We start from the raw sequence: 115343 nt of genomic DNA, 5'->3' as shown, positions 1-115343 counted from the left end.
CGCATTCTGATCCGTATAACGTCAATCATCGGCGCTCAAAAGACAAGACCGTCCAGTCAAACAGAACAAGAAGGACATGTCTTCGCACCGGTCGCACGGATCAAGTCGTGACGGCTGGCGAAGACGCAAGTCGATGCGACGAGCCAAGGGTGCTTTCCATCTCAGGTGCTTTCACACAAATTAGGGGTCCATCTTGCAAGCTCGAGTTCTGTTAGTCAGCTCGGAGGCCGTGCCGCTCGTCAAGACCGGTGGGCTGGCCGACGTGATCACCGCGCTGGCGGTATCGCTGCGCAAAGCTGGCATCGACGCCAGCATCCTCCTGCCCGCTTATCCGGAAGCAGTCCGCCACCTCGGCCATACCGAGCAGATCGCCCTGAAGCACGGCCTGCCCGGCGGCGCCGGTCGCCTGTTGCGCGGTATCATCCCCGGCACCGATGTGCCGGCCCTGCTGCTGGACACGGCGCGCTTCCGCCAGCGCGGCGCCAATCCCTACCTCGATACCGATGGTGTCGAATTCAGCGACAACGCCGTCTGCTTCGCCGATCTCTCGCACGCCGCCGTGGCCATCTGCGCGGGCGAAACCAGCCTGCCGGCGCCGCATGTGGTGCATGCCAACGACTGGCATGCCGGCCTGATTCCCTGCCTGTTGAAGCTGCGCGGGCTGGACCATATCGGCACCATGCTGACCATCCACAACCTGGCCTTCCAGGGCAACTTTGCGCTGGAGTCGGCCGAACAGATCGGCATCCCCCAGCATCTGCTGACCGGCGACGGCGTCGAATACTGGGGCAAGCTGTCCTTCCTGAAAGCCGGCATCCGCTTCTCCGACTGCGTCTCCACCGTGAGCCGCAACTATGCCCACGAGATCATGACCCCGCGTTTCGGTTGCGGCATGGACGGCATCCTTTCCTTCCGCAAGCTGGACCTGCGCGCCATTCCCAACGCCATCGACGCCGAGCTGTGGAATCCTGCCGATGATCCCCTGATCGCGCGCAACTTCAGCGTCGGCAACATGAAGGGCAAGGCCGCCTGCAAGCGCGACCTGCAAAAGCTCTTCGGCCTGCCGGTCGATCCCTTCGCGCCCGTCATGGGCATGGGCAGCCGCCTGTCGCACCAGAAGATGGCCGATGTAGTCATCGAGGCGCTGCCGGGCATCATGGAACGCCATCCCCGCATGCAGATGGTGGTGCTGGGCTGCGGCGACCACGACTACGAAAAATCCTTGCAGGCGCTGGCGCAGCGCTATGCCGGCCGCATCGCCGTACACATCGGTTACGACGAACGCCGCGCCCATGCGCTGCACGCCGGCAGCGACATGCTGCTGCACCCGACCCGCTTCGAGCCGTTCGGCCTCACGCCCCTGTATGCGATGCGTTACGGCGCCATCCCCATCGGCTCGCGCGTGGGCGGCCTGGTCGATACGGTCTGCGACGCTGATCTGGATGCCGAACGCGCCACCGGCGTGCTCTTCGACGGCGACCGCGCAAGCGACATGGAAGCTGCTGTCGAGCGCGCCTTCGCCTTGTATGCAGACAACGAGCGCTGGCAATCCATGCAACGCAATGCCATGAGCATCGACTGCGACTGGGCCGGTCCGACACGCGCCTATATCGACGCCTATGCCCATGTGGCCGACATGGCCGTGCGGCCCTTGTTTGCTCCGCGTCCGCAGCCGCTCGAACGTCCCGCCGTGCAGCATGAACGCATGGTGCGCCCGGCAGCGGCCATTGCCGCAGCGCTGGCCAGCGTGGTGGGGGTTCCTGCCGCCGTCGTCGCCGCCTGATCCCATGCGCCCGACACCACGGGCGCTTTTCGTATTGCCCCCTCCTGCGCCGCCGATGGCGCAGCAGGGCAGCTATTGGCCGGCGCATTCTCACGCGGTGCGCCGGTGCGTGATTCTCGATGCTTCGATCAACAGTGATAACAACAACAGGAGTGTGCATGTCCGGCATGTCTGTCATGGCGTATAGGGCTTCCGTGGATTCCCTGGAGGCTCCCTCCGACGCCAGCTTTGCGCCCCCCTCGTCTGCCTCGCCGGCGGACTCCGTCCACCCCCTCGAAACCACCGCGCTGTCCCTCTCCTTTGAAGAGCAGGGCATGCTGGAAGCCTTGCTGGCCGGCCGGCTGGCCCAGCCATTCGATCTGCTCGGCCCACGTTATGCCAGCGCCAAGGGCGATAGCGCTGCGGTGCGCTGCTTCCATCCCGGCGCCGAAGCGGTGCGCGTGCGCTGCCGCCACAGCGACGTGCTGCTGGCCGAACTGCAGCAGTACCCGGTCCATGGCCAGCCCAGCGGTTTCTTCAGCGCTCTCGTGCCCGGCCTCGAGCAGCGCCGCCACGAGGTCCCCTATGTGCTGGAAGTGGACTGGCGCATCCCCGATGGCAGCCGCAGTGTGCAGTCCACCGAAGATCCTTATGCCTTCGGCCTGCTGCTGGGCGAGCTCGACCTGCATCTGCTGCAGGAGGGGCGACACCGCCAGTTGGCCGATTGCCTGGGCGCGCGTCCGATGGAGATCGACGGCGTCCCCGGCACCCGCTTTGCGGTCTGGGCGCCCAATGCCGAGCGCGTCTCGGTGGTGGGCGACTTCAACCAGTGGGATGGCCGTCGCCATGTGATGCGCCTGCGCCATGAACCGGGCGTGTGGGAATTGTTCATTCCGCGCATCGGTCCCGGCGACGTCTACAAGTACGAGATTCGTGGCCGCGACGGTGTGTTGCTGCCACTGAAGGCCGATCCGGTGGCGCGCGCCACCGAGCCGCCGCCCGCCACCGCGTCGGTGGTGGCCGATGCCCGTCCCTACGTCTGGCAAGACCAGCAATGGATGGCCGAGCGCGCCCGGCGCCAGTCGCTGTCGGCTCCCATGTCCATCTACGAAGTCCATCCCGCCTCCTGGCGGCGCGTGCCCGAGCAGGACCATCGCAACCTGACCTGGGATGAACTGGCCGACCAGTTGATCCCCTATGTGGTCGGCATGGGCTTCACCCATATCGAACTGATGCCGGTGATGGAGCATCCCTTCGGCGGTTCCTGGGGCTACCAGCCCATCAGCATGTTTGCGCCCAGCGCGCGCTTCGGCAAGCCCGAGCGCTTTGCCGCCTTCGTCGATCGCTGCCACCAGGCGGGCATCGGCGTGCTGCTGGACTGGGTACCGGCGCATTTCCCCAGCGACCAGCACGGCCTGGCGCAGTTCGACGGTACCGCCCTCTACGAGCATGCCGATCCGCGCGAAGGCTTCCACCAGGACTGGAACACGCTCATCTTCAATCTCGGCCGCAATGAAGTGCGCGGCTTCCTGATCGCCAGCGCCCTGGAATGGCTGGAGCATTTCCACGTCGATGGGCTGCGCGTGGATGCCGTGGCCTCCATGCTCTACCGCGACTACAGCCGCAAGGAAGGCGAGTGGGTCCCCAATATCCATGGCGGGCGCGAGAACCTGGAGGCCGTGGCCTTCCTGCGCGAACTCAATACCGTGGTGGCGCAGCGCTGCCCGGGCGCCCTCATGATTGCCGAGGAATCCACTTCCTGGCCCGGTGTGACGGCGCCGGTCAAGGAGGAGGGCGATCATCACGGCCTGGGCTTCAACTACAAGTGGAACATGGGCTGGATGAACGACACCCTGCGCTACATGCAGCATGACCCGCTGTTCCGCCGTTATCACCATCACGACATGACTTTCGGTCTCTTGTATGGATTCTCCGAAAACTTCATCTTGCCGATATCGCACGATGAGGTGGTCCACGGCAAGCGGGCGCTGCTCAACAAGATGCCGGGCGACCAATGGCGGCGCTTTGCCAATGTGCGCGCCTACTTCGGTTTCATGTGGACCCATCCGGGCAAGAAGCTCCTGTTCATGGGTAGCGAGTTCGGCCAGCCCGATGAGTTCGACCACGACAAGTCGCCTTACTGGCATCTGCTGGACGAGCACGCTGGCCATCCGGCCGAACACCGCCAGTTGCGCCAACTGGTCGGCGACCTGAACCGCCTGTACTGCAGCGAACCCGCGCTGCACCAGCGCGATTGCCGCGCCGATGGCTTCTCCTGGGCCGTGGGCGATGACAGCGTCAACAGCGTGCTGGCCTATTTCCGCTATGCCGATGAAGGACCGCCGGTGCTGGTGGTGGTCAATCTCACCCCGGTGCCGCGCGTCAACTACCGCATCGGCGTGCCGTCCATCGCGCCCGGACACCACGGCGTCTGGCGCGAAGTCCTCAATACCGACGCCGGCCTCTATGGCGGCAGCAACCACGGCAACCTGGGCGCAGTCCAGGTGCAGGAGCTGGCCTGGCACGGCCATGCGGCCTCCATCGAGCTGACCTTGCCGCCCCTGTCCACCCTGATCCTGCGTAGAGAGTCCTGAGATGAGTGTTGCCTTTCCCGATCGCCTGATGCCTGGCTTGCCCTATCCACTGGGCGCCAGCTCCGATGGCCTGGGCGTCAATTTCGCCGTGTTTTCCGCCCATGCCACCCGCATGGATCTGTGCCTGTTCGATCCCTCCGGCAAGCGCGAGCTCAAGCGCATCGCCTTGCCGGAATGTACCGACGAGGTGTGGCATGGCTACCTGCCCGGCGCTGCGCCGGGGCTGGTCTATGGCTTCCGCGCCCACGGGCCCTATGAGCCCAACAAGGGCCATCGCTTCAACCCCAACAAGCTCTTGCTCGACCCCTATGCCAAGCGCCTGGTGGGCCAGGTACGCTGGACCGACGCCTTGTATGGATACCGCCTGCATTCGCCCCGTGCCGACCTGTCCTTCGACCGCCGCGACAGCGCCGCGGCCATGCCCAAGGCCATGGTCACCGAAGACGCCTTCGTCTGGGAGCACGACCGCCTGCCGCAGGTGCCGTGGAACAAGACTGTGATCTACGAGGCCCACGTCAAGGGCATCTCGCGCCTGCGCGAAGACCTGCTGCCGCACGAACGCGGCACCTTTGCCGCCCTGGCCGATCCGGGCTTCATCGACCACCTGCTGCGCCTGGGCGTGACCACGCTGGAACTCATGCCGGTGCATGCCTTCCTGCAGGATAGCTTCCTGGTCGAGCGCGGCCTGCACAACTACTGGGGCTATAGCACGCTGTCCTATTTCGCCCCGGAACCGGGCTATCTCTCCATGGGCGACCCCAACGAGCTGCGCATGGCCGTACGCCGCCTGCACAGCGCCGGTATCGAAGTCATCCTGGACGTGGTCTACAACCACACCAGCTGCGGCAGCGAGCTGGGCCCCACGCTATCCTTCCGAGGCCTGGACAACGCCAGCTACTTCCGCCTGCTGCCCGGCCAGGAGCGTTACCACATCAACGACACCGGCTGCGGCAACACCCTGAACCTGTCGCATCCGCGCGTGCTGCAGATGGTGATGGATTCGCTGCGCTACTGGGCGCAATCCTTCCATATCGATGGCTTCCGCTTCGACCTGGGCTCGACGCTGGGGCGCGAGCCGCATGGTTTCGATCCGGGCTCGGGCTTTTTCGATGCGCTGCTGCAAGACCCAGTGCTGTCGCGCCTGAAACTCATCTCCGAACCCTGGGACATCGGCCCCGGCGGCTATCAGCTGGGCAATCATCCGGCCCGCTTTGGCGAATGGAATGACAAGTTCCGCGACGACATGCGCAAGTTCTGGAAGGGTGACGAAGCCATGCGCGGCGCCTTCGCCCAACGCATGATGGGCTCGGCCGAACTGTTCGAGCATCATCGCCGCAAACCCTGGGCCAGCGTCAACTTCATCGCCTCCCACGATGGCTTTACGCTGCGCGACCTGGTCAGCTACAACGGCAAGCACAACGAAGCCAACGGCGAGAACAACAACGACGGCCACAATGACAATGCCAGCTATAACTGGGGCGAGGAGGGGCCGACCGAAGACGCCGCCATCCTTGCCACCCGGGCCTGCGTGCAGCGCGCCATGCTGGCCTCGACACTGCTGGCGCAGGGCACGCCGATGCTGCTGGCCGGGGACGAATTCCACCGCAGCCAGGGCGGCAACAACAATGCCTATTGCCAGGACAACGAGATTTCCTGGGTCAACTGGGATCAGGCTCGCTCGCCCGCAGGCGCGGCCCTGAGCGCCTTCGTGGGCCGGGTCACGGCCATCCGGCGCGACTTTGAGGTGCTGCGCGCCAGTTACTTCCTGCACGGCAGCCAGATGGTGGCCGACGGGCTGCCGGATGTGGCCTGGTTCGACGAAGCGGCGCGCCCGGTCTCCAGCGAAGACTGGAACAACCCGGTGGCCCGCGCCATCACGCTGCAACTGGCTGGCAATCCCCAGGAATCGCACAAGCAGCTCAGTTCGCGCCTGCACGACGCTAGCCAGAGCGAGAGCCCCGCCGAAGCGGCCGAGGCTACGCCCGATGTGCTGATGATCTTCGTCAATGCCGGCCACGAAGCCATCGACTTCCATTTCCCCCGCACCGAGGGGGACTACCACCTGCTGCTCGATACCGCCCAGGACACCGGCATCCCGACCGGCGAGGACGTGCGTCTGATCCTGCCCGGCAGCGCCACCGTGCCGGTGCCCGCGCACAGCCTGCAGGTCTTTGCCAACCGGCCCTTGCACCTGGCCTCGGCCATCTATCCGCTGGCGGCCAACGAATGGATTGCCCGTAACGAATGGGGAGAACGCCCATGAGCGCCCGCTTTTCCTGGAACCTGCCCTTTGGCGCGCAGGTGACCGAACCTGGCCGTGTACGGTTCCGCGTCTGGGCGCCTGGCGCGCACAGCGTCGCCGTCGACATCACCGGACGTGGCCGCCTGCCCATGGAAGCCGAGCCGCAAGGCTGGTTCGTGCTGGAGACCGCCGGCGATCCTGGCACGGCGTATCGCTATGTGTTCGATACCATCAGCCAGGGCGAGCTCATCGCCCCCGACCCCGCCTCGCGCGGGCAGGCCGGCGATGTCTTCGACCCCAGCCTGGTGGTCGATGCGCAGGCCTACGTCTGGCAATACCCGCAGTGGCGCGGGCGGCCCTGGGAAGAGACGGTGCTCTACGAGCTCCATCCCGGCGCGCTGGGCGGTTTCGCGGGGATCCGGCAACGCCTGGCCGAGCTGTCCGAACTGGGCATCACGGCTATCGAGTTGATGCCGGTGGCCGAATTCCCGGGGTCCCACAACTGGGGCTATGACGGTGTGCTGCCCTTTGCCCCCGACGCCAGCTACGGTACGCCCGAGCAATTGAAGTCCCTGATCGATACGGCCCATGGGCTGGGCATGATGGTCTTCCTCGATGTGGTCTATAACCACTTCGGGCCGGATGGCAATTACCTCCATAGCTACGCCCCGCAATTCTTCCGTGAGGACATGCAGACGCTATGGGGCGCGACCATCGATTTCCGCCGCCCGGAAGTGGATGACTTCTTCACCCAGAATGCGCTGTACTGGTTGCAGGAATATCGCTTCGACGGCCTGCGCCTGGACGCCGTGCACGCCATCTGCGAGCCGGCCTGGCTGGAAAGGCTGGGCCAGCGCATCCGCACCGAAATCGGCGGGCAGCGCCACGTCCACCTGGTGCTGGAACATGACGGCAACGCCGCCCATCTGCTGGGCCACGGCCATCCCCCCGAGGACGGCCGCAGCAGCCATGTCTATGACGCCCAGTGGAACGACGATGCCCACCACGTCCTGCATGTGCTGCTGACCGGCGAAGACAGCGGCTACTACGCCGCCTACGCCGAGGAGCCTGCGGCCAAGCTGGCGCGCTGCCTGCAGCAGGGTTTCGTCTACCAGGGCGAGGTCTCGCCGTATTTGGGGGAGCCGCGCGGCGAGCCCAGCGCCGACTTGCCGCCCACGGCCTTTGTCAACTTCCTGCAGAACCACGACCAGATCGGCAACCGCGCCTTCGGCGAGCGCCTCACCGTGCTGGCCCATCCGCTGGCCCTGCATGCGGCGCAGGCGCTGATCCTCTTGGCGCCACAGGTGCCGATGCTGTTCATGGGCGAGGAATTCTGCGCCGTGCAACCCTTCCTGTACTTCACCAGCCATCGTGACGAGGCGCTGGTCAAGGCGGTGAGGGAAGGGCGGCGACGCGAGTTCGCCCGCTTCCCGCAGTTCGCCGACCCGGCGCTGCTGGAGCAGATTCCCGATCCCAACAGCTTCGCCACCTTTGTCTCATCCATCCCCGAACCCGGCCCCGCGCCGGGCTCGGCGGCCTGCCTGCGCCGCGTGGCCGAGCTGCTGCACATCCGCAAGCTGCACATCGCCCCCTACCTGCGCGGTGCACGGGCGCTGGAAGCCCGCGCCATCGGCCCCAAGGCCGTGCATGCGCGCTGGCGGCTGTCCAACGGCAGCGTACTCAACATCACCGTCAACCTGGCCGAGCAGGCCCTGGAAGAATCGCTGGACCAACTGGCCCAGAGCGCCGGGGCCGACGTCCTCTTCGACAGCGGCGGCGCGCTCGAGGCACTGGCTGAAGGTCGCTTCCCCGGTCACGCCATCCTGGCCTTGCGCGAACCTGCCGGCGCGGGGAGGGCAGCATGAGCAGCGCCGCCCTGCAAGCCGACCCGGTCAAGGCGCCCAGGTCCTCCAATGGCGCCAATGCTCCGGCAGGCGAGGACGACCTGACCCGCCTGGCTCGCCATGCCGGCATTGCCATCCACTGGACCGACGCTTACGACCAGCCGCAAGTCGTTGGCGAGGACGCCTTGCGCGCCATCCTGGCGGCCCTGGGCCTGCCGTGCGCGACGCCGGGCGATTGCCGCGACAGCCTGGCGCAGCTGGAGCAGGAACAGGCAGTGGGCTACCTGCCGCCGCTGCTGACTGGAGTGCAGCACCAGCCGGTGTCCTTGCCCATGCATTCGCATCTGCACGGGCAATCCTGCCGGCTGGAGCTGGAGAACGGCGCCAGGCTGATGCTGCTGATCTCTTCCGACCTGAACGCACCGCCGACCTTGCCGCCCATCGCGGTACCGGGCTATCACCGCCTGCTGGTGGCCGGCCACATCCTCACCCTGGCCATCGCACCGGCGCGCTGCTACACCATTGCCGATGCGCTGGGCGAGCAAGCGGATGCTCGCGGCTGGGCGCTGGCCGCGCAGGTCTATGGCCTGCGCAGCGACAGCCTCAGGCCGGCTCGCAAGGTCTATGGCGATGGCGGTATCGGCCACTTCGGCGCACTCGCCGCGCTGGCCCCACTGGCCAGCCAATATGGCGCCGCCGCGCTGGCCATGTCGCCGGTGCATGCCATGTTCACCGCCGATCCGGGCCGCAGCAGCCCGTATTCTCCTTCCAGCCGCCTGTTTCTCAATCCCTTGCTGATCGACCCCGCCGCCATCCTGGGCGAAGCGGCCCAGGCGCAAGTGCTGGCCGAAGGCGGCTCCGAGATGATCGCCGCGCACGAACGCTTGCAGGGCGCGCCGTTGGTGGACTGGGCGCGCGCCGGGGCGCACCGCCTGGCGCTGTTGCGCCGCCTGCATGCGCTGTTTCGCACCGAGCACGGTGCCGACCCCACCCAGACCGCCGCCTTTGCCGCCTTCCAGTCCCAAGGCGGCGCGGCCTTGCGCGCGCATGCGCTCTACGAGGCCTACAGCAACTGGCTCGGGCAGCAGGGCGCGCCCGGCTATTGCGACTGGCGGCAGTGGGGCGCGGCGGCCCAGCATCCCGATACCCCGGAGATGAACAACTTCGCCGCCGACCATGCCGGCGAGATCGAATTCCACCTGTTCCTGCAATGGCAGGCCACGCGCCAGCTGGCGCATGCCCAGCAATGCGCGCGCGAGAGCGGCATGCCCATCGGCCTCATCGCCGACCTAGCCGTGGGCGCGGACAATGGCGGCAGCCAGGCATGGAGCCACCAGGGCGAGATCGCCGCCGGGCTGACCGTGGGCGCACCGCCTGACCGGCTGGCGCCGCTGGGCCAGAACTGGGGACTGGGCGCGTTTTCGCCGCTGGCGCTGCGGCGCACCGGCTACCAGGCCTATCTGGCGATGCTGCGGGCCTGCATGGCCCAGGGTGGTGGCGTGCGCATCGATCACGTGCTGGGCCTGAACCGCCTATGGCTGGTGCCGCAAGGGCTGGGCGCGCAGGCAGGCGCTTACGTGGCCTATCCGCAGCAGGACATGTTGCGTCTGATCGCGCTGGAGTCCTGGCGGCACCGCGCCGTGGTCATCGGCGAAGACCTGGGGACCGTGCCGCCAGGCTTTGACCGGGATCTGGCGGAGTCCGGCGTGGCCGGCATCCGTGTGCTCTGGTTCCAGCGCGACAAAGAGGGCTTCCTGCCGCCTGCGGACTGGTCCGCCCAGGCCATCGGCGTGACCACCACGCATGACCTTCCCACCGTGGCAGGCTGGTGGACCGGCGCCGACATCGCCTGGCGGCATCGCCTGGGCCAGCTCGAAGAAGGACGCGCCGCCGCCGAAGGCCAGCGCGCCAAGGAGCGTGATCAGCTCTGGCAGGCCTTGGTGGAGCAGGGATGGGCCAGTGGCCCGGTCCCGCAGATCACCGCTGCAGAGGCGGAAGACCTGGCCCAGCAGGCCTTGCCGCCTGTACCCGAAGAATGCGCCATCGCCGTCGATGCCGCCCTGGAATTCGTCGCCGCCACGCCCGCGCCGCTGGCGGTGGTGCCGGTGGAAGACATCCTGGGCCTGGTGCAGCAGCCCAACCTGCCGGGCCTGACGGACCCCCATCCCAACTGGCGTCGCCGCCTGCCCGACGATACCCCGCAACTGTTTGCCTCCTATGCCGCCCGGGCGCGGCTGGAGCGGCTGCGCCGCGTGCGCGGCTACACCCCCAAGGAAACCTGATGCCTCACCAGCCCGACCCCGAGCAAGCCGCTCCCCCTGTCTCCAGTGCCGCGCCGCTGATCCGCGCCACGGCGCGCTTGCAGTTGCATCGAGATTTCAATTTCGCGCAGGCCGCCGAGGTAGTGGACTACTACCAGCGCCTGGGGGTGAGCCATCTGTATGTCTCGCCCATCCTGACCGCCCGGCCAGGCTCCACGCACGGCTACGACGTGGCCGACGCCAGCCGTATCAATCCCGAACTGGGCGGCGAGCCCGGCCTGCGCCAGCTGGTGCAGCGCCTGCGTGCGGCTGGCATGGGGCTGCTGGTCGATATCGTGCCCAATCACATGGCGGTGGGCCGTCACAATCCCTGGTGGCAGGACGTGCTGCGCTGGGGCCGGGAGAGCCCGCACGCGCTCTGGTTCGACATCGACTGGGACAGCGCCGATGACGCCTTGAAGGGCAAGGTCTTGCTGCCTTTCCTGGGCCAGCCCTATGCCGAGGCGCTGGAGGCGGGTGAACTGGTGCTGTGCCTGGACGCCGATTCTGGTGAACTGTATGTGGAGCACTACGAACACCGCTTCCCCCTGGCCGCGCCGGATCACGCCCTGGTGCTGGAGACCGCCGGCAGCGAGCGACTGGCCGAGGTGATCGCCGCCTTCCGCAAAACGATGCCGCAGACCTGCAGCGCCGCCTACGGGCTCTTGCGTGACCTGGCGCGGGATCCAGAGGCCCTGGCCGATATCGATGCGGCGCTGGCCGGCTTCAGCGCCGCCCAGCCGCATGGCCGCAGCGCCTTGCATCAGTTGCTGGAGCGCCAGCACTACCGGCTGGCCTGCTGGCGCAATGCCGCCGATGAAATCAACTGGCGGCGTTTCTTCGAAGTCAGTGAACTGGTGGGCATGCGGGTAGAACGGGAAGACGTCTTCGAAGCCATGCACGCCGAACTCTTCCGCCTCTATGCCGAGGGCCTCATCGACGGCCTGCGCCTGGATCATATCGACGGTCTCACCGATCCGGCGGCTTACTGCCTGCGCCTGCGACAGCGCTTGCGCAGCCTGCGCCCCGGCCATGAACCCTATATCGTGGCCGAGAAGATCCTGGCCGGTGACGAAGCACTGCCTGCCGCCTGGCAGCTCGACGGCAGCACCGGCTACGAATTCATGGAACAGTGCGCCGCCGTGTTGCACGACGGCGATGGCGAACCGGTACTGGACGACCTGTGGCGCGATATCGTGGCCGAGCTTGGCTCCGGCTTCAGCGCCAGCCAGGACTGCATGCAAGTGCATGGTCCGGCCGAGCTGTGTCATTTCCCGGCCATGGTGCAGCAGGCGCGGCGCAGCTTCCTGACACGCAATTTTGCCGCCGAATTCAACGCCCTGACGCACTGCCTGCACCAGCTCGCCCGCAGCGCCGTCACCACCCGCGACCTCTCGCTGATGTCCGTGCGGCGCTGCGTGGCTGAGCTGCTGGTGCACTTTCCGGTGTACCGCACCTATGCCACCGAAGAGGGCATGCCCGCGCTGGAACGCGAACTGCTGGCGCGCACCGCCCAGGTCGCCGCCGCCAGGCTGCATCCCGCAGATCATCCCACCCTGCATGTGGTGGAAGGCTGGCTGGGCGGCGATCTCCTGCTGCCCGCCGGCCAGGAGCCGCGTCGCGCCCTGCAACTGCGCGCCATCGCGCGCTTCCAGCAACTGACCCCGCCGCTGACGGCCAAGTCGATGGAAGACACCGCCTTCTACCGCTATGGACGCCTGCTCTCGCGCAACGAGGTCGGCGCGGAGCCAGCGCAACTGGCGCTATCGATCGCCCATTTCCACCAGCTGGCGGCGCGCCGCGCAGCCCAGACGCCGGCCAGTCTGCTGGCCACCGGCACCCATGACCACAAGCGTGGCGAAGATGCTCGTATGCGCCTGGCTGCGCTCTCGGAAATCCCCGAGGAATGGGCCACGGTAGTGCGTCACTGGCGCACGCTGAACGCGCCCATTGTGGCCGCCACCGCAGGTGCCGAAGGCGGCATCGACGCCGCCGATGAGTACATGCTCTACCAGAGCCTGGTGGGTGTGTGGCCCGACGGCATGCGCGCCGGCGACGATGACCTCAGCGCACTGGACGACCTGGCGGCGCGCGTGATCGCCTGGCAGCGCAAGGCCTTGCGCGAAGCCAAGCGCCGCAGCGACTGGATCGCCCCGCAAGAGTCCTACGAAGCCGCCTGCGAGCGCTTCACCCGGGCATTGCTGTGCGATCCTGGCCTGGATGCGCGCCATCATCCCTTCCTCACCGGGCTGGAAGAATTCGTGCGCCGCCTGGCCCCGCTGGGCGCCATCAACAGCCTCTCCCAGACCATGCTCAAGCTGACCATGCCGGGCGTGCCCGACTTCTACCAGGGCAGCGAGCTGTGGGACCTGAGCATGGTCGATCCCGATAACCGTCGTCCGGTGGATTTCGACTTGCGCCAGCGCCGCCTGGCCGACGCCATGAGCCGCCCGGTGTCACTGCGCCAGTGGCAGAGCGGCGGCGCCAAGCAGCAACTGATCCATGCGGTCTTGCAGCACCGGCGCGCGCATGCGCAGCTCTATGCGCAGGGCCAATACATCCCCCTGTCCACGCACGGCAAGCTGGCGCGACACGTGATCGCCTTTGCGCGGCTGTTGCCGGCCTCGGACGGTGCGCAAGGGCAGGGCTGGCAGGCCACCGTGGTGGTCTGTACCCGCCTGGCCGCGCATCTGCTGGCCTTTGACGGCGCGCGTGACGAAGCGCTGCCGCTGGTCTCCGCCGAAGTCTGGGGCGACACCCGCATCGTGCTGCCGGCGCAGCTCTCGCATGCGCAGGGAGAGGGGCTGCGGCAATGGCGCAGCGTCCTGACCAGCGGCGCCGGGCCGCTGGAAGAATGCGCCATGCCGGACGGCGAGCGAGGCGGCAGCATGACCGTGAGCGAGATATTGGGCAGCTTGCCGGTGGAGTTGCTGGAGTTGCGGATCAGTTGAGCGGAATGTTGCGTAATGCGCGCACGCTCTCACGTTCCGACGCGAGAGCGTCGTCAGCGGGCAGCGCCAGCCGATGGGTCGAGGGAAGCCCGAATTGCGCGCGTCCAACGATGAGTGCTTCTCCCTGCCATTGTTGTTCGAGCTCATACAATGGCATGCGAACCTGTCCTCGCGCGGAATCGGCCAGCAGCGCCCGACCTTGGGTGATTCCCTTGAGCACGACGAAATGCCTGAGATCTTCCCGCTGCAGCAAGAGGATGACTGGACCTTGCAGCAGCCTGGCTTCTGCGACTGTCAGACGTAGCCCTTCGGCGGTGTAGCCCAGCCGCTGTGCTACACGTTTCAGATCCAATAAGGAAAATCCTTCCTTGATGCGTTCGGCCAGCTCTTCGCGTGACAGGCGGGCGATGATGTCGGCGAGCACGTCCTCTTCGTCAATGGCTTGGTCAAAATATCCGCGCAACAGGATCGCCAGGGCCGCCGCCCCGCACGAATAATCGAGGGTCTGCCGTTCGATGTCCTGCATTTGCATTGCCCGCATTCCTGTCAAGCCAGGCGGTCCGGCTGCCTGCACGGGCCAAGCCAGAAACAGCATTGCCCAGGCCGCGGCTCTCATTGGAAACGCCGGTTCATGCGTAGGCTTAGATAGGCCGGCCCCGCCTCTTCATTGAGACCGAAAGTCACCTGCGGCGAGAGCGTCCATCGCTCGAAGAGCCGATAGGACACGGATAGCGACAGGTCTAGCGGGTCCTTGCCCGATCCCGCGACGGCCTGGCCGTCCACTTGCATATTGCGATAATGAGCAAGGGACAGGCGCGAACCCAGCGAGAGCCGTTCGTTGAGGGCAAAGCCCACACCCAGATAAGCTGACAGGCCATCGCCCGGATGAATTCGATAGCCGTCGATGGTGCGTTCACGCGAGAAACGATAGTTGACCCCACCGAACAGCATGCCCGGATCACTGCTGCGCACGAACGCAATGCCGGGAGCAAGACTCCAGTGGCCGGTGCCATTGGAGAGCGGATCAAGCCAGGTATCGTCGGGAGCGTAGTAGTGCTTCTTTCCGGTCGGAGCCGAAAGCGTCAGAGAGAGCGACAGGGCCGGACGCTCGGCATTTTCTTCCAGCCACTGGTATTGGAGACCGGCACTGACGTCGCCCGGCGCCCACTGGCTGGCGTTGCGCACGTATTGGCTGCTGGAGATCTGCTCGATGCCGGTATGGGTGAACGGCAGGGTGAACCAAGCCTCGACATCACCCCACAGCCCGGCGCGCACGGTGGTGGCCAGTTCTAGTTGCCGGGCTTCTTGCGCCGACATCTGGAAGTAGCCGACGTTCATCAGCGAGTGACTGCTGCGCGCATGCTTGTATTGCAGCCCGAATTCGAGCTCCATCTTGCCCGGGGCCAGCAAGACAGTCGAACCGGTCAGAAAATCAATAGGGGCTTTGGAGATACTGTCCTCGCCGAAGCTGGGGCTGCGAGCCTGAGGGGCGTTGACCTCATCCTTGATGCCGCTTTCGAAGATCCGCGTCATGGCCTGGATAGCATCGGCGTGGATGTCTATCGTGCCAAAGCTGATGGTTTGCATGCGGTTTCGCCCATGCGATAGGAATCTTCGGTGACCAATGCCGCCAGTTCTTTTCCTTGCAGTGTGATCGGGGCGCCATAGCGGGTCTTGAACAGGCATAAGCCATCCTGGAAGGTGAGCAACTTGCCGGAGATGATGTCACCTGCCTTGGTGTAAAGCGTGTCTGCCAGCGCGGCCGACGGCATGAGCGCGCAACAGATCACTAACGCGAAAAGGGGGGGGTAGGGTATGACGGTTGGGGTGGTGTATCCGGGTGGCATAGGCCGCTCAGCGTTACCAGGAGAACCTGCTGATCGGGCGGTTCCAGATGGCTTCGCGCAGGCCGAAAGGCAAGAGCCTGTTGTTCTGATCCACCGCTTGGAGGTGATACTCGATGGGACTAGCATTGACGCGTTTCCATTGATACGCAGAGCTGTATTTGTCAGCGAGCCAGATGTCGCCAAAGGTATTGATCCACTCGCCTTGGTATTTCACCGGGTGAGATGCTTGGGGCGAATAGGAAAATCCAACGTAGCGATAAGAGGAATAATCCTCATAGCGGCCGAATCGCTTGTACGTAACGAGATGCTCGCGAATGCCCATCGTGACACTCGGCGCTGGCATGTTGACGATTTTCCGCATTGCGGTGCCCTTGATCGCCGCCAGTTGCTCGTCAGGGATCACGACAGGTGTGGCCCCTTGCTGCACCAAGGCTTCGAGGATAGGGTTGTTTCCCATGCAAATACCTGATGCCAGCAGGCAGACAGACATCGTGCAGAGAGCGCTAGCTTTTGATCCCATAATTTTCTCCTTCGACATGCTCGGCTTGGGTGTGAAAACGGAAACCCATTTTGGTCAGCAGTGCCATCAGTGGCTTGTCAGCCATGAGCCGTCTTTCAAAATCGAGCTGGTATTTATCGCTGCTCTGCTTATTCGAGATCAGCCGTTCGTAGATTTCCGGAGAGTCAGTCAGGCCATTGGCGTCCAGCATGGCGCTGAAGTGCTTCCTAATGCCCGGGTAGTAGAGTGATTCTTCGCTGGGCGACAGAGAGTTGAAGCGCGCATTGAGCGCGTCTATCTGCATGACCGTCAGGCCGAGTTCAAGGGGAAAGTGAGTCGGATAATAGTCGGCATACCACGGTGGAAGCGCCGCGGCCTTGATGTCCGGGTCCACGTTGGCGCCATTGCGCTCGTTGGCCCAGGCTGCGGTCGCTTCGGGTGACAGCACTACGGTGTCGGACTCCGCCCGTGAGAACTGCGGTGGTGCGTACGCGCTGGCCGGCGATGAAGGTCCGGCGGAAAGGGCATTGGCTACCGCGCCCACTGAGATGCCGCTGGGCTGTACTTTCATCGGGGATCTCCTTGGTCAGGCTTGCACAGGTGTAGAGGCTCCAGCTTCATCCGCCTTGCCGCATACGCTTCCAGGTCAGCTCGGCGATGCTGAGGAAGCGATGGACGGTGAAGCCGCCATGGCTGCTGGGCCGGCTCGCTCCGCTCTCGCTGCTCGTGCGCGCCGCTGCCGCCTGTGCGGCGGCGGATATCCGGACCTGGGAGGAGGGCAGCGCCTGCGTGCGGGTCATGAAACGGTCCACGGTCACGCCTCTGGGCGTGGGCCTTGGCGGCGTCTGCAGCGCCGACGCGACGGGCAATGGTCTGATGCTCATGACAGTCTCCCTTCTCGATGTAGGCGTTTCACCGAGACTAGCCCGTCATCGAGGCCGTTGGGCGTCAATTTGCTGACATCCACCCCTTTTGATCCATCCAGCAAAACATGAATGCGGCGCAGCAAAGAAGAGCCGGGTGCGGGTGTTGCAATCACACCGCATAGCGCTTCGGACCACCCGCCCCCTACGATGCAGAATGCGCCGCAGGGCGAAGGATACCTGTCGGGAAAGGCCGACATTGCGGTGCAGCAATTGCCGTTTTTCCTACAGGGAAATGGGCCGCCGTCCTATCCCGGCCGGCGCGCTTGCGCCGCTAACATCCCTGCAGTCCTGCGTGCCGCCCGGCAAGACTGCTGGCCGCGCCGCGCATGTCTTTCGACCCCGGATGGCCGCCTGTGCAAGCAGACATTCCACTGCCTTGCGCTGCGCAGGAAGCGCTGATGCAGCGCATCAGGAATTCATCAGGAATGGCCGGCGCATGTCGCTGCCGCATCCGTTTCCTGATCTTGCCTGCGTCCCCGGCCACCAGCACAAGGAGCTGCCTTCATGACCACGTTGCCCGCCGCCGATCTGCAATTGCCTCTGTTTGTCTATGCCCAGCGCGAGTCGCTGACCGGAAAGAGTGCATGGCGGTCCCTGCAGGAACACTACCGTGACCGTGCCCGCCATTTCCAGCTTTCGCGCCTGTTCGCCGCCGATGACAAGCGCGGCGAGTCGCTCACCGCCGAGGCCGTGGGCATCTATCTCGACTATTCCAAGAACCTGGTCACCTCCGAGACCATGGCCCTGCTGATGCAACTGGCCCGCCAGTGCGGCCTGCCTGATCGCATCGAGGCCATGTTCCGGGGCGATCGCATCAACCTGACCGAGAATCGCTCGGTGCTGCACACCGCTTTGCGCAAGCCGGCCAGCGAACGTCTGGTGGTCGATGACCAGGACGTGGTGGCCGAGGTCCAGCAGGTGCTGCGCCGCATGGAGGGCTTTGCCCGCCAGGTGCGCAGCGGCCAGTGGCTGGGGCATACCGGCCTGCCCATCCGTCATGTGGTCAACATCGGCATCGGCGGCTCCGATCTGGGGCCGATGATGGCCTATGAGGCCCTGCGCCCCTACAGCCACGACGACCTGACGCTGCATTTCGTCTCCGACGTGGATGGCGCCGCCATGCTCGATACGGTCCGTGGTCTGCCCGCCGAGCAGACCCTCTTCATCGTCTGCTCCAAGACCTTCACCACCCTGGAAACCATCACCAACGCCACCGCCGCACGTGCCTGGCTGGTGCAGCAACTGGAAGCCGAAGAAGCGGTGGCGCGCCACTTCGTGGGCGTGACCACCAATATCGAGGAGGCGCAGCGCTTCGGCATCGATGCGGACAACATGTTCGGTTTCTGGGACTGGGTCGGTGGGCGCTATTCGATGACCAGCGCTATCGGCCTCTCCACCATGGTCGCCATCGGGCCGGAACATTTCCGCGCGATGCTGGATGGCTTCCACGCCATGGATGAGCATTTCCGCAGCGCGCCGCTGGAGAGCAACCTGCCGGTCATCCTCGGCATGCTCACGGTCTGGTACACCAACTTCTTCGGCGCGGCCAGCCAGGCGGTGCTGCCCTACAGCCAGCACCTCAAGCGCCTGCCGGCCTATCTGCAGCAACTCACCATGGAAAGCAACGGCAAGCACATCACCGTCAATGGCGAGCCGGTGGACTACCAGACCTCGCCGGTCTACTGGGGCGACAACGGCATCAACGGCCAGCATTCGTTCTACCAGATGCTGCACCAAGGGACGCAACTGGTGCCGTGCGACTTCATCGGTCTATGCCAGCCGCAGCAGGCGCTAGGCCAGCAGCATGAACTGCTCATGGCCAACATGTTCGCGCAATCCGAGGCGCTGGCCTTCGGCAAGGATGCCGATCAGGTGCGCCAGGAGGGCACGCCCGAGGCGCTGGTGCCGCATCGCGTCTTCGAGGGCAATCGTCCCAGCAACAGCATGCTGCTGCAACAGCTCACGCCCTACAGCCTGGGCACGCTGGTGGCGCTGTACGAGCACAGCGTCTTCACCCAGGGTGTGGTCTGGAACATCGATTCCTTCGATCAGTGGGGCGTGGAGCTGGGCAAGCAACTGGCCAAGCGCACCGCGCGTGAATTGATGGACCACCAGCAGCCGCTGCATCACGACAGTTCCACCAATGCGCTGATCCGGCGCTACCGGGCTTGCAGCACGGCAGCGCCGTCGCAGCACCAGCCTGCCTGAGCCCCGCGCGCCTGGATCCAGGCGTCCCAACCAGGAGTCACCCATGAGCACCATCATCGCCGCCCGCTTCGACCTCCAGGAAGACGCCAGTCGCGCCGTAGAGGCGCTGGTGGAGGCGGGCTATCCGCGTGAGGGCATCAGCAGCTTCTTCGTCAATCCGGCCGGCCAGCATGACCGCTTCGCCGTGGGCGGCGACCGCGACAAGTCGCCTGGCGCTGAAGATACCGGTCGGGGCGCTGCTGCGGGCGTGGCTGCTGGCGCGACCGCAGGGGCCGCAGCCGGCTTGGCTGCTGCTCCAGTGACCGGGCCGCTGGGTCCGGCACTCGGCGGACTGGTCGGCGGCCACGTCGGCGGTCTGGTGGGCAGCCTGGGGGCAACCGATGAGCATAGCGTGCCGCGCCGCGCTGCCGGGATGCTGGTGGCCGTGCAGGTGAGCGACCAGCAGGCCGAGCAAAGGGCGGTGGATTGTCTGCGCAGTCTGCATCCGGAAGACATCGAGCGCGCCCAGGGCCAGATACGTGCTGGTGACTGGGACGACTTCGATCCGCTGGCCGCGCCGACTTGGATACAGCCGCCCGTGAGTTAAGCCAACCGCAGGAGAGCTGATGAACTGGCCCGGAGCCTGTGCTACCGGGCCTTGTTGCGTTTACGCCCTGACAATTGCGTATCGGAACATGTCGGAGCATGTTGGCGGATGATTGCGTGGACTGTTTGTGAGTTTATAATCGTACGTAATAATCACTTACCGGATCATTACGCGGGCTAGCCTCACCGTGGGCAAGAAGGCAACAGCCTCACCGCAGGCTAGTGGCGCGGTTCGCACCAGGCAGTAGAGAACAATATCCAAGGGGGCGCTGCGTGAGCAGGGCTGGGCGTCGTAACGACCATCATGAAGCGGGCGTACGCAGATGAGATTGCTGACCAAGGGCTTGCTGATCGTGGCCATTCCTGGCCTGTTTGAAATCGTGTTGCTGGCCGCGCTCTTCAAGTCGCAGGCCGATGCCGCCGACGCCGAGCGCTGGGCGGCGCATTCGGCCGAGGTGATCAACAAGGCGGCCGACGTGCGCGAACCGCTGTTGCTGGAGTCGGCGCGCATTCGCAACGCCATCATCATCGATGATCCCACCCCGATCAGCCGGCCAGAGCTCTGGACCGACCTGGAAATCAAGCTGGGCGATCTGGCCCGGCTGGTGTCCGACAACCCCGAACAGAGTCGCAGCGTGCAGGCCTTGCGGCAGCTGGTCGATCAATTCCGCGTCTGGGCCGACAGCGCCCGCGAGCGCATGCAACGTGGCCAGCGCGATGAACTGGTGCGGCAATTGCGTGACGAGCAGGGGCCGCACCGGCTCTCGGACTTCCTCAATCGCCTGGACGGCTTCCTCAACGAGGAGCGCCATCTGGGCAGCCTGCGCAACCAGGCGCTGCAATCGGCCCGGCAGACCCAGACGGCCTGGCTCATTGCGGCCGTCATCGGTTCCATCCTGACGGCGGCGCTGGCCTCGGTGGCCTTCACGCGCAGCATCAGTGGCCGCATCTCGGTGCTCATCGTCAATGCGCGTCGCCTGGCCGATGGCCTGCCGCTGGCGGCGCGGGTGAAGGGGCATGACGAGATCTCCCTGCTCGACGACGCCTTGCATCGCAGCAGCGAACGTCTGCAGGAAGCCTCGCAGCAGTCGGAGCAGTATCGCAGTCAGTTGGAGCGGCGCGCCCGCGAGCTCACCGACGTCAATGCCGACCTGTTGCAGCAGACCCAGGATAACGAGATGTTCATCTACAGCGTCTCGCACGACCTGCGCTCGCCGCTGGTGAACCTGCAAGGTTTCAGCAAGGAGATCGGCCACGCCACCACGGATTTGCTCAGCGCGGTACAGGCGCTGCCGGTGCCGGAGGCCGACAAGGCCAAGCTGCGCAGCGTAGTGGCTGACGACATCCAGCCGGCGCTGCGCTTCATCCAGAACGCCGTCACCCGCTCGGCAGGCATCATCGACTCCATGCTGCGGCTCTCGCGCGCGGGTCGCGTGGAATACCAGCCGGTGATGCTGGACATGAACGTGATCGCCCAGCGCATCGTCGCGGCCATGAGCGGCAGCATCCGCGACAAGGGCGCGGTGGTGGAGGTGGCCCCCGAGCTGCCGCCGGCCTTTGGCGACCCGACCGCCATCGAGCAGGTGCTGGGCAACCTGGTGGGCAATGCCGTGAACTATCTGGACCCGGCGCGCCCGGGCCGCATCACCATCGACCATCTGCGCGAAGAAGGCGGCGCGGCCACCGGCCCCGAGACCAATGTCTATGTGGTGCGCGACAATGGCCTGGGCATCCCGCCGGCCTACATGCACAAGATGTTCATCGCCTTCCAGCGCCTGCACGGCAATGCCGCGCCGGGCGAGGGGATCGGTCTGGCGCTGGTCAAGCGCGTGGTGGAGCGGCATGGCGGCCGCATCTGGGTGGAGTCCACCGAGGGCCAGGGCAGCAGCTTCTACGTCGCCTTGCCGGCCCGTCCGCCGGCGCCGGTCTGACCCGCATCCCAAGATCCATAGCCAACGAGGAGAATCGCATGGCCACAGAACAGAGCGTCAATATCATCCTGGTGGAAGACGACGACGGTCATGCCGTCCTGGTAGAGAAGAACCTGCGCCGCGCCGGCCTGGTCAACGGCTTCGTGCGCCTGCGCGATGGCCAGGAGGCGCTGGATTACCTGTTCGACCCGCAGCGCTCTCGCACCGAGCTGCAACAGCTGGTGGTGCTGCTGGACGTGAACATGCCGCGCGTGAACGGTGTGGAAGTGCTGCGCCGCCTGAAGGCCGATCCGACCCTCTCGGCCATTCCGGTGATCATGCTCACTACCACCGATGACCCGCGCGAGATCGGGCGCTGCTATGAATACGGTTGCAATGTCTACATCACCAAACCGGTGGAATATGAGGATTTCATCGAGGCCATCCGTCGGCTCGGCTTCTTCCTTCAGGTGGTCAAGCTGCCAGCGCTGGCAGCCGCCCAGAAGGGGCCTGAGCAGCCATGAGCGAAAGGGCTGCCCACATCCTGATCCTCGAAGATGACGAAGGCCTGCTGGCGCTGGCCTCACGCGTACTGACCCGGCGCAGCTACCGCGTCACGGCAGTCGCCGATGCCCAGGCGGCGCGCCTGGCCGTGGATGCGGAGCAGCCGGATGTGCTCATCGTCGATTACAACCTCCAGAGTCCCGATACCGGGCTGGACTTCTTCCGCAGCCTGCGTGCAGCGGGACTGGAGACGCCGGCCATCATGGTCTCGGGCGTGTCGGACGAATTGCGCATCATCGAAGCCCTGCGCGCCGGGGTGGCCGATGTCTTGCCCAAGACCAGCGACTACCTGGACCATTTGCCCGAGGCGGTGGCGCGGGTGCTGGAAGCGCAGCGCGCTGCACGCAGGCAAGCCGACAGTGTGGCGCGGCTCAAGGATGAATTCGTCGCTACGCTCTCCCATGAACTGCGTACGCCGCTCAACGCCATTGTCGGCTGGACCCAGTACCTGCTCAATGATCACTCCGATGCCGACCGGCTGGTCAAGGGGCTGCAGGTCATCGAACGCAATGCCCGCCTGCAGGCGCAGATGGTGGAAGACCTGCTGGACATGAGCCGCATGCTGGCCGGCAAGCTGCGCCTGGAAACGCGGCCGATGGACCTGGCCAGCGTGGCTGAGCAGGCCATTGCCGCGGCGCGTCCGGCGGCCGAGGCGCGACAGATCGAGTTGCATCCTGTGCTGGGCAAGGGCGGGGTGATCCTGGGGGACTCGGCGCGCCTGCAGCAGGTGGTGTGGAACCTGCTGATGAACGCCATCAAGTTCACGCCCCGCCAGGGGCGCGTGAGCCTGTCGCTGCGCCAGCACGATGACACGGTGGAGCTGGAGGTCAGCGACAACGGACGCGGCATCAAGGGTGAATTCCTGGGCAGCGTGTTCGATCGCTTCACCCAGGAAGATGTCAGCACTGGCAGCACCGGCAGCACCGCCAGTGGGCTGGGGCTGGGCCTGGCCATTGCGCGCCACCTGGTGGAGCTGCATGGCGGTCAGATCCGCGCCGCCAGCGCTGGTCCCGGCATGGGAGCGGCCTTTACCGTGACCCTGCCATTGGCCGCCGCCGGGTCCGGCACCGGGTCCGGCGCCAGCATCAGCGAAACGCCGCCGGCCTGAAGGCGGGCCTGACTTGGCCTGGCTCAGTCAGCCAGGATGGGCAGGGTGACGGTAAAGGTGATGATGTTGTTGTCGCAGCTGACCGCGATCTTGCCGCCATGGCCGTGGACGATCTCGCTGACGATGTACAGCCCCAGCCCCAGGCCCCGCGTATTGCGCTGGTTGCCCAGCGATTCCTTCTTGTAGGGCTTGAAGAGATTGCTGCGCACCGCCTCGGGAATGGCCGGACCGTGGTTGGAGACGGCGATGGTGAGCACGTCCTCGCGGCGGAACACGATGAGCGTGGAGGGCTTGCCGATTTCGCCGTGGTGGCGCGTGTTGGAGATCAGGTTGGAGACGACCTGGCTGATGCGGTCACCGTCGAGCGCGATCTCGCCGCAGTCTTCGGCTTCGAGGATGATCTCGTTGTCCGGATAGGCCATGCGGGCTTCATTGACGATTTCGCTGACCATCTTGCGCACGTCTACGGGACGGCGCTGGATGTCGAGTCCCATGCCGCTTTGCAGGCGGCTGATGTCCAGCACCTGCGAGATCAGGCGATGCATGCGGCTGGAAGAGGACGAGATGCGCTTGCTCAGGTTGGAGCTCGAGGGCGAATGCTCGCGCACCTCGATCATGCGCGCGGCCATCATGATCGCCTGCAGCGGATCGCGCAGGTCATGGCCCAGCGTGGCCAGCAGGGTTTCGCGGGCGCGCTTGACCAGGTTCTCATTGGTCAGCGCCACTTCCTGCAGGTCCAGCCGCAACTGGCTGGCCACCTCGGTCTGGGTCTTTTCCCAGGGCAGGCTCTTGCCGCGCACGGTTTCCTTCCAGACGGCGAAGGAGCCGCGCGGCGTGAGGCGCGGACCGAGCGGGCCGATACTGTATTTCTTTTCCGGATTGCCGCCCCAGCGCACGTCTTCCACCTGTTCATTGCGGAACCAGAAGGCATAGCCGTTCTGTTCACGGTAGAAGCGCACCGCCAGCACGCCGCAGATATCGCCCAGCGCCGCCTTCAGATCGGGGACGTCGGCGCCCAGCGAGCTGGTGGAAAAGAGGTCTGCGCTGTGGTGTTCATTGAGCCAGTTGATCAGCGCGTTGACGCCCTCGCGCGAAGGCGCCTTGCCGAAGACCTGGGTCTTGCGGTCCAGCGTGACCGCGCCGCCATGCGCATTCATCAGGTGCAGGAAGCTCTCGGGGGCGCTCGAGAGGGCCAGCACCAGGTCTTCGCGGTCGGTCACCTGGGCCGCGATCTCGCGCCGCAGCGCGGTGCTCTCCTCGAGCGCACGCGCCCGCTCGGCGTTGAGATTGCGCTCCACCAGCGCACTGACGAATTGCGCCAGCAACTGGCAGGACATGCGCACCGCGTGCGGGACCAGGTGCGGGCTCATGTGGTGGCAGGCGATCAGGCCCCAGAGCCGTTCGCCGATGACGATGGACAGGCTCATCGAGGCGCCCACGCCCATGTTGCTCAGGTATTCGATATGCACTGGCGAGACGCTGCGCAGGATGCCATGGCTCAGGTCCAGCGCCCGCCCGGTCAGCGGGTTCAGGTCGGGCTGCAGCGGCACGGTGGGCGCGCCCACGTCGGCGATCAGGCGGATCGGGTTGATCACGTACAGACGCCGCGCCTGGGCCGGGATATCGCTGGCCGGGTAGCGCTGGCCGAGGAAGGATTCGAGGTCCTCGCGGCGATGTTCGGCCACCACTTCGCCGCTGTCGTCATGCAGAAAACGATAGGCCATCACGCGGTCAAAGCCAGTGATGCGGGCGATCTCGTCCACGGCCAGGCTGAGCAGGTCGGCCACCGTCTGCTGGCGCTGGATGCGCTGGATGGCCTGGTGGGCGGCCAGGGCGAAGCTGTCCAGCGCGGCGGCGTCGGTCGGGCGGCGTTCGAATTCGGCGATGAGCACGCCCTCGGACTTGTGCGTGACCAGGTCGAACACGCCTGCGGGCAACACCAGCATGCGTGCGTCGACATAGCCGTAGCGGTCTTCCAGCGCGGCCTGGATGACGGCGCGGGCGCTGGCGTCCAGATGGGCCTCGTCAAGCGCCCGGCCCACTTCGGGCAGCGGACCCAGCAGCGCGCTGGCATTGGCGCTGCCGCTGGCCAGCGTGCCATCCGGCGCAAAGCACAGCAGGGCGCCATGATTCTGGATGGAACCGGGAATGTGGATCGGTTCGCTATCGCAGTTGCTCAGGTCGACAGTGCGGTGGCGGCCTTCATGGTACGGGTTGCTCATGCATTACTTTCTTCCCGATGCCTGCCATTACGGGGCGTCGAATTGTCGCCGCGCAAGAAGCGCCGGCGAGCGTTGGAGGGTGACCAGTGAAGGGGCGGAAGGACAAGTCCGATGGGTCAACGCGATCAGCCGGGGCGCCGGCCAGGTGGTTGATTGTGCCTGTCCTTGTTTAGTAAAGTCCCATTATAGGCGGCGTCTTCGTTTTGTGCTTGATAGTTAACAATTCAATGAGAGTCCCGGGTCTTCGCGGCGGTCCGCACCGTCTCGCCGGCGCTGCTCAAGGCTGCTTAGGGCAGGAAACTTCCCTGTTGTCCTACAAATCAATCCGATGGCGTCCGATAGGACTCATCCATGGTGCGGCCCTAAGATCCTGATACTCGCAGAAACCATCCGCCTGGCAGGTACCAGGAGGAGGCGGCGCGGTGGCGCCGTGCGATGAGAGAACACGCTGTCCATTCATCTGATCGTGTATCCGTTCAGGGGTCGGCTTGCTCCGGCAGGCTCTTCCAGTTTGCCCGGACGTGGCTACAATGAATTGGTCGAATGGCGCAGCAGATCGAATGGACAGGGAGCCAATCAGTATGCCGTCGATGATGCACAGGGAAAGAATCGATCGCAGTGCCGGCCAGACTACGCCGCTGGCGCAGCAGTGGAATTGCCGGCCCCGGCCGGTCAGCACCGCGAACGGACGACAAACCGTCAAGCTGACGTTGCCAGCAGCCCGGCGCACGCATTGCGCGCCGGTTTTTTGAGCAGGGTAGCCTCATGGACAAATCTGATTCCACCCATTCTTCGGGCCTGCACATTGCCATCCCGCAGGGCGACTGGGCAGCCTATCGCGACCACATCGCCAGCCAGGCGGCGGCCGAGCAGGCTCATCCGCATGCTCATGCGCAAGCCGTTGATGAAGCGCAGGCGGTATTGCCGCAGGACACGGCCGGTCAACCCTTGCATGGCGAGGAAGACGTGTTGGCGTACCGGCGCCGTTGCGCGCGCGCCTATATCGGTATGAACGGCCGTCTGGGCGGACGTGCCTACCGTCCCAACGAACCGGTGATCCTGACCCAGGAAGCAGTGCAGGAACTGGCTGAGCTGAACCGTCTGCTGCGCGAGGAACGTGCGCAGAAGAAACGTACGCTCTGAGCATGCGGGCCGGCGCAGGCCCGCACGATGAGAACAAGGCACGAGGCATGCTTGTGCGCCAGATGCTTACCGTATAATCGGGCGCCATTGCGCGCTGTCCGGTGGGTCCGCACCCGCCAGGCAGCACAGGCAGCACAGGCCAATTGCAGGCGCAACCCAGGGGATGCGTCGGTACCGGGCGGCAGCGCCGGTCACCGGCCAATCGCGCACAACAACGATGGGACAGGTGCAGGCAGAACCGGGCCGCTGGCAATTGCGCAGCCTGCCCGGGTGATTGCGCGCCATGCTCAAGGCTAGGCTAAAAGGTAAGTTTCACGACATGGCAGATTTTTCTTGGTTGCGTGGTGCAGGTCCGGCCGCGCAGATCCTCACCGCATCCGACTGGACCGACAGTGCGCTGGGTGCGCCGGCGCAGTGGTCGCCCATGCTGCGCGCCACGCTCAACCAGATCCTGCTCTCGCCCACGCCCAGCCTGCTGGTCTGGGGAGGCGCACGGTCGATGCTCTACAACGACGCCTTCGCCGCCTGTCTGGGTAGCGCCCATCCGGCCGCCTTTGGCGCGCCGCTCACCACCATCGCTGGCTGGCCGGGGACCGACGCCGAGTCCGCCGGGCGTCTGCAGTCGGCTGTGCTGGCCAGCGTTGCCGGAGCGCCGCAGCAGGCCGAGTGCCTGGCCTTGCTGGCGCCGCCGCAGGCCGCCACGGCGCGCTGGGACCTCTCCTGCGTACCGCTGTGGGACCTCGATGAAGCGGCGCAGGCCCAGGCCAGCGGTGTGCTCTGTACTTTCCTGCGCGCCAGCGGCGTGCAGACAGCCCTGCTCCATACCGATCTGCTGAGCGACCTGATGGAGCAATCGCCCAGCTTCAAGGCAGTGGTGCGCGGCCCCGAGCATGTCTTCGAACGTGTCAACAGCGCCTATTTCAAACTCCTCGGCGACCGTCCGGTGATTGGCCAGCCTGCGCGCGCGGCCTTGCCCGAACTGCTGGACGAGAACCTGTTCGCGCTGCTGGACCGGGTCTACCAGACCGGCCAGGCCTATACCGAGCGCGGTGCCCGCCTGTTCCTGCGACGCGGGGTGGACAGCCACTTTGACGGCGCGGTGCTCGACTTCGTCTTCCAGCCCATCAAGAACGCCGAGGGCAAGGTCGATGGCATCTTCATCGAAGGCAATGACGTCACCGAGCGCATGCTTGCCGAAGAGCGGCTGCGCATCGTCGACCGCGCCGGCGAGATCGGCATCTTCGAGTGGTTCCCTGACTCCGGCCGGCTGGCGGTGTCGGATCGCTTCCGCCGCCTGTGGGGGTTGCCCGCCGAAGGTGAGGTCACCGCGGCGCAATTGGTGGGGATGATAGACGAGCAATTCCATCCCAACCTGGGTACCGCGCGCATCAAGGAAGGCGGACCGCGCAATCCGCTCGAATACACCGAATACCATATCACCCGTCCCGATGGCCAGCAGCGCTGGCTGGCCCGCAAGGGCGAGGTGGTGCAGGACGATCCGCGCACCGGCTCCCGCTATGTGGGCGTGAGCTTCGACGTCACTGCGCGCAAGCTCATGGAACAGGCACTGGCCGCTTCCGAAGCCAGCGTGCGCGCCAACAACGCCTTCGTGCGACAGTTGCTCGATTCCACCGACCAGGGTTTCTTCTCCATCGACAGCGCGGGCATCATTACGCTGTGCAATGCGGCCTTCCTGCATCTGCTGGGTTATGCCGCCGAGAAGGATGTGCTGGGACGACCCATCCACGACGTGATCCTGCAGCCCCCCGAGGAGGCGCAGTCCCGCACCGGCTGCGCGGTCTTGCGCGCCGCCCGCGAAGGCGTGAGCGCCCACGTGGACAGCGAGAATTTCCTGCGCGTGGATGGCACCAGCTTCCCGGTGCAGTACCAGACCCACCCGGTCTGGCAGGACGGCCAGTTGCAGGGGGCGCTCTGTACCTTCGTGGACCTGACCGAGCGGCGGCGCGGCCTGCAGGCCTTGTCGTGGAGTGAAAACCGGCTGCGCGCGATCTTCAACCAGGCCTCGGTGTGCTTTTCCGAGATGGACCTGCAGGGCCGCTATCTGCGCGTGAACCAGGCGCTGTGCCGCATGCTCGGACGCAGCGAGGAGCAGATGCTGGGCATGACCCTGGCCGACGTGACTCATCCGGACGATGTGCCGATGAACATGTCGCTGTTCAACCGCTGCATCGAGGATGGCCGCTCCTTCACGCTGGAAAAGCGCTACCTGCGTCCGGATGGCTCGACCTTCTGGGTCTCCAGCGACATCAGCCGCATCGTCGACAGCGAGGGCCGGCCGCAGGCCATGATCGCTGTCTCGACCGATATCACGGAACGCCGTCGTGCCGAGGAGGCGCTGCGCGAACTCAATGACACGCTGGAGCAGCGCGTGGTCGAGGAAATCCTTGAGCGCAGCCGCGCCGAAGCGGCGCTGCGCCAGATGCAGAAGATGGAAGCGGTGGGCCAGCTTACCGGTGGCGTGGCGCATGATTTCAACAATGTGCTGCAGATCATCGGTGGCAACCTGCAATTGCTGCAGTCCGATCCCCGCCTGGACGAGCGCAGCCGCCAGCGCGTGCGCATCGCCATCGGCGCGGTCGATCGTGGCGCCAAGCTGTCCTCGCAGTTGCTGGCCTTTGCGCGCCGACAGCCCTTGCAGCCGCGTAGCATCAACCTCGAACGCGTGGTGCAGAACATGGATGACCTGCTGCGCCGCGCCGTGGGCGAGAACATCGATATCTCTACCCGCGTGGCGCATGACCTGTGGAATACCATGCTCGACCCCAACCAGGTCGAGAACCTCATCATCAACACCGCCATCAACGCCCGCGACGCCATGCCCAGCGGTGGACGGCTGACGGTGCAGATCGACAATGTGCGCCTGGAAGACCCGGGCTTTCTCTCGCAGGCTGACCTGGCCCCGGGCGAATACGTGGAACTGCAGATTTCCGACAACGGTGCGGGCATGTCGCCGGAGGTGCGCGATCGCGCCTTCGAACCCTTCTTCACTACCAAGCTGGAAGGCGAGGGGACCGGCCTGGGCCTGTCCATGGCCTATGGCTTCGTCAAGCAGAGCAAGGGGCATATCAGCATCCACAGCGAGCAGGGCAAGGGCACCACGATCCGGATCTATTTCCCGCGCTGCCTGGAAGAAGAGGTGCGCATCGACGACGCGCGCGACCTCACCGTGCATGGCGGCGACGAGACCATCCTGGTGGTGGAGGATGATCCCAATCTGCAACTGACCGTGATTGATACCCTGTCTTCGCTCGGCTATCGCGTGCTCAAGGCCGACAATGGCGAGCGGGCGCTGGAGATCCTGCAGAGCGGTATGCCCATCGACCTGGTGTTTACCGACGTGGTCATGCCTGGCAGCGTGCCCGTTACCGAACTGGCGCAGCAGGCGCGCCGGCTGGTGCCCAATATCGAGATCCTCTTCACCTCCGGCTACCCGCGCGACACCATCGTCCACGAAGGACGGCTGGACGCCGGCGTGGAGCTGCTCTCCAAGCCTTATCGGATCAACCAGCTGGCCCAGCGCATCCGTCAGATGCTGTCCAACCGGGCGCATCGGGTGGAGCTGGCGCAAGTGACCCGCGAACGTGACCAGGCCGCCGCCTCGGCCACCATCCATGTGCTGCCGCGCGTCGAACGGGAGCCTCTCGCGCAGGCCGATCCGTTCGCGCGTGAAGCCCATGGCGCGGGCGGCGCGAGCGCAGCGCTGCCGCTGCCAGCCGAGCCGCATCCTGAACCCCAGGAGGACGCCAGCGGACTGCGTCTGCTGGTGGTGGAAGACAACATCGATTCACAGCAACTGGTCTGCGAACTGCTGGAAACCCTGGGCCACCAGGCGCGCGGCGTCATCAGTGGCGAAGAGGCGCTACTGGCGCTGGAGGAGCAGGGCTTCGACGTGCTCTTTACGGATGTGAACCTGCCCGGCATGTCCGGGGTGGAACTGGCCAAGGCGGCGCTAGTCCGTTTCCCCAGCCTGGCGGTGATCTTCGCTTCCGGCTACGGAACGATGGTGACGCGCAATGTGGGGTTCGCCGCGCATGCATTGCCCAAGCCTTACGATATCGACCAGTTGCAGGAAATTCTCGACAAGATCGCAGCAGACTGAAGTTTTTTGCTTGGAACAGGGCCGCCAGTCTTCCCGGACTGGCGGCTTTTTTCATGCGGCGGGCGGTAACGTGGGAGGGGAAGCTGAAGCGCGAGGTTTCTTTTTTGCGACATATTCCATAAAATGAATGGGAATTATTATTGTTCCTATTATTTGGTATAAACGTGATGGTTGACAGCAGGCCAACAGGTCAGTTGGCGGCCTCACGCGCCCCGGTATCCACCCTCCAATCAGCCCTTCAGCAACTCGGCACATCGGCCAGGTCCATCTCATGCGCGCTACGCTCGTTCTTCTCCATCGCTGGTTCGGCCTGGCCGCTGCGGTGTTTCTCTTCATTGCCGGCCTGACCGGCGCAGTCATTTCCTGGGATCACGAGCTCGACGCCTGGCTCAATCCCCAGCTCTTCGACGCCCGCAGCGCCACCCAGCCAGGCGCCGGTGCGCCCATGCCCGGGCTGGAACTGGCGCGCCGGGTGGAACAGGCCGAGCCAAAGCTGCGCGTGACCTATGTGCTGACCCAGGCCGAGCCCGGCCACACCATCGGCATGATGGTCGAGCCGCGCATGGACCCGGCCACCGGCAAGCTCTATACGCTGGACTACAACCAGATCGCCGTGGACCCGGTCACCGCCGAGATCCAGGGCCGCCGCATGTGGGGGGCGATCTCGCTGTCGCGGGAGAATCTCTTGCCCTTCCTCTACAAGCTGCACTACACCATGCACCTGCCGGACCTGGGCGGGATGGAGACCGGCATCCTCTTCATGGGCATCATCGGCATCGTGTGGGCGCTGGATTGCCTGATCGCGCTCTACCTGTCCTTTCCCAACTGGCGCAGCTGGCGCAAGTCCTTGGCGTTCCGCTGGCGCGATGGCGGTCACAAGCTCAACTTCGACCTGCATCGCTCCGGCGGCGTGTGGGTCTGGGGCTTGCTGCTGATCCTGGCGGTCACGTCGGTGTCGATGAACCTGGAACGCCAGGTAATGCGGCCGCTGCTGCAGACCCTCTCCACGCTCACGCCCAGCCCCTTCGACACCCGTACCCCGACCGCCCCCGAGAAGGTGGCCGAACCGCGCATCAGCCGCGAGCAGGCGGTGGCGCTGGGTCAGGCGCAGGCACGCAAGATGGGACTGACCGAGCCGGTGGGCGGGGTGTTCTATTCGGGCATGTTCGGCGTCTATGGCGTGGGTTACTTCCAGCCCGGCAACGATCATGGCGATGTCGGCCTGGGCAATGCCTGGCTTTACTTCGACGCCAACAGCGGCGCTTACGAGGGCGGCAAGATCCCGGGGCGGGGCAGCGCCGGGGATATCTTCCTGCAGGCGCAGTTCCCGCTGCATTCGGGACGCATCCTGGGCTTGCCGGGACGCATCCTGATCTCCTTCATGGGAGCGCTGGTGGCCATGCTGTCGGTGACGGGCGTGATCATCTGGGTGCGCAAGCGCAAGGCGCGGCTGCAGCAGCGCGAGCGCACGGCCGCCCAAAAGACACCGGCCCGCGAGGGGCCGGTAGCGGAACTGCAGTAGGGCGCGGCGGCCCTGCTTCAGGGGTCAGTGGGCCATGAGCACGGGCAGGGTCATGGTCTTGAGGATGGTCAGGGTCACGCCGCCCAGCAGCACTTCACGGAAGCGGGTGTGGCCGTAGCCGCCCATGACCAGCAGGTCCGAGCCCTTGTCGGCGGCCAGCGAAAGCAGGGCGTTGCCGATGTCCAGCGGGGTCTGTTCCTGCGCCACTTCCACTGTCACGCCATGGCGCGCCAGGTACAGGGCGATATCGGCGCCGGGCTGTTCGCCATGGGTGCCCAGGCGCTTGTCGGAATTGAAGATCACCACCGTCACGTTGTCCGCCTGGCGCAGCAGCGGCAGGGCGGCGGTGATGGCGCGGGTCGATTCCATGCTGCCGTCCCAGGCGACCAGGGCGTTCTTGCCGACCTGCTTGAATTCACCGGCGCTGGGGATGATCAGCACCGGGCGGGGCGAATTGAGCATCACGTATTCGGGCAGGTCGGTGAGGAAGCTGTCGTCGGCATCGTCCAGATCGGCCTGGCTGACCACCACCAGGTCGGCATAGCGCGCCTGCAGGGCCAGGCCGCCTTCGGCATCGTCATCGACGAAGCGCTTTTCGCAGGAGGGCACGCCCACGCTGTTGGCGATCTTGTCGAAGTTTTCCAGCGCGGCCAGGGCGCGGTCGCGGAAGCCATCCATCTGCGCGGCGATATAGGCCGCGCCTTCCATGGTGATGAAGCTGGAGATGCCACTGACGGCGCTGCCGATCAGGTGCGCCTGCTGGGCGCGCGCCAGTTCGGCGGCGATGCGGATGCGCTGGGCAGCGTGACGTGACTGGTCGACATGGACCAGGATCGACTTGTAGCTCATGGTAGCTCCTCGGGGTGTTGGGATGGAAAGGCGTCCGCGACGGGATGCCATGGCTTCAGACTAGGCCTGCGTGCCGCCCTCGTCCAGCGCAAAACCGGGCGCAATTGACACATGTCAAGCACAGCCGGCTTGCCCGCCGCGCCGCTTGTTCCAGCGCAGCAATGATGCGATCAGGCTGGCTGGGTTATGCTTGTGGGCTTTGATCCCCCGGCCTCGCTGCAACGAGGCAACGAGAACACCATGTCTTCCATCTTCCATCTCGCCTATCACGTGCGCGACCTCGACGCCGCCCGCCGTTTCTATTGCGACCTGCTGGGTTGCCAGGAGGGGCGCAGCACCGATACCTGGGTCGATATCGATTTCTTCGGCCATCAGCTCTCGCTGCATCTGGGCGAACCCTTTGCGGTGAGCAACACCGGCAAGGTCGGTCATCACATGGTACCCATGCCGCACCTGGGCGTGATCCTGCCGATGCCGCAATGGCAGGCCCTGGCCGACCGCCTCAGCGCCAGCGGAGAGGTGCAGTTCGTGCTGGCGCCGCAGATCCGCTTCGCCGGCGAGCCGGGTGAGCAGGCCACCATGTTCTTTTGCGATCCCTCGGGCAATCCCATCGAGGTCAAGGGCTTTGCCGATCTCCAGCAGGTCTACGCCCGATGAGTGCGCTCGCCCCCATTTCCCCCATCGCCTTCGTCAGCCAGGCCGGCGCCAGCGAAGTGCAGCAGTGGATCAGCGCGCTGCAGGCCGCCATGCCGGAAGAACGCATCCTGCCCTTCGAGCAGCTGGACGCCGATCAGCTCGCGCAATGCCGCGTGGCCATCGTCGCCAATCCCGATCCGGCCCAGCTCAAGCGCATGCCGCAATTGCTGTGGGTGCATAGCGTATGGGCCGGGGTCGAGCGTTTGGTCGCCGATCTGGGTCAGAGCGACTTGCAGCTCACGCGCCTGGTCGATCCGCGCCTGGCCGCCACCATGGCCGAAGCAGTGCTGGCCTGGACGCTCTACCTGCATCGCGACATGCCCCTCTATGCGTGCCGCCAGCGCGAACATCACTGGGAGGCGCAGCCCTATGTGCTGCCCGAGCAGCGCCGCGTCAGCCTGCTGGGCCTGGGGGCGCTGGGCGAGGCTGCCGCGGCGGTGCTGCGCCAGGCGCGCTTTGCCGTCAGCGGCTGGAGCCGCAGCCCGCGTGCGGTGGAGTCTGTGCAGACTTTCCATGGGCCGGCGGGCTTGGCGCAGATGCTGGCACAGACCGATATCCTGGTCTGCCTGTTGCCGCTCACGGCCGAGACCCGTGGCCTGATCGATGCCGCTCATCTGGCCATGCTGCCGCCGCAGGCGCAACTGATCAATTTTGCCCGCGGGCCCATCATCGACGATGCCGCGCTGAAGGCGGCGCTGGACGCCGGCCAGCTCCGGCATGCGGTGCTGGACGTGTTTGCCGTGGAGCCCTTGCCGCCCGAGGCCTGGCCGTGGAGCCATCCGGCCGTGACGGTGCTGCCGCATTGCTCCGCCCCCACCGACCGGCAGACGGCCTCGGCCATCGTGGCTGCCAATATCCGGCGTTACCGCCACAGCGGGGAGATTGCCGCCAACGTCGATCTGCGGCGCGGCTACTGAGCTAAGCCTGCCTGCGCGTTATTGGCGGGCGATGGTGAAGCCGATGCTGTTGACACCCTCTTTGCTGGAGGCAAAGGCGCGTCCCCCATGCATGCGCGCCACCGCCTTGACGATGGCCAGGCCCAGCCCGTGGCCATGGCTGCCGTTGATGTCCTGGCGGGCGCTGTCGACCCGGTAGAAACGGTCGAACAGGCGCGGCAGGTGATGTTCGTCGATGGTCTTGCCGGGGTTGCTCACGGCCACCCGCACGGTCTCTTCCTGGCAGGCGATGTCGATGTGCAGCAGCGCGCCTTCGGGCGAATGCTGGATGGCGTTCTGGATCAGGTTGGTCAGGGCGCGCTTGAAGAGGGCCGTCTCCATCATCGCCGTGGCTTCGGTATCGCCGGCGACTTCGATGCGCATGCCGCTGTCGTCGAGCACGAACTCGAAGAAATCCACCGTCTTCTGCACCTCGTCGGCCACCCGCGCCGGCACCCGCGCCGTGGCCGCTTCGCCCTGGTCGGAGCGGGCCAGGAAGAGCATGTCGTTGACGATGGAACGGAGGCGGTCCAGTTCTTCCAGGTTTGATTGCAGCACGTCCTTGAATTCCCCGGCGCTGCGCTCGCGCGCCAGCGCCACCTGGGTTTCGCCGATCAGGTTGGCCAGCGGCGTGCGCAGTTCGTGGGCGACGTCGGCGTTGAAGGCTTCCAGCTGGGTGTAGGCGTCTTCGATGCGATCGAGCGCGCCATTGAAGGCCAGCGCCAGCACCGACAGTTCCTGCGGCATGGCCTCTACCGGCATGCGTGCGGAGAGTCTGCGCGGCGAGAAACTCTGCGCCCGGTCCGACATCTGGCGCAAGGGCGCCAGGCCGGCGCGGGCGATCCAGTAGCTGGAGATCACTGCCAGCACGATGCCCAGGAGGGAAAACACCGAGGTCGCCAGGAGAAAGGTGCGGCGCATCTCGAAATAGGGTTCGCCATCCACCCCGACGGTGACGTCCACGGCGGGCCGCTCCTCGAAGGCGGGCAGGGTGCGCGTCATGATGTGCAGCGGATAACGGCGGCCGGGCAGGTGCAGGCGGCCTACCGAGTTGCCCTCGTCAGCGCGGATGGCCTGCGGCGCCAGGCGGCTCAGATCGCCGTAGGTAAAGCGGGCGTCGCTGCTGGAAATCCAGAACGAGACATGCTGGTCGGCCTGCGACAGCGTGGCCAGCTTGGCTTGCACCCGGCCCCAGCGTTCGGTATTGCCGGCGCGGGCGATCTGGTAGCTGATGTCGTTGAGCGTGGTGACCAGGCCGTCGCGCTCGTGGCGCAGCAGTTCGCCCTTGAGCACGGTGTAGAGCACCATCCCGGTGAGCGCAAAGATCAGCAGCGCCGAGGCCGCCGACATCCACACCAGCCGCGCCGTGATCGATTGCCGCAGCGGCAGCCAGCGCAGGCGCACTGCGTCCTCGCCAGCCTCAGTCATCGCTGCTGTCGGCCGTGGCGCGCGGCTCCAGCACATAGCCCATGCCGCGCACGGTATGCAGCAGCTTCTGCTCGAAGGGCGCATCGATCTTGGCGCGCAGGCGCTTGATGGCGACCTCGACCACATTGGTATTGCTGTCGAAATTCATGTCCCAGACCAGTTCGGCAATGGCGGTCTTGGAAAGGATCTCGCCCTGGCGGCGCGCCATCACGGCCAGCAAGGCAAATTCCTTGGCGGTGAGGTCGATGCGCAGCCCACCGCGGAAGGCCTTGCGCGAGAGCAGGTCGATCTGCAGGTCGCCGATGCGCAGCTGCGCCGGTTCCTGGGCGCGGCCGCGTCGCGTCAGGGCCTGCAGCCGGGCCAGCAGTTCGAGGAAAGAGAAGGGCTTGATCAGGTAGTCATCGGCGCCGTCATGCAGACCCTTGATGCGGTCTTCCACACTGTCGCGCGCGGTCAGCATGATCACCGGCGTCTCCTTGACCTTGCGCAGCGCCCGCAGCACCGAGAAGCCGTCGATGCCGGGCAGCATGACGTCCAGCACGATCACGTCGTAATCATGCTCGATGGCCAGGTGCTGGCCATCCACCCCATTGGCGGCCAGGTCCACGGCGCAGCCCTGCTCGGTGAGGCCTTTGCAGAGGTACTCGGACATCTTTTGCTCGTCTTCGACTATCAGAATCTTCATGCGGTCTCCAGCGGCCCTGCCAGGACTGGTTTGCCCGGCGGTGGCCCATGCGGGATTCTACCTTCCCGCTGCGTTGTGTTGCATGGGCATGTTCACCCCTGCGGATTGGCCAGCCGCGCCGCCTTGCGCGCCAGGCGTGCTTCTTTCTTGCGCATGTACCAGTAGTGGGCGCGGTCCAGGTAGAGATAGACCACCGGGGTGGTAAACAGGGTCAGCGCCTGCGACAGGATCAGGCCGCCCACCATGGCATAGCCCAGCGGGCGGCGCAGCTCGGAGCCGGCGCCGTGGCCCAGCATCAGCGGCAGGCCCGACAGCAGGGCGCACATGGTGGTCATCATGATGGGGCGGAAGCGCAGCAGGCAGGCCTGATAGATCGCTTCTTCCGGCTTCATGCCCTGGCTGCGCTCGGCGGTGAGGGCAAAGTCGATCATCATGATGCCGTTCTTCTTGACGATGCCGATGAGCAGGATGATGCCGATGAGGGCGATGACCGAGAGGTCATAGCCGCCCGCCATCAGGATCAGCAACGCGCCCACGCCCGCCGAGGGCAGGGTGGAGAGGATGGTCAGCGGATGGATGTAGCTCTCGTAGAGCAGGCCCAGCACGATGTAGACCGCAATCAGCGCCGCTGCGATCAGGTAGGGTTGGGACGAGAGCGAGTCGCCGAAGGCCTTGGCCGTGCCCTGGAAGTTGCCCACCAGGGTCTGCGGCACGCCCATCTCGTCCTTGGTCTTCTGGATCACATCGACGGCTTCGCCCAGCGAGACCCCCTTGGCCAGGTTGAAGGAAATCGTCACCGCCGGGAACTGGCTCTGGTGGCTGATGGACAGGTAGGAGGTCTTGCTGGTGTCGATCTTCACGAAGGTCGATAGCGGCACCTGCTGGCCGGTCAGGGGCGAGGTCAGGTAGAGCTTGTCGAACAGCGCCGGGTCTTTCTGCAGGGCCGGTGTCACTTCCAGGATCACGCGGTAGCTGTTGATCTGGGTGAAGTACTGGGCCACCTGGCGCTGGCCGATGGCGTCATAGATGGTGGCGTCGATCAGCGACGGCGAGATGCCGAAGCTGGAGGCGCGTGCGCGGTCGATGGTGATGACCGCCGCGGCGGCCTGGTTCTGCTGGTCGGAGGCCACGTCGGTGAGTTGCGGCAGCTGGCGGAAGCGTTCCAGCATGCGCGGCGCCCAGACGTTGAGTTCATCCAGGTCGGTATCGGTGATGGTGTACTGGTACTGGGTGCGCGAGAGGCGGCCACCGACGTTGATGTCCTGGCTGGCCTGCATGAACAGGTTCACCCCCTCGATCCTCGCCACCTTGGGACGCAGCCGGGCGATGATCTCGTCGGCGTTGGTGGTGCGTCCCTGGTCCTTGGGTTTCAGGGCGATGAAGAACTGGCCGGTGTTGAAGGTGGTCGAGCCCGCGCTCATGGCAAAGCCGATCACGTCCGGGTCCTGGCGCACCACGTCGGCCACCTTCAGCAGGCGCTCGTGCATGGCGGCCGAGGACGTGTCCTGCGCCGATTCGGCAAAGCCGACGATGACGCCATTGTCCTGCTGCGGGAAGAAGCCCTTGGGGATGAAGATGAACAGCACCGCCGTCAGCGCCACAGTGGCGATGAAACTCATCAGGGTGATGAACTGGTGCTTCATCACCACATCCAGGCCGCGCTTGTAGCCGGCCAGCATGGCGTCGAAGCAGCGCTCGAACCATTGATACAGCTTGCCATGGCGCTGGCCATGCTCGTTCTTCAGGAAGCGCGAGCACAGCATGGGCGTGAGGGTCAGCGAGATGATGACCGACACGGCAATGGTCAGCGTCACCGTGACCGCAAACTCACGGAACAGCCGGCCCACGATGCCTCCCATCAACAGCAGCGGGATGAACACCGCCACCAGCGAGACCGAGATCGAGATGATGGTAAAGCCAATCTCGCCCGCACCCTTCAAGGCTGCCTCCAGCGGCGTCATGCCCTCTTCGACGTAGCGATAGATGTTTTCCAGCATGACGATGGCGTCATCGACCACGAAGCCCACGGCAATGGTCAGCGCCATCAGCGAAAGATTGTCCAGGCTATAGCCCACCACATACATCACCCCGGCCGTGCCCATGATGGCCAGCGGCACGGTCACCGAGGGGATCAGCGTGGCGGCCACGTTGCGCAGGAACACGAAGATCACCATCACCACCAGCGCAATGGTCAGCACCAGGGTGAACTCCACGTCTTCCACCGAGGCGCGGATGGTCTGGGTGCGGTCGATGAGCGTATTGACATGGATGGCTGCGGGAATGGCTGCCCGCAGGCGCGGCATGGCGGCCTTGATGCGGCCGACCGTCTCGATCACGTTGGCGCCGGGCTGCTTGGTGATGGCCAGCACGATGGAGCGGCCATTGGTGATGGTGTGGTCGGCGGTGTTGGCCGCGCCGGCGAAGGCCCAGGCGGCGATCTTGTTGTTCTCCGGTCCGTCCACGGCGATGCCGATGTCCTTGACGCGGATCGGCGCGCCATTGCGCCAGGCCAGGACCATGTCATTCCATTGCTCGGCCTTGAGCAACTGGTCGTTGGTATAGACCGTGAAGGCCTGGCGCGCACCGTCAACGGTGCCCTTGGGCTGGTTCACAGTGGTGGTGGCGATGACGCCGCGGATATCTTCCAGGCTCAGTCCCAGGGTGGCCATCTTGGCCGGATCGACCTGGATGCGCACGGCCGGCTTTTGCTGGCCATTGACGTTGACCAGGCCCACGCCCGAGATCTGCGAGATCTGCTGGGCCAGGATGTTGTCGGCATAGTCGTTGACCACCGTCAGCGGCAGCGCCTCGGACTGCACCGACATGATCATGATGGGCGAATCAGCCGGGTTGATCTTGCGGAAGGTCGGCGGATTGGGCAGGTTGGACGGCAATTGCCCGGTGGAGGCATTGATGGCCGCCTGCACATCCAGCGCGGCGGCGTCGATGTTACGGTTCAGGTCGAACTGCAGCGTGATCTGGGTGGTGCCCAGCGTGCTCTGCGAGGTCATCTGCGAAAGTCCGGCGATGAGCGAGAACTGGCGCTCCAGCGGCTGGGCCACGTTGGAGGCCATGGTCTCGGGGCTGCCCCCGGGCAGTTGCGCGGTGACCTGGATGGTGGGGAAGTCCACCTGCGGCAGCGGCGCCACCGGCAGCAGCGGCCACACCGCCACGCCCACCAGCAGGATGGCGATGGCCAGCAGCGTGGTGCCGATGGGGCGCTTGATGAAGGCGGCAGAGACGCTCACTTGGCGTTTCCTTTCGCCTTGGCCTCGGCATTGGCTGCGCTGGCCTTGGCCGGCTGCGGCTTGCTCTCGACGATGCGGCTGCCGGGCTTGAGCTTGTACTGGCCGTCGATGACCACCCGCTGGCCCGCTTGCACCGCGTTGCCGGCGGCCAGCACGGCGATGCCGTCCTGGATGCGTTCGACCTTGACCGGCTGCATCCTGGCCTTGTCTTCCTGGTCGATGGCGTAGACGTAGGTGCCCTGCTGGTTGCGCTGGATGGCGGCCGCCGGCACGGTGAGGGCGTCGCCGTGGCTGCGCATCTGCAGGCGGGCGTTGACGTACTGGCCTGGCCAGAGCTTGTGGTCAGGATTGTCGAAGCGTGCCTTCAACTGCACCGTGCCGTTGGTGGTGTTGATCTGGTTGTCCAGCAGGACCAGCTTGCCGGTGGCCAGCACTTCCTGCGAGTCGCGCGCATAGGCGCTCACCTGGAGCGGCTGCTGGTGAGCGCGCTGGGCGCGGTTGATACCGGCCACGGCTTCTTCGGGCAAGGTGAAGACCAGGGTGATCGGATCGATCTGGTTGATCACCACCAGTCCGTTGGCGTCCGTGGCATGCACGATGTTGCCCGGATCGACCAGGCGCGCGCCGACGCGGCCCGAGATCGGCGCATTGATGGTGGTATAGCTCAATTGCACCTTGGCATAGGCCACCTGGGCCTCGTCGGTCTTGACGGCCGCTTCCAGCTGCGCCACCAGGGCCTTTTGCGTATCGAGCTGCTGCTGGGTGGCGGCATCCTGGCTGCGCAGGGTGGTATAGCGTTGCAGGTCCAGCCGGGCGTTCATCAGCGTGGCGCTATCCTTGGCGCGCTGCGCCTCGGCCTGGGCCAGTTGCGCCTGCAGCGCGCGCGCATCGATCTGGGCCAGCAACTGGCCTTTCTTGACGTCTTCGCCTTCCTGGAAGCCGACCTTTTCCAACTGGCCATCGATGCGTGTCTTGACCACGACGCTGGCATTGGCCGTGACCGTGCCGACGCCCGCCAGGTACTGCGGCAAGTCGCGTTCCTGTACGCTGGCCAGGGTGACGGAGACGGGCGGCGGCGCCTTGGCCTGGGGTTGGTCGGCGGCGCTGGCGCGCTGCAGGTAGGTCCAGCCGCCGATGCCGGCCATCAGCAGCGCTGCGGCCAGTGCGATGGCCAGTTTGGAACGCTGGGCAGTGGTGGGTGAGGTGCTCATGCCTGAAACTCGTCCTGAAATGTTTGCGAGGAAATGCGGATTCGACAACGCCGGCGGCTGGGTTCAGGGCGCATCCCGTCCAGCCTGCCAGCCGCCTCCGGTGGCCTTGATCAGCGCGACGCTGGCCACCAGCTGGCGGCCCAGCAGGGTCACGGCATTGCGCTGGTTGCTCAGCGACGTGGCCTGGGTCGTCACCACCGACAGATAGGTGACGGTGCCGGCTTCGTACTGGCGCATGGCCAGCCGTTCGGCCAGTTGCGCCGACTGCACGGCCTGGGCCTGGACGGCGCTTTCCTGGTCCAGCACGCGCAGGGTGGAGAGCTTGTCTTCTACCTCTTGCAGGCCGCCCAGCACGGTCTGCTTGTATTGCGCCACGGCCGCATCGTAGGCCGCCACGGCGGCATCATTGCGGGCGCTGCGGGCGCCGCCGTCGAAGAGGGTCTCGGCCAGCGCCGATCCCAGCGACCAGACCCGGCTGGGGGTGTTGAACAGGTTGGCAAAGGCCAGGCTGTTGTAGCCGCCGCTGGCCGACAGCGTCAGCGTGGGGAAATAGGCGGCGCGGGCCACGCCGATATTGGCGTTGGCGGCGGCAGCCAGACGTTCGGCATTGGCAATGTCGGGACGGCGCTCCAGCAGTTCCGAGGGCAGGCCCACCGGAATCTGCGGCAGGCTGCCTTGCAGGCGCGCGGCATTGGCGTCGATGGCGCTGTCGCTGGCAGTGGCCGGCTGCAGGGCGGGCAGGCTGAACTGCGCGGGCGCTTTGCCGATCAGCATGGCGATAGCGTGTTCGAGCTGGTTACGGGTGTCGTCGAGGTCGATCAGCTGCGCCTGGGCGGCGCGCAACTGGGTTTCGGCTTGGGCCACGTCCGAGCGCAGGGCGGTGCCGGCCTGGTACTGGTGCGTAGTCAGTTGCAGCGAACGGGTATAGGCGGCCACGGTGCGGCGGTAGAGGTCTTTTTGCAGGTCGGTTACGCGCAATTGCAGGTAGTCCTGCGCCAGCGTGGCCTGGATGGACAGGCGCGCCGCTGCCAGGCTGGCCGCGCTGGCCTGGGCATTGGCATCACCCGCTTCGGCGCCGCGCCGAATGCGGCCCCAGAGGTCGGCTTCCCAGGAGGCGTTCAGGCCGGCGCTGTAGGTGTTGCCCAGCCTTTGCACGCCATTGGTATTGGTCTGCGCACGGGTAGCCCCGGCCTGTGCGCCAATGGTAGGCCAGAGGCTGGCGCGGGCCACTTCGGCGCTGGCCTGGGCCTGGCGGTACTGGGCGGCGGCCTGCTGGATGGTCTGGTTGGCGGCATTGGCCTGGGCCATCAGCGCATTGAGGATCGGGTCGTTATAGGCTTCCCACCAGGGCTGGTGGTCATCGATCTGGCGTGGCGCAGCCGGCTTCCAGGGGCCGGCTTCCTTGTAGGCCTGCGGCAGGTCCAGCGCCGGGCGCGCGTAATCGGGGCCGACGGCGCAACCGCCCAGCAGCGCAGCCAGCACCAGTGCCGTCATTCCCCTCGTGGCGCGGAAGGGGAGATATTGTGTGGAGTGCGTGAAATGACGGGAACTGGGGCTGGCTGCGACGCGGCGGAACGGGACGACCATAAGGCTCACGATGATGGCTTGCGGATGAAAGGCGGACCATCAGGCCACGCCCCCCGGCGCAACGGCATCGGTCCCTGCTGTTGTACGCCATCAATGTAATCGTTGCCGCTCGACGCGAGGCTGACATCCAGATGACAATTCTGTCAGTTAAGGCCAGCATCTCCGTTTTGAATTGAGGGGCGACCTGGTTTAGCATGGGCGTGGATCAGACTTTGAGCGACACACCCACATGAAATCGACCCTCAAGAAGCTGCTGGCGGACAACAAGGGCCTGCTGGCCTTCATCGCCCTGATGGTGATGTTCCGTAGCGCCATTGCCGACTACAACGTCGTGCCCAGCGGCTCCATGCTGCCCACGGTGCAGATCGGCGACCGCATCCTGGTCGACAAGATGGCCTACGACCTGCGCCTGCCGCTGACCCATATCAGCCTCCTGCGCCTGGGCGAGCCGCAGCGCGGCGACATCGTCACCATCGATTCGCGCCAGGCCGGCGAGCTGCTGGTCAAGCGCATCGTCGGCCTGCCGGGCGATGTGGTGGAGCTGCGCGATAACGTCCTGTTCATCAATGGCCAGCCGGCCCACTATCATCCCGCCGCCGAAGCACCGGAAGCGGGCGACGGCAGCGATCAGGCCGCCTATCGCGACGAACGCTACGGCGCCATGGAGCATGCGGTGCGCCTGTCAGAGGCCCATCCCAGCCTGCACAGCAGCTACGGCCCGGTGGTGGTGCCGCCAGGCCATTACATGATGCTGGGTGACAACCGCGACAACAGCATGGATTCGCGCTACTTCGGCTTTTTTGCCCGTGATGAACTGATGGGGCGCACTCGCCGCATCGCCTTTTCCCTCGACGCCGAGCGCGGCTATCGGCCTCGTCTGGAGCGCTTTGGCCAGCTACTGGACGGTACGCCGCCGCGCCAGTGAGAGAACCGCCTGGTTGTTTTGCATAAAGATTCACAATTTTTTTGTCACATATGCTCAAGTTGTCGTAAAGCATGCCGTAACCAGCTTCAGATAACAGGCAATTGCCGTCTGGAGCACATCATTTCTCTCACCTTCATCTCTGATCCGGCCACCGGTCGCCGCAGGAATGCCGTCAGCCATGACGCCATCCTCGATGCCACTTATGTGATGCTCGAGGAGATCGGCTTCGACAAGCTCTCCCTGGAGGGCGTGGCTGCACGCGCGGGCGTTGGCAAGGCCACCATCTATCGCTGGTGGCCCAACAAGAGCGCACTGGCCATGGAAGCCCTGCTGCGGGCCGTGGAACCGATGCCCCCCATCGGCGACAGCGGTTGCTCCCGCACCGATATCGAACTGCACATGCTGCAACTGTCCCAACTGTTGCGCGGCAAGTCGGGCCGAGTGGTGCGCGAGATGATCGCGCTGGCGCAGTTCGAGCCGGAGAGCAAACGCATCTTCAACGACAATTATCTGGAACCGCGCCGTCTGGCGCTGGTGAGCGTCTTGCGCCGCGGCGCCCAACGCGGTGAGTTCAGGGAGGATGCCGACCTGAGCCTGGTCTTCGATCTGCTGTATGCCCCCTTGCTGCAGCGGCTCCTGACGGGGCAGGGCGATATCGACGAGCGTCAGGTCCAGGCCCAACTGAACCTGGTGCTGGGGAGCATCACCCTGCCAAGCTTGATGGACACTTAGTAAAATTTCGATCCAACAATCGTAAATTTTGTTGAGTACAGGATAATTTGCACCTAGAATCCGAGACGAAACGTATCGTATCGGTCTGGGAAGGCGTGCTTTTGTCATAAAAACAAGCAGTTTGTCGCCTTGCGCGGCGCTGCCTTGATTGCCGCAAAATGCGAGCCGTACATCCATGCCCTTCCTCTCGCCTGCGCTTGCGCAGGCGTCTTGCTTTCCATACCTTGCGTTGATCCAACCAGAAAGGCCCGTCTTTCCGTCAGGGGAGATGGGCAGAGATTGTCGTGCTGCACTTGGGCGTCGTCATGACGGCAGTGCGGCAATCCAGGGGCAAACAAATCCAAGTGCAAGGGGGAAATATGCACGGCAAAGCGGTGCAGGGATGCACGGGCAGCGCAGGCGAGGGGCCGCAGGCCGGCTTGCCCAAGGGAGCTTGTCGCCACCGACAGACGCGGCGTTGGTGTCTGGCGGGCGTGGTGGGAATTCCGGTGCTGTTGTCCTTTCTATGGCAGCAGTTCGCCGCTGCCCGCAGCGGCGACGAATGGCTCTATGCCTATCATGTCTGCGGTTGCCGCGAGGTGCTCGCTTTCTGGGTAAACGATTTTGTCTGGACCCAGATGATCTGGCTGCCCGGCAACACGTTGTTCCTGCTGATCTGGGGCGCGCTGGCGGTCAAGCTGTGGGGCGACAAGCGCCGCAGCCGCTGACAGCGGACAAGACAGCGACGCAGGCTCATCCCGCAATATGGGCCAGCAGCGGCAGGTGGTCCGACGCCACCCTGGCCAGTGCGGAACGATGCACTGCCACGCGCTGCAGGCGCTGGCGCGGACTAATCCAGATGCGGTCCAGGGCGAACACCGGCCAGCGCGAGGGGAAGGTAGGCGGTGCGGGAGCCGCCTCGAAATGCCCGATCAGCCAGCGCAAGGTGCGCCCCCACATGAACCATTCATTGACGTCACCCATCAGGATCACCGGCGCGTCAGTGGTATCGAAGGCCTGCAGCAGGCGCTGGATCTGGGCGCGCCGTTCGGCGGGCTTGAGCCCCAGATGCGTGGCCACCACACGCAGCAATTGGCCACGGCAGTCGATGTCGGCATCGAGCGCACCGCGCGGCTCGCGGCTGCCGAAGGACAGGTCGATACTCTGCGTGGCCAGGATAGGATAGCGGCTCAGCACCGCATTGCCATAGCGCCGCGCCGGGCTTTCCATGGTCGGCCCTTCCACCGCGAACATCCCGGTGTGTGCGCGCAGCAGCGCCAGCACATCGACCTGGTCCGCCCCGCCCAGCGGCACTTCCTGCAGCGCCACCACATCGGCCTTGAGCTCGTCGAGCACGGCCGCCACGCGCTCGGGCGCGAACCGCCCGTCGGTGCCGACGGCGCCGTGGATGTTGTAGGTGGCTACCGTGAGCGGCCACGGATCGCGCCCCGGCAAGGGCGCGTCCGCGCTGAGCACCAGTTCGGTATCGGCGGGGGCGGGCGCGGTCTGGCGCTCGGACAGGCGGGCGCTACGCATCAGGCCTGGCGCACCTTGACGGCAGCCTCACCCTGGCGCGCACTAGTCGATGCGCCCTTGCCCTGGCGTTGTGCGGCTGCGCGGCCACGCTCCTGGCCGCGCGGACGGAACAGCTTCTGCAGCCCGAAGGCCACCAGCATCAGCGCGACCGTGACGGCCACCAGCACCAGCACCGTCTCCAGGCTGGGATGGCGGATCGCCTCGGCCAGGTTGTGCGAGAACACCACCGTGAGCACGATCCCGGGCGACATGCCCAAGAGCGTACCCAGCAGGTAATCGCGCAGGCGCAGGTGTGAAGCGCCCGCCACCACATTGACGATGGTGAAGGGCGCGATCGGCAAGAGCCGCACCACGGCCATGGCCGCGATGCCGCGCTGGGCAAAGCGGCGGCTCAGGTTGTTGACGCGCGGGCCCAGCAGGTCGCGCAAGGCGTCGTGCCCCAGCCAGTGGCCCACGCCAAAGCCCAACAGGGCGCTGAATCCCACGCCGACGGCCGCATACAAGCCACCGTTGAGCGGCCCGAAGACCACCCCGGCAACGGCAATCAGTACCGTGATGGGCACCATCAGCATGCCCGCCACCACGAAGGTGGTCATGACGATCAGCGGACTGAAGGGTAGTTTGTCGACGCTGCGGGCCAGCGCGATCAGCGAATTGAGGTTGATCCATTCACGCAGCGGAGTAAAGCGCCAGGCCAGCGCGAAGGCCACCAGCAGCACCGCCAGCACACCCAGGCCGATCATGCGGCGGGGCACCGGTTTGCGGGCGCTGCGCGGCACGTAGGCATCGACGATTTCGTCGGGGCTGATGGGGCGCTCGGGATCGAAGACGGCGTTGTCCTGGGTCAGTGCATCCAGTTCCGGGATCAGGCGCGGGTCCAGCGGGCGCAAGCTGCGCGCTTCCGGGCGGGTCAGCGCATCGATGGCGGCGTGCAAACGCCCGGTCTGGGTCATGGCCTGCTGCACCGCCTGCGCTGGCACACCCAGGTGCTCGCCCAAGAGCCGGTTGCGCAGGGTGGCGATGACCTGCCGCACTTCGGCTTGCTTGGCGGCGTCGCCCTGGACCTCGATGCTGAGATTGCATTCGGTGTCGAAGCCCATGGAGCGATTGCTCATATTGGCCGAGCCCACCGAAAAGAGGCGATCGTCCATGGCAAAGACCTTGCTGTGGACATTGAGGCAGCAATCGTCTTCCAGTCCGGGCAGGTGCGGGCAATACATCTGGTAGCGCGGCTCGGCCTGCTCACCCTGGTCCGCCAGCGCCGCTTTGAGGCGATGGTGGATGCGTGCGCGCAAGGCCCCCATGGTGGCCTGCTCCAGCCAGCCGCTCTGGGTGCGGGGAGAGATCACGGCCACCTCCGGTCCGTCCGGCTCGCGCAGCCGCGCACCGAGGGCTTCGGCCAGTACGTTGGAGGTGAAGTACTGGTTCTCGAAGAACAGGTGCTGGCGCGCCTGGGCGATGGCGTCGAGATAGAGTTCGCGCACTTCGTAGACGCCGGGCCGGTCTTCATAGGCCGGCTCGGTGCGCGAAATGCCGATCATCACATCCTGCAGATCAGGGGCAAAGGCGGGCGGCCAGGGATCGCTGGCCGCCAGGGTGGACTCGGCGGCGTTGGCGCGTGCGCCGGTAGTTTCGGTATATTTCTCCGCGCTCTTTTCGGCATACCCCGCCAGCGCCCAGCGCCGTCGCGCCAGCACGCCCATCGCGCGCGCGACCTCGTCGTCGGCCATGGCCTGCACGTCGTGGAAGGGCGCGTAAGGGCGATCATCGGGATCGCGCCGCAGCGGATGATCGGGCAGGTGTTCCTGGTTGTCCCAGCGGCAGCGCGTCAGGTCCAGGCCGCCGACAAAGGCCAACTGGTCATCGATGACCACGATCTTCTGGTGATGCGAGGCGCCCACCGGGTGGCGGGCGTCGGTACGGAAATGCAGGCGCTTGTTGCGCGGGCGTCCGGGCTTTCTGGCCATCATCCACTCGCGCTCCAGCGCGTAGAGCATGGCATAGTCCCAGTTGAGCACATGGATGTGCAGATCTGGCTGGCGCTCCACCAGCGCATGCAGCAGGTCGCCCAGTTGCGCCGGCAGACCGTCGTCGCTGCCCTGGGGCGTGAGGACGGTGCGGCTGTCGATGTCCCAGCCCAGGATGTAGACGCTGCGGCGCGCCTTCACCAGCGCCTGGCGCAGCGCGCTGAAGTAGTCGGCGGCATCGATGAGCAACCGGAAACGGTCGGCATGGGCCAGCCGCCAGCAGTTGTGGCCAGGTTGCAGCAGGCCTGTGGCCGGTGCATCCGGTTGGGCGGGAGTGGATGACATGCTGCCTCCGGAGTCCATGTTGTTCTTCTCTCTCTATCTCTCTATGGCTGAGCCGTTCAGGGCTTGCCTACCGACAGTGGATGCTCTTCGCTGGCGGGCGGCGTACCCGGCTGGTCGGACTGGGGCTTGAGGCCGTCGTGCGGCAGGGCCTGCGGCTTGCTCTTGTCCAGTGCGGTTTCGGTGGCCTGGCTGGTGTCTTCAGGAAGGGGAATGGTTTGGCTCATGCGGGCTCCTTGGTCGGTCATTGGGGCGGCTGGCCATTGGACGCCATCAGTCCGCCATCGACCGGCAGATTGACGCCGTTCACGAAGCTGGCGTCGGGGCTGGCCAGGAAGGTGATCACTGCGGCGATCTCCAGCGGATCGGCGCCGCGTCCCAGGGCGATGCGTTCGGCGAACTTGTCCAGCAGAGCGGGATCGTCGGCCATATCGGCAGTCATGGCGGTGTGGGTCAGGCTGGGGCAGACCGCATTGATGCGCACGCCCTTGCGACCGAAGTCCAGCGCCATGGCGCGGGTGAGGTTGCAGACCGCGCCCTTGGAGGCGTTGTAGGCGCTCAGGTTCCAGTCGGCCGCCAGCCCCGACACGGAGGCCACGTTGACGATGCAGCCGCGGGTCTTTTCCAGATGGGGAAGGGCTTCGCGCGCGCCGTAGAAGACCCCGTTGACGTTGGTGGCCTGAACGCGGTGCCAGTCTTCCGGGCTGACCTCGGTCACATTGCCCTCGGCGAATACGCCGGCATCGCTGACCAGCACATCGAGCTGGCCGAAGCGCTCGATGGCAAAGTCCACCAGCTGGCGCACCTGCTCATGATGAGAAACATCGGTTTCACGGGCGGCGGTGCGCTCGGGCGGAAGACTGTCAAAGACCTTGCCCAGCGCGGCGGCGTCGCGGTCGGCCAGCAGCACGCGGGCGCCCTCGTCGGAGAACCGGCGCGCCGTGGCTTCGCCGATGCCGGAGGCAGCGCCCGTGACGATGACGACCTTGCCCTCAAAGCGTTGCAGACGGGATGGATTCAAAGCGGGCATGGGCAACTCCTGGCTATACGATCAAGCCCTCACGATAGAGCTTGCTGGGCGCCCGTCCCATCGGACAGCCTCGCAAGCTGCTGTAGGAAGATGCTGTCGCTGCAAAGGCATTCCCGTTGAATGGAAAGCGCCCGCCAGCAGGCAAATGCGAGCCCTCATTTGCCGTGAAGGAACAGTCACGGATTGTCACGCAGCAGTAATACTTGAGTGCAACAATTCGCCCCGCATCCAGACCGGCTGACCATTTGTTCACGTTCCCGGGAAGAACGTGAACCGGCGCCGGACGCCGCCAACCCAAGGGGAACTCCATGACCATCCGCATGCGTATCACGCTACTGGTGATACTTACCTTCATCGCTATCGCCGGTATTGGCGGCTACGCGATGTACCAGTCCCGCAGCAGCGCTGTCGAGGTGCGCTCGGTCACCGAGGGCGTCATGCCCAGCGTGCTGGCGTCGGCCGACCTGATGGGGCAACTGAAGGATGTGCAACTGGCGGCCATGGTGATGGTCACCGAGAACGACAACCAACTGGTGGCGCAAGAAAACGAAAAGCTGGCCGAGAAGAAGGCCGTGCTGGAAAAGGCCCTGGCCGCGCAGGCGCAGCAGGCTGAAGGGGTGGCCCAGCGCGGCCTGATCGAGCAGGCCAAGGAAAGCCTGGACAACTACTTCGGCGCCATCGATACCACTGCCAAGTTCAAGCTGGCCGGCAAGAACGAGATCGCCCAGGCGCAGTTCTTCGGCGGCGTGATGCAGTACCAGACTGAGCTCGAAGGCATCGTCAACACCCTGCGCATCGAGAAGAACCGCTTCAAGGACAATGCCATTGCCTCGCTCAACGGCAAGCTGGCCCAGACCACCACCACCATCAGCATCGTCACCGTCATGGCGGTGCTGCTGCTGGGCGGCATCGGCTTCCTGCTGTACCGCCAGATCACTGGTCCCATCAGCCGCATGGCCGCCATGATGGGCGAGATCGCCACCAGCCAGGACTTCACCCGCCGCCTGCCGGTGCAGCGCATGGATGAAGTGGGCCATTCCATCGTCGCCTTCAACGGCATGGTCGAAAAGATCGAGGAAGCCTCGGCCCAGGTGCGCCAGAAGACCGCCGACATGCAGGCCATGCTGCAGAACATCCCGCAGGGCATCCTCACCATCGTCGAGGGCAACCGCATTCACCCGGAATATTCGGCCTTCCTGGAAACCGTCTTCGAGACCACCGACATCGCCGGTCGCGACGTGATGGAACTGGTGTTTGCCGACACCCAGCTGGGCGCCGATACGCTGTCGCAGATCGAAGCCATCGGTGGCGCCTGCATCGGCGAAGACGTGATGAACTTCGAATTCAATGCGCACCTGATGGTGGGCGAGATCGAAAAGACCATGGCCGACGGCAGCAAGAAGATCCTCGACCTGTCCTGGTCGCCCATCACCGACGAGGCCGATACGGTGATCCGTCTGATGCTGTGTGTGCGCGACGTGACCGAGCTGCGCCAGCTGGCCGCCGAAGCCAACGAGCAGAAGCGCGAACTGGAAATGATCGGTGAGATCCTGGCCGTGGCGCCGTCCAAGTTTGCCGAGTTCATCGGCAGCGCACGCCGCTTCCTGGACGAGAACGAGCAGATCGTCCACCAGAACCCGGAAGCCACCGCCTTCGCCATCGCCAAGCTGTTCCGCAACATGCATACCATCAAGGGCAATGGCCGCACCTACGGCCTGCTGCATCTGGCCAACGTGGTCCACCACACCGAACAGCACTACGACGACCTGCGCCATCCCGCCAGCGGTGCCGTCTGGAACCAGGAAGAGCTGCTGCGCCAGCTGGCGCAGGTGCGCGAGACCATCGACCGTTACGCCCGTATCAATGACGTCACCCTTGGCCGTGGCGTGGCTGCAGCCGGCGAGCAGACCCTGCCTGGCTATGCGCGCCACGTCATGACCATCGACCGCAAGCATATCGAGCAAAGCCTGGAACGCCTGGAAAACGTCAACACCGCCAACCTGCATGAACTGGTGGCCGTGCGCAACGACGTGCGCCGCACCCTGCGCCTGCTCGGCACCGAGACCATCCAGGATGTGCTGGCCCCGGTCACCGATTCTCTGCCGGCCCTGGCCGCCGATCTGGGCAAGGCTGCCCCGGTGGTGCAGATCGAGGACAACGGCTACGTGGTCCACAGTTTTGCCGCGCCGCTGTTGCAGAACGTATTCATGCACCTGATCCGCAACGCCATGGACCATGGCCTGGAAGGCAGCGAAGAGCGTCTGGCCAAGGGCAAGCCCGAGGCCGGCACCATCAAGCTGGAAATGGGCGTGATGGAAGACATGTTCCAGATGGCCCTGTCCGACGATGGCCGCGGCCTGGCGCTGGAACGGGTGCGTCAGATCGGTATCGAGAAACACCTGATCACGGTGGACCAGGCCCTGTCGGACGCCGAGATCGCTCGCCTGATCCTGCAACCGGGCTTCTCCACCCGCAGCGAAGTGACTGAGGTCTCGGGCCGTGGTGTGGGCATGGATGCGGTGCTGGACTTCGTCACCCGCGAACATGGGCAGATCGAGATCCGCTTCACCGATACCGAAGAGGGCGCGCCTTTCCGCCCCTTCCAGATCATCGTGATGCTGCCTGAGAACGTCGCCGTGGAAGTCGAGGGCATCGATGTGCCTTATCCGATGGCCGGCCAGGAAACCATCCAGCCCGTGGTGCTGCCGCAGGGTGGCGACTCGCAGGTGGCCTGAGGCCTGGCGCCATCGTCCCAACAACCGTCGTCACGAACAAGTCTGAACATGGTCAACGCAATACTCCTGGTGGTGCTGGGCGCCGTACTGGCCGGCCTGCCGCTGTCCCTGCTGTGGCTGCGCCAGCAACGGCGCGCACAGCGCCTGATCGATGCCGGCCAGCTGGAACTGGTGCGCCAGCAGGCCCAGGAAGCGCTGGCCAGGCAAGAGCAGCAGATCCAGGCGCATGAGCAACAGGCCCAGCAGGAGCGGCTGTCGGCCCAGCGGCTGCTGGAGGAGATGCGGCACGAGAGCGAAACGATGATAGGGCAGTTGCAAAGCCAGCAATCGGACAACTTCTCCCGCGTGAAAGAGAACTGCGACGCCTCCCAGGACACCATCGCCAAGCTGCTCGGCCTGGTGCGCACCTTCGAGCGCTGGCACGACGACATGAACGTGCTCATCGCCCACAACCGCGACATGCACCGCATGAACGACGAGTTCGCCCTCATCGTCAATCAGGTCATCATCGTGGCGCTCAACGCCTCCATCGAAGCCGCCCGCGCTGGCGCACATGGACGCGGCTTCGCCGTGGTAGCGCAGGAAGTGCGCGACCTGGCGCAGCGCGCCGAGAAGCTCTCCAAGAGCTATCGCGCCAACCTCTACCAGAACGACCTCATCACCACCACCACCTTCCAGGACCTGCAGGCGGGCGGCAAGATGATCATGGGCGCAGTCATCGGCCTGGACCTGATCAACAAGAAGACCAGGGACACCCTGGCCGAAGCGGCATGAGCGCCAACGAGATGGATGAGGTGCAGGCCGTGACCGCCGCCGCCCAGGCAGTGCAGGAAGAGCGCGTCTCCGCCGCCGCACGCGACGGCCTGGACGTGCTGCTGCAGCAGGCGCTGCGTAGCAGCCTGGTGCCCAGCGGATGCCAGGCGGCGTTCGAGGTGCTGGACGACATCAGCCATGTGCAAGAGAAGAAGATGGTGGTGCTGACCATCTCTTCCTACCTGTTCCGTCTGGTGGTGATGTTCCATTTCACTGCCGATGCCGCGACCCGGGCGCACTTTGCACGCCTGCACAATGTGGCGGCGGCCGAGATGAGCGAGCAGGCGCTGCTGGACGCCATTGCCGAATGCGGCAACCTGTGCTGCGGGATCTTCAACCGTGAGTTGGGACGCTACTTCCCGCACCTGGGCATGTCCACGCCCAACGTCATTGACCGCCAGTGTGCGGCCTATCTGCAAAAACTCAACTGCGCGCACCTCCGGCATTTCGCCATCGACCTGGCCGAACTGCCGGAGTCGCCGCGCTTTCACGTCAGCCTGTGCGTGTCGGCCTACGCCCCGTTGGACTTCGCCGTGGCGGCCGAGGAGCAGGTAGACACTACCGGCGAGCTGGAACTTTTCTAGCCGCTGTCGACATCAACGATTTCCGGGGGGGGGGTAGATCCGATATGGACGCGCGCGCAAGCCAAGAACACAGCACCATTACCAGCAAGATGCTGGTGGTGGACAAGGACGCCGATTGCTATGACACCATCAAGTCATTCTGCGAGCGCCATCATCTGGTGGGACTGAAGGCGCATGAAGAACACATCATGGCGGTCTTGCGCAGCAACGTCGACCTGGGCGGGATCATGCTTTCCGAGCGCCTGGCCGGGCTGGGCGAGGGCGCGCGCGGCCTGGCGCGGCGCATCCGCGAGGTGCGTCCCGAGTTGCCGATCTTCCTGCGCCGCCGCCGCGAAAGCGCCGACCAGCCGCTGGATGCGCGCGAGAGCGAACTGTTCAGCGCCGTCTACCGGATCGAAGAGATCGACGCCCTGGCGCCGGCGCTGACGGCGGCCATCTTCAGCCAGCAATATCCCAATGCCCTGGTGCGCGGCATTGCCGAGATCAGCCGCATGGTGCTGGAGAACCAGTTCCCCGGCATGAGCGTGGAGATCGACCAGCCTTATCTGGTGCGCGACCGCATCATCTTCGGCGAGGTGTTTACGCTCATTCCGCTGGAGAGCAGCTGGTGTCGCGGCTACATGATGCTGCAGGCCGAGCAGAAGACGCTGCAGGCGCTTACCGGGGATGCGTCGGACGACTTCCGCGATCTCAACAACGCCCTGGGCGAGCTGACCAACCTGATCTGGGGCTGGTTCAAGAACCGCTTCATCAACCAGAGCCAGCCCATTCATCAGCTGAGCCAGGTGCCCATCATCATCAACCACCAGCATCGCTACATCTCCTTTGGATCGGACGATGCGCAGCTGTGCTTCAAGTACGTGCTGCGCCGCGCGGATGGCGCGCCGCTGGTGTTGTTGCAGCGCTTTATCTTCAACCTGTCGTGGTCACCCGAGGATTTCACGGAAAACCAGACGTCGGTGGAAGAACTGTTCGAGTCCGGCGAACTGGAGCTGTTCTGAGCGCCCGGTGGCGGGTTCGATCGCAAGCGTTTATTCCCCCCAATGCAGTACCTCCCCCTATTGAAAGAGAATCAAGATGGCACAAATCCTGGTAGTGGACGATTCGAGCACGGTGCGCGCCGAAGTAGGCGACTTCCTCAAAAAGAACGGCCTGGACGTCGCCCTGGCCGTGGATGGCCGTGACGGCCTCAGCAAGCTCAAGGGCGACCCCGCCATCAAGCTGGTGGTCTCCGACGTGAACATGCCCAACATGGATGGTCTGACCATGGCCGAGAAGATCCGCAGCGAACTGGGCAACGCCAGCGTGAACATCATCATGCTGACCACCGAGAACTCGCCCATCATGAAGGAACGCGGCAAGGCCGCCGGCATCAAGGGCTGGATCGTGAAGCCGTTCAAGGGGGAGGCGGTGTTGCCGACCTTCAAGAAGCTGGTGGGGGCTTGAGACCCATCCCTGTACATTCGGGCAGGATGATGCGAAAACGGCCTGTTAAGCAGGCCGTTTTTGCGTCTGTGCCTATGTCGCGCACAGATTTCCTGATTAAATAACGCAACATCTGTTGGGCCATGGGGTGGCCCAGGCGACACGCCTGCCAGGCAGGTGGACCCTCAGCCTGCGAATGGCGAACAAACGGGAGATCGAGCGATATGCCTACACTTAAACCGGGTACCTTCCTGCCCACCTCCGCCGAAGACGCGGAGATCACCGCGGCGGCACTGGCCGATCCCGATGCGCAGCCATTGAGTCCGCTCCAGTTGGCACAGTTGCGCCCCCTGCGGGAAAACGACAGGCCCGACGGCAGATGCTTGACTCAAAGCTCCTGAAGCACCAGTTCAAAGCAGATCAACACCGGATTGCAGCCTCGCGCCAACACGCCCTCGCAGACCTGGCCCTGCGGATTGATCAAGCCGATCTCCAGGCGCGCGCGGCCTTGGCGGACTTCCCCCGCGCGGATCAGGATCTCGGTGGCGCGATCTTCCAGTATCCGGCCATCGTCGAACTCAGCGCCGATGATGCTGCCCACGCTCCCGCGCACGATGGCGTTGGCCATCCCATGTTCCGCGCAGGCGGCTTCGACGGCCATGGTCAGATCCTGGTCAGGACGAATGCGAGCCAGCACTACGCGTTTGCCTGTGCTGGTGACGGCCTGCTCGGCGAGCCGGGTAGGGTAGAACAGCGTGAAATTGGTTTCCGGATCATAGCGGGTGGCCATGGTGGCGTCGTGCAGGCCCCAGGCCTGCGCGGGGGTGTCTGCGCCGACCAGGGTCTTTTCCATCATCAGGTGTCCGCCCTGGCGCTGCCCCTGACGGTCGCGCCAGACCGCATGGCAATGCACGAAGGGTTCGCCGTCCTTGCGGCCATAGGTGGCGCAGGCATAGTCGATGAGCGTGCCTTCTTCCATGGCCTGCGGTGCGCTGTAGAAGGCGGCGTGCTGGTCATCCACCGCCAGGGCGGGCATGAGGAAGTGCAACTGGGAGATGGCCAATTGGCCGAAGCGCACGGTGCCGCCCTCCAGGCCAGCGCGGGACAGGGGAATGCTGATCGCATCGCGCAGGTTGCGGCCCGCCTCCAGCGTGAAATCGAGCTGCATGGCCGGGCCGGCCAGTGAAACGATGCGTTGCGGATCGGGGGCGCCAGGGTGGCGCACGGTGCGGCTGAAGCGTGGGGCTGCTTGCATGGAGTCTCCTGGGCAGGGCGATCTGCGGTCTACGATCTTTCGCGGCGGCGGTCTTGGCAGGTCGCCGGCTTGTCGTTTGTTAGGGATAGCGGGAATTATCGCGCTTTGGCGCAGGGCGTGCTGGTGAATGTTTTTGCATCACGCCGCAACATTATTCAGAACGACGGGGCGTGGTCAGCCCTCTGTCAGACCATTGTGCAAAGATCTCGAGGGGAGCGGCGCTCGGCTCCAGCGTCAGGGGGCGCTTGCCGGGGCGGGTGTCGCGCAGACAAGACCATCACAATGACTAGAACCCATTTCATAAATAGGCGTGAGTGCGAGCGAGTCCCGTTTGGGATGAAGTGCAAGGCGCGAATTTGGGTCAAGACTGGGCGTCTTGACCCAAATTCGTAACGCAGCAATTCGCCCAAACGGGCCGCTCCCTCCGGGTTCTGCCCAGAAAGGGCGCTGGCGGCGTTGCGCTCCTTGCGTGTGGCACCGCCACACGACGCGTCGCGCGCCTTGCCAGCGCCCTTTCTGGGCAGAACGCATCTCACGCCTATTTATGAAATGGGTTCTACAAGATGAAGATCAAGATCGTCGCCGTATTGCTGCTGGGGTGTCTCCTGCAGAATCCATCGTGGGCTGTCGAACCGCCGCTGAACAAGGCCTTGCGTGAAGAAGTCATCATGATTCCTTCAGGGACGGGAATCTTCTCCGTCAAGCTCGAGACCACGCTGTTCAGGCCGCCGGGGGAGGGGCCATTTCCGCTGCTGATCATCAACCACGGTAAATCACCGGGCAATCCGGCTTTCCAGCCGCGTGGCCGTGGCGTGGTGATGGCGACCGAGTTCGTGCGGCGCGGCTATGCCGTCCTGCTGCCCATGCGCAAGGGTTTTTCCAAGTCTGGCGGCATGTATGTGGACGGCGGCTGCAACATCCGCGGCAATGGCGAGGCCCAGGCCGACGATCTCCAGGCGGCGCTGGACTATGCGCGCCAGCAAGCCTGGGTGGACAAGGACCGGGTCATCATCATGGGCCAGTCGCATGGCGGCCTGACCACGATGGCCTTTGGCGAGCGTAATCCGCCGGGTGTGCGGGCCTTGCTCAATTTTGCCGGGGGCTTGCGCTACGACGCCACCGGTTGCATCTGGAAATCGGCCTTGGTCGATGCCTTTGGCGTCTTTGGCAGCCGCACCCGCATTCCCAGTCTCTGGTTCTACGGCGAGAACGACAGCTATTTCAATCCCGAACTGGCGGCCCGCATGTATGAGGCGTACACCAAGGCGGGCGGCCCGGCCACGCTGGTGGCCTTCGGCCCCTTCAAGAGCGACGCCCATGGCATGAGCGGCAGCCGCGACGGCATTCCCATCTGGTGGCCGCCCACGGAGGCGCTGCTCAAGCAGGTCGGCATGCCCACCGAAAAGACCGTCAGGCTCACCGGGGAGCTGCCCAGCAGCGGTTATGCCAATCTGGAAGACAGCGCGGCGGTGCCTTACCTGAACGAGAAAACCCGTGCGCTGTATGAGAAGTTTATCGCCATGCGCTCGCCACGGGCGTTTGCGATCTCCCCGTCCAACCACGTAGGCTGGGCCGTGAATGGCGAGAATCCTTCAGAACGGGCCTTGCAGAACTGCCAGAAGAATTCGCCCGAGCCCTGCGCCCTCTACGTCATCAATGACGATGTGGTCTGGGTCAAGCCGGAAGACGGCGCCAGTCCGGTTGCCGCCTCTGGAAAACTCCCCTGAGCGTCCTTATTTCTGGCGCTGGCCGAGGTCGTTGTCCTGTTCTGGCGGTGCTGCGGAGAGCTTGCGTCGGTAGCCGCCTACTTCGCCGATCCGCAGGCCCTTGGGCAGCAAGCCCAGCTTGGCCTGGCCGACGCGCTGGGCATGATAGATGCCGGTGTGGCCCGAGAACAGATAGGCGACCACGCAGGCCAGCGCGGCAAAGGGCCCGATCTGGGGACCAAACAGTTCGATGGCCATGATGGTGGAGGCCAGCGGCGTGTTGGCCGCGCCGGCGAAGACCGCCACGAAACCGATCCCGGCCAGCAGCGGGAAGGGCAGATGCAGCAGTGGCGCTAGCGCATTGCCCAGGGTGGCGCCGATGTAGAAGAGGGGCGTGACTTCGCCTCCCTTGAAACCGGTCCCCAGCGAGGTCACCGTAAAGACCATCTTGCCCAGGAAGTCCCAGGGCGCCAGCGGTTGCTGGAAGGCGTCGACGATCACGGGAATGCCCAGGCCGATGTAGCGATGGGTGCCGACCGCCCATACCGCTACGGCGACGATGAGGCCGCCGATGAACGGGCGCAGCGGCGCATAGCTGACATGGCGTTTCATGAAGGCCGACAGGCTGTGGGTGCTGTTGGCAAAGAGCATCCCCGCCAGGCCGAACACCACACCGGCAGCAATCACGGCAGCCACGCTCCACAGCGCCACGGGAGCGCTGGCGCTCATGGCGTAGTGGGTATGGTGCACGCCCCAGGCCAGGCCGATCTGGTCGGCGGCGATGGCGGCGACGAAGCAGGGGAAGATGGCCTCATAGCGCATGCGCCCGATGGCCAGCACCTCCAGTCCGAAGATGGCGCCTGCCATGGGCGTGCCGAAGACCGAGGAAAAGCCCGCGCTGATGCCCGCCATGAGCAGGATGCGCCTGTCCTCCGGGCGCAGCCGCAGGAGGTGGGTGAGCTGGTCGGCCAGCGCGCCGCCCATCTGCACGGCCGTGCCTTCACGTCCGACCGATGCGCCGAAGAGGTGCGAGGCCACGGTGCCCAGCAATACCAGCGGGGCCATGCGCAGCGGGATCACCTTGCGCGGATCGTGGATTTCATCGATGAGCAGGTTGTTGCCGGCCTCGACCGGCTTGCCGGTATGCAGGTACAGCCAGCCCACCGCAAAGCCGCCCAGAGGCAGCAGCCAGATGATCCAGGCGTGGTGCTCGCGCCAGTGGGTGGCCCAGTCCAGTGCGAAGAGGAAGAAGGCCGAAGCGGAGCCCGCCAGCGCGGCGATGAGGCTGGCAATCAGCGCCCATTTGCCGATGTAGGGCAGCAGGTAGAGCTGTTCCGGATAATTGTGATTTTTCATGTGACCAGGTATCGGGTGGATCTTCCTGGAACACGGGGCGGGAAAGCTACAGGCGAATACCTACAGCCCCGGGTTGCCAGGTCACTGTAGGCATCATCAGCCCCAAGCTGAACTTGGTGGCGGTTTGAGGAGGAATGCCATCTCCTGCCGCGCAATGGTAGCAAGTTTGCCGAATAGGGACAACTTTGTGCTCACGGCGATGGACGTTCTGGCGATTGATCGGGGAGATGCAGGAACGTAATGTCACATTTCTCTTCCAATGCCTGAAGCGCGCTCCGGCACGGGGCGGCCATCACGATAAGGGCAAGTCGATGAACACCTTTCATTGCGACAATTGCGGCGCGCAGGTCTTCTTCGAGAATACCGTCTGCGGGAGCTGTGGCTGGATGCTCGGCTATCAGCCCGAGCTGCAGTCCATCACCAGTTTTTCCGCGCTGGAGACGCCGCTAGCCGAGAGCGGCGCAGATCCCGAGCAGGCAGCGCAGCCAGGACCAGGCCGCTGGCGCAGCGTCCGGCCGGAAAATGAGGGCAGGGTGTTCAAGCAATGCCTGAACTACTGGCGCGAGAACATCTGCAACTGGATGCTCGACGAGCAGGAAACGCATGAGCTATGCGCCTCCTGCCGCCTCACCCGGGTCATCCCGACGCTGGACGAGGGCAACAATCGCGTCCTCTGGAGCCGGCTGGAGACGGCCAAGCGGCGGTTGCTGCATACGCTGTGGACCCTGCGCCTGCAGCCAGCGCCGAAGATGGAGGACGAGCAGTCCGGGCTGGCCTTCGAGTTCCTGCAGGACCTGCCGCATGGCGAGCGCGTGCTGACCGGGCATGCCGATGGCGTCATCACCATCAACATCGCCGAGGCCGATCCGGCCTACCGGGAACAGGCGCGCGAGCAGATGGCCGAACCCTATCGCACGCTGCTGGGGCATTTCCGTCACGAGAGCGGGCATTACTACTTTGACCGGCTGATAGCTGGCAGCGCCTGGCTGGAGCCGTTTCGCCAGCGCTTCGGCGATGAGCGGGAAGACTACGGCGCGGCGCTGCAGAAGCATTACGACAACGGCCCGCGCGCGGACTGGGAGGAGCAGTTCGTCAGTGCCTATGCCAGCAGTCATCCCTGGGAGGACTGGGCCGAGACCTGGGCGCATTATCTGCATATGTTCGATACGCTGGAGACCGCCTATGCCTGCGGGGTGCAGCTGCGGCCGCGTCATGCCGGCGAGCAGAAGCTGGTGATTGCGTCACCGCCGGCGGCGACGGACTCCTTTGATGAGCTGGCGCGGGAGTGGTTTGCGTTGACCTACGTACTCAACAGTCTCTCGCGCAGCATCGGCATGCCGGATTCCTATCCCTTCACGCTGTCGACTCCGGTGCTGGAAAAGCTGCGTTTCGTCCACGACGTGGTCAATGGCGCCAGCCCTGCGCCGGCCGCGTCGTAAGCCGTCCGATCATGCCGGCAAAAGAAAAACCCGGGAGCGCACCCCCGGGTTTTGTCGGCTAGGCCGGCTCGACAGCCGGCCCGGTGCTGTTGAGGCGTCAGTCGTCACGCGCCTCCAGCGCACGGTTCAGGCTCAGCGCGGCCAGCGAGCCGACTGCGCCGGAGAGCAGGTAGAAGCTCACGTAGGCCATGCCGAAGTGGGCCGACAGGCCCAGCGCCACCAGCGGAGCGAAACCGGCGCCGACCAGCCAGGCCAGATCGGAGGTCAGGGCGGCGCCGGTGTAGCGATAGCGGGCCTTGAAGTTGGCCGTCACCGCGCCGGCAGCCTGGCCGTAGGACAGGCCCAGCAGGGCGAAGCCGATCAGGATGAAGGTGTTCTGGCCGGCTTCGCCGCCATTCATCAGGGTCGGGACGAAGGCCGACAGGATGGCGATGAGCAGGGCCATCGAACCCAGCGTATTGCGGCGGCCGAAGCGGTCGGCGATCAGGCCGGAGATCACGATGCCCACCGCCATGATCAGGCCGCCCCAGATCTGCACCACCAGGAAATCGGTGGCCTCGCGCAGCGAATACAGTTTGATCCAGGACAGCGGGAACACCGTCACCAGGTGGAACAGCGCATAGCTGGCCAGCGCCGCCAGGGCGCCGATGATGATGTTGCGGCCCTGGGTGGTGGCCAGCTCGACCACGCCGGCCGGCTCCAGCTCGCGCTCATCGAGCAGCTTGGCGTATTCCGGGGCCGACACCAGGCGCAGGCGCGAGAACAGGGCGACCACGTTGATGGCAAAGGCCACATAGAAGGGATAACGCCAGCCCCATTCAAGGAAATCCGCCGGGGTCAGGCTGGAGAGCATGTAGGCAAACAGGCTGGCCGCCACCACGAAGCCCAGCGGTGCGCCCAGCTGGCCCAGCGCAGCGTACCAGCCGCGCTTGTGCTGCGGAGCGTTCATCGCCAGCAACGAAGGCAGCCCATCCCAGGCCCCGCCCAGCGCCAGGCCTTGACCAACCCGCAACAGCGAGAGCAAGATGATGGCCCAGATACCGATGTGTTCAAAAGTTGGCAATAATGCAATGCCCGCAGTCGAAAAGCCGAGCATGAACAACGCCAGCGTCAGTTTCACCTCTCGGCCGTAGTGCTTTTGTATCGCCATGAAGATGGTCGTCCCGATGGGGCGGGCCAGGAAGGCGAAGGCGAAGATCACGAAGGCGTAGAGCGTGCCTTCCAGCTTGGGTTCGTTGGGGAAGAATACCGCCGGGAACACCAGCACCGAAGCTAGTGCATAGACGAAGAAATCGAAGTATTCGGACGCTCGTCCGATGACCACGCCAACCGCGATCTCACCGGGTTCGATCTTGCCGTGGTCGTGGGCAGTGGAAGGGTGGGTGGAGTGCGGGCCGGAGTCGCCCGAACCTTGAGCGTTGTGGATGCTGGTGCTTGCCATGGCTTTGTCTCCCACTGTTAGAGGTTTAGTCGCAGTACGTGCTACATATCCCAACCTGCCAGGTGGCAGCTAACAGGGTGGGACAAAACGTCCAATCGCCAACACACTTTATTGGCGTTACATTACCACGCTCTGATACATACGACTGGAATTTTCCTTCATGGTTTCTCAAATCCTCCGTCGCGGACTGCTCCTGCTTCCTGCGCTTCTGTTGGCTGGGTGCAACACCGTCGTGATGAATCCCTCCGGCGACATCGCTAACCAGCAAGCGCGCCTGATCGTCATCTCGACCGCGCTGATGCTGCTCATCATCGTCCCGGTGATCATCCTGACGCTGCTGTTCGCATGGCGTTATCGCAAGAGCAACACTTCCGCTCCCTACGAGCCGGATTGGGATCACTCGACCCGTCTGGAGCTGGTCATCTGGGGCGCACCCCTGCTGATCATCATCGCCCTGGGCCTGCTGACCTGGATCACCACCCACACCCTGGACCCGTACCGTCCGCTCTCGCGCATCGACGCCGAGCGCCCGCTGTCGCCCCAGGTCAAGCCGCTGGTGGTGGAAGTGGTGGCGCTGGACTGGAAGTGGCTGTTCATCTATCCGGAACAAGGCATCGCTACTGTCAATGAGTTGGCCGCGCCGGTGGATGTTCCCATCCAGTTCAAGATTACTGCCTCCAACGTGATGAATTCCTTCTACATCCCGGCACTGGCAGGCCAGATCTACGCCATGCCGAGCATGGAAACCAAGCTGCACGCCGTCATCAACAAGGCCGGCGAATATGAAGGCTTCTCGGCCAACTACAGCGGCGCCGGTTTCTCGCACATGCGCTTCAAGTTCCACGGCCTGGACCAGGCTGGTTTCGACGCCTGGGTGCAGAAGGCCAAGGCCGATTCGAGCAAGCTGGACCGCGCCGAGTACCTGAAGCTGGAACAGCCGAGCGAACGTGAGCCTGCCCGCCTGATCGGCAGCATCGAGCCCAATCTGTTCCACGCCATCGTGAACCGCTGCGTGGCTCCCAACACGGTTTGCATGGACAAGATGATGGCCACCGACCTGAACGTGAAACCGGGCCAGCAAAAGGCCGAATGATTGCCTTGCCTGGTAGCCGTATCAGCGCAGCAGAACACCGCTGCGCCCCCATTTCCTTTTTCCCCGGGAAGTAAAGATGTCTGACAATTTTGACCTGATAAAGCTGATCTTCGGTCGCCTCAGTCTGGAAGCGATTCCATACCATGAGCCGATCCTGCTCGGCACCTTCGCCATGGTGGCGCTGGGCGGCATAGTGGTACTGGGCCTGCTCACCAAATATCGCCTGTGGGGCATGCTCTGGCGCGACTGGTTCACCAGTATCGACCACAAGCGCATCGGCATCATGTACATCGTGCTGGCCATCGTCATGCTGCTGCGTGGCTTTGCCGACGCGGTGATGATGCGCGCGCAGCAGGCCATCGCCTTCGGCGACAACGCCGGCTTCCTGCCGCCGCACCACTATGACCAGGTGTTCACCGCCCACGGCGTGATCATGATCTTCTTCGTGGCCATGCCTCTGGTGACCGGTCTGATGAACTACGTCGTGCCCCTGCAGATCGGTGCGCGCGACGTCGCCTTCCCGTTCCTGAACAACTTCAGCTTCTGGATGACCACCTTCGGCGCACTGCTGGTGATGGCCTCGCTGTTCGTGGGCGAATTCGCCCGCACCGGCTGGCTGGCCTACCCGCCGCTGTCGGGCATCCTGTACAGCCCTGACGTGGGGGTGGACTACTACATCTGGGCCTTGCAGGTGGCCGGGGTAGGGACATTGCTATCAGGGATCAACCTGGTGGTGACCATCGTCAAGATGCGCGCCCCGGGCATGAACATGATGAAGATGCCGGTCTTCACCTGGACCTCGCTGTGCACCAACATCCTGATCGTGGCCGCCTTCCCGGTGCTGACCGCCGTGCTGGCCATGCTGTCCCTGGACCGCGTCTTCGGCACCAACTTCTTCACCAACGACATGGGCGGCAACGCCATGATGTACGTGAACCTGATCTGGATCTGGGGCCACCCCGAGGTCTACATCCTGGTGCTGCCGGCCTTCGGCATCTTCTCTGAGATCGTCTCGACCTTCAGCGGCAAGCGCCTGTTCGGCTACACCTCCATGGTCTACGCGACCGTGGTGATCACCATCCTGTCCTACCTGGTGTGGCTGCACCACTTCTTCACCATGGGTTCGGGCGCCAGCGTGAACTCGTTCTTCGGCATCACCACGATGATCATCTCGATCCCGACCGGCGCCAAGATCTTCAACTGGCTCTTCACGATGTACCGTGGCCGCATCCGCTTCGAAGTCCCCATGCTGTGGACCATCGGCTTCATGGTGACCTTCGTCATCGGCGGCATGACCGGCGTGCTGCTGGCCGTTCCCCCGGCTGACTTCGTGCTGCACAACTCGCTGTTCCTGATCGCCCACTTCCACAACGTCATCATCGGCGGCGTGGTGTTCGGCATGTTCGCCGGCATCAACTTCTGGTTCCCGAAGGCCTTCGGCTTCAAGCTCAATGAGTTCTGGGGCAAGTGCTCGTTCTGGTTCTGGCTGGTCGGCTTCTACCTGGCCTTCATGCCCCTGTACGTGCTGGGCCTGATGGGCGTGACCCGCCGCATGAGCCACTTCGATGATCCGTCGCTGCAGATCTGGTTCGTGATCGCAGCGCTGGGTGCTGGCCTGATCGCCCTGGGCATCGGTTCCTTCATCATCCAGATCGCTGTCTCCATCCGCGACCGCAAGAAGCTGGCCGATGTGACCGGCGACCCGTGGAACGGCCGTACCCTGGAATGGTCGACTTCCTCGCCGCCGCCTGCCTACAACTTCGCCTTCACCCCGGTCGTGCATGACAACGACGCCTGGGCTGACATGAAGAAGAACAAGTATCAGCGTCCGCTGGGCGACTTCGTGGAAATCCACATGCCCAAGAACACCGGTGCCGGCTTCATCATCGCTGCGCTGTCGGCAGTGCTGGGCTTCGCCCTGATCTGGCACATGTGGCTGCCGGCTGTGGCGACCTTCGTTGTTCTGGTTGCCGCCACCATCATCCACACCTTTAATTACAACCGCGACTACTACATCCCGGCCGACGAAGTCGTCCGCGTCGAAGCAGAGCGCACACGTCTGTTGAATAGCCATGTCTGAAGCAATCAACCACACGGCCGACGCGACGCCTAGCTCGCGCTATTTCGTCCGCCATCACCATCCGGAGAACGGCACCCTGCTGGGCTTCTGGATCTACCTGATGAGCGATTGCCTGATCTTCGCCTGCCTGTTTGCGTGCTACGCCGTCCTGGGCCGCAACTACGCAGGCGGTCCGACCGGCGCCGAGCTGTTCGACCTGCCGCTGGTGGCGCTGAACACCGCGCTGCTGTTGCTGTCGTCGATCACCTACGGTTTTGCCATGCTGGCCATGCAGGCCAAGAAGCAGCAGAACACCATCTTCTGGCTGATCATCACGGGTCTGTTGGGCGCTGGCTTCATCTACTTCGAACTCTATGAGTTCCTGCACCTGATCCACGAAGGCGCGGGCCCGACCCGTAGCGGCTTCCTGACCTCGTTCTTCGCGCTGGTCGGCACCCACGGCCTGCACGTGACCTTCGGCATCATCTGGCTGGTCGTGCTGCTGTTCCAGATCAACAAGCACGGTCTGACCGAAGCCAACGGCCGCCGCCTGATGTGCCTGTCCATGTTCTGGCACTTCCTGGACGTGGTCTGGATCGGCGTCTTCACCTTTGTCTATCTGATGGGAGTCCTGCCATGAGCCGCGGCCACCAAGAACACCCGGCCCGTCCGATGGGCCACCACGACGACCATGGCCACGGTCATGGTCATGGCGACCACGCCGCCCACGGCACGATGAAGGATTACGTCACCGGCTTCGTGCTGGCCGTGATCCTCACCGCGATCCCGTTCTGGCTGGTGATGAACAAGTCCATCTCCAGCTCGGCGACCATGGGCATCGTGCTGCTGGCCTTCGCGGCTGTGCAGATCGTGGTCCACATCAAGTACTTCCTGCACATGAACGGCAAGTCCGAAGGCGGCTGGAACATGCTGGCGATGATCTTCACCATCGTCATCGTGGTCATCACGCTGGCCGGTTCGCTGTGGGTCATGTACCACCTGAACCACAACATGATGCCGACCATGTCGCCGGAAAACATGCCCACCGAGACGGTTCCCCAGTCGATGCAGGGCATGCAGGGTATGCAACATAGCGCGCCCCAATCGAAATGAGCCAGACGCCAATCAATGGCGTGAAGCAAGGCAAAGAAAGCGGGGCGGCGCCAGCCGTCCCGGTATCCCGCACAAAGGCCAGCCTGCTGTTGCTGACCCTCTTGGCGGGATTTTTCTTTCTGGTCTTCGCGGCGCTAGGAAGCTGGCAGGTCTATCGCCTGCAATGGAAGCTGGACCTGATCGCCAAGGTTGACGCCCGCGTGCACGCTGCTCCCGTGGCTCCTCCGGGCCCGGCCCTGTGGCCGCAAGTCTCTGCGGAGCGCGATGAATATAAGCGCGTGGTCCTCGCCGGCCGCTATCTCTACAGCAAGACCGTGGCCGTGCAGGCCAGCACCGACCTGGGCAGCGGCGCGTGGCTGCTCACGCCCCTGCAATTGGCCGATGGCGAGGTAGTGCTGGTCAATCGCGGATTCGTCGGCGTCTCGCCGCTCAAGCTGTCCGAGGCCAGCCTCACCGACGCACCGGCAGGCCAGAACGCGGAAGTCACCGGGCTGTTGCGCATGAGCGAGCCCAAGGGCGGCTTCCTGCGCAGCAATGATGCGGCCCAGAACCGCTGGTATTCCCGCGATGTCCAGGCGATTGCCCAGGCCAAGGGACTGACCTCGGTGGCGCCGTACTTCGTCGATGCGGACAAGGCCTCAGCCGAGGCCAACGCCGCCGTCGCGCCGGATGCGCAAAAACCGGTCGGCGGACTGACCGTGATCGCCTTCCACAACAGCCATCTGATCTACGCGCTGACCTGGTACGCGCTGGCCCTGATGTCGCTGGGCGCGGGCTATTGGCTCATCCGTGACGAGCGGCGCTGGCGCGAGCGCATCCGCCAAGCGCAGTCGCGGGACTGATCGGCATGACCGCAGCCGATACCGTGGCCAAGCGCAGGACGCTGAGGGAACGCTGGCAGCGCCTGCGCCAGGGCGAGCAGAACCCGGCCGGCCACCAGAACATGCTGCTGCTGATCCAGCTGCGCTGGCTGGCGGTGCTGGGCCAGGTGTCCACCATCGCCTTCGTGGTGCTGGTGTTCGACCTGCACCTGCCGCTGCCGCACATGCTGGAAGTGCTGTCCTGCCTGGTGGCCTTCAACATCGCCAGCCACCTGCGCTGGCACGAGCGGCGCATCGCCACCAATGCCGAGCTGTTCCTGGCCTTGCTGGTGGATGTGGCGGTGCTGACCTTGCAGCTCTATCTCAGCGGCGGCATCACCAATCCCTTCGCCTTCCTGTACCTGATGCAGATCATCCTCTCGGCCGTGCTGCTCAAGCCCTGGTCGAGCTGGGCCATCGTGGGCGTGACCATGCTCTGCCTGGCCGGGCTGGCGCTGTTCTCCGAGCCGCTGGCGCTGCCGCCTGACCACAATGCGGGGCTGCTGAGCCTGTACGTGGAAGGCACGCTGATCTGCTTCCTGCTCAATGCCGGGCTGATGGTGTTCTTCATCACCCGCATCAGCAGCAACCTGCGCGCCGGCGACGCCTTGCTGGCCGACCTGCGCCAGCGCGCCGCCGAAGAAGATCACATCGTGCGCATGGGCTTGCTCGCCTCGGGCGCCGCTCACGAGCTGGGCACGCCTCTGGCCACGGTGTCGGTGATTCTGGGCGACTGGAAGCGCATGCCCGAGATCAGCCAGCGCCAGGACATGCTGGACGACATCGCCGAAATGGAAGCGCAACTGCAGCGCTGCAAATCCATCGTCAGCGGCGTGCTGCTGTCAGCCGGGCAGGCACGTGGCGAGTCTTCCATCAAGACCACCCTCAACACCTTCCTCGACAGCGTCGCCGAGGACTGGCGCAAGAGCCGTCCGGTAGCGGTGTTCGATTACCAGAACCTGATCGGGCAAGACCTGCCGGTGGCCTTCGACTCGGCCATCAAGCAGATGCTGGGCAATGTGCTGGACAATGCCTTCGAGGTCTCGCCGCACTGGCTGTCGCTGGAAGTACGGCGGGAAGGGGGCTTGCTGCTCATGGAGGTATCCGACCAGGGGCCGGGCTTCCCCGAATGGATGATCAACCAGATCGGCAAGCCCTACCAGTCCACCAAGGGCAAGCCGGGGCGCGGCCTGGGCCTGTTCTTCGTGGTCAACGTCGCGCGCAAGCTGGGCGGACGGGTCTGGGCCAGCAACCTGCCCGGTGCGGGCGCACGCGTGACGCTGGAGCTGCCGCTGTCGGCCATCAGCCTGGAAGCCGACGCGCCCACCGTCGCCGGCAGCGTGACGCCGGATTTTCCGACCGGGGCTTGATGTGCCGCAAGCCAGGCCTGACACGCCTTTGACGCGAATCATTTCCTTTTTCTTCTGATGGCGGCAATGCCCGGGGCCGTCTCGCCTTACAATAGCGCCTTGGGAAAGTAGAAGAAATAGGGAATGCAACATGCCGGCTGATCGCCTGCTTCTGATCATCGAGGATGACGCCGCCTTCGCACGCACCTTGGGGCGCTCGTTCGAACGCCGGGGCTACACCGTCCTGCTTGCCGCCAGCCAGGAAGAGGCGGCCCAGCACCTCCAGCAACACCGTCCAGGTTATGCCGTGGTCGACCTCAAGCTGGGCGGCAACGCCTCCGGTCTGGCCTGCGTGCAGATGCTGCACGCCCATGACGAAGACATGCTCATCGTCGTGCTGACCGGCTTTGCCAGCATCACCACGGCGGTCGAGGCCATCAAGCTGGGCGCTTGCCAATACCTGGCCAAACCCTCCAATACCGACGACATCGAAGCCGCCTTCGGCCACGTGGCCGGGGTCTCCGAGGTCGAGTTGCCGGCGCGCGCCACCTCCATCAAGACCCTGGAATGGGAGCGCATCCACGAGGTACTGGTGGACACCGACTTCAACATCTCCGAGACCGCACGGCGGCTGGGCATGCATAGACGCACCCTGGCGCGCAAGCTGGAAAAGCAGCGCGTCAAGTAAGCCGACGCAGACCCGAATGCGGGCCGGACAGGCCAGTGCCCCAGCGGTTATCATTACGCCCGTCCTCGGGCTGCGCTGTCCGGGCCATCTCACCAGAAGGGAATGACGTGAACCAGTTCAACTTCCAGCGCGGCCTGCTATGGGTTTCGGCCGCCGCTCTGCTAGCCATGGGCAGCGCCGCTGCGCGCGCCCAGGACACCATCAGGATCGGCGAGATCAACAGCTACAAGGCCCAGCCGGCCTTCCTGGAGCCGTACCGCCGGGGCTGGGAAATGGCCCTCGACGAAATCAATGCCGGCGGCGGCGTGCTGGGCAAGAAGCTGGAAGTCATCGCCCGCGACGACAACGGCAACCCCGGCGATTCGGTGCGCGTGGCCGAGGAATTGATGGCGCGCGAGCGCGTCGCCTTGCTGTTTGGCGGTTTTCTCTCCAATACCGGCCTGGCGCTGACCGATTACGCCAAGCAGCACAAGGTCTTCTTCCTCGCCGCCGAACCGCTGACCGACAAGATCGTCTGGCAGAACGGCAACAAGTACACCTACCGCCTGCGCCCCTCGACCTCCATGCTGGTCGCCTCGGTGGTCAAGGAAGCGGTCAAGCTGAAGAAGAAGCGCTGGGCCATCGTCTATCCCAACTATGAATACGGCCAGTCCGCCGTCGCCAGCTTCAAGACCCTGATGAAGCAGGCCCAGCCGGACGTGGAGTTCGTCGCCGAACAGGCGCCGCCGCTGGGCAAGATCGATGCTGGCGCGGTCACCCAGGCGCTGGCCGACGCCAAGCCGGACGCCATCTTCAATGCGCTCTTCGCTGCCGACCTCGGCAAGTTCGTGCGCGAAGGCAATACCCGCGGGCTGTTCGAGCAGGTGGACGTGGTCTCGTTGCTGACGGGCGAGCCCGAGTATCTCGATCCCCTCAAGGGCGAAGCGCCGCAGAACTGGATCGTCACCGGCTATCCCTGGTATGCGATCAACACGCCCGAGCACAAGAAGTTCGTCGAGGCCTATCGCAAGAAATTCAATGACTATCCGCGCAATGGTTCCCTGGTGGGCTATAGCGCGCTGATGTCCATTGCCGCCGGCATCCGCAAGGCCGGCAGCACCGACGCCGACCGTCTGGCCGCCGCCTTCTCCGGCCTGAAGGTGGAAACGCCGGTGGCCGCCATTGTCTACCGCCCGCAGGACCATCAATCCACCCTGGGCGCATTCGTGGGCCGCACCGGCCTCAAGGATGGCCGTGGCGTCATGACCAGCTTCACCTATGTCGATGGCGCGGCGCTGCAGTTGCCCGATGCCGAGGTGAAGAAGCTGCGTGCGCCGGACTGAGGTGCGCCCGTGATGCGCCACGCCCGCCGCCTGCTGGACTGAGTTCATGACGCTTGCCAGCCTCGCCGTCCAGCTGCTCAATGGCCTGGCCGACGCCTCTGCCATGTTCATGGTCGCGGCCGGCCTGTCGCTGATCTTCGGCGTCACGCGCATCGTCAACTTCGCCCACGGTTCCTTCTACATGCTGGGCCTGTACCTGGCCTACAGCCTGGTGGACCGGCTGGGCGCAACGCCCTTGGGTTTCTGGATGGCGCTGCTGCTGGCGGCCTTGTTGGTGGCCGCGCTGGGGGCGCTGGTCGAGCTGGCCATACTGCGCCGCATCTATCGCGCGCCCGAACTGTTCCAGCTGCTGGCCACCTTTGCGCTGGTGCTGGTGATCAAGGATGCGGCGCTCTGGTATTGGGGGCCGGAAGACCTGTTCGGGCCGCGCGCACCAGGCCTCTCTGGTGCGGTACAGGTGCTGGGGCGGCGTCTGCCACAGTATGACCTGCTGCTCATGGCCATCGGTCCGCTGGTGTTTGCGCTGCTGTGGCTGCTGCTCAACCGCACCCGCTGGGGCACACTCATCCGCGCCGCCACCCAGGACCGCGAGATGCTGGGCGCACTGGGCGTGAACCAGGCCTGGCTCTTCACCGGCGTGTTTGCGCTGGGCTGCTTTCTGGCGGGCCTGGGCGGTGCACTGCAGGGACCGCGTCTGCCGGCCAACCTGGCGCTCGATCTCGATACCATCGGAACGGCCTTCGTGGTGGTGGTGGTCGGCGGCATGGGTTCCATCGGCGGCGCTTTCGCAGCGGCCGTGCTGATCGCCGAGGTCAAGGCGTTGTGCATTGCCTTGGGCACGGTCTCGTGCTTCGGTATCGAACTCTCGCTGTCGCGGTTGACGCTGGTGGCCGAATTCCTGGTGATGGCGGTGATCCTGGTCGTGCGGCCCTGGGGGCTGCTGGGCAAGCCGCTGGCGCTGGTGCGCGCCGCCAGCCACCATGAAGCGCCGCTGCGCTCAGCCAGCCGGCGTGAGCGCTGGGCCGCCATGGTGCTGCTGGCAGGGCTGCTGGCCTTGCCCCTGCTGGCCGGGCGTTTCCCTTATCTGCCGGTCCTGATGGTGGAAATCCTGGTGGCCGTGCTGTTTGCCGCCAGCCTGCATTTCCTGATGGGGCCGGGCGGCATGGTGTCCTTCGGTCATGCTGCCTACTTCGGCCTGGGCGCGTACGCCGCCGCCCTGGTCACGCTGCGCCTGCAATGGCCGATGCCGCTGGCCATGCTGGCCGGGGCCGGTACGGCCATGCTGGCGGCGCTGCTGTTCGGCTGGTTCTGCGTGCGTCTGTCCGGCGTCTACCTGGCCATGCTGACGCTGGCCTTTGCGCAGATCGTCTGGGCCGCCCTCTATCAATGGGATGACCTCACAGGCGGCAGCAATGGGCTGGTCGGATTGCGTACGGCCGCCGCGCTGGCCTCGCCGCTGGCCTACTACTACCTGGCGCTGCTGTGCAGCGCGCTGGGCGTCTACCTGCTGCGGCGGGTGATCCATGCGCCGTTCGGACTGGCCTTGCGCGCCGCACGCGATGCCTCGGGGCGTGCACAGGCGCTGGGCATGGATGTGCGCGCCTTGCAATGGGGCGGCTTTGCATTGGCAGGCCTCTTCTGCGGGCTGGCCGGGGTGCTGTTCGCTTTTTCCAAGGGCAGCATCTCGCCCGAAGTCGCCGGCGTGAACCGCTCGGTGGATGGCCTGGTGATGGTCCTGCTGGGTGGCGTGCAAAGCCTGGTGGGACCGCTGCTGGGCGCCTCCGTGTTCACCTGGCTGCAAGATCTGGTGGCGCGCGAGACCGACTATTGGCGCGCCTTGCTGGGCGGTGTGATCCTGTTGTTGGTGCTGCTCCTGCCGGGCGGCCTGGCCGGTGCCTGGCGCAGGGCCGCCCGGCCAGGGGAGGGCGCATGAGCCTCCTGCAGGTACAGCAGTTGTCCAAATCCTTCGGCGGCGTGGCCGCGCTCGAGGATCTTTCCTTCGCGCTGCCGGCCGGTCAGATGCTGGCGTTGATCGGTCCCAATGGTGCGGGCAAGTCAACCTGCTTCAACCTGATCAACGGCCAGCTACGTCCGGATCGCGGCGAGGTGCTGCTGGACGGGCAGTCCATCACCGGGCTGGATGCGCGTCGCATCTGGCGTCGCGGCGTGGGCCGCACCTTCCAGGTATCGGCCGCCTTCAGTTCCATGACGGTGCTGCAAAGCGTGCAGGCCGCCTTGCTCTCGCATCATCGCCGGCTGTGGCAGCTCTGGCGTCCGGCTGACTCCCAGTTCCGCCAGGAAGCCATGGACCTGCTCGACCAGGTCGGCATGGCCGCCCAGGCCCAGCGCGCTTGCGCCGTGCTGGCCTACGGCGACATCAAGCGGGTCGAACTGGCCATGGCGCTGTCCAATGCACCGCGTCTGTTGCTCATGGATGAACCCACTGCCGGCATGGCCGCGCAGGAAAGGCAAGCGCTCATGGCGCTCACGCGCAGGCTGGTCAACGAGCGCGGGATTGCCGTGCTGTTTACCGAACACAGCATGGATGTGGTGTTCGCCCATGCCGACCGCATCCTGGTGCTGGCGCGCGGCCAACTGGTGGCCGATGGCGCGCCTGCCGCCGTGCGCGCCGATGCCCGGGTGCGCGAACTCTATTTCGGCACTGGCGCCAGTTTCGGAGGGGCGGCATGAGTCAGTGCCTGTTGCAGGTGCAAGGCCTGCATGCGTGGTATGCCGACGCCCACATACTCTTCGGCCTGAACCTGGAGATCCGCGCAGGCGAAGTGGTGGCGCTCATGGGGCGCAATGGCGCAGGCAAGTCCACCACGCTGAAGGCCTTGATGGGCCTGCTGGAGCGCCGCCAAGGACAGGTCCGTCTGGAAGGACGCGACATCGGCAAGCTCGCACCGCATCAGCGCGCACGGCTGGGACTGGGCTATGTGCCGGAAGACCGCCGCATCTTCACCGAACTGAGCGTGCTGGAAAACCTCGAGACCGGCCGCCAGCCGCCGCGTCGCGGTGCGCCGCACTGGACGCCGCAGGCCTTGTTCGAGCTCTTTCCCAACCTCGGCGCGATGCCGCAGCGCCCCGGCGGGCGCATGAGCGGAGGCGAGCAGCAGATGCTCACCATTGCCCGCACGCTCATGGGCAATCCGCGCCTGCTGTTGCTGGATGAGCCTTCCGAGGGCGTGGCGCCGGTGATCGTCGAGCAGATGGCGGTGATGATTCAAGAGCTCAAGCGCAGCGGCATCGCCATCCTGCTGTGCGAACAGAATCTGCACTTCGCCAGCCTGGTCTGCGACCGCGCCTATCTGCTCGATCAAGGCCGTATCGTGGCCGAGGGCACGCCCGCGAGCCTCCAAGCTCATCAGCAGCAATCCGGCCTCTGACAAGGCTTGCGCAAAGATGTAACAAAGCGCTCGCCCAGCTGTTGCATTTACGCGGGAACCGCTGAGCATGATCCTGTCCAACTGGCTATAACGCTCGCTCCACCTTGCCCTACGGCATGCGAGCTCAGCCATACGGAGAAGACCACCATGCCCAGCTCATCCAGCAGTTCCGCCAGCCAGTCCCACATGACGGCGCAGGAAGCCAGTGACAATTACACCGACGCCGGCGTGCGCAATGACTTGGCCAAGGTCGCCGTCGGTAACGACATCAACGACATCTTCTTTGCGGCCGTCGAGATGACACGCATGCCGATGATCGTGTCCGACCCCAATCGTCCGGACAACCCCATCGTCTTCGTCAACAATGCCTTCATCAACATGACCGGCTACAGCCGCGCGGAAGTGGTGGGCAAGAATTGCCGCTTCCTGCAAGGTCCGGAGACCGATCGTTCGGTCGTGGCCGAGGTACGGCGGGCGGTGGCGGAGCGGCGCGAGATCGCAACAGAACTGTTGAACTATCGCAAGAACGGTTCGACCTTCTGGAATGCGCTGTTCATCTCGCCGGTCTATGACCAGCAGGGCAACCTGAAGTATTTCTTCAGCTCCCAGCTCGACATCAGCCGCCGCCGCGACGCCGAGCAGGCGCTGGGGCAGGCGCGCAAGATGGAGGCGCTGGGCCAGTTGACCGGCGGCATTGCCCACGACTTCAACAACCTGCTGCAAGTCATCACCGGCTATCTGGACATGATCAACCTCGCCCTGCGCAGCGACAAGCCCGACCTGACCCGGGTGGCGCGCAGCGCCGACAGCATCCGCAAGGCCTCCGGCAAGGCCGCCATGCTGACCCAGCAGTTGCTGGCCTTCGCCCGCAAGCAGCGCCTGGAAGGCCGCACCATCAACCTCAACTCGCTCACCGAGGGCTTCACGGACCTGGTCACGCGCACCCTGGGTGGCGACATCACGGTACACACCGAACTGGCCCGGGGACTCTGGAACTGCCGTCTTGATCCGACCCAGATGGAGGTGGCGCTCTTGAACGTGCTCATCAATGCCCGCGACGCCATGAATGGCCGTGGCCGCGTGCGCATCCGTACCGCCAATGAAGATCTGGCCGATCCGGACCGGGCGGTGCAGCTGGGCCTCAAGGAAGGCCTGTATGTGTCCATCGCCATCAGCGACGATGGCCCCGGCATCGCGCCTGACATCCTGCCGCGCGTGATGGACCCGTTCTTTACCACCAAGGACGAGGGCAAGGGCACCGGCCTGGGCCTGTCGATGGTGTATGGTTTCGTGAAGCAGTCGGGCGGCTCGGTGCGCATCACCTCCGGGGCCGAGGGCGGCACCACGGTGACCATCTATTTCCCGGCCACGCAGGACCAGGTCGGCGGCGGCTTCGACTACGACAACCGCACCCAGAGCCAGGGCGGACAGGAACATATCCTGGTCGTGGATGACCGCCTGGAAGTGGCCGAGCTGGCGCAGACGATGCTGGAAAGCCTGGGCTATCGCGTGAGCATGGTCAACTCGCCGGCCGAAGCGCTGCAACTGATCCGCGCCGGCCGTCCGGTGGACCTGCTGTTTACCGATCTGATCATGCCGGGCAGCATGAACGGTGTGGTGCTGGCGCGAGAAGCCAAGCGCATGTTGCCCACGATCAAGGTATTATTGACTACCGGTTACGCTAGCGAGTCATTGGAGCGGCACGGCGCGGATGGTGAGTTTCCCGTCCTCGACAAGCCTTATCGCCATGACGAGCTGGCCCGCAAGATCCGCATTGTCCTCGACGGCGCCACTGGCGTGAGCTGAAAATTCCAACAACAAGCCGTCTGTCGGACCCCACCCCCCATTACCCTCCAAGGGGAGCCGCACCATGGAACTGGAACACCTGCTGGCCAGGGCGCACTCCCTGGCCTATCGCATCTGCGCCGAATTCAACGGCCAGCCGCTGCCCGACGATCAGCGCGCCTGCGCCGTCATCGGCTGCCTCACCGTGGCCCAGCAGCATCACTGCGCCATCGGCATCCTGCTGCGTCAGGAGATGCCCGTCAACGCCTCGGCCTTTGCCCTGGTGCGCGAGCAGATCGCTACCGTCTTCAACGCCCTCTGGCTGTGGTATTGCGCCAGCACCGAGGAGGTGCAACGCTTCATGGCGCACGGCAGCGGCAAGAGCCTGCACCAGCTGGTGGCCCAGGTCGATGGCCTCCTGGCCAACAGTCCCACGGCTGAAGCGGCGATCCTGCGCGGCCACTCGGCGCAGTTGAGCGATTTTGTCTTCGCCGGCGAGCCGCGCATCCGGCATTGGCTCGACATTAATGAGGTCGATGCCCTCTATTCGGAAGAGACGGTCGGCCAACTGGTCGCGTTATCCAACTCCATGGCCGAACTGGGACTGGCCAGCTATCGCACCGTCTACAACAAGCACATCACCAGCACGCATGAAGAGCCCGGCGCATTGCGCCGGCTGGACGCGGCGGGCTAGCCCGTCTTGTCGATCAGTGCAGTGGGCAACAGGCGGGCCGCCGCCTGTTGCGCGCTCATCCCGGGCTGCCAGGGCAAGCGGCCAAGCAAGGGCGCCTGCAATCTTGTCTGCAGGCTCTGCACCATGGCCTCCATACAAGCCTCTGCCGGATCGATCTCGTTGGCCACCCAGCCCAGCAGCACCAAGCCCCGCGCGGCGATCGCCTGTTGCGTCAGCAGGGCATGGTTGATGCAGCCCAGCCGCATCCCCACCACCAGCACCACCGGCAAGCCCAGCCTGGCCACCAGGTCGTCGGTATTGTGCCTGGCATCCAGTGGCACCATGAAGCCGCCCGCACCCTCGACGATCACGCAGTCGCTGACCGCGCGGAGGTGCGCATGGCAGGCCGCCAGGTGTTCCAGTTCGATGGTCACGCCTTCCTCGGACGCAGCGATATGCGGGGCCGTCGCCCGCCGCAGCAGGTAGGGATTGACCCACTGCGGCGGGACCTGCACATTGGTCTGCGCCTGCAGCGCCAGCACATCCTCGTTGCACCAGCGCTGGCCGTCATGGAAGGCGCCGGAGGCCACCGGCTTCATGCCCACGCAACGCAGACCATGCGCCACATGCAGATGCACCAGCGCCGAAGCCACCAGGGTCTTGCCCACGCCGGTGTCGGTGCCGGTGACGAAGATGCCCTCGTGCCTGGCGCGATATGCACGATAGGCACGATACGTCGTATACGCCGCCGTGTTCACAGGGCCTCCATCGTGGCGGCGAAGGCGGCGTGCAACTGGCGTCCCAGCCAGTGCGCCTGTTCTTCATCGAGCAGATAGGGCGGCATCAGGTAGAGGCTGGTCCCGATGGGGCGCACCAGCACTTCGCGCTGCGCCGCTTCGGCGGCCATCCGGCGCGAGAAGGCCGCAGCGGCCGAGCCCTCCAGCACGGCGTCGCAGGCCCAGATCATGCCGCGCTGGCGCACATGGCGCACCCGCTCGTCCTGCGCCAGCGGCTGCAAGGCCGCCGCCAGCACCGGGGCGAAGGCGCGATTGCGTTCCAGCACAGCGTCTTCGGCAAAGATGGCCAGCGTGGCCAGGGCGGCGCGGCAGGCCAGCGGATTGCCCGTGTAGGAGTGCGAATGCAGGAAACCGCGCCGCACATCGTCGTCATAGAAGGCCTGGTAGATGGCCTCGCTGCTCATGACCAGCGACAAGGGCAGGTAGCCGCCGCTGATGCCCTTGGACAGGCACAGCAGGTCGGGCCAGACGCCCGCCTGTTCGCAGGCAAAGAAGCTGCCGGTGCGGCCGCAGCCGACGGCGATCTCGTCAGCGATCAGGTGGGCGCCGTAGCGGTCGCACAGGTGGCGCAGGCCGCGTATGTAAGCCGGATCATGCATGGCCATGCCAGCGGCACACTGCACCAGCGGTTCCACGATGAGGGCGGCGATGCGTCCCTGGCGCTGCTGCAGGATACGTTCCACATCGTCCAGCGCCCGCGCGGCCACTTCCTGGGCGCTCTCGCCGGGGGCAGCCTGGCGCGCATCGGGGGAGGCCGCCACATGGGCCGGGCGCAGCAGGCTTTCATAGGCTGAGCGGAACAGGGGCGTATCGGTGACGCCCAGCGCGCCCACGGTCTCGCCGTGGTAGCCGCCGGCGATGCAGATGAATTCGTTCTTGTCTGGCTGACCGCCATTGCGCCATGCATGCACGCTCATCTTCAGCGCGATCTCCACCGCCGAGGCGCCATCGGAGGCGTAGAAGCAATGTCCCAGCGCCTGCCCGGTCAGCGCCGCCAACTGCTCGGACAGCGCCACCACCGGCTCATGGGTGAAGCCGGCCAGCATGGCGTGTTCCAGCTGGCCCAGCTGTTCGACCAGGGCGGCATTGATGCGCGCATTGGTGTGGCCGAACAGGTTGACCCACCAGGAACTGATGGCGTCCAGATAGCGCCGGCCTTCGCTGTCATGCAGCCAGAGGCCATGGGCGCGCGTGATGGCAATGGGCGGCACGCTTTCATGACGGCGCATCTGGGTGCAGGGATGCCAGACGCTGCGCAGGCTGCGCGCCACCAGGGAGGACCAGGGGGCGCTCATGCCATCACCTGTTCGGCCTGCACCAGCGCCTCGATCAACTGCGCCACCTGTTCCTCGGTATGCAGCGCCGACAGGCTGATGCGCAGTCGCGCCGTCATCCTCGGCACGGTGGGCGGACAGATCGCCGGCACCCAGATCCCTTGCTCGCGCAGTTGCTGCATCAAGGCGCGGGCGCGGGCATTGTCGCCGATGATGAGGGGCTGGATGGGCGTCTGCGAAGGCAGCAATTGCCACGACAGCCCGGCCAGTCCCTTGCGCAGCTGGGCCACTAGGGCGCGCAGGTGGGTGCGACGCCATTCATCGGCGGCGATCACGGCCAGGCTGGCGGTAGCCGCCGCCGCCAGCGCCGGGGGATGAGCGGTGGTGAACATGTAGGTACGGGCGCGCTGCATGATCCATGCAAGCAGGTCCCGGTCGCCCGCCACGAAAGCACCTGCCACACCGGCCGCCTTGCCCAGCGTCCCCATGCACAGCACATGCGGGGCGCGCACGCCGGCATGGGCCAGGCTGCCGCGCCCCTGCGGTCCCAGCACGCCAAAGCCGTGGGCGTCATCGACCAGCAGCCAGGCGCCGTGGCGCGCGCAGACCTCGGCCAGCTCGGCCAGCGGCGCCTGATCGCCATCCATGCTGAAGACAGCGTCGGTCACCACCAGCTTGCGGCCACTGCCGCAGCGGGCCAGCACCTGGTCCAGGCGCTGGGTGTCGTTGTGGGGAAATACCTTCAGGCTGGCCCCGGACAAACGCGCGCCATCGATCAGCGAAGCGTGGCTGAGGCGATCCACCACGACGGTGTCGCCGGCGCCGACCAGTGCGCCGATGACGCCCATATTGGCCATGTAGCCACTGCCAAAACCCAGCGCTGCCGGCAGGCCCGTAAAGTCGGCCAGCGCGCGTTCCAGCGTCTCGTGCGCTGCGCTGTGGCCGCTGATCAGGGCCGAGGCTGCCGCGCCCATGCCGTATTGGCCCAGCGCGGTCACGGCGGCTGCGGTGATGGCCGGGTGATTGGCCAGCCCCAGGTAATCATTGCTGCAAAAGGACAGGTAGGGACGCGCCTCTACCGTCAATAGCGGGCCTTGCGCACTGCTGACGGTGCGCCGGGTGCGCAGCAGGCTCTGGCGCGTCAGTTCATCGAGTTGTTCGTGAAAGTCATGCATGGTGATTCCTTGTGAATACCACCGGCAGGCGGGCCAGCGCCCGGTAGGCGGGATTGTCCTGCCAGACCGGCGCCGCCGTGTCCAGCGCCAGGGTGGGCAGGCGGCGCATGAGCGCGGTGAAGGCGATCTCGGCTTCCATCTGCGTCAATGCCGCGCCCAGGCAGACATGCGGTCCCTGGCCAAAGGACAAGTGCATGCCCTGATCGCGGCGGATGTCGAAGTCCTGCGGCTGGCGATAGCGCTTGGCATCGTGATTGGCCAGCCCGATGTGCAGGATGGCCAGGTCACCGCGCGCCAGGGTCTGGCCGTCCAGCTGCACCGGCGCCAGCAGGCGGCGGCCGGTGTATTGCACCGGGCTGTCATGGCGCAGCATCTCGCGGATGGCGCTGCGCAGCCAGTGCGGCTCGGACTGGAGCAGCCGCCATTGCTCCGGATGGCGTAACAGCGCCAGCAGGCCATTGCCCAGCAGGTTGCGGGTGGTCTCGTAGCCGGCGAAGAGCAGGGTGCTGCATTGGGCCAGCAGTTCGACCTGGTTGATTTGCGCTTGCTGGCGGGCCTGCAGCAACTGCGCCAGCAGGCTGTGCGGCGGCAGTGTCTGTCCCTGCTCCTGCTCCAGCGTGGTGCTGAAGAAGTCGCACAGGGCCTGCATCGCGTGTTGCGCTGCCAGGGTCTGGGCGGCGTCGGGCGTGGGACTGCCGATGAAGGCCGCCAGATCGGCAGCCCAATCGATGAAGGCCGGCGGCACTGCGCCGGGCAGGCCCATCAGCCGGGCGATGGCCAGCGCCGGCAGGGGGCGGGCAAAGCGGCTGATGAAGTCGAATCCGCGATGGGACTGCGGGTCGCGCAGGATGTCGTCGATCAACTGCTGGGCGATGGCTTCGATGGCCGGGGCTTGCAGGGCCAACTGGGCCGGCTTGAAGCCGGGATTGAGCACGCCGCGCAGGCGACGATGCGCGCGGCCATCCAGAAACAGCAGCGAGCGCGAGAACAGCCGCTTGAAACGGCGCTCGGCAGCGCTGTCCCCCTGCTTGTCGCCAAGGCCGCTATTGATCCAGCGCGCCGCTCGCCGCACCGAAAAGCGCGGATCGCGCAGCGCCTCCGCCACTTGCTCATGCCCGCTGATGACCCAGGCCCCGCCGCAGTGCGCGGTGCTCCACTGCACTGCCATCAGGCGCTGGCAGCGGCGGCCTGCAGGCCCAGGCGCGCCAACAGGTCCAGGTCCGAGGACACCGGCGTATTCGGTGTGGTCAGCAGCTTGCTGCCCAGGAAGATGGAGTTGGCGCCGGCGGCAAAGCAGAGCGCCTGGGTCGCATCGCTCATGCTTTCGCGCCCGGCCGACAGGCGGATCACTGCGTGGGGAAGGGCGATGCGGGCCACCGCGACGGTGCGCACGAATTCGAATTCATCCAGGGCCGGCACGTCTTGCAAGGGAGTCCCGGCAATCGGCACTAGATGGTTGATCGGCACCGATTGCGGCGGCACCGGCAGCGCCGCCAGCTGCGCGATGAGGCCGGCGCGCTGGGCGCGGGTCTCGCCCATGCCGATGATGCCGCCGCAGCAGACGCTCAATCCCGCCAGTTGCACGCGCTCCAGCGTGTCGAGCCGGTCCTGGTAGCTGCGGGTGGAGATGACCTGGCCGTAGAAGTCCGGGGCGGTATCGAGGTTGTGGTTGTAGTAGTCCAGGCCGGCTTCTTTCAAGGCCTCGGCCTGGGCCTGTTCCAGCATGCCCAGGGTCATGCAGGTTTCCAGGCCCAATGCGCGCACCTGGCTGACCATCTCGGTGAGCGCAGGCATGTCACGCTCCTTGGGATTGCGCCAGGCTGCGCCCATGCAGAAGCGGGTGGCGCCCTGGTCGCGGGCGGCGCGGGCGGCCTGCACCACCTCCTCGACGTCCATGAGCTTGCCGGCCGGCACGCCGGCCTCCTTGTGATGGGCCGATTGCGCGCAGTAGCCGCAATCCTCGGCGCAGCCGCCGGTCTTGATCGACAAGAGGCTGGAGAGCTGCACCTGGTTGGCCGGGTGGTGCTGGCGATGCACGGTCTGGGCCTGGTACAGCAGATCGAGGAAGGGCAGTTCGAACAGCGCCGCCACTGCGTCACGGCGTGCGCCGTCCGTGCTGGCGGGGCGGTGGAAGTGCAGCGGCGCGCTGGTCTGGCCGGCGGGGACGGAAGGGCAGTGGCTCATCGATAAAATCCAGAACGTGAGGGAAAAGGCTTAGAATTTCGTTCCGGCGGATTCTATCTTCGGCCAAATTCTTTTAACAATTTCTTTTTTTATAGATTATCTATAAATGAGCGAGCTCAACAACGTCCCTTCCAGCACCGTAGATCGCATTGCCGAGGTCCTGCGCCTGCGCATCATCCGGGGCGAAATCGCAGGCGGGGCGGCGCTGCGGCAGGATCATGTGGCCCAGGAATTCCAGTCCAGCCATGTCCCCGTGCGGGAGGCATTCCGACAACTGGAGGCGGAGGGATTGGTGCTGACTTTGCCCCGTCGCGGGGTGCGGGTGACGATGGTGGACCGGGCCACCGTGAAGGAAAACGCCGAGATGCGCGGTTCACTGGAAATCCTGGCGCTGCGCCACAGCGCCCGCAAGTTCGGCGCCGAGCACATTGCGCGCCTGGAGCAGGCCCATGCCGCCTGCGCCGCCGCCGGCTCGCTGGTGGAGTGGGACGCCGCCAACAACCTGTTCCACGACATCCTCTCCAGCGAATGCGGCATGCCGCGTCTGTTGGCGGTGCTGAAGCAACTGCAGCTGACCAATTCGCGCTACCTGTTCTCGACCGGCTTCAAACGCGGCTGGCAGCCCCGTTCCGACCACGACCACGCCCTCATCATCGAGGCCCTCAAGGAGCGCAAGATCGACCGCGCCGTGCAATTGCTAAGCATGCACATTGGCACCATGGAGCGGGTGGGCTTTGTGGCGGGCTGAGGCGCGCTTCAGGCCGCCTGGGCGGCTTGCGCGGCCTGGGCAGCTTCGGGCTGCTGGCGGCGCTGTTGCTGCACGAACTGCGAGGGCGGCAGGCCGACATGGCGGCTGAAGGCCACGCTGAAGGTGGAGGCCGAGCTGTAGCCCACCTGTAGCGCCACTTCCGCGATGCTGCCCTCGGCGCGCAGCAGCAGGCGCTTGGCCAGCGCCATGCGCCAGGCCAACAGGTAATCCATGGGCGTGAGTCCGACTTCGCGGCGGAAACGCTCGAAGAAGGACGAGCGCGACAAGGCCGCCACCCGCGCCAGGCGCGGCACGTTCCAGTCCTGCGCCGGCTGCGCATGCAGGGCGCGGATCGCCTGAGCCAGCCGCACATCGGCCAGTCCGCGCAGCAGGCCGGGCGAGGCGGCGACCGTGGGATCGTTGCTGGAGCGCAGGGCTTCGATCAGCAGCACTTCCAGCAGCCGCGCCAGCACCACCTCACGCGCCGGTCGCTGGGCGCGCGATTCGTCTCCCACCAGTTGTACCAGCGTGGCCAGCCTTGTATGGGCGCGCACCACGACCAGGTCAGGCAACAAGGACACCAGCAGCACCGAATCGGGCGACTCGAAGACGCAGTGACCCGCCACCAGCTGCACTTCCGCCGGGCCTCCCGGCGTACCCAGGTGATAGCGACCATCTGGCAACAACGGTGGCGGATTGCTCTCGTCAAGCAGGGTAGCGTCGTTTGTATGCAAGCTGGTCAATGCAAATCCATGCAAAGCCGGCGCCAGCACGAAATCCCCCGCTTCCAGCAGGATCGCCGGGCCCGCAGCGGGCTCGAGGCGGCAGCTGCCGTCCAGCACGGCGCAGTAGAAGGCCAGTTCCGGTCGGGAACGTTGCACCCGCCACGCGCCGCTGCCTTGCACGTACTTGGTGTAGCGCGCAGCGGGCTGGAGCAGGGTGACGACTTCGGCAAGGGGATCGGTGGGTTCAGACATGCTTGGACGATGGCAAATGAAATGCGGACTTTTGATTGTAGCAAGTCCGGAGTGTCCCGACTATGCTTGGCCTTGTTCTCACCCCCACACAAGGATGCTCACCATGAAGACCATTTTCATTACCGGCTGTTCGTCCGGCTTCGGCCTGGAAATTGCTCGCTACTTCCTGCAACGTGACTGGAAGGTCATCGCCACCATGCGCACGCCGCGTCACGACCTGCTGCCGGCCTCGCCGCATCTGCGCATCCTGCCCCTGGATGTGGTCGATGCCGACAGCATCCAGGCCGCCGTCGAGGCCGCCGGTCCCGTCGATGTGCTGGTCAACAATGCCGGCATCGGCAACCTGGGTGCGCTGGAAGCGCAGCCGATGGCGCAGGTGCGCGAGCTCTTCGAGACCAATACCCTGGGCAGCATCGCCATGACCCAGGCCTTCATCCCGCAGATGCGCGCCCGTGGGCAGGGTATGGTGATCAATGTGACCTCCTCGGTCACGCTGCGCTCGCTGCCGCTGCTGGCGGTCTACACCGCCAGCAAGGCCGCCATCAATGCCTTTACCGAATCACTGGCGCTGGAACTGGCCCCGCTGGGCGTGCAGGTCCGGCTGGTGCTGCCAGGGCGCTCGCCGCAGACGCGGTTTGCCGAGAATGCCCGGGCGCGCATGGAAGCTTCGGTGCCCGAGCCCTATGCCGCGCTGGCGGCACAGGTCTTTGAGAATTTCCAGGCAGCCACTCAACTGACCTATGCCGAGGACGTGGCCGAGGCGGTCTGGCAGGCCGCCAACGACCCCAACGCACCCATGCGCATCCCTGCCGGTGAAGATGCGCGGGAATGGGCGAAGGCTGGCTAGCGCTAGCTATAGCTAGAACCCATTTCATAAATAGGCGTGAGTGCGAGCGAGTCCCGTTTGGGATGAAGTGCAAGGCGCGAATTTGGGTCAAGACTGGGCGTCTTGACCCAAATTCGTAACGCAGCAATTCGCCCAAACGGGCCGCTCCCTCCGGGTTCTGCCCAGAAAGGGCGCTGGCGGCGTTGCGCTCCTTGCGTGTGGCACCGCCACACGACGCGTCGCGCGCCTTGCCAGCGCCCTTTCTGGGCAGAACGCATCTCACGCCTATTTATGAAATGGGTTCTAGTTAGAGCTCAGTGGCCATCCGGTGCAGCATCTCCGCCGTCTCGGTCGGGCGCGAGAGGAAAGGTGAATGGTCGCTGGCCAGCTCCTTGATGCGGCTGCAGCCGGAGCGGGCCGCCATCACCCTTTGCAGGACCGGATCGACGGCGCGGTCGCGGGTGCAGACGATGTAGCTCTTGGGCAGCTTGCCATAGGCTTGCTCGGACAGTTGCACCGGCGTGGTCATCGGCGCCATAGCCTGCGAACGGAACTGCGGCGCGGCCCACTGGGCCACGGCGTAAGGGGCGTCCTGCATGAAGGTCTCCACCCGAGCGGATGGGGGCGTGTCGGCGGCGATGGCGTCGTGCGCCAGCGCCACCGGCGAGGGCAGGCGCGCAGGCGCGAGCTCGGACAGCGAGCTCAGCGAGTCGCCGTTGACGGGCACGTAGGCGCACAGGTAGATGATGCGCGCCAGGCTGTCGGCGGCCTTCTCGGCGGCGGCGGTGACGGCGATCCCGCCCATGCTGTGGCCCACCAGCGTGACGCGTTTGCCGATGGCCTTGATGGCTTGCACGATGGCGTCGGCGTACAGGGATAGGGTGACCTGGTCCTGCGGCGTAGCGTCCGCGCCACTGCCGGGCAGGTCGATGCTGTGGACTTCGTGGCCGCGCATGGTCAGCTCGGCCGAGACGGCCGGCCACACCCATTTGCCTTGCCAGGCACCGTGGATCAAGAGGAAATTGGCCATGAGTGATGTAGGGAGATGAATGGAGATGAATGGAGGTGAATGAGTTTGTATGGATTTGTGTTTGCTGCAAATCCATACTAGCATTCACATCTGGGAGCAACAATCCAGATAACATCCATACAAGCGTCAGCGCAACGCACTCACTCTCCGGTATCCACGTGGACCCATCCGCACTTTCCCTGGCCTGGGCAGGCCGCTTTGCCGCCAATGGCGGGCCGCGCTATCTGCAGATCGTCGGCTTCATGGAGCAGGCCATCTCCGACGAACGGCTGCGCCCCGGCGACCGCCTGCCGCCGCAGCGGCAACTGGCCGAGCACCTCAAGGTCGACCTCACCACGGTCACGCGCGCCTATGGCGAAGCGCGCCGTCGCCATCTGCTGGAGGCGCGCGGCTCGGCTGGCACCTTCGTGGCTGCGCCCAAGGTGGACCTGAGCCAGTTGATCGACCTGTCGATGAACATCCCGCCGCCGCCGGCCGGCATCGATTTGAATGACCTGCTGCGCCAGGGGATGTCGCAAGTACTGATCCACAGCGACGCTGACCTGCTGATGACCTATCACCTGGGCGGCGGCGGCAGTGCCGACCGCGCCGCCGGGGCGATGTGGATGCAAGCCATGCTGGGCCCGGTGGATGAGGCGCGGGTGCTGGCCTGTCCGGGCGCGCAGTCGGCGCTGGCGGCGCTGGTGCTGTCCCAGACCCGGCCGGGCGAAGTGATCCTGGCCGAACCGCTGGCCTATCCGGGCCTCTTGACGGTGGCGGCGCACCTGGGCCGGCGCGTCGTGGCGGTGGAGGTGGACGACGAGGGCATGCGCCCCGATCTGCTCATGACCATGGCGCGGCGGCACCAGGCGCGTCTGGTCTATCTCAACCCGACGCTGCAGAACCCCACCACCCGCACCATGCCGGCCACGCGCCGGGCCGAGATCGCGGCGCTGGCCACACGGCTGGACCTGCGCATCATCGAGGATGATCCCTACTGGCGCTTTGCCGCCCATGCGCCCAGGCCGCTGGCGCACTATGCGCCGCAGCATGTGTTCTATGTCTCGACCTTGTCCAAGTGCCTGTTGCCGGGCTTGCGTACGGCCTATGTGCTCATGCCGGAGGGGCAGGCGCAGGAAGAGGTGCTGGGCGCCTTGCGCTCCTTCGTGCTGATGTCCACGCCGCTGATGACGGCCTTGTCCACCCAATGGATACATGACGGCACCGCAGCGACCCTGCTGGAAGGCATCCGCACTGAAGCCCGGGCGCGCCACGAACTGGCCTTGCGCACGCTGGGCGGAGCAGGGCTCTCTGCGGGCGGCGGCATCCACCTGTGGAAGGCGCTGCCGGCCCACTGGCAGGGGCAGGAATTCGTGCTCAAGGCGCGCCAGGCCGGGCTCAACGTGGTGTCGCAGAGCAGTTTCGCCGTGCCGCAAGACGGCCGCGAGCCGGGCGCGGACAGCGGTGGGCAGGGGGCTTGCATCCGCATTTCGCTGGGGCGTTCGCGCAGCCGCTTCGAGCTGGTCAACGCGCTGCGCCGGCTGATGGAACTGGCGCAGCGCCGCAGCCCGCGCGAAGTGGTGGTCTGAGCCTGACGTTCAGCGCGTCATCGAGGGCGCCAGCAGGCCATTCATGGCGTCGCTGACGATGAGCGCGGGCAGGGAGGTGCGGTCATTGCTGACGATGACGGTGTCCTTCTCGACATCGCCGGGCAGGCTCAACTGGCCGATGTAGCTGCAATCGTCGCTGCAGGTGTAGCGCAGCACGGTCTGGCCGCGCACGGCTTCGAGGATGTACTGGCCGTGCTCCATGCCGTAGTAGCGCACACCCACCAGCTGGCGCTCGGGTGTATGGGGATCTTCATAGAAATACTGGCCGCGTTCCACCCGCACATAATGCGGCCACGGTGAGGTGCCCGGCGGCGCAATGGCGGCAAGCTGGGAGGCGTTGAGCCCCAGTTGCAGCGGTGGCTGCGGTGACTGCTTGAGAACCGCTGCCTCGGGACGGTTCACTGCCTGCGCAGCGTCCTTGGGAGCGCGGTGGGCCAGTGCCGGAGCCGGGTCCGAAGCTGAAGCAGCGTTTGCCTGCGCCTGCAGTTCAATGCTGCGGCGCTGGTACCATTCCAGCAGGCAACTGCGGTCGCGACAATGCTGCTCACGCCAGCGCCAGTGCAGGTCGGCATCGGCGCGCCAGGCCCGCTTGTCGGGGGCGCCCGCGCGCGCCTGGCGGAACAGCACACCGAGGCGGTCGTCCAGGGCCGACAACTGCGGGTCCGCGCAGATCATCTTTTCATTGGACGAGCCGGCCTTGGCGCAATCGAAACTGGCCGCTCGCGTGGAGTGCCAGGCCAGCGCAGACAAAGCGGTGAACGTGAGCAGGGCCGAGTAGCGGGCAAGAGTATGCATGGCGATACCATCCGTATTGCGAGAAAGCGATGGGCGTGAGCATGGCACTGGGCGTGCGCGGCCAAAACGCAGATAAGAACCGGAATTTTTTTAAAATCTTTGCACCTGCAAAAGTGTGTTCGGCGTTCTTAACATCCGCGCCACGCAGACCCTGGCGCATCCAAGTAGAATCGCGCTCTTGAACAAGCAAACGAGTACCGTCCTCCCCATGCAGGAGCCTTCCCAGCAACTGGACCTGCGCCCCGGCGAGCGGGCCGGCTTCATTCTCACGCGGCACTGGCGCGATACGCCGGCCGGCGTGGAAATCGAGCTCTGGCTGGCCACCGATGCCGGCGCGCAATGCCTGCGCCTGCCGCCGCAGCAGGCGGTGGCCTTCGTACCGCAAAGCGAGCAGGCGCGCGTGCAGGACCTGTTGCGGGGTGTGGCCGGGATCGAACTGAAGTCGCTGGATGCGCTCAAGGATTTCAGCCAGCGCCCGGTGATGGGACTGTATGCCCGTCACTATCGCCAGTTGCTGCGGCTGGAAAAGCAGTTGGTGGCCGCCGGGATCAGCGTCTACGAGGCCGACATCCGCCCGCCCGAGCGCTACCTGATGGAGCGCTTCATCAATGCACCGGTAGCCTTCAGCGGCGAGGACGACGGTCACGGGGTGCTGTGCCAGGCGCGCCTGCGGCCCCTGCCGGGCTATCGCCCGCCGTTGCGGCTGGCCTCGCTGGACATCGAGACCAGCTGGCAGGGCGAACTCTATTCGATTGCCATCGAGGGTTGCGGCCAGCGCACCGTCTATACCCTGGCGCCGGCCAGCGGGGCGGTGCAGGCGGTGGATTTCGCGCTGCACTTCTGCGACTCGCGGCGCGAGCTGATCGAAGCGCTCAATGCCTGGATGGCCCGCCACGACCCCGACGCCATCATTGGCTGGAACCTGATCCAGTTCGACCTCAACGTCTTGCAGAAGCAGGCTGACAAATACCAGACCCGCCTGCTATTGGGTCGCGCCGCGCAGCCGCTGGAATGGCGCAAGCACGGCCTGCGCGCCGGCCATCTGCTGGTCAGCGCACCGGGACGGCTGGTCATCGACGGCATCGAGAGCCTGCGTTCGGCCTTCTGGAATTTTCCCTCGTTCAGCCTCGAGAATGTGGCGCAGACGCTGCTGGGCGAGGGCAAGGCCATCGCTACGCCTTACCAGCGCATGGACGAGATCGACCGCATGTTCGCCGAGGACCGGGCGGCCCTGGCGACCTACAACCTCAAGGATTGCGAACTGGTCACGCGCATCTTCGCCGTCACCGACATCCTCTCCTTCCTGCTGGAGCGCGCCAGCGTGACCGGCTTGCCGGCCGACCGCAGCGGCGGCTCGGTGGCGGCCTTCACCCATCTCTATCTGCCGCAATTGCACCGCAAGGGCTACGTCGCCCCCAACCTGGGCGACGCCGAGGCGCTGGCCAGCCCGGGCGGCTTCGTGATGGATTCGCGCTCGGGGCTGTACGATTCGGTCATCGTGCTGGACTACAAGAGCCTGTATCCCAGCATCATCCGCAGCTTCCTGATCGATCCGGCCGGGCTGGTCGATGGCACCCTCAATGAAAGCGAAGCGCAGACCGTGCCCGGCTTCAATGGGGCGCGCTTCTCGCGCCGCAGCCACAGCCTGCCGGCCATCATCGAACAGATCTGGCAGGCCCGCGAACAGGCCAAGGCGCAGGGCAACAAGCCCTTGCAACAGGCGCTGAAGATCATCATGAATTCCTTCTACGGCGTGCTGGGTTCGACCGGCTGCCGTTTCTTCGATTCACGGCTGGCCTCGTCGATCACCCGGCGCGGCCACGAGATCATGCATCGCACCCGCCAACTGATCGAAGAGCAGGGCTATGAAGTCATCTATGGCGATACCGATTCCACCTTCGTCTGGCTGCGCAGCGCCCACAGCGACGAAGAGGCGCGCAGCATCGGCCTGGCCCTGACCAGCCGCATCAACGACTGGTGGCGCCTCCACCTGCACCAGCAATATGGGCTGGAGAGCGCGCTGGAGCTACAGTACGAGGTGCATTACCAGCGCTTCCTCATGCCCACCGTGCGGGGTTCGGACACCGGCAGCAAGAAGCGCTACGCCGGTTACGTCCGCACCGCCGAGGGCGAGGACAAGGTGACCTACAAGGGGCTGGAGACGGTGCGCACCGACTGGACGCCGCTGGCCCAGCGCTTCCAGCAGGAGCTGTACCTGCGCATCTTCCGGGGCGAAGCGTATCGGGATTACGTGAGGTCGTACGTGGCCGAGCTCCTGGCCGGACGGCTCGACGAACTGCTGGTCTACCGCAAGCGCCTGCGCCGCCAGCTCGACCACTACGAAAAGAACGTGCCGCCCCATGTGCGCGCCGCACGCATGGCGGATCAGGTCAACCAGGATGATGGACGTCCACTGCAATACCAGCAAGGTGGCTGGATCACCTACGTGATGACCACCGCCGGCCCCGAACCGCTGGAAAAGCGCAGCGCCGCCATCGACTACGGTCATTACCTGGAGCGCCAGCTGGCGCCGGTGGCCGACGCCATCCTGGTGTTCGTGGGCGACAGCTTTGCCGCGCTCACCTCGCCGCAGCAGGAATTGTTCTGATGCGCGTGACCCAAAGCAAAAGGGCCGGATTCATCGAATCCAGCCCCTTGCGTGAATAGCTGAAATGCAGTTGTGCAGCCGGTATCAGCGCAGCGGTGTATCCGAGTCGCGCAGGTTGCGGCGCACGCGTACCGGTACGGGCTTGAGCTCAGGCTGGCGATAGACGCGCAGCCAGATGTAGAGGCCGAACGCCAGCGCGCCGGTCACCAGATAAAGTGCGTAGAAAGCCACGGCGTAGCTACCGTAGTGCAGCAAGCTTTGGATGACGTCCATTTTTCCCTCTCACGGATAAGACCAGATTCGATGGCCTCATCCTATTCCCCAAGTGAAAGGCCAGATATCAGGGTTTTTCTGATGTACCGGCCTGACAACGATGCGGCTTCCCTCAAAGCCGGCATCGCGCCGTATTCCCGAACAGCAATTGTGCATCCTTCCAATACAGATTGCCATTGATAAATGTCAATCTGTGGCGGCCTTGCACCTCAGGGATGCGCCGCCGGCTGGGCCAGCGTCGCCGGTACTTGCAGATGATGCAAGAGCTTGCCGACCATGACGATCACGGTCAGGCCGACCACGCAGAAAAAGCCCGCCAGCGGGGTCAGGCTGTGGATGGAGACGAAACCGGCCAGCCCCATCATCGCCGCCGACACCAGCAGCAGGGCAAAGCCCAGGATGGCGCTGGTCAATCCGGCAATGTGCGGGAAGATGGAATTGCCCTTGGCCATCAGGGTGGGATACATGGCCCCGGCGCACAAGGCCATCACCAGCACCGGCGCGCACAGGGTCCAGACCGTCAGGCCCACCGACAGCGCCAGCAACAGCATGACGAAGGCCGCGCCCGTCATCACCCTGGCGCCCAGGCGCAGGCGTTGCTCGGCAGTGGGCAGGCGGCGGTGCGTGATGCGGTTCGAGATGCCGCCCAGGAAATACATCATGCCGATGGCCAGTGCCAGGTAGCCGAAGAAGGTCGGCGGCTGGTGCAGGGTGTTCTGGACCATGAAGGGACCGACGATGTTGAACACCAGCAGGATGCTGTAGCACAGGCCCTGCGCCAGGAAGCAGCTCTGGAACACCGGGCTGGCCAGCACCATGCGGGCGTTGCGCACCAGCGTGGCCGGATGCAGCCGCACCGGCTGGGCCAGCGTCTCGCGATAGCGCCACAGCACTGCCCACATGCCCAGCGAATAGACCAGCAGGAAGACCAGGCAGGAACGCCAGCCAAAGGCTTCCTGCAGGTGTGCGCCGATCACCGGCGCGATGATCGGCGCCAGGCCCCAGGCGATGGCCATGTAGGTGTAGGCATGCACCAGCGCCTGGCCGGCGAAGGAGTCGGTGATGATGGCCTTGGCCAGCAGGTTGGTGGCGGCGATGCCAAAGCCCTGCAGCACCCGCGCCGCCACGAAGGTCTCCAGGTTGGGCGCGGCCAGGGAGAGCACGCATCCCAGCGAGAACAGGCCCAGCCCCAGCGCCAGGATGCGCTTGCGTCCATAGGCGTCGGCCAGCGGGCCGAAGACCAGTTGGCCGAAGGCATAGGCGATCAGGTAAGCCGTCACGCTGGACTGGATGGCCTGGGCCGAGGTGGCGTAATCGATGGCCATCTCCGGCAGCGCCGGCACGTACAGGTCGATGGCCAACTGGCCGGCCGACGCAAAGGCGCAGATCAGGAACAGCAGGAAGCGCGGGTGATTGGGCGGATGCTTGGGGGAAGGCGGGACGATGGGGGCGATGGGGCTCATGGCGGACTGCAAGAAGGGGTACTGCCGAGTTGGCAAAGGGCCCTATTTTGACGGTAGACGCGCTTTTCTGCTGGCGGCAGGCCAAAAACGGCCAGAGCAGGGGCGCTGGGGTCTATGCTTTTTGGACAATTGCTAGAAGATATTCGATGTATTTTTCAAAATAATTCGAGTTCAAATCGCAATACCTCTATACCCATCTTCATTCCGGCCTCAGCGACGTATCGTTAGCGCGCGCAGCATGAGCAGCAGTCCCACCTTCCATCCAGACATCGGGGCTGCCTTCCAGGAATAGGTCAAGGTGAAGTGGCATGTCGATATTGCATCGTTTTTCCGTGCGTCAGGCACTGCGGGGGCTGGTGGCGCTGGTAGCCGTTCTGGTGGTGATGTGGGGAACGGCGACGGTATATGCCGAGCGCGCCCGGCAGGCGCTGGCGCAAGCGCAGGAGGCGCGCTTCACCGCCCTGGCGCTGGCCGCGGAGTTCCGCCAGGGCGTCGACGATCTCGCCCAACTGGCGCGTAGCTACGTGGTAAGCGGCGAAGCCCGCCTGCTCGAGCAGCACCAGGCGGTGCTGGACATCCGCGACGGCCAGCGCGCCCGGCCCCAGCAGTATGGGCGGGCCTATTGGGACCTGATCGGCGCCGATGGCCAGCCGCCCCGCCCAGACAGCACGGTCGCCGTCTCCTTGCGCAAGCTGATGGAGCAGGCCGGCTACAGCCCGGCTGAACTGGCCCGGCTGGACGAGGCCTGGCTCATGTCCGACGCCCTGGCCAGCACAGAGCGCCGGGCCATGCAAGAGATGCAGGGGGATGCCGCCGCGCGCGGGCCGGCGCAACAGATGCTTCATGGCGACGGCTACCAGTTGCACAGGACTTCGATCCTGCAGGCCTTTGACGACATGGTCGGCCTGCTGGAACAGCGCACGGCGCGTGAAGTCGCGCTGGCGCAGCTGCTGGCGCAGCGCCTGGCCTGGCTCAGTACGCTCCTGGCCGCGGCGGTGGTGGTGATCCTGGCGGTGAGCCTGCGGCTGCTCTACCGGGGCAGCGCCGGTCCGCTCGTACAGGCCACCAGCATGCTGGCGCAACTGGCGCGCGGCGACCTCAGCGACAGCGCTCCGGTGCGCGCCCGGGGGCAAGTCGCGGCCTTGCTCGATGCGCTGCAACGCCTGCGCAAGGCCATCGTGCGCCTGGTCAAGGGTGTGCATGCAGGCGCGGCGGCGATCCAGAAGGCCGCTGGCGACATGGCCGCCGGGACCGAGCACGTGGTCGCGCGCACCGAGGAGCAGGCCCAGGCGCTGCTGCAGGCCGCCGCATCGATGCAGCAATTGGCCGGCACCGTACAGCAGCACACCGCCCACACCCACCAAGCCAGCCGGCTGGCCAAGCGGGCCTGCGAGGTGGTGCGGCGCAGTGCGGCAGAGGTGGAACAGGTGGCGTCGGCGATGGCGGCCATCAAGGCCTCATCGGCACGCATCACCGATCTGGGCGGCCTGATCGACAGCATCGCCGTACAAAGCAAGCTGCTGGGCGCGAGCGCCTCCCTGGCCGGCTGTGGCAATGGCGCGGGAGGACGCACACTGAGCAGCGTGGCGCAAGAGGTGAGCGCCCTGGCGCAGCGCACGGCCAGCGCCGCCGCCGAGGTCAAGAGTCTTACCGAAACCGCCTTGCAGCAGATCCAGAACGGTAGCCGCAAGGCCGTGCAGGCCGAAGGCGCCATGCGCGAAGCGGTCTATAGCGTGGAGCGGGTCAGCCAGTTGATCGGCCAGATCGCCGAGGTCAACCTGGAGCAGACCTCGGGCATCGACCAGGTGGTGCAGGTGCTCAGGCAGGTGCAAGTGCTGACCCAGCAGAACGGCCTGTTGCTGCGGCAGACGACTTCGGCCGCGCGCGCCCTGAACGAGCAGACCGAGCAACTGACCCAGGCCGCCGCCGAATTCAGGCTGGAGGCCGGCTATGAAGATGGATGCATGGTCATCGACATGCCGGCCTGAGGCGCTCAATAGCGGGCGTCGTGCGGTTTGCGATCATGCGGCCAGTCCTTCACCTTGGCGGCAAAGTCCGGGCGCGGCTGGTGCGTAAAGAACTCGGCCACGTCCAGGGCTTCCTGATCTGACAATCCACCCTGGCCCAGGGGGAACCGGGCATGGAAGGCAATCGGCATGTTGCGCTTGACGAAGGCCGCCGCCGTGTAGGTGCGGGCCATGCCTGCGCCGATGTTGAAGGAGTCTTCCCCCCACAGCGGCGGATAGACCCACTGGCCGGCATCGTTCTTCACGCCTTCGCCCTGCTTGCCATGGCACAGCGCGCACTGCGCGGCGTAAAGGCGCTGGCCATTGACCGGATCGGGCGTCAGGCGCGGGTTGATCTTGCCCATGCCGCGTCCGGCCACCTTGTCGTCGGGCCGGGTTGCGCGGCGCATCCAGTCGAAGTAGGCGAGCATGGCCTTCATCTCTTCGCCCTCCGGTGGCAGCGGCCTGCCATTCATCGAGCGCTGGAAACAGCCATTGATGCGTTCCTGCAGGGTGATCACGCGCCCGGCGCGCGGGGCATAGGAGGGGAAGAAGGCCGATACCCCGACATAGGGGGAGCCGTCGGCCACGGTGCCGGCGTTGAGGTGGCAACTGGCACAATTGAGCGCGTTGCCGACATGGCCGGGCAACATCTGCCGGGTCTCGATGTTAAGTCGCGCGCCCTGGACCAACTGGCTGGCATTTTTTTCGCTGAGCATGTCGGCCAGGCGCGGCGTAACGAAGCTGCTAGCCTCCCCGGCGGGACCGGCGACCTGAGCGCGCATACGTCTGACCTGGGCGGGCGTGATTGCGCCGTCGCTGCGTTGGCCCCAGCGGGCGCGGGCGAAGCTGAGTATTTCGGCGATCTCCTGGTCGCTGAGCGCGGCGAAGGAAGGCATGGTCAGCGCATGGGGGCGGCTCTGCGTCTGCGGGGCGCGCCAGCCGGTGAGCATGATGTGGATCAGCGAAGAAGGCTCGGCCGATTGCAGTGCAGGATTGCCGGCCAAGGTCGGGAAGACGTCTTTCACGCCCGCGCCGTCGGCGCGATGGCAGTCCGCACAGAACTGCGCATAGGCTAGTCCGCCGCGTGTGCTCCAGAGCGGGTCTGGCCCGCCAGCCTGCGGGCCGGCCGGCTTGGCTGCAGCATTGTTGGTTGCTGGCATCTGCATGGGCAGCTCGCGCTGGGCGCGCGGCAGCGAGGCCAGATAGATGCCGATGGCCTCGAGGTCTGCATCGGTGAGGTATTGCGTGCTGTGCTGGACCACATCGACCATATTGCCCGCCACCGAACCGAAACGGTTGGCGCCGGTCTTGAGCAGTTGCGCCACGTCTTCAGGCTGCCATAGCCCGCGCAGGCTCAGGGCGCGCCAGTTTTCGACGGTTTCGCCGGACAGGAACAGTGCGCCATTCCTGTCGGCCTCGCTCATGGCTTTTTCCTGGAAGCCGATGCCGCGCGGCGTATGGCAGGCGCCGCAGTGACCCAGGCCCTGGACGATATAGGCGCCGCGATTCCATTGCGGGCTCTTGCTGAGGTCGGCCTGGAAGGGGGTGGCATCGAGGAAGGCCATGTTCCACAAGGCCATGCCCCAGCGCTGATTGAAGGGAAAGGACATGCCCAGCGGCGCATTGGCCTGCTCGACCGGCTGCACGCCTTGCATCAGGTAGAGATACAGCGAGCGCATGTCCGGCTCTGACATCTTGGCGTAGGAGGGGTAGGGCATGGCCGGATAGAGGCGATGACCATCGGCTGCCACTCCCTCGCGCATGACACGGTCAAATTGTTCGTAGGTGTAGCCGCCGATGCCGGTCTTGCGGTCCGGCGTAATGTTGGTGGAATACAGGACGCCGAAGGGCGTTTCCAGCGCCAGGCCGCCGGCCATGGGTTTGCTGCGGTCCTTGGTGTGGCAGGCCACGCAATCGCCCAGGCGGGCTACGTAGCGGCCGCGTTGCACTTGCTCGCGAACGGCTGGATCGAGCGCGCGCTGCAGCGTGTCGGGGAGGTCGTCGATGAGGGTATTGGCAGGCGGCGCCGCCAGGGCAGGTGCAGCCGCCGCCAGAACCAGCGAGGCTGGCAGCAGCCAACGGATGACCCGGCGCAGACAAGAATGGGGAAGCTTCATGATGGTCACAGGAAATGCGTCATGGAAATGGCTCCATTGAAACACTCCTGTCGCGCCGCGATGACCGGCTTCCCGACCTCGGAATTGACCTGCCTCAAATGCGGGAAAGTCGTTTCCGGCGTGGTTTTGCGGGCTTCCAAAAGGAGCCCCGCGCCAGCCTATTTCTGGCGTGGTCCGCGCAGGGACATGCGCTGCAGCAGGGGCATGCGGTCGAAGAACTGGTGCCACAGCGCGCCCAGCACATGCAGGCCGACCAGGAAGTAGACGGCATTGCCCATGAACTCGTGGAATTCCTTGATCGGTCCGCGCAGGGCCATGTCCTTGGCCAGGATCACCGGCAGGGTCATGCCGAAGAAGACCACGTCGCGCCCGCCGGCCTGGGTGAAGAGGATGCCGGTGACCGGCAGGCCGATCATGACGGCATACAGCAGCAGGTGGACCGCCGTAGCGCCCCAGCGCTGCACGCGCGGCAGCGCCAGTTCCGGCGGCGCGCCAAAGGCCTTGCGCGCCAGCAGGCGCAGCACCACCAGGATCAGCACCAGCTGGCCCGCATGCATATGCACCGTACGCAGCAGATCGCGCAGCGGATCGCCCTTGGGAATGTCGTCACGGTATTCGATGGTGGCCAGCGCCACGACGAAGAGCAGGAAGATCACCCAGTGCAGGATGACCGACAGGGGATGGTAGCGGCTGGATGGGAACGCAGAGGATGTGGCGGGAGTAGCGGGAGTAGAGGGATTCATTGTGCTTTACCTGAGGTGGACATCGGTGCCGACATGGTAAGCGCAAAAACTTAGTGCAGGCTTAGCGTTGATCAAGAAAGCGGGACGTAGGCACCGCCTCAGGCCGCCGGAATGAGCAGGCGCACCCGCAGGCCCGACTGCTGCGCCGGGTCGGCGGTCTCCAGACGCAGCGTGACACCCAGCCGCCTGGCAATGCTCTGCACGATGGCCAGGCCCAGTCCGGAACCCTGGCCGGAGGGATCGATCCGGTAGAACGGCTGGAACACCCGTTCACGCTCGCTGGCGGCGATGCCGGGACCGGTATCGCAGATCTCCAGCGCGACCCATTGCGCATGGCGCTCCATGCGCAGGCTGACAGCACCGCCTGCGGGCGTGTAGGCAATGGCGTTGTCGATCAGGTTGCGCAACAGCTGGGCCAGCTCCTGCGGCTGGGTCAGCACGCAGGCGTCGCGCTCGCTGTCCACGCCCAGGTCGATCTGCTTGCATTGGGCCAAGGGCAGCAGTTCTTCGATCACTTCGCGCAGCACCTCATGCAGGCTGCACGGCTGCAGGGCCGCGCCAGCGGGCGTCTGCGCCCGGGCCAGCGCCAGCAGTTGCGTCACCAGCTGGCGGGCGCGCTGCAGGCCCGTTTCCAGCCGCGTCAGCCGTTCGCGCGCGGTCTCGGACATGGGCGCCTGGCCCAGGCGTTCGGCCTGCAGGGACAGGGCGGTCAGGGGCGTGCGCAGTTCGTGGGCGGCATCGGCCACAAAGCGGCGCTGTGCGGCCATGCCCGCCTCGACCCGGGCCAGGAGGCCATTGATGGCGGCCACGAAGGCCTGGACCTCGCGCGGCAGCAGGCGCTCGGCGATGGGCTGGAGGTCGTCTTCGCGGCGGCTGTCGATCTCCTGGCGCAGCGCCTGCAAGGGCGCGAACAGGCGTTTGATGATGCGTTGCACGGCCAGCAACAGCAAAGGGGCCAGCACCACGAAGGGCAACAGGGCGCGCCAGGCGCTGCGCTGGGCGATGTGCTGGCGCAGGTCGGTTTCCTGGGCCAGCGCCAGGCGCTTGCCGTTGGGCAGGGCTTGGACGTAGACGCGGAAATACTCATGGTGCAGCAGCAGGGTATGGAAGCCTTCGGCGAGGTCGGCCGGCAAGGGCAGCGGGGCTGCGTCTGTCGGCGGGTCGCCCGGGTCCGGCAGCCACTGCACGGTCACGCGCGAGTCGTGCTCATCGCCGGCCGCGGCCATGCCAGCGCCGTCCAGTGAGAGTGCCGCACCGCTGTGCTTGAGCAGCGCGCCCACCTGCATGAGCAGATCGTCCTGGCTGCGGATGGAATCGCGATAAGCGGTGACGAATCCGAAACCGCCCGCGCCCAGGGCCACCACCAGGATGGCCGCGGTCAAGGCCAGCGACAGCTGGGCCTGCAGGGAACGCTTCATGACGCCCGCTGGACCAGCCATCCCATGCCCCTGACGTTCTTGATGGCTTCCTTGTCCAGTTTCCGGCGCAGCGAATGGATCAGGAATTCGACCGCATTGCTTTCGACTTCCTCGCCCCAGCCATAGAGTTTTTCTTCCAGTTCGGCGCGCGAGAGGATGGCGCCAGGACGGCCCATGAGCGCGCGCAGCAAGGCGAACTCGCGGGCCGACAAGGGGACGGGGGGAGCATCGTGCCAGCAGGCGGTCTTGGCGGCCAGGTCGAGCGTGATCTGGCCATTGGACAACTGGTCGCTGGCCACGCCCGAACGGCGTCGCAGCACGGCGCGCAGGCGCGCCAGCAATTCACCGATGGCAAAGGGTTTGAGCAGGTAGTCGTCAGCCCCGGCGTCGAGCCCGCCGATGCGGTCCTGGACACCGTCGCGGGCGGTGATGACCAGGACCGGCAGCAGGGAATGGGTGCGCAACTGGCGCAGCACGGCCAGGCCATCGGCGCCGGGCAAGCCTAGGTCCAGCAGCAGCGCGTCGTATTGCTGCTGCGCCAGCGCCAGCAGGGCGGCGTCGCCAGCGCGGACCCAGTCGGCGGCGTAGCCGTTGTCCTTCAGGGCGCAACGCACTTCTTCGCCGATCATGGCGTCATCTTCGACCAACAGTATTCTCATTGTCGCGCCTTGCCAGGCAGCTTGTGCCGATGGCGCTAGAGTCTAAGGCAAAACGGTGCAAGACAGAAGGAAAGTGCTGCGGGAAGGAAAGAGGCGGGCAGGGCGGAAATGCAGACGAGTCCCCCCCGAGCTGCCGGCCATGCGCTGTGCTGGCCAGTCTTCCCCCCTCCAGGGTGACTCATCTACGGCGCTGATTCTATCTGGGGATGATGCAAATGAAACTAGTCCATTTGGACTGCTTGTGCCGCCTGGCAACAGCGTGACCAGCGGCGGCGCAGACGTGGCTGGTGCTGTGCAAACCTGCAGCCGCAATGTTGTGCCGGTTGTCAAAAGTCACTTACGGCCATAAAATGAGAATTATTATTATTTAAGCCCTGCCTTCCACGCCGCCATGCCAGTGCCGCACACCGTCCACGCCCAGCGCTTCCATACGCTCTACAGCGAGCATCATGGCTGGCTGCAGCAATGGCTGCGACGACGCGTGGGCAGCAGTTTCGACGCCGCCGACCTGGCCCAGGACACCTTCCTGCGCGTGCTGGGCAAGCCGGGTGCGCTGGATGGGGTGCGCGAGCCGCGCGCCTGGCTCAGCCGCATCGCCCATGGCTTGGTGGTGGACAAGCTGCGCCGTGAAGAGGTCGAGCGCACCTGCCTGGAAGCCATTGCCCATCTGCCCGAGCCGGAAGCGGTCTCGCCAGAGGCGCGCCTGATCCTGGTGGAAGCCTTGTGCATGATCGACGCCCTGCTCGAAGGACTGGGTGAACGTGCTCGCCAGGCTTTCCTGCTCTCGCGGCTGGACGAAATGAGCTATCCGGAGATCGCCCGTCACCTGGGCGTATCACTCAGTAGCGTGGAAAAATACATGGCCGCGGCGATCCGCCATTGCTACCTGATGCGGCAGTCGCTGCAGGCGGCCTGATTCCTGCCGCGCCCGTCTCATGCCCTCCAACTCCGTCCCCCTCGAGGATCCCGTACTGGACCAGGCCATTGCCTGGCTGGTGAAACTGCGCGCCTTTCCCGGCGACGCGTCCGCCGATCCTGAACTGCAAGCCCGCATCGCCGCCTGGTGTGCGGCCGATCCCCGCCATGAGCAGGTCTGGTCGGAACTCATGGCCTCCGAAGCGCAATTCCAGCGGCTGGTGGCCTTGCCGGTGCCGGCCTCCCAATGGCACGGTCCTCTCAAGCGCCTGAACCAGCGGCGCCAGCACAGCCAGTCGCGACGTCGCTGGATGGGCAATGCCGTGCTCGGCCTGGGCGCGATTGCGCTGGGAGCAGTGGCGGCCCGCCAGGCGGGACTGTTCGAGGCGCTGGACGGCGCATCCTACGTCACCCGCACCGGCGACCAGCGCCAGCTACGCCTGGGCGATGGCACCGCCCTGGCGCTCAATACCAACTCGTCGGTCCAGCTGCGCTTTGATGACACGCGCCGGCTGCTGCTGTTGCGTCAGGGCGAGATCTTCATCGATACCGGCGCCGACACCCAATGGCCGCATCACCGCCCGTTCTGGGTGCAAACCGCCAACGCCCGGCTGCAGGCGCTGGGTACCCGCTTCGACGTGCGCCAGCACGACGATGGCACGCAACTGACCGTCGTCGAGGGCCGGGTGGCGGTTCATGTGGCGGGGGCGGATCCGCTGGTGGCGCAGCCCGGCGAGATCGTCGACATCCACGCCGATGGCAGGCTGGTGCGACGCGCCGCGCGCGAGTCCGCCATGGACCCCACGGCCTGGCTGGAGCAAAGCCTGGTGGTGCGCCAGATGCGGCTGGCCGACGTAGTGGCGCAACTGGCGCGCTATCGCAGCGGCTGGCTGCAATGCGATCCGGCGGTGGCTGATTTGCAGGTGTCGGGCGTGTTCCAGCTGCAAGACACCGATGTGGCGCTGGAGGCCTTGGCCCAGGCCTTGCCGCTGACCATCGAACGGCACACGCGCTTGTGGGTGCGGGTAGCCGCGGCCGGGCGCAGCCTGTAAACGCTCGCCAGGCCCACGACGGATGGGCTATGATGCGCTCTCGCATCCCGCCCTGGTCCCTCTGTTATCGCTGCGCGCCTTCCTTTGTCCATGTCTTCGTCTTCCGATTCTCCCTCACCCTGGGACAGCGCCGTGACCTGGGTGATGCGCGAGCACGAGCAGACCCTGCTGGCGCCGGCCGACCAGCAGGCGCTGGAACAGTGGCTTGCGGCCGACCCGGCGCATCGCGCTGCCTATCGCGAGGCGACTTCGCTGTGGCTGGCGCTGGGTTTTCTGCCGTCGCCCGGCGAGCGCAGCTGAAGCTTGCGCGCGGCGCGCTTCTTCCACCACACCACCACCCCCGTCACCGTCAACAGGCTCACCGCGCCGCCCACCAGGACCAGCAGGATGCGCCAGGGCAGGCCGAACACATGCCCCATGTGCAGCGCGCCTAGCCAGTTGCTGAAAGTATTGCCATTGCGATCACCCACCGGCAGCCAGTGGCCGAGGATCTTGCCGGTGCGCGCATCGATGCGCAGGCCCGTATTGCCGACATCGGCGCGCAGATCGGCGTTGCTGTGGACCAGGTAGATGTAGACGCCACGCCGTCGGTCGAAACCAAGCTTCTCTTCGAAATCGATCACCAGACCGCGCTGTCGGGCAAAGCCGTCCATGGTCCGGCGCGCCAGTGCGTGCGCCTCGGGCCAGGACTGGGGTGGGCCGGACAGCGCTTGCGGCAGGGGCGGGCCAGGTCGCCAGCTGGTATCGAAGCTCAGGATTCGGGACATCACCGGCAGGTAGATCTGGTCGCGCAGGTTCAGCATCACGCTGGACCAGGCAAAGAGCAGCAACATGACCCAGCACCAGAGGCCGAAGGCGCGGTGCAGGTCCAGGTTGACGCGATAGACGCCCGCTCGCCACTTGATTAGCCACGCCGGCTTCCACTTGACCAGGAAGGGGCGCGCACGCGGCCAGGTGAGGATCATGCCGACGAAGCAATCCAGCGTCCACAGCAGTCCCACCGTCCCCAGCAGCAGCGCGCCCGGGACGCGCGGCAAGGCCAGCGAGTGATGCAGCTTGAAGAGGAAAGGCATCAGATCGCTGGGCTTGAGGCTGATCTTGTCGCGGTCGCGCATGCCCTGGACCACGCCGGTATAGGGATTGACCAGGATTTCGTCATAGCCCAGCCGGTAAGGCTTGCCCGTGGCCGGATCGGTGGCGGGATCGGCCTGGAAGCTGACCGTGCGTCCTGGCCGGGCATGCAGGACCAACTGGCTGATATGGACTTGCGGCCCCATTGCCTGCGCCACCTTTTCGCGCAGCAGGTAGGGGTCCATCATGGCCTGCGATGACTGTCCCGGCGCAGGCTGGGCCAGTTGCAGCTGCGGGGCTAGCCAGGCGTCCAGTTCATCTTCGAACACCAGCAGGCTCCCGGTCAGGCTGGTCACGATCAGGAAGAAGGCCATGCCCAGCCCGGTCCAGCGGTGCAGCAAGACCAGCGCGTGGCGGCTGGGCGCATGGCGGACCAGCCAGTCCCGCAGGCCGCGCAGAGTGCTTGCCATGGATGCTCAGCGCGACCAGGCCAGCGGATGGCGCGGTGCGCAGACGCGGGAACGGGGTGGATTGCAGGTTCTTGCCGTCATGGTCGAGATCGGATGGCCCAGGGAAGAAACGCCGGAGGCCCGGCGTGCGCGGGATGGCCCGTTCTTGGTAGACGAATGGGAGGGGCTTTTGTTTAGTGGCGATCCTGCAATTGTCTGGATTGCCATCAGGAAACGCCTGATGGCGACAGCACGGCGTTCCTCCTATCTTCTCCTTTACAAGAAAAGGGAGGAGACAGCATGTGTACCAACGCCATGCGCATCGCCAGACGTCATCTGGCGATCATCGTGCAACTGGCCGACATGGCCGAGCGGGGTGAACCCGTGGACGAACTGGTGCGCGCGACCGTCCGCAACTGCCTGCTGGCCATGCAGAGCACAGGAACGGACGCGGCCGAAGCGGCCGAGATCCTCGAACACCTGCTACAGCAGGAACTGTCCCATCTGGAAGACGGCCACGAACAGGCACGCAAGCTGCTCGATGCCGCGCACTGGCACGCCGAATACCTCACCGTCGCCCGCGCTAGCGACAAGGCCGGGCAAGCGCACCGGCCCTAGCGCTTGAGCATCCATTCGTGCGCCGGGTCATTGTGGAAATGCCAGCTCCTGGTCGGCCCGGCCATCACGTTGAGGTAGTAGCTCTCATAGCCATGCGGCACCACCACCGGGTGATAGCCGCGCGGCACCATCACCACGTCATGATCCTCGACCGCCATGGATTCGTCCAGGCTGCGGTCATCCACGTATACCCGCTGGAAGGCAAAGCCCTGCGCCGGATTGAGCCGGTGGTAATAGGTTTCTTCGAGAAAGCTCTCCTGGGGCAGGTTGTCGGTATCGTGCTTGTGCGGCGGATAGCTGGAGGAATGCCCGCCCGGCGTGCGCACCTCGACCACCAGCAGGTGATCGGCGGCGACACTCTGCGGCAGGATATCGCTGACGTAACGCGTATTGCTGCCTTCGCCCCGCACCGATTGCGTCACCGCCTCGGGGCCGATCAGGCGCGGCGGCAGCGCGCCGAAACCCGGTGCGCTGCACAGGGCCACTTCGGCGTCGCTGTCGGCGGTGATGACGAGCCTGTGATGATGGGGAACATAGACCGAAGCAGCCGGCACGTCATCGAAGACGCTGCGGCGCTGGCCGATTTCACGCCACTGGCTGGCACCGGCCTGCACGCTGATCACACCGGCCAGGATCACCACACAGTATTCGCGGTCGCCGGTATCGAGCGCGAGCTGTTCGCCGCGCGCCAGTCGATGGGCGCTGAAGCCGACGTAGCGCCAGCCCGCCGATTGCGGCGTGACCTGGACGATATCGCGGCCACTGCGATGGGCTTTGACGAGCAGGCTCATGCGGCCTCCTGCAGGCTGCCGTTCTCGATGGCCGCGACCAGCGCCGACAGGTAGCGATAGCCCATCTGCGCATAGCGATAGCTGGGCGCGACCGCCGGGTCTTGCTCCGCTTCCACGACCAGCCAGCCACGGTATCCACGTCGATACAGCAATTGCAGCAGCGGCGCGAAATCGATAGCGCCGTCACCCGGCACCGTGAACGCGCCATTGATGACCGCCTGCAGGAAGCTCCAGTCGCGGTTGCGCGCCAGCTTCACCACGGCCGGCCGCACGTCCTTGCAATGCACATGGCAGACACGGTCGAGGTGGCGCTGCAGTACCGCCAGCGGATCGCCGCCGGCAAAGGCGATGTGCCCGCTGTCGAAGAGCAGGCCGACTTCCTCGCCGGTCAAGGCCATCAGCTTGTCGAGATCTTCGGGAGTTTCGACATAGGCCCCCATGTGGTGGTGATAGGCCAGCCGCACCCCGCGCTGGAGCAGATGGCGGGCGAACTGGTCGAGGCGCTGCGCATAGCCCTGCCAGGCCGCTTCGCTGGTAAAGCGCGGGCGCTGGTACAGCGGCGTGGGCGCGCCCTGGATGGAATCGGCCACCTCGCCATAGACCATGACCTGGGCGCCATTGGCGGCCAGCAGGGTCAGGTGCGCTTCGACGGCGGCGATTTCTTCTTCCACCGAGCGCGTGGCCAACTGGCCGGAATACCAGCCCGAGACACACTCCAGCTGATACTTGCCCAGCACGGCGCGCAAGGCCTCGGGCTGGCGCGGGAACTTGTTGCCCAGCTCGAAGCCGCGATAGCCGATCTCCGCGCCCTCCGAGAGTGCCTGTTCCAGGGGTGTTTCCCCGCCCAGCGAGGGCAGGTCGTCATTCATCCAGGAGATGGGATTGATACCGATCTTGACGTTGAAGGGTGTTGCCACGATGTCCTCTCTGCGCACGAATGCGGATATTGTTGCTGATGTTCAGACCGATTGCGTCTGGCGGGCCTGCTCGTACTGGCTGCGCGCCTGTTGCACCTGGGCGCGGGGCGATACTTCCGGCACCGCCACTTCCCACCAGCAGCCGCCATCGTCGGTAGTGCGGCTGGCATCGGTGTCGATGCAGACCAGGTAGCTGCGATCGGCGGCGCGTGCCCGGTGCAGGGCCGCTTCCAGTTCGGTGATGGTCTTGACGTTCTCGCCCAGGGCCCCGAGGGAGCGCGCATGCGCCGCGAAATCGATGGCCGGCGCGCCCGGCCCGGCCTGCAGGCAATCGACCAGCATGTTGTTGAAGGGCGCGCCGCCGCAGGCCTGTTGCAGCCGGTTGATGCAGCCATAGCCGCGATTGTCCAGCACCACCACGATGAGCTTGGCGCCCAGCATGACCGACGTGGCCAGCTCCGAATTCATCATCAGGTAACTGCCATCGCCGACGATGACGATCACTTCCCGTTGCGGCTGCGCCAGCTTCACCCCCAGGCCGCCGGCCACTTCATAGCCCATGCAGGAATAACCGTATTCGACGTGGTAAGCACCCGGACGGCCCGCCCGCCAGAGCTTGTGCAGTTCGGCCGGCAAGGTGCCGGCGGCGCAGACGACGATGTCCTGGCTGGGCGAGTCCGCTACCGAGCGCTGGATCGCGCCGATGACCTCGCCGTCATAGGGCAACCGTCCCCCAGTATCGGTCTGGCCGGTGATCTGCGCCACGCGTTCGCGCCAGCCCTGCGCCAGCGTATGGGCGCGCGCATGCCATTCGGGCGCGCTGCGCCAACCCTCCAGGGCATGTGACAAGGCCTCCAGCCCCAGGCCGGCGTCGGCCTGCAGGGCGAGGCCGCGCCATTTGTGCGCATCCATGGCGTTGACGTTGAGGTTGAGCAAGCGGGCCTGGGCAAACAGGGTATGCGAACCCGTCGTGAAATCCTGCAGCCGGGTGCCCACGGCAATGACCACATCGGCTTCTTGCGCCAGCGCATTGGCCGCTGGCGATCCGGTCACACCGATCGCGCCCATCTGCAAGGCGTGCGACCAGGGCAGGGCGCTCTTGCCGGCCTGGGTCTCGGCCACCGGCACACCGTGCTGTTCGGCGAAGCGCCGCAAGTGCTCGCAGGCATTGCCGTAGAGCACACCGCCGCCGGCAATGAGCAGCGGCTGGCGCGCCTGGCGCAGCAGGGCCACCGCGTCTTCCAGCTCCTGCGCGGCGGGTGCCTGCGCCCGGGGGACGATCACCCGCGGCGAGAAGAAATCCAGCGGATAGTCGAAGGCCATGGTCTGCACGTCCTGCGGCAGCGCCAGCGTGACCGGCCCGCACTGCGCCGGATCGGTCAGCACCTGGATGGCGCGCGGCAAGGCGCTGAGCAACTGTTCCGGATAGCAGATGCGGTCGAACAGGCGCGACAGCGGGCGGAAGGCATCGTTGACCGACAGGCCGGGATCATGGAAGTCTTCCAGCTGTTGCAGCACCGGATCGGGCCGGCGCGAGACAAACACATCGCCCGGCAACAGCAGCACCGGCAAGCGGTTCACATGGGCCAGCGCAGCTGCGGTCAGCAGGTTGGTCGCGCCCGGTCCGATGGAGGTGGTGACGGCCATCATGCGCTGGCGCAGATGCGCCTTGGCATAGGCGATGGCGCTATGGGCCATGGCCTGTTCATTGTGGGCGCGATAGGTGGGCAGGGTGTCGCGGTACTGGTAGAGCGCCTCACCCATGCCGGCCACGTTGCCATGGCCGAAGATGGAAAAGACGCCGCCAAACAGCGGCAGCACGCCTTGCGGAGTCTGGATGCGCAGAGCATCCAGGTAACGCACCAGGGCCTGGGCCATGGTCAGGCGCACCGTCGGACGGACATTCACGGGGGCGTTCATGCGGCCTCCCTGGTGGGCGCCACGCGGCTGGCGCGCCACAGTCCGATCAGCTCCTCGAAGGTCTGGCGCACCTGGGCAATCAGGGTGGCGTCATCGATGCGGCCTTGCAGCCACGCCCGACTCGATTCGTGGAAGATGGTGCGGCCCACCATGAAGCCGCGGCAGGTCTTGCTGTGGCGCGAAGCGGCAAAGCCGGACGCCAGTTCGCTCACCGGCGCGGCCAGTCCCAGCAGGACCACGCCACGGCAATAGGGGTCCCGTTCGGCGATGAGGGCGTCGATGGCTTCCCATTGGCGGGCCGACATCGATTCCAGCTTCCACCATTCGGGATAGATGTCCAGGTTGTAGAGCCGCTTGAGGGCGCGCAGCACCGTGTCTTCCTCCTGCGGCAAGGTCTTGGAAGGAATGATCTCCAGCAGCAGCTCGTGGCCGCTGCGCTGCACGGCCTGGTAGAGCGCGCGGATCTGGGCTTCCTGCTCCAGGCGCTTTTCGACCTGTTCATCCGGGTGGAATTGCACCAGGCACTTGACCACCTGTTCCTGCGGCCAGGTCTGCAGATGGGTGCCGATGGAGCGGCCAAAATCGAATTCCAGCGGATTGGACAAGGGCAGTTCCACCGCCCGTCCCACCCACCAGCCGCGCCCGGTGGCGGCATTGAGGGCGTCCTGTCCGTAGCGGTCGTCGATGAGCACGCCGGTCTTGCCTTGCAGGCCCAGCTTGGCCTCGGTCTGCGCCACCGCCTCGACCAGCAGGCGCTTCAAGGCCGGCAGCTTGTCCTGGCTCACCCCGGCTTCCACCGCCAGTTCGAAGAACTGGTTGCGGTGATCGAAGGCGAAGACATTGACCTCATCCCAATGACGCCGCCGGCTCACCACCCGGTGCAGGCGCTGCAGGTGGGCGTCGCGGTCGGGGCGCTGCAGGCGCTGGGCGTGCTGCAGGAAGTAATCCAGTTCGATCGGGCCAGGCATGGCCGGCGCGCAGGCGTGGCGCGAGACCACCAGCGCACCGCAGGCGTTGGCGTAGCGGCAGCAGTGTTCATCGTCTTCTTCATTGAGCCAGCCCTTGAGGAAGCCTGAGATGAAAGCGTCGCCCGCACCCAGCACATTGAGCACCTCGACCTGCACGCCACGGTAGTGGAAGCCGTCTTCCAGCCGCTGCGGAATCGCGCCGTGCAACACCACGCAGCCCAGCGGCCCGCGCTTGACCACCAGGGTAGCCGCGCACAGGGCGCGCACGGCGCGTAGCGCCGCCATGATGTCGGTGCTGCCGCCGGCGATCATGAATTCTTCCTCGGTGCCGACCACCAGGTCGAACTGCGGGAGGATGCCTTGCAGGTGTTGCGTGACGCCGTCGCTGGCGATGAAACGGGTTTCCCCGTCGCCCTTGCTGGTCAGTCCCCACAGCACGGGCCGGTAGTCAATGTCGAGCACGGTGCGCACATTGTGGCGGCGCGCGTATTGCAGCGCCAGGCTGCTGCTGCGATGCACCTGGGGCGTGGAAAAATGGGTGCCGGTGATCAGCAGGGCCTTGCTGCTGGCGATGAAGTCTTCATCGATGTCTTCCGGGGCCAGCGCCATGTCGGCGCAGTTGTCGCGGTAGAAGATGAGGGGAAAGCTGTCCTTGTCCTTCAGGCCGAGCATGACCAGCGCCGTCAACCGTTGCGGGTCCACCGTCACGTGGCTGACGTCGCAGCCTTCGGCGGCCAGTTCGGCCTTGAGGAACTGGCCATTGGCCTCGTCCCCGATGCGCGCCAGCATGGCCGATTTCAGCCCCAGGCGGGCGCAGCCGAAGGCGATATTGGCCGAGGAGCCGCCCAGGTACTTGGCAAAGCTGCTGACATCGGACAGCGGCGCGCCCACCTGCTGGGCGTACAGATCCACGGCCAGGCGGCCGATGCAGATCAGGTCGAGGCGGCGGTCGGCGGCAAAGCGCCGGGTGGCGGGAGTGGCGGGAGTGTGAGTAGCTTGCATGCGTTTTTCCTTAAACCTGAATGCCTTCCAGTTGCCCCATCAGCGTCTGCATCTCGGCGCCGCCTGCCATCATGTCCAGCACTTCTTCCTTGGAAATGCGGTCCTTGGCAAAACTGCCCAGCGACTTGCCGCGATTGAGCAGGGTGAAGGTGTCGCCGATGGGATAGGCGTGATGCACGTTGTGGGTGATGAAGATGACCGAGATGCCGCGCTCGCGCGCCCGGTGGATCAGCTTGAGCACATTGAAGGATTGCTTCACGCCCAGCGCCGCCGTGGGCTCGTCCAGGATCAGCACGCGTGCGCCGAAGTGGATGGCGCGGGCAATGGCCAGGCATTGCTTCTCGCCGCCGGACATGGTGCCGATGGGATGATGCGCATCGCGCACCATGATGCCCATCTCGGCCAGCTTTTCCTTGGCGGTGCGGGCGGCCAGCTCCATGTCCATGACGGTGATGCCGAAGAGCTTGCGCACCGGCTCGCGCCCCAGGAAGAAATTGCGCGCCACCGACAGCAGTGGCACCAGCGCCAGGTCCTGGTAGACGGTGGCCACGCCGACGTCCAGCGCCTCCTTGGGGGACTCGAAGCGCACCGGCTTGCCATCGACCCGGTATTGTCCGCTGGAAGCCTGATGCACGCCCGCCAGCAGCTTGATGAGCGTGGACTTGCCGGCGCCATTGTCGCCCAGCAGGCAATGCACCTCGCCGCGGCGCAAGCGCAGGCTGACGTTCTGCAAGGCGATCACCGGGCCGAAGAATTTGCTGACCTGGTCCAGTTCGAGGATGATCTCGTCCGACTGTGACATACCGCTCATTTGGCCTCCGTGATGCGACGACGCACAAAGTTGTTGAACAGCACCGCCACCAGCAGCATCACGCCCAGGAACACGCGGAACCAGTCCGAGCTGAGATTGGTGTAGGTGATGCCGATCTGCACCACTCCAAAGATCAGCGCCCCGAAGCAGGCGCCGATGACCGATCCGTAGCCGCCGGTGAGCAGCGCGCCCCCGATGACGGCGGCGATGATGGCTTCGAATTCCTTTTGCAGGCCACGGTCGGCGGCGGCCGACCCGAAGTCGCCCACTTGCAGCACTGCAAAGAGGCAGGCGCAGAAGGCCGTGAAGACGAACAGGCCGATCTTCACCTTGCGCACCGGCACGCCCATGTTCTTGGCCGCGACCGCATCACCGCCGACAGCAAAGATCCAGTTGCCCAGGCGGGTGCGCGCCAGCACGAAGCTGGCCGCCAGCGCCACCACGGCCCACCACAGAATCACCTTGGGAATACCGGTCACCAGCGGCGTGCCATCGGCCACGATGGCGATCCAGCCATGCCGGGCCAGCCAGCTGAACAGGCCTGCGCCGACGTTGCCGCTGAAGAGCAGTTGGCCCAGCCAGTCGTGGGCGGCGCGCTCGCCCACGCCGCTGACGATGGTGCGGTTGGCAAAGAGGATGGACAGCGCCAGCGTGAGCCCGCGCAGGATGAACAGGAAGGCCAGCGTGACAATGAAGGAGGGCAGGCGGGTCTTCATCACCAGGTAGCCATTGAGCCAGCCCAGCCCCATGGAGGCAGCGAAGGCGAACAGCACCGCCAGCCAGAAGGGCCAGCCGAAATAGACCGTGGGGATGGCCACCATCATGCCGGCCAGGCCGATCATCGAGCCGATGGAAAGGTCGAACTCGCCGCCTATCATCAGCAGGCAGGCCGCCACGGCGATGATGCCGAGATAGGCCGCCACCTGCATCCAGTTGACCACGCCATCCAGATTGAACATGCCGGAGTCGCCGGCGGTGAGGCCAAACACCAGGAACACCAGGATGACCCCGGCCAGCGAGGCGAACTCGGGGCGCCCCAGCAGGCGCGAGACGAGGTTTTCCCGGCGCATGCGCTCGTCGCTGTCGGTGTGCGGGCCGGGCAGGCTGCTCTGGGCAACCATGTCACTTGTATTCATTGCAGTTTCCGTTCGAGGGTGGAAGCCGCCCGCGCGCGTCGGTCACAGGATCAAGCAGCAGGACCAACCGGCAGCGCGGGCTGACCAGAGGCCGGCAGCGCCGACCGCCGGGGCGATCAGCGGTACTGGCCGGCGTACTTCAGGACCTTGTCCAGGTTGTCGCGGGTGATGTAGCCCGGACCGGAACTGATGTGACGCGGGCCATAGATCGGCGCCAGGCCATATTCGGCCAGGCGGGCCTGGAACTTGGCGTTGCCCTTGAGTTTGTCCTGCAGCACGGCCACGTCGTTGGTCTTGAGCTGGCGCGACAGGGCCAGGATGGCCACCGGGATATAGCCTTGCAGATAGGGTTGCTGGTCGATGGCGAACTGCACCGAACCATCCTTGATGCCATTGGCGATTTCCTCGGAGAGATCGAAGGTGGCAAACCAGATCTTGGACTTCAGGCCCATCTTCTGCAGGGCGCGCAGGCTGGGCACGGCCGAGTCCGGTCCCAGCGCCAGCACGGCCTGGGTGCCGGGGTTGTTGCGCAGGTAGGCGCTGACCTTGCTTTCCACGGCATTGGGATCGATGCCGGTATCGAGGGTGGACTTCTTGTAGTCCGCCCCGATGGCTTCGGCGAAGCCGCGGCAGCGTTCGAAGGAAGAGGGATTGGTGGCGTAGTGGTTCACGCACAGGAAGGACTTGATGCCAGCGGCCTTGGCCTTTTGGCCTGCGCCATAGCCGGCGTCGTACTCCGGCTGGCCCACGTGCATCAGCGCGCCCAGTTGTTCGCTCTGCTGCTGGGTGCCGGAATTGATGGTGATGACGGGAATGTTCTTGGCCACCACCATCTCGATGGGTTTCTTGAGCACGCTGAAGTCGGCAATGCTGACTACCACGCCGTTATAGTTGCGCGCCGCCGCCTGCTCCACCAGCCGCGCCATGTCGGCCAGGTCGCCGTTGGAGGGATTGCGGTAATCCACGCTGACATCGAAATCCTCGCCGGCCTGCTTGATGGCGTTCTTGATGGTGTTCCACCAGGAATCGGAATCGGGGGCGTGGCTGATCAGCACGAAACGTTCATTGGCAGCCACGCTGGGGGAGGGGGCGGCAGCCGCCAAGAGGGCCATGGCCGAGAAAGCCGCCAGCAGTCCCTTGCGTCCAAGTCTTTGCATCATGTTTGTCTCCGTTATTGTTCTTGCCGTGGGCCGCTTTCTGGTGAGCGTCGTCTTCTCTTTTTTATCGGTGCCGGAAAGTACGACACGGGAAGCGGTAAGTAACGATAGAACAGCACGGATCAATGCGCAATAATTTTTTCGATTTATTTTTCAAATAGAATTTTTATTTCAAATCGGCGGCGCGGGATGCGCTTATTGCTTTTATAATCGGGCCATCGTCCAGTCCCTGACTGGACCCTGACGATCAATTCCCATAAGAAAGAGGCGCAGTGGATACCCCAACTACTCCAACTGTCGATGAACTGATGCTGCAGGTGGCGGCGCAATATCACTCCCTGTCGCGCCAGCTCAAGGTGATTGCTACCTACGTGGAGCAGCACAAGACCAGCCTGATGCTGGAACGCATCAGCGACATCGCCGAGCAATGCCAGGTGCAGCCTTCGGCCATCGTGCGTTTTGCCAAGCATTTCGGTTTCTCGGGCTTCAGCGAGATGCAGGCGGTGTTCCGCGAGGCCTACACGGCGCAGGCCATTCCTTCGCGCAACTATCAGCGCCGCATCCGCAACCTGATCCAGAGCAAGCCCACCCGCGTGACCAGCGGGGCGCTGGCGCACGAGTTCATCCAGTCCAGCCGGGCCGGGTTGGATGAGTTGCTGGCCGGTTTCGACGAAGAGCAGTTCGAGGCCGCAGTCAAGCTCTTGCTCAAGGCCGAGAACATCTATGTGATCGGGGTGCGCCGTTCCTTCCCCATCGCCAACCACCTGGCCTATGCCTTGCAGCACACCAACAAGCGCGTACACCTGATCTCGGGTGCGGGCGGCATGTTCCGCGAAGAGGTGCGCAGCATCGACAAGCACGACGTGCTCATCGCCATCAGCTTCACACCCTATGGGCAAGAGACCCAGGCCTGCGTGCGCCTGGCCCATCATCGCCAGGCGCGCACCCTGGTCATCACCGACAGCCAGTTGAGCCCGCTGGCGCGGCATGCCTCGGTATTGCTGAAGGTCAAGGAGAGCAGCGCCTTTTCATTCCGGTCGCTGACCAATGCCATGTGCCTGTCGCAGGCGCTGTTCATTGCGTTGGCCTATCGGATGGAACTGGATGTGGAAGAGGCCGAGCCCATCGACGGCTACGACGACGCCAGCGACTGAGCGCAGCGGACCTGGCCAGCACAGCGCTGGCCGCTCTGCCTCATGTCTGCGTGCTTACAGGGGCACTGGTTGCTGTTCCAGCAGCGACTGGCGCATGGCCGCCGCAATGCGGGTCGCTTCGATGGCGTCCTGCAACGTCAGCGCCAGCGGCGTGTCATAGCGCACCGCATCGACAAAATGCCGCACCTCGGCCACGAAGGCCTCGGCAAAGCGCTCGATGAAACTGGGTGTACATTCATTGCGCAGCCCATGGGCATCGGCGATGGTAAGGCGATTCAGAGAGGGATTGCCGCCCACGCTGAGCCGGCCGCGCGTGCCGACGATCTCGGTCATGGTTTCATGCCCGTGGGCCATGGTGCGCGAGGCATAGAAGGTCGCCAGGCGGCCCTGCGCAAATTCACAGATGGCCACGCCATTGTCGATATCCTGGAAGGCTTCCAGCTCATGATGGACGGCGCGTACGCCGCTGGCCATCACCCGCACCGGCTGGACCGCACCGAGCAGCCAGCGCGCCAGGTCGATGTCATGCACCGAACAATCCAGGAACAGCCCGCCGCTGCTGGCCGCAAAGCGGACAAAGAAACCATCCGGGTCCAGTGCATCGGCGGTCTGCGAATAGACCATGAAGGGATCGCCGATCAATCCCTGGCTGATCTTGCGATGGGCATCCTGATAGCTGGCGTCAAAGCGGCGCACGAAACCTATCATCACCTTCAGCTGTGGATGGCGCGCCGCCTCGGCGGCCACGCGATGGCATTCCTCCAGGTCCAGCGACAGCGGCTTTTCGCAGAAGACATGCTTGCCGGCGCGCAGCGCCGCGATGATCTGTTCTGCATGCAAGGCCGTGGGCGTGACCAGGAACACCGCATCCAGGCCGGGGTGGCGCAGCAAGGCGTCGTAATCCTCATAGCGCTCGGCGCTGGGCAGATGCTGCTGCGCCCAGTCGCGTTCCTGCGCCAGCGGACTGCAGACGGCGCATAGCGCGGCTCCCGGTGCATTGAAGGCGATGTTCTCGGCATGGCGCCGGCCCATGCGGCCCAGGCCGACCAAGCCGACCTGTAGCGTGGCGGGCGCGCTCATGCCGACAGGCGGACGATACGTTGTTCGCGCCAGGAGGTGGCGGCCGCCTCGGCCAGCTGCAGCGCCTTGACGCCATCCTCGATGCTGGTGCGCACCGGTGCGCCGCTGTGCATGGCCTGGAAGAAATGGTCCATCTCGCGCGCATAGGCGGCGCGATAACGTTCCAGGAAGAAGTGTTCCGGCAGGTCGCTACTGACCTGGCTGGCCGTGGCTGCCACCACCTCGGTAGGCCTATGGTTGCCGGCCTGCAGCATGCCCTTGCTGCCCAGTACTTCGAAGCGTTGGTCATAGCCGTAGGCGGCGCGGCGGCTGGTGTTGATCTGGCACAGGCGGCCGCTGCGGGTGGTCAGCGTGACGGCAGTGGAATCGACATCGCCGGCGGTGGCGATGGCCGGATCGGTCAGGCAGCTGCCGGTGGCGAAGACGCTCACCGCCTCATCGGCCAGGATCCAGCGGAAGATGTCGAAGTCGTGGATCAGCATGTCCTTGAAGATGCCGCCCGAGCTGGCGATGTAGGACAGGGGCGGTGCGCCGGGATCGCGGCTGGTGACCAGCAGCATCTCGGGATCGCCGATCTCGCCGGCTTCCAGGCGGCGGCTCAGCGATTCGAAGGTGGGATCGAAGCGGCGCTGGAAGCCGATCATGCAGGTCACGCCAGCGGCGCGCACGGCCTCGGCGCAGGCTTGTGCGCGCTGCAGGTCGAGATCGACCGGTTTTTCGCAGAAGATGGCCTTGCCGGCCGCCGCCGCCCGCAGGATCAGGTCGGCATGGGTGTCGGTGCTGGAGGCGATGACCACCGCCGCCACACTGCTGTCATCGAGCACCTGCTCGACCCGCCCGACCTGGGCGCCATGCCGCTGCGCCAGCGCGGCGGCGCTCTCGGCATGCACGTCACAGACATACTTGAGCCGCACACCGGCTTGCGCCGCGATATTGGCTGCATGAATCTTGCCGATGCGTCCGGCGCCGAAGATTGCCACGTCGATCATTGATGTCTCCAAGGGAAATAGCGCCGAGGGGGGGGGCGGCCGTTTT

The 115343-nt window shown here is 65.3% G+C and carries 94 protein-coding genes and 1 riboswitch; of the genes, 49 read left to right on the top strand and 45 right to left on the bottom strand.

The window, feature by feature from the left end:
- The first annotated feature begins 193 nt into the window (after positions 1-193).
- The 6 genes from glgA (at position 194) to treY (ending at position 13693) form a co-directional block, all read left to right on the top strand.
- Positions 194-1783: a glycogen synthase GlgA gene (gene glgA / locus BGK68_RS20150; protein ID WP_075258550.1), complete on the top strand. Its 1590-nt coding sequence runs from the start codon at positions 194-196 to the stop codon at positions 1781-1783.
- Between the two features lie 158 nt (positions 1784-1941).
- Entirely contained in the window at positions 1942-4356 is a 2415-nt protein-coding gene (gene glgB, locus BGK68_RS20145; protein WP_075258549.1) for a 1,4-alpha-glucan branching protein GlgB, read from the top strand.
- Between the two features lies 1 nt (position 4357).
- Complete coding sequence (glgX, locus tag BGK68_RS20140) at positions 4358-6619, top strand: glycogen debranching protein GlgX (RefSeq protein WP_075258548.1); 2262 nt, start codon at positions 4358-4360, stop codon at positions 6617-6619.
- Positions 6616-8463 (top strand): malto-oligosyltrehalose trehalohydrolase, encoded by a 1848-nt coding sequence (gene treZ, locus BGK68_RS20135; protein ID WP_075258547.1) that lies wholly within the window; start codon positions 6616-6618, stop codon positions 8461-8463. The genes glgX and treZ overlap by 4 nt, the downstream gene beginning before the upstream one ends.
- The gene (gene malQ, locus BGK68_RS20130; RefSeq protein ID WP_143433125.1) at positions 8460-10724 is read left to right on the top strand and encodes a 4-alpha-glucanotransferase; all 2265 of its coding nucleotides are present in this window, start codon (positions 8460-8462) and stop codon (positions 10722-10724) included. Before treZ ends, malQ begins: the two co-directional genes overlap by 4 nt.
- Complete coding sequence (treY, locus tag BGK68_RS20125) at positions 10724-13693, top strand: malto-oligosyltrehalose synthase (RefSeq protein ID WP_075258546.1); 2970 nt, start codon at positions 10724-10726, stop codon at positions 13691-13693. The genes malQ and treY overlap by 1 nt, the downstream gene beginning before the upstream one ends.
- Here treY and BGK68_RS20120 read toward each other — a convergent pair.
- From BGK68_RS20120 to BGK68_RS20095, 6 genes are all read right to left on the bottom strand, one after another.
- Complete coding sequence (locus tag BGK68_RS20120; RefSeq protein WP_198937236.1) at positions 13686-14225, bottom strand: C39 family peptidase; 540 nt, start codon at positions 14223-14225, stop codon at positions 13686-13688. The genes treY and BGK68_RS20120 overlap by 8 nt on opposite strands.
- Positions 14226-14305: 80 nt before the next feature.
- Entirely contained in the window at positions 14306-15280 is a 975-nt protein-coding gene (locus BGK68_RS20115; RefSeq protein ID WP_075258545.1) for a transporter, read from the bottom strand.
- Positions 15253-15465: a hypothetical protein gene (locus BGK68_RS27880; RefSeq protein ID WP_075258544.1), complete on the bottom strand. Its 213-nt coding sequence runs from the start codon at positions 15463-15465 to the stop codon at positions 15253-15255. The genes BGK68_RS20115 and BGK68_RS27880 overlap by 28 nt, the downstream gene beginning before the upstream one ends.
- Positions 15466-15553: 88 nt before the next feature.
- Positions 15554-15997, bottom strand: a complete 444-nt coding sequence (locus BGK68_RS20105; RefSeq protein ID WP_143433123.1) for a hypothetical protein — start codon at positions 15995-15997, stop codon at positions 15554-15556.
- Between the two features lie 46 nt (positions 15998-16043).
- On the bottom strand, positions 16044-16610 hold the full coding sequence (locus BGK68_RS20100) for a hypothetical protein (protein ID WP_075258542.1): 567 nt from the start codon (positions 16608-16610) through the stop codon (positions 16044-16046).
- Between the two features lie 46 nt (positions 16611-16656).
- On the bottom strand, positions 16657-16923 hold the full coding sequence (locus tag BGK68_RS20095; RefSeq protein ID WP_075258541.1) for a hypothetical protein: 267 nt from the start codon (positions 16921-16923) through the stop codon (positions 16657-16659).
- Between the two features lie 546 nt (positions 16924-17469).
- On the opposite strand from BGK68_RS20095, the gene pgi reads away from it, so the two are divergent.
- The 5 genes from pgi to BGK68_RS20070 all read left to right on the top strand — a co-directional run bounded on the left by pgi (position 17470) and on the right by BGK68_RS20070 (position 23340).
- Positions 17470-19173 carry a glucose-6-phosphate isomerase gene (gene pgi, locus BGK68_RS20090; RefSeq protein ID WP_075258540.1) on the top strand — a complete coding sequence of 568 codons (1704 nt, stop codon included), beginning with the start codon at positions 17470-17472 and terminating at the stop codon, positions 19171-19173.
- A gap of 43 nt (positions 19174-19216) precedes the next feature.
- Complete coding sequence (locus BGK68_RS20085; protein ID WP_075258539.1) at positions 19217-19759, top strand: hypothetical protein; 543 nt, start codon at positions 19217-19219, stop codon at positions 19757-19759.
- A gap of 322 nt (positions 19760-20081) precedes the next feature.
- Positions 20082-21689, top strand: a complete 1608-nt coding sequence (locus tag BGK68_RS20080) for a sensor histidine kinase (protein ID WP_075258538.1) — start codon at positions 20082-20084, stop codon at positions 21687-21689.
- Between the two features lie 38 nt (positions 21690-21727).
- Positions 21728-22192, top strand: a complete 465-nt coding sequence (locus BGK68_RS20075; protein WP_075258537.1) for a response regulator — start codon at positions 21728-21730, stop codon at positions 22190-22192.
- Complete coding sequence (locus tag BGK68_RS20070; RefSeq protein ID WP_075258536.1) at positions 22189-23340, top strand: hybrid sensor histidine kinase/response regulator; 1152 nt, start codon at positions 22189-22191, stop codon at positions 23338-23340. The genes BGK68_RS20075 and BGK68_RS20070 overlap by 4 nt, the downstream gene beginning before the upstream one ends.
- Positions 23341-23363: 23 nt before the next feature.
- Here the strand turns inward: BGK68_RS20070 and BGK68_RS20065 are convergent, their stop codons facing one another.
- Positions 23364-25562: an ATP-binding protein gene (locus BGK68_RS20065; protein ID WP_075258535.1), complete on the bottom strand. Its 2199-nt coding sequence runs from the start codon at positions 25560-25562 to the stop codon at positions 23364-23366.
- 765 nt (positions 25563-26327) lie between these two features.
- On the opposite strand from BGK68_RS20065, the gene BGK68_RS20060 reads away from it, so the two are divergent.
- The 3 genes from BGK68_RS20060 (at position 26328) to BGK68_RS20050 (ending at position 32347) form a co-directional block, all read left to right on the top strand.
- Entirely contained in the window at positions 26328-26705 is a 378-nt protein-coding gene (locus BGK68_RS20060) for a hypothetical protein (protein ID WP_075258534.1), read from the top strand.
- Positions 26706-27024: 319 nt separating this feature from the next.
- Positions 27025-30825 (top strand): hybrid sensor histidine kinase/response regulator, encoded by a 3801-nt coding sequence (locus BGK68_RS20055; protein ID WP_075258533.1) that lies wholly within the window; start codon positions 27025-27027, stop codon positions 30823-30825.
- A gap of 271 nt (positions 30826-31096) precedes the next feature.
- Positions 31097-32347, top strand: a complete 1251-nt coding sequence (locus tag BGK68_RS20050) for a PepSY-associated TM helix domain-containing protein (protein ID WP_075258532.1) — start codon at positions 31097-31099, stop codon at positions 32345-32347.
- Between the two features lie 24 nt (positions 32348-32371).
- Here the strand turns inward: BGK68_RS20050 and BGK68_RS20045 are convergent, their stop codons facing one another.
- On the bottom strand, positions 32372-33196 hold the full coding sequence (locus BGK68_RS20045) for a universal stress protein (protein WP_075258531.1): 825 nt from the start codon (positions 33194-33196) through the stop codon (positions 32372-32374).
- A gap of 240 nt (positions 33197-33436) precedes the next feature.
- Here BGK68_RS20045 and BGK68_RS20040 point away from each other — a divergent pair, with 240 nt between their 5' ends.
- Positions 33437-33853 (top strand): VOC family protein, encoded by a 417-nt coding sequence (locus BGK68_RS20040; protein ID WP_075259914.1) that lies wholly within the window; start codon positions 33437-33439, stop codon positions 33851-33853.
- Positions 33850-34809 carry a 2-hydroxyacid dehydrogenase gene (locus BGK68_RS20035; RefSeq protein ID WP_075258530.1) on the top strand — a complete coding sequence of 320 codons (960 nt, stop codon included), beginning with the start codon at positions 33850-33852 and terminating at the stop codon, positions 34807-34809. The genes BGK68_RS20040 and BGK68_RS20035 overlap by 4 nt, the downstream gene beginning before the upstream one ends.
- 18 nt (positions 34810-34827) lie before the next feature.
- On the opposite strand, the gene BGK68_RS20030 is transcribed toward BGK68_RS20035, so the two are convergent.
- The 5 genes from BGK68_RS20030 to BGK68_RS20010 all read right to left on the bottom strand — a co-directional run bounded on the left by BGK68_RS20030 (position 34828) and on the right by BGK68_RS20010 (position 42893).
- The gene (locus BGK68_RS20030) at positions 34828-36255 is read right to left on the bottom strand and encodes a heavy metal sensor histidine kinase (protein WP_075258529.1); all 1428 of its coding nucleotides are present in this window, start codon (positions 36253-36255) and stop codon (positions 34828-34830) included.
- Complete coding sequence (locus BGK68_RS20025; protein WP_075258528.1) at positions 36248-36940, bottom strand: heavy metal response regulator transcription factor; 693 nt, start codon at positions 36938-36940, stop codon at positions 36248-36250. Before BGK68_RS20025 ends, BGK68_RS20030 begins: the two co-directional genes overlap by 8 nt.
- Positions 36941-37032: 92 nt before the next feature.
- On the bottom strand, positions 37033-40188 hold the full coding sequence (locus tag BGK68_RS20020; protein WP_075258527.1) for an efflux RND transporter permease subunit: 3156 nt from the start codon (positions 40186-40188) through the stop codon (positions 37033-37035).
- On the bottom strand, positions 40185-41399 hold the full coding sequence (locus tag BGK68_RS20015; protein WP_075258526.1) for an efflux RND transporter periplasmic adaptor subunit: 1215 nt from the start codon (positions 41397-41399) through the stop codon (positions 40185-40187). Before BGK68_RS20015 ends, BGK68_RS20020 begins: the two co-directional genes overlap by 4 nt.
- A 63-nt stretch (positions 41400-41462) precedes the next feature.
- On the bottom strand, positions 41463-42893 hold the full coding sequence (locus tag BGK68_RS20010) for an efflux transporter outer membrane subunit (protein ID WP_075258525.1): 1431 nt from the start codon (positions 42891-42893) through the stop codon (positions 41463-41465).
- A 322-nt stretch (positions 42894-43215) separates the two neighbouring features.
- Between BGK68_RS20010 and lepB the strand changes: the two genes are divergently transcribed.
- On the top strand, positions 43216-43911 hold the full coding sequence (gene lepB / locus BGK68_RS20005) for a signal peptidase I (protein WP_075258524.1): 696 nt from the start codon (positions 43216-43218) through the stop codon (positions 43909-43911).
- Between the two features lie 54 nt (positions 43912-43965).
- Here lepB and BGK68_RS28545 read toward each other — a convergent pair whose 3' ends face one another.
- Entirely contained in the window at positions 43966-44091 is a 126-nt protein-coding gene (locus tag BGK68_RS28545) for a hypothetical protein (protein WP_267889721.1), read from the bottom strand.
- Between the two features lie 27 nt (positions 44092-44118).
- Here BGK68_RS28545 and BGK68_RS20000 point away from each other — a divergent pair, with 27 nt between their 5' ends.
- Positions 44119-44643 carry a TetR/AcrR family transcriptional regulator gene (locus BGK68_RS20000; protein WP_233149364.1) on the top strand — a complete coding sequence of 175 codons (525 nt, stop codon included), beginning with the start codon at positions 44119-44121 and terminating at the stop codon, positions 44641-44643.
- A 359-nt stretch (positions 44644-45002) separates the two neighbouring features.
- The gene (locus tag BGK68_RS19995) at positions 45003-45350 is read left to right on the top strand and encodes a hypothetical protein (RefSeq protein WP_233149363.1); all 348 of its coding nucleotides are present in this window, start codon (positions 45003-45005) and stop codon (positions 45348-45350) included.
- A 25-nt stretch (positions 45351-45375) separates the two neighbouring features.
- Here BGK68_RS19995 and BGK68_RS19990 read toward each other — a convergent pair whose 3' ends face one another.
- Genes BGK68_RS19990 through BGK68_RS19980 form a run of 4 tightly spaced genes read right to left on the bottom strand, consistent with a single transcriptional unit; the run spans position 45376 to position 49497 of the window.
- On the bottom strand, positions 45376-46158 hold the full coding sequence (locus tag BGK68_RS19990) for an endonuclease/exonuclease/phosphatase family protein (RefSeq protein ID WP_075258523.1): 783 nt from the start codon (positions 46156-46158) through the stop codon (positions 45376-45378).
- The gene (locus BGK68_RS19985; protein ID WP_233149362.1) at positions 46158-48470 is read right to left on the bottom strand and encodes a VTT domain-containing protein; all 2313 of its coding nucleotides are present in this window, start codon (positions 48468-48470) and stop codon (positions 46158-46160) included. Before BGK68_RS19985 ends, BGK68_RS19990 begins: the two co-directional genes overlap by 1 nt.
- Positions 48471-48526: 56 nt before the next feature.
- A complete protein-coding gene (locus tag BGK68_RS28070; protein ID WP_198937235.1) occupies positions 48527-48694 on the bottom strand; it encodes a hypothetical protein in 168 nt (55 codons plus the stop codon).
- Between the two features lie 17 nt (positions 48695-48711).
- The gene (locus BGK68_RS19980) at positions 48712-49497 is read right to left on the bottom strand and encodes an SDR family NAD(P)-dependent oxidoreductase (RefSeq protein WP_075258521.1); all 786 of its coding nucleotides are present in this window, start codon (positions 49495-49497) and stop codon (positions 48712-48714) included.
- Positions 49498-49805: 308 nt separating this feature from the next.
- On the opposite strand from BGK68_RS19980, the gene BGK68_RS19975 reads away from it, so the two are divergent.
- The 5 genes from BGK68_RS19975 to BGK68_RS19955 all read left to right on the top strand — a co-directional run bounded on the left by BGK68_RS19975 (position 49806) and on the right by BGK68_RS19955 (position 55075).
- On the top strand, positions 49806-52232 hold the full coding sequence (locus tag BGK68_RS19975; RefSeq protein WP_075258520.1) for an ATP-binding protein: 2427 nt from the start codon (positions 49806-49808) through the stop codon (positions 52230-52232).
- Between the two features lie 48 nt (positions 52233-52280).
- The gene (locus BGK68_RS19970; protein ID WP_075258519.1) at positions 52281-53006 is read left to right on the top strand and encodes a methyl-accepting chemotaxis protein; all 726 of its coding nucleotides are present in this window, start codon (positions 52281-52283) and stop codon (positions 53004-53006) included.
- Positions 53003-53629: a hypothetical protein gene (locus tag BGK68_RS19965; protein WP_075258518.1), complete on the top strand. Its 627-nt coding sequence runs from the start codon at positions 53003-53005 to the stop codon at positions 53627-53629. The genes BGK68_RS19970 and BGK68_RS19965 overlap by 4 nt, the downstream gene beginning before the upstream one ends.
- A 44-nt stretch (positions 53630-53673) precedes the next feature.
- The gene (locus BGK68_RS19960; RefSeq protein WP_075258517.1) at positions 53674-54630 is read left to right on the top strand and encodes a chemotaxis protein CheX; all 957 of its coding nucleotides are present in this window, start codon (positions 53674-53676) and stop codon (positions 54628-54630) included.
- Between the two features lie 76 nt (positions 54631-54706).
- On the top strand, positions 54707-55075 hold the full coding sequence (locus BGK68_RS19955) for a response regulator (protein ID WP_013234448.1): 369 nt from the start codon (positions 54707-54709) through the stop codon (positions 55073-55075).
- 367 nt (positions 55076-55442) lie between these two features.
- On the opposite strand, the gene BGK68_RS19950 is transcribed toward BGK68_RS19955, so the two are convergent.
- Positions 55443-56309, bottom strand: a complete 867-nt coding sequence (locus BGK68_RS19950; protein ID WP_075258516.1) for a PCC domain-containing protein — start codon at positions 56307-56309, stop codon at positions 55443-55445.
- Between the two features lie 563 nt (positions 56310-56872).
- On the opposite strand from BGK68_RS19950, the gene BGK68_RS19945 reads away from it, so the two are divergent.
- Entirely contained in the window at positions 56873-58036 is a 1164-nt protein-coding gene (locus tag BGK68_RS19945; RefSeq protein ID WP_075258515.1) for a dienelactone hydrolase family protein, read from the top strand.
- Positions 58037-58042: 6 nt separating this feature from the next.
- On the opposite strand, the gene BGK68_RS19940 is transcribed toward BGK68_RS19945, so the two are convergent.
- A complete protein-coding gene (locus tag BGK68_RS19940; RefSeq protein WP_075258514.1) occupies positions 58043-59371 on the bottom strand; it encodes a voltage-gated chloride channel family protein in 1329 nt (442 codons plus the stop codon).
- A gap of 80 nt (positions 59372-59451) precedes the next feature.
- Positions 59452-59525, bottom strand: a riboswitch (Fluoride riboswitch).
- A gap of 157 nt (positions 59526-59682) precedes the next feature.
- On the opposite strand from BGK68_RS19940, the gene BGK68_RS19935 reads away from it, so the two are divergent.
- The gene (locus tag BGK68_RS19935; RefSeq protein ID WP_075258513.1) at positions 59683-60810 is read left to right on the top strand and encodes a zinc-binding metallopeptidase family protein; all 1128 of its coding nucleotides are present in this window, start codon (positions 59683-59685) and stop codon (positions 60808-60810) included.
- 97 nt (positions 60811-60907) lie between these two features.
- Here BGK68_RS19935 and BGK68_RS19930 read toward each other — a convergent pair whose 3' ends face one another.
- Entirely contained in the window at positions 60908-62251 is a 1344-nt protein-coding gene (locus BGK68_RS19930) for an MFS transporter (RefSeq protein ID WP_075258512.1), read from the bottom strand.
- Positions 62252-62411: 160 nt separating this feature from the next.
- Here BGK68_RS19930 and cyoA point away from each other — a divergent pair, with 160 nt between their 5' ends.
- From cyoA to BGK68_RS19865, 13 genes are all read left to right on the top strand, one after another.
- Positions 62412-63344: a ubiquinol oxidase subunit II gene (gene cyoA / locus BGK68_RS19925; RefSeq protein WP_075258511.1), complete on the top strand. Its 933-nt coding sequence runs from the start codon at positions 62412-62414 to the stop codon at positions 63342-63344.
- Positions 63345-63420: 76 nt separating this feature from the next.
- Positions 63421-65424: a cytochrome o ubiquinol oxidase subunit I gene (gene cyoB / locus BGK68_RS19920; protein ID WP_075258510.1), complete on the top strand. Its 2004-nt coding sequence runs from the start codon at positions 63421-63423 to the stop codon at positions 65422-65424.
- Complete coding sequence (cyoC, locus tag BGK68_RS19915) at positions 65417-66043, top strand: cytochrome o ubiquinol oxidase subunit III (RefSeq protein WP_013234440.1); 627 nt, start codon at positions 65417-65419, stop codon at positions 66041-66043. The genes cyoB and cyoC overlap by 8 nt, the downstream gene beginning before the upstream one ends.
- A complete protein-coding gene (gene cyoD / locus BGK68_RS19910; protein ID WP_075258509.1) occupies positions 66040-66516 on the top strand; it encodes a cytochrome o ubiquinol oxidase subunit IV in 477 nt (158 codons plus the stop codon). Before cyoC ends, cyoD begins: the two co-directional genes overlap by 4 nt.
- Entirely contained in the window at positions 66513-67358 is an 846-nt protein-coding gene (locus BGK68_RS19905) for an SURF1 family protein (protein ID WP_075258508.1), read from the top strand. Before cyoD ends, BGK68_RS19905 begins: the two co-directional genes overlap by 4 nt.
- Before the next feature lie 5 nt (positions 67359-67363).
- A complete protein-coding gene (locus BGK68_RS19900) occupies positions 67364-68746 on the top strand; it encodes an ATP-binding protein (protein ID WP_075258507.1) in 1383 nt (460 codons plus the stop codon).
- A 130-nt stretch (positions 68747-68876) separates the two neighbouring features.
- On the top strand, positions 68877-69413 hold the full coding sequence (locus tag BGK68_RS19895) for a response regulator transcription factor (protein WP_013234436.1): 537 nt from the start codon (positions 68877-68879) through the stop codon (positions 69411-69413).
- 167 nt (positions 69414-69580) lie between these two features.
- Positions 69581-70735 (top strand): ABC transporter substrate-binding protein, encoded by a 1155-nt coding sequence (locus BGK68_RS19890; protein WP_233149469.1) that lies wholly within the window; start codon positions 69581-69583, stop codon positions 70733-70735.
- Between the two features lie 46 nt (positions 70736-70781).
- Positions 70782-72668, top strand: coding sequence for an ABC transporter permease (locus tag BGK68_RS19885; RefSeq protein WP_075258505.1), 1887 nt, complete (start codon positions 70782-70784; stop codon positions 72666-72668).
- Complete coding sequence (locus BGK68_RS19880; protein WP_075258504.1) at positions 72665-73426, top strand: ABC transporter ATP-binding protein; 762 nt, start codon at positions 72665-72667, stop codon at positions 73424-73426. The genes BGK68_RS19885 and BGK68_RS19880 overlap by 4 nt, the downstream gene beginning before the upstream one ends.
- Positions 73423-74124, top strand: a complete 702-nt coding sequence (locus BGK68_RS19875) for an ABC transporter ATP-binding protein (RefSeq protein WP_075258503.1) — start codon at positions 73423-73425, stop codon at positions 74122-74124. Before BGK68_RS19880 ends, BGK68_RS19875 begins: the two co-directional genes overlap by 4 nt.
- A 147-nt stretch (positions 74125-74271) precedes the next feature.
- The gene (locus tag BGK68_RS19870; protein WP_198937234.1) at positions 74272-75930 is read left to right on the top strand and encodes a histidine kinase famiy protein; all 1659 of its coding nucleotides are present in this window, start codon (positions 74272-74274) and stop codon (positions 75928-75930) included.
- A gap of 64 nt (positions 75931-75994) precedes the next feature.
- Positions 75995-76603, top strand: a complete 609-nt coding sequence (locus BGK68_RS19865; protein WP_075258502.1) for a DUF6988 family protein — start codon at positions 75995-75997, stop codon at positions 76601-76603.
- On the opposite strand, the gene bioD is transcribed toward BGK68_RS19865, so the two are convergent.
- Genes bioD through bioB form a run of 5 tightly spaced genes read right to left on the bottom strand, consistent with a single transcriptional unit; the run spans position 76600 to position 82012 of the window.
- Positions 76600-77340 carry a dethiobiotin synthase gene (bioD, locus tag BGK68_RS19860; protein WP_407645710.1) on the bottom strand — a complete coding sequence of 247 codons (741 nt, stop codon included), beginning with the start codon at positions 77338-77340 and terminating at the stop codon, positions 76600-76602. The two genes, BGK68_RS19865 and bioD, sit on opposite strands and share 4 nt — an antisense overlap.
- Positions 77337-78674 carry an adenosylmethionine--8-amino-7-oxononanoate transaminase gene (gene bioA, locus BGK68_RS19855; RefSeq protein ID WP_075258501.1) on the bottom strand — a complete coding sequence of 446 codons (1338 nt, stop codon included), beginning with the start codon at positions 78672-78674 and terminating at the stop codon, positions 77337-77339. Before bioA ends, bioD begins: the two co-directional genes overlap by 4 nt.
- A complete protein-coding gene (gene bioF / locus BGK68_RS19850) occupies positions 78671-79828 on the bottom strand; it encodes an 8-amino-7-oxononanoate synthase (RefSeq protein WP_075258500.1) in 1158 nt (385 codons plus the stop codon). The genes bioA and bioF overlap by 4 nt, the downstream gene beginning before the upstream one ends.
- Positions 79821-80996 (bottom strand): cytochrome P450, encoded by a 1176-nt coding sequence (locus BGK68_RS19845; protein WP_075258499.1) that lies wholly within the window; start codon positions 80994-80996, stop codon positions 79821-79823. Before BGK68_RS19845 ends, bioF begins: the two co-directional genes overlap by 8 nt.
- Positions 80996-82012 carry a biotin synthase BioB gene (gene bioB, locus BGK68_RS19840; RefSeq protein ID WP_075258498.1) on the bottom strand — a complete coding sequence of 339 codons (1017 nt, stop codon included), beginning with the start codon at positions 82010-82012 and terminating at the stop codon, positions 80996-80998. Before bioB ends, BGK68_RS19845 begins: the two co-directional genes overlap by 1 nt.
- Before the next feature lie 106 nt (positions 82013-82118).
- On the opposite strand from bioB, the gene BGK68_RS19835 reads away from it, so the two are divergent.
- The gene (locus tag BGK68_RS19835; RefSeq protein WP_069374029.1) at positions 82119-82760 is read left to right on the top strand and encodes a GntR family transcriptional regulator; all 642 of its coding nucleotides are present in this window, start codon (positions 82119-82121) and stop codon (positions 82758-82760) included.
- A gap of 8 nt (positions 82761-82768) precedes the next feature.
- Here the strand turns inward: BGK68_RS19835 and BGK68_RS19830 are convergent, their stop codons facing one another.
- Positions 82769-83737 (bottom strand): AraC family transcriptional regulator, encoded by a 969-nt coding sequence (locus BGK68_RS19830; protein WP_075258497.1) that lies wholly within the window; start codon positions 83735-83737, stop codon positions 82769-82771.
- Between the two features lie 103 nt (positions 83738-83840).
- Here BGK68_RS19830 and BGK68_RS19825 point away from each other — a divergent pair, with 103 nt between their 5' ends.
- Entirely contained in the window at positions 83841-84584 is a 744-nt protein-coding gene (locus tag BGK68_RS19825; protein ID WP_075258496.1) for an SDR family oxidoreductase, read from the top strand.
- Between the two features lie 286 nt (positions 84585-84870).
- Here the strand turns inward: BGK68_RS19825 and BGK68_RS19820 are convergent, their stop codons facing one another.
- Complete coding sequence (locus BGK68_RS19820) at positions 84871-85593, bottom strand: alpha/beta fold hydrolase (RefSeq protein WP_075258495.1); 723 nt, start codon at positions 85591-85593, stop codon at positions 84871-84873.
- Positions 85594-85751: 158 nt separating this feature from the next.
- On the opposite strand from BGK68_RS19820, the gene BGK68_RS19815 reads away from it, so the two are divergent.
- On the top strand, positions 85752-87161 hold the full coding sequence (locus tag BGK68_RS19815; protein ID WP_198937233.1) for an aminotransferase-like domain-containing protein: 1410 nt from the start codon (positions 85752-85754) through the stop codon (positions 87159-87161).
- 9 nt (positions 87162-87170) lie between these two features.
- On the opposite strand, the gene BGK68_RS19810 is transcribed toward BGK68_RS19815, so the two are convergent.
- Positions 87171-87977 carry a lysozyme inhibitor LprI family protein gene (locus tag BGK68_RS19810; RefSeq protein WP_075258494.1) on the bottom strand — a complete coding sequence of 269 codons (807 nt, stop codon included), beginning with the start codon at positions 87975-87977 and terminating at the stop codon, positions 87171-87173.
- A 208-nt stretch (positions 87978-88185) separates the two neighbouring features.
- Between BGK68_RS19810 and BGK68_RS19805 the strand changes: the two genes are divergently transcribed.
- Positions 88186-90585, top strand: coding sequence for a DNA polymerase II (locus BGK68_RS19805; RefSeq protein ID WP_075258493.1), 2400 nt, complete (start codon positions 88186-88188; stop codon positions 90583-90585).
- A gap of 84 nt (positions 90586-90669) precedes the next feature.
- On the opposite strand, the gene BGK68_RS19800 is transcribed toward BGK68_RS19805, so the two are convergent.
- Both BGK68_RS19800 and BGK68_RS19795 read right to left on the bottom strand, forming a co-directional pair.
- Positions 90670-90858, bottom strand: coding sequence for a hypothetical protein (locus tag BGK68_RS19800; RefSeq protein ID WP_075258492.1), 189 nt, complete (start codon positions 90856-90858; stop codon positions 90670-90672).
- Between the two features lie 209 nt (positions 90859-91067).
- The gene (locus BGK68_RS19795; RefSeq protein ID WP_075258491.1) at positions 91068-92321 is read right to left on the bottom strand and encodes a multidrug effflux MFS transporter; all 1254 of its coding nucleotides are present in this window, start codon (positions 92319-92321) and stop codon (positions 91068-91070) included.
- A 308-nt stretch (positions 92322-92629) separates the two neighbouring features.
- Here BGK68_RS19795 and BGK68_RS28540 point away from each other — a divergent pair, with 308 nt between their 5' ends.
- On the top strand, positions 92630-94309 hold the full coding sequence (locus BGK68_RS28540; RefSeq protein WP_075258490.1) for a methyl-accepting chemotaxis protein: 1680 nt from the start codon (positions 92630-92632) through the stop codon (positions 94307-94309).
- A gap of 5 nt (positions 94310-94314) precedes the next feature.
- Here BGK68_RS28540 and BGK68_RS19785 read toward each other — a convergent pair whose 3' ends face one another.
- From BGK68_RS19785 to BGK68_RS19770, 4 genes are all read right to left on the bottom strand, one after another.
- Positions 94315-96447: a c-type cytochrome gene (locus BGK68_RS19785; RefSeq protein WP_083657947.1), complete on the bottom strand. Its 2133-nt coding sequence runs from the start codon at positions 96445-96447 to the stop codon at positions 94315-94317.
- 158 nt (positions 96448-96605) lie between these two features.
- Entirely contained in the window at positions 96606-97190 is a 585-nt protein-coding gene (locus BGK68_RS19780) for a cytochrome b (protein ID WP_075258489.1), read from the bottom strand.
- A gap of 98 nt (positions 97191-97288) precedes the next feature.
- Positions 97289-98608 (bottom strand): sensor histidine kinase, encoded by a 1320-nt coding sequence (locus BGK68_RS19775; protein WP_075259907.1) that lies wholly within the window; start codon positions 98606-98608, stop codon positions 97289-97291.
- Positions 98605-99267: a response regulator transcription factor gene (locus BGK68_RS19770; RefSeq protein ID WP_075258488.1), complete on the bottom strand. Its 663-nt coding sequence runs from the start codon at positions 99265-99267 to the stop codon at positions 98605-98607. Before BGK68_RS19770 ends, BGK68_RS19775 begins: the two co-directional genes overlap by 4 nt.
- Before the next feature lie 391 nt (positions 99268-99658).
- Here BGK68_RS19770 and BGK68_RS19765 point away from each other — a divergent pair, with 391 nt between their 5' ends.
- From BGK68_RS19765 to BGK68_RS19755, 3 genes are all read left to right on the top strand, one after another.
- Entirely contained in the window at positions 99659-100183 is a 525-nt protein-coding gene (locus BGK68_RS19765) for a sigma-70 family RNA polymerase sigma factor (RefSeq protein WP_075258487.1), read from the top strand.
- Positions 100184-100202: 19 nt separating this feature from the next.
- The gene (locus BGK68_RS19760; RefSeq protein ID WP_075258486.1) at positions 100203-101234 is read left to right on the top strand and encodes a FecR family protein; all 1032 of its coding nucleotides are present in this window, start codon (positions 100203-100205) and stop codon (positions 101232-101234) included.
- A gap of 90 nt (positions 101235-101324) precedes the next feature.
- Positions 101325-101534, top strand: coding sequence for a FecR/PupR family sigma factor regulator (locus BGK68_RS19755; RefSeq protein WP_075258485.1), 210 nt, complete (start codon positions 101325-101327; stop codon positions 101532-101534).
- On the opposite strand, the gene BGK68_RS19750 is transcribed toward BGK68_RS19755, so the two are convergent.
- Entirely contained in the window at positions 101468-102775 is a 1308-nt protein-coding gene (locus BGK68_RS19750) for a PepSY-associated TM helix domain-containing protein (RefSeq protein ID WP_075258484.1), read from the bottom strand. The genes BGK68_RS19755 and BGK68_RS19750 overlap by 67 nt on opposite strands.
- Positions 102776-103054: 279 nt before the next feature.
- Here BGK68_RS19750 and BGK68_RS19745 point away from each other — a divergent pair, with 279 nt between their 5' ends.
- Positions 103055-103372 (top strand): hypothetical protein, encoded by a 318-nt coding sequence (locus tag BGK68_RS19745; RefSeq protein ID WP_075258483.1) that lies wholly within the window; start codon positions 103055-103057, stop codon positions 103370-103372.
- Here BGK68_RS19745 and iolB read toward each other — a convergent pair.
- The 7 genes from iolB to BGK68_RS19710 all read right to left on the bottom strand — a co-directional run bounded on the left by iolB (position 103369) and on the right by BGK68_RS19710 (position 112077).
- Entirely contained in the window at positions 103369-104163 is a 795-nt protein-coding gene (gene iolB / locus BGK68_RS19740) for a 5-deoxy-glucuronate isomerase (RefSeq protein WP_075258482.1), read from the bottom strand. The two genes, BGK68_RS19745 and iolB, sit on opposite strands and share 4 nt — an antisense overlap.
- The gene (iolE, locus tag BGK68_RS19735; RefSeq protein ID WP_075258481.1) at positions 104160-105080 is read right to left on the bottom strand and encodes a myo-inosose-2 dehydratase; all 921 of its coding nucleotides are present in this window, start codon (positions 105078-105080) and stop codon (positions 104160-104162) included. The genes iolB and iolE overlap by 4 nt, the downstream gene beginning before the upstream one ends.
- A 42-nt stretch (positions 105081-105122) precedes the next feature.
- Positions 105123-107000 (bottom strand): 3D-(3,5/4)-trihydroxycyclohexane-1,2-dione acylhydrolase (decyclizing), encoded by a 1878-nt coding sequence (gene iolD / locus BGK68_RS19730; protein ID WP_075259906.1) that lies wholly within the window; start codon positions 106998-107000, stop codon positions 105123-105125.
- On the bottom strand, positions 106997-108970 hold the full coding sequence (locus BGK68_RS19725) for a bifunctional 5-dehydro-2-deoxygluconokinase/5-dehydro-2-deoxyphosphogluconate aldolase (RefSeq protein WP_075258480.1): 1974 nt from the start codon (positions 108968-108970) through the stop codon (positions 106997-106999). The genes iolD and BGK68_RS19725 overlap by 4 nt, the downstream gene beginning before the upstream one ends.
- A gap of 10 nt (positions 108971-108980) precedes the next feature.
- Entirely contained in the window at positions 108981-109772 is a 792-nt protein-coding gene (locus tag BGK68_RS19720; RefSeq protein WP_083657856.1) for an ATP-binding cassette domain-containing protein, read from the bottom strand.
- 5 nt (positions 109773-109777) lie between these two features.
- Positions 109778-110917: an ABC transporter permease gene (locus BGK68_RS19715; protein WP_075258478.1), complete on the bottom strand. Its 1140-nt coding sequence runs from the start codon at positions 110915-110917 to the stop codon at positions 109778-109780.
- A 116-nt stretch (positions 110918-111033) separates the two neighbouring features.
- Positions 111034-112077 carry a sugar ABC transporter substrate-binding protein gene (locus BGK68_RS19710; protein ID WP_069374017.1) on the bottom strand — a complete coding sequence of 348 codons (1044 nt, stop codon included), beginning with the start codon at positions 112075-112077 and terminating at the stop codon, positions 111034-111036.
- Between the two features lie 305 nt (positions 112078-112382).
- Between BGK68_RS19710 and BGK68_RS19705 the strand changes: the two genes are divergently transcribed.
- Positions 112383-113228 carry a MurR/RpiR family transcriptional regulator gene (locus BGK68_RS19705; RefSeq protein ID WP_075258477.1) on the top strand — a complete coding sequence of 282 codons (846 nt, stop codon included), beginning with the start codon at positions 112383-112385 and terminating at the stop codon, positions 113226-113228.
- A gap of 54 nt (positions 113229-113282) precedes the next feature.
- On the opposite strand, the gene BGK68_RS19700 is transcribed toward BGK68_RS19705, so the two are convergent.
- Positions 113283-114308 (bottom strand): Gfo/Idh/MocA family oxidoreductase, encoded by a 1026-nt coding sequence (locus tag BGK68_RS19700; RefSeq protein ID WP_075258476.1) that lies wholly within the window; start codon positions 114306-114308, stop codon positions 113283-113285.
- Positions 114305-115297, bottom strand: coding sequence for an inositol 2-dehydrogenase (iolG, locus tag BGK68_RS19695; RefSeq protein ID WP_075258475.1), 993 nt, complete (start codon positions 115295-115297; stop codon positions 114305-114307). The genes BGK68_RS19700 and iolG overlap by 4 nt, the downstream gene beginning before the upstream one ends.
- Between the last annotated feature and the right edge of the window lie 46 nt (positions 115298-115343).

Origin of the sequence: Herbaspirillum camelliae (genome assembly GCF_001929405.1) — a bacterium.
Taxonomy (GTDB): domain Bacteria; phylum Pseudomonadota; class Gammaproteobacteria; order Burkholderiales; family Burkholderiaceae_D; genus Herbaspirillum; species Herbaspirillum seropedicae.
The sequence above is the reverse complement of the archived record's forward strand: the minus strand, read 5'-3'. Positions and strand labels throughout refer to the sequence as shown.

What these genes read in the sequence shown, in the direction of transcription:
- glgB (WP_075258549.1), top strand. Translation starts at nt 1,942, where the DNA reads ATGTCCGGCATGTCTGTCATGGCGTATAGGGCTTCCGTGGATTCCCTG.
- glgX (WP_075258548.1), top strand. Translation starts at nt 4,358, where the DNA reads ATGAGTGTTGCCTTTCCCGATCGCCTGATGCCTGGCTTGCCCTATCCA.
- treZ (WP_075258547.1), top strand. Translation starts at nt 6,616, where the DNA reads ATGAGCGCCCGCTTTTCCTGGAACCTGCCCTTTGGCGCGCAGGTGACC.
- malQ (WP_143433125.1), top strand. Translation starts at nt 8,460, where the DNA reads ATGAGCAGCGCCGCCCTGCAAGCCGACCCGGTCAAGGCGCCCAGGTCC.
- treY (WP_075258546.1), top strand. Translation starts at nt 10,724, where the DNA reads ATGCCTCACCAGCCCGACCCCGAGCAAGCCGCTCCCCCTGTCTCCAGT.
- BGK68_RS20120 (WP_198937236.1), bottom strand. Translation starts at nt 14,225, where the DNA reads ATGCAAATGCAGGACATCGAACGGCAGACCCTCGATTATTCGTGCGGG.
- BGK68_RS20115 (WP_075258545.1), bottom strand. Translation starts at nt 15,280, where the DNA reads ATGCAAACCATCAGCTTTGGCACGATAGACATCCACGCCGATGCTATC.
- BGK68_RS27880 (WP_075258544.1), bottom strand. Translation starts at nt 15,465, where the DNA reads ATGCCGTCGGCCGCGCTGGCAGACACGCTTTACACCAAGGCAGGTGAC.
- BGK68_RS20105 (WP_143433123.1), bottom strand. Translation starts at nt 15,997, where the DNA reads ATGGGAAACAACCCTATCCTCGAAGCCTTGGTGCAGCAAGGGGCCACA.
- BGK68_RS20100 (WP_075258542.1), bottom strand. Translation starts at nt 16,610, where the DNA reads ATGAAAGTACAGCCCAGCGGCATCTCAGTGGGCGCGGTAGCCAATGCC.
- BGK68_RS20095 (WP_075258541.1), bottom strand. Translation starts at nt 16,923, where the DNA reads ATGAGCATCAGACCATTGCCCGTCGCGTCGGCGCTGCAGACGCCGCCA.
- pgi (WP_075258540.1), top strand. Translation starts at nt 17,470, where the DNA reads ATGACCACGTTGCCCGCCGCCGATCTGCAATTGCCTCTGTTTGTCTAT.
- BGK68_RS20085 (WP_075258539.1), top strand. Translation starts at nt 19,217, where the DNA reads ATGAGCACCATCATCGCCGCCCGCTTCGACCTCCAGGAAGACGCCAGT.
- BGK68_RS20080 (WP_075258538.1), top strand. Translation starts at nt 20,082, where the DNA reads ATGAGATTGCTGACCAAGGGCTTGCTGATCGTGGCCATTCCTGGCCTG.
- BGK68_RS20075 (WP_075258537.1), top strand. Translation starts at nt 21,728, where the DNA reads ATGGCCACAGAACAGAGCGTCAATATCATCCTGGTGGAAGACGACGAC.
- BGK68_RS20070 (WP_075258536.1), top strand. Translation starts at nt 22,189, where the DNA reads ATGAGCGAAAGGGCTGCCCACATCCTGATCCTCGAAGATGACGAAGGC.
- BGK68_RS20065 (WP_075258535.1), bottom strand. Translation starts at nt 25,562, where the DNA reads ATGAGCAACCCGTACCATGAAGGCCGCCACCGCACTGTCGACCTGAGC.
- BGK68_RS20060 (WP_075258534.1), top strand. Translation starts at nt 26,328, where the DNA reads ATGGACAAATCTGATTCCACCCATTCTTCGGGCCTGCACATTGCCATC.
- BGK68_RS20055 (WP_075258533.1), top strand. Translation starts at nt 27,025, where the DNA reads ATGGCAGATTTTTCTTGGTTGCGTGGTGCAGGTCCGGCCGCGCAGATC.
- BGK68_RS20050 (WP_075258532.1), top strand. Translation starts at nt 31,097, where the DNA reads ATGCGCGCTACGCTCGTTCTTCTCCATCGCTGGTTCGGCCTGGCCGCT.
- BGK68_RS20045 (WP_075258531.1), bottom strand. Translation starts at nt 33,196, where the DNA reads ATGAGCTACAAGTCGATCCTGGTCCATGTCGACCAGTCACGTCACGCT.
- BGK68_RS20040 (WP_075259914.1), top strand. Translation starts at nt 33,437, where the DNA reads ATGTCTTCCATCTTCCATCTCGCCTATCACGTGCGCGACCTCGACGCC.
- BGK68_RS20035 (WP_075258530.1), top strand. Translation starts at nt 33,850, where the DNA reads ATGAGTGCGCTCGCCCCCATTTCCCCCATCGCCTTCGTCAGCCAGGCC.
- BGK68_RS20030 (WP_075258529.1), bottom strand. Translation starts at nt 36,255, where the DNA reads ATGACTGAGGCTGGCGAGGACGCAGTGCGCCTGCGCTGGCTGCCGCTG.
- BGK68_RS20025 (WP_075258528.1), bottom strand. Translation starts at nt 36,940, where the DNA reads ATGAAGATTCTGATAGTCGAAGACGAGCAAAAGATGTCCGAGTACCTC.
- BGK68_RS20015 (WP_075258526.1), bottom strand. Translation starts at nt 41,399, where the DNA reads ATGAGCACCTCACCCACCACTGCCCAGCGTTCCAAACTGGCCATCGCA.
- BGK68_RS20010 (WP_075258525.1), bottom strand. Translation starts at nt 42,893, where the DNA reads ATGACGGCACTGGTGCTGGCTGCGCTGCTGGGCGGTTGCGCCGTCGGC.
- lepB (WP_075258524.1), top strand. Translation starts at nt 43,216, where the DNA reads ATGAAATCGACCCTCAAGAAGCTGCTGGCGGACAACAAGGGCCTGCTG.
- BGK68_RS28545 (WP_267889721.1), bottom strand. Translation starts at nt 44,091, where the DNA reads ATGGCTGACGGCATTCCTGCGGCGACCGGTGGCCGGATCAGAGATGAA.
- BGK68_RS20000 (WP_233149364.1), top strand. Translation starts at nt 44,119, where the DNA reads ATGCTCGAGGAGATCGGCTTCGACAAGCTCTCCCTGGAGGGCGTGGCT.
- BGK68_RS19995 (WP_233149363.1), top strand. Translation starts at nt 45,003, where the DNA reads ATGCACGGCAAAGCGGTGCAGGGATGCACGGGCAGCGCAGGCGAGGGG.
- BGK68_RS19990 (WP_075258523.1), bottom strand. Translation starts at nt 46,158, where the DNA reads ATGCGTAGCGCCCGCCTGTCCGAGCGCCAGACCGCGCCCGCCCCCGCC.
- BGK68_RS19985 (WP_233149362.1), bottom strand. Translation starts at nt 48,470, where the DNA reads ATGTCATCCACTCCCGCCCAACCGGATGCACCGGCCACAGGCCTGCTG.
- BGK68_RS28070 (WP_198937235.1), bottom strand. Translation starts at nt 48,694, where the DNA reads ATGAGCCAAACCATTCCCCTTCCTGAAGACACCAGCCAGGCCACCGAA.
- BGK68_RS19980 (WP_075258521.1), bottom strand. Translation starts at nt 49,497, where the DNA reads ATGCCCGCTTTGAATCCATCCCGTCTGCAACGCTTTGAGGGCAAGGTC.
- BGK68_RS19975 (WP_075258520.1), top strand. Translation starts at nt 49,806, where the DNA reads ATGACCATCCGCATGCGTATCACGCTACTGGTGATACTTACCTTCATC.
- BGK68_RS19970 (WP_075258519.1), top strand. Translation starts at nt 52,281, where the DNA reads ATGGTCAACGCAATACTCCTGGTGGTGCTGGGCGCCGTACTGGCCGGC.
- BGK68_RS19965 (WP_075258518.1), top strand. Translation starts at nt 53,003, where the DNA reads ATGAGCGCCAACGAGATGGATGAGGTGCAGGCCGTGACCGCCGCCGCC.
- BGK68_RS19960 (WP_075258517.1), top strand. Translation starts at nt 53,674, where the DNA reads ATGGACGCGCGCGCAAGCCAAGAACACAGCACCATTACCAGCAAGATG.
- BGK68_RS19955 (WP_013234448.1), top strand. Translation starts at nt 54,707, where the DNA reads ATGGCACAAATCCTGGTAGTGGACGATTCGAGCACGGTGCGCGCCGAA.
- BGK68_RS19950 (WP_075258516.1), bottom strand. Translation starts at nt 56,309, where the DNA reads ATGCAAGCAGCCCCACGCTTCAGCCGCACCGTGCGCCACCCTGGCGCC.
- BGK68_RS19945 (WP_075258515.1), top strand. Translation starts at nt 56,873, where the DNA reads ATGAAGATCAAGATCGTCGCCGTATTGCTGCTGGGGTGTCTCCTGCAG.
- BGK68_RS19940 (WP_075258514.1), bottom strand. Translation starts at nt 59,371, where the DNA reads ATGAAAAATCACAATTATCCGGAACAGCTCTACCTGCTGCCCTACATC.
- BGK68_RS19935 (WP_075258513.1), top strand. Translation starts at nt 59,683, where the DNA reads ATGAACACCTTTCATTGCGACAATTGCGGCGCGCAGGTCTTCTTCGAG.
- BGK68_RS19930 (WP_075258512.1), bottom strand. Translation starts at nt 62,251, where the DNA reads ATGGCAAGCACCAGCATCCACAACGCTCAAGGTTCGGGCGACTCCGGC.
- cyoA (WP_075258511.1), top strand. Translation starts at nt 62,412, where the DNA reads ATGGTTTCTCAAATCCTCCGTCGCGGACTGCTCCTGCTTCCTGCGCTT.
- cyoB (WP_075258510.1), top strand. Translation starts at nt 63,421, where the DNA reads ATGTCTGACAATTTTGACCTGATAAAGCTGATCTTCGGTCGCCTCAGT.
- cyoC (WP_013234440.1), top strand. Translation starts at nt 65,417, where the DNA reads ATGTCTGAAGCAATCAACCACACGGCCGACGCGACGCCTAGCTCGCGC.
- cyoD (WP_075258509.1), top strand. Translation starts at nt 66,040, where the DNA reads ATGAGCCGCGGCCACCAAGAACACCCGGCCCGTCCGATGGGCCACCAC.
- BGK68_RS19905 (WP_075258508.1), top strand. Translation starts at nt 66,513, where the DNA reads ATGAGCCAGACGCCAATCAATGGCGTGAAGCAAGGCAAAGAAAGCGGG.
- BGK68_RS19900 (WP_075258507.1), top strand. Translation starts at nt 67,364, where the DNA reads ATGACCGCAGCCGATACCGTGGCCAAGCGCAGGACGCTGAGGGAACGC.
- BGK68_RS19895 (WP_013234436.1), top strand. Translation starts at nt 68,877, where the DNA reads ATGCCGGCTGATCGCCTGCTTCTGATCATCGAGGATGACGCCGCCTTC.
- BGK68_RS19890 (WP_233149469.1), top strand. Translation starts at nt 69,581, where the DNA reads ATGGGCAGCGCCGCTGCGCGCGCCCAGGACACCATCAGGATCGGCGAG.
- BGK68_RS19885 (WP_075258505.1), top strand. Translation starts at nt 70,782, where the DNA reads ATGACGCTTGCCAGCCTCGCCGTCCAGCTGCTCAATGGCCTGGCCGAC.
- BGK68_RS19880 (WP_075258504.1), top strand. Translation starts at nt 72,665, where the DNA reads ATGAGCCTCCTGCAGGTACAGCAGTTGTCCAAATCCTTCGGCGGCGTG.
- BGK68_RS19875 (WP_075258503.1), top strand. Translation starts at nt 73,423, where the DNA reads ATGAGTCAGTGCCTGTTGCAGGTGCAAGGCCTGCATGCGTGGTATGCC.
- BGK68_RS19870 (WP_198937234.1), top strand. Translation starts at nt 74,272, where the DNA reads ATGCCCAGCTCATCCAGCAGTTCCGCCAGCCAGTCCCACATGACGGCG.
- BGK68_RS19865 (WP_075258502.1), top strand. Translation starts at nt 75,995, where the DNA reads ATGGAACTGGAACACCTGCTGGCCAGGGCGCACTCCCTGGCCTATCGC.
- bioA (WP_075258501.1), bottom strand. Translation starts at nt 78,674, where the DNA reads ATGAGCGCCCCCTGGTCCTCCCTGGTGGCGCGCAGCCTGCGCAGCGTC.
- bioF (WP_075258500.1), bottom strand. Translation starts at nt 79,828, where the DNA reads ATGCATGACTTTCACGAACAACTCGATGAACTGACGCGCCAGAGCCTG.
- BGK68_RS19845 (WP_075258499.1), bottom strand. Translation starts at nt 80,996, where the DNA reads ATGGCAGTGCAGTGGAGCACCGCGCACTGCGGCGGGGCCTGGGTCATC.
- bioB (WP_075258498.1), bottom strand. Translation starts at nt 82,012, where the DNA reads ATGAGCCACTGCCCTTCCGTCCCCGCCGGCCAGACCAGCGCGCCGCTG.
- BGK68_RS19835 (WP_069374029.1), top strand. Translation starts at nt 82,119, where the DNA reads ATGAGCGAGCTCAACAACGTCCCTTCCAGCACCGTAGATCGCATTGCC.
- BGK68_RS19830 (WP_075258497.1), bottom strand. Translation starts at nt 83,737, where the DNA reads ATGTCTGAACCCACCGATCCCCTTGCCGAAGTCGTCACCCTGCTCCAG.
- BGK68_RS19825 (WP_075258496.1), top strand. Translation starts at nt 83,841, where the DNA reads ATGAAGACCATTTTCATTACCGGCTGTTCGTCCGGCTTCGGCCTGGAA.
- BGK68_RS19820 (WP_075258495.1), bottom strand. Translation starts at nt 85,593, where the DNA reads ATGGCCAATTTCCTCTTGATCCACGGTGCCTGGCAAGGCAAATGGGTG.
- BGK68_RS19810 (WP_075258494.1), bottom strand. Translation starts at nt 87,977, where the DNA reads ATGCATACTCTTGCCCGCTACTCGGCCCTGCTCACGTTCACCGCTTTG.
- BGK68_RS19805 (WP_075258493.1), top strand. Translation starts at nt 88,186, where the DNA reads ATGCAGGAGCCTTCCCAGCAACTGGACCTGCGCCCCGGCGAGCGGGCC.
- BGK68_RS19800 (WP_075258492.1), bottom strand. Translation starts at nt 90,858, where the DNA reads ATGGACGTCATCCAAAGCTTGCTGCACTACGGTAGCTACGCCGTGGCT.
- BGK68_RS19795 (WP_075258491.1), bottom strand. Translation starts at nt 92,321, where the DNA reads ATGAGCCCCATCGCCCCCATCGTCCCGCCTTCCCCCAAGCATCCGCCC.
- BGK68_RS28540 (WP_075258490.1), top strand. Translation starts at nt 92,630, where the DNA reads ATGTCGATATTGCATCGTTTTTCCGTGCGTCAGGCACTGCGGGGGCTG.
- BGK68_RS19785 (WP_083657947.1), bottom strand. Translation starts at nt 96,447, where the DNA reads ATGAAGCTTCCCCATTCTTGTCTGCGCCGGGTCATCCGTTGGCTGCTG.
- BGK68_RS19780 (WP_075258489.1), bottom strand. Translation starts at nt 97,190, where the DNA reads ATGAATCCCTCTACTCCCGCTACTCCCGCCACATCCTCTGCGTTCCCA.
- BGK68_RS19775 (WP_075259907.1), bottom strand. Translation starts at nt 98,608, where the DNA reads ATGAAGCGTTCCCTGCAGGCCCAGCTGTCGCTGGCCTTGACCGCGGCC.
- BGK68_RS19770 (WP_075258488.1), bottom strand. Translation starts at nt 99,267, where the DNA reads ATGAGAATACTGTTGGTCGAAGATGACGCCATGATCGGCGAAGAAGTG.
- BGK68_RS19765 (WP_075258487.1), top strand. Translation starts at nt 99,659, where the DNA reads ATGCCAGTGCCGCACACCGTCCACGCCCAGCGCTTCCATACGCTCTAC.
- BGK68_RS19760 (WP_075258486.1), top strand. Translation starts at nt 100,203, where the DNA reads ATGCCCTCCAACTCCGTCCCCCTCGAGGATCCCGTACTGGACCAGGCC.
- BGK68_RS19755 (WP_075258485.1), top strand. Translation starts at nt 101,325, where the DNA reads ATGTCTTCGTCTTCCGATTCTCCCTCACCCTGGGACAGCGCCGTGACC.
- BGK68_RS19750 (WP_075258484.1), bottom strand. Translation starts at nt 102,775, where the DNA reads ATGGCAAGCACTCTGCGCGGCCTGCGGGACTGGCTGGTCCGCCATGCG.
- BGK68_RS19745 (WP_075258483.1), top strand. Translation starts at nt 103,055, where the DNA reads ATGTGTACCAACGCCATGCGCATCGCCAGACGTCATCTGGCGATCATC.
- iolB (WP_075258482.1), bottom strand. Translation starts at nt 104,163, where the DNA reads ATGAGCCTGCTCGTCAAAGCCCATCGCAGTGGCCGCGATATCGTCCAG.
- iolD (WP_075259906.1), bottom strand. Translation starts at nt 107,000, where the DNA reads ATGAACGCCCCCGTGAATGTCCGTCCGACGGTGCGCCTGACCATGGCC.
- BGK68_RS19725 (WP_075258480.1), bottom strand. Translation starts at nt 108,970, where the DNA reads ATGCAAGCTACTCACACTCCCGCCACTCCCGCCACCCGGCGCTTTGCC.
- BGK68_RS19720 (WP_083657856.1), bottom strand. Translation starts at nt 109,772, where the DNA reads ATGTCACAGTCGGACGAGATCATCCTCGAACTGGACCAGGTCAGCAAA.
- BGK68_RS19715 (WP_075258478.1), bottom strand. Translation starts at nt 110,917, where the DNA reads ATGAATACAAGTGACATGGTTGCCCAGAGCAGCCTGCCCGGCCCGCAC.
- BGK68_RS19710 (WP_069374017.1), bottom strand. Translation starts at nt 112,077, where the DNA reads ATGATGCAAAGACTTGGACGCAAGGGACTGCTGGCGGCTTTCTCGGCC.
- BGK68_RS19705 (WP_075258477.1), top strand. Translation starts at nt 112,383, where the DNA reads ATGCTGCAGGTGGCGGCGCAATATCACTCCCTGTCGCGCCAGCTCAAG.
- BGK68_RS19700 (WP_075258476.1), bottom strand. Translation starts at nt 114,308, where the DNA reads ATGAGCGCGCCCGCCACGCTACAGGTCGGCTTGGTCGGCCTGGGCCGC.
- iolG (WP_075258475.1), bottom strand. Translation starts at nt 115,297, where the DNA reads ATGATCGACGTGGCAATCTTCGGCGCCGGACGCATCGGCAAGATTCAT.